General features: G+C 46.2%; 97 protein-coding genes, 1 pseudogene and 2 riboswitches (2 of these 100 cut by a window edge). Of the genes and pseudogenes, 62 read left to right on the plus strand and 36 right to left on the minus strand.

Annotated features, from left to right (window positions below; all coding sequences use genetic code 11):
* The 4 genes from G9G53_RS04525 to G9G53_RS04540 all read left to right on the plus strand — a co-directional run.
* Positions 1 to 664, plus strand: partial view of a dihydroorotate dehydrogenase electron transfer subunit gene (locus G9G53_RS04525; protein WP_029518821.1) — the 3' portion only. The gene continues 38 nt to the left of window position 1, outside the view; only the last 664 of its 702 coding nucleotides appear in the window; its start codon lies beyond the left edge, outside the window; its stop codon occupies positions 662 to 664.
* Positions 645 to 1,577, plus strand: a complete 933-nt coding sequence (locus tag G9G53_RS04530; protein WP_025719854.1) for a dihydroorotate dehydrogenase — start codon at positions 645 to 647, stop codon at positions 1,575 to 1,577. The genes G9G53_RS04525 and G9G53_RS04530 overlap by 20 nt, the downstream gene beginning before the upstream one ends.
* Before the next feature lie 291 nt (positions 1,578 to 1,868).
* On the plus strand, positions 1,869 to 3,518 hold the full coding sequence (locus G9G53_RS04535; protein ID WP_238437913.1) for an ATP-binding protein: 1,650 nt from the start codon (positions 1,869 to 1,871) through the stop codon (positions 3,516 to 3,518).
* Positions 3,515 to 4,252 (plus strand): response regulator, encoded by a 738-nt coding sequence (locus G9G53_RS04540; RefSeq protein ID WP_029518819.1) that lies wholly within the window; start codon positions 3,515 to 3,517, stop codon positions 4,250 to 4,252. Before G9G53_RS04535 ends, G9G53_RS04540 begins: the two co-directional genes overlap by 4 nt.
* Positions 4,253 to 4,303: 51 nt before the next feature.
* Here the strand turns inward: G9G53_RS04540 and G9G53_RS04545 are convergent, their stop codons facing one another.
* Positions 4,304 to 5,323 (minus strand): 2-hydroxyacid dehydrogenase, encoded by a 1,020-nt coding sequence (locus G9G53_RS04545; protein ID WP_165145618.1) that lies wholly within the window; start codon positions 5,321 to 5,323, stop codon positions 4,304 to 4,306.
* A gap of 17 nt (positions 5,324 to 5,340) precedes the next feature.
* Positions 5,341 to 6,396 carry an AEC family transporter gene (locus tag G9G53_RS04550; RefSeq protein WP_165145621.1) on the minus strand — a complete coding sequence of 352 codons (1,056 nt, stop codon included), beginning with the start codon at positions 6,394 to 6,396 and terminating at the stop codon, positions 5,341 to 5,343.
* 339 nt (positions 6,397 to 6,735) lie between these two features.
* Between G9G53_RS04550 and mmuM the strand changes: the two genes are divergently transcribed.
* Positions 6,736 to 7,683, plus strand: a complete 948-nt coding sequence (gene mmuM / locus G9G53_RS04555) for a homocysteine S-methyltransferase (protein ID WP_165145624.1) — start codon at positions 6,736 to 6,738, stop codon at positions 7,681 to 7,683.
* 147 nt (positions 7,684 to 7,830) lie between these two features.
* Here mmuM and G9G53_RS04560 read toward each other — a convergent pair whose 3' ends face one another.
* The 5 genes from G9G53_RS04560 to rhaB all read right to left on the minus strand — a co-directional run bounded on the left by G9G53_RS04560 (position 7,831) and on the right by rhaB (position 15,015).
* Entirely contained in the window at positions 7,831 to 10,119 is a 2,289-nt protein-coding gene (locus tag G9G53_RS04560; protein WP_185156347.1) for a GDYXXLXY domain-containing protein, read from the minus strand.
* A 140-nt stretch (positions 10,120 to 10,259) separates the two neighbouring features.
* A complete protein-coding gene (locus G9G53_RS04565; protein WP_069012279.1) occupies positions 10,260 to 11,153 on the minus strand; it encodes an AraC family transcriptional regulator in 894 nt (297 codons plus the stop codon).
* A gap of 198 nt (positions 11,154 to 11,351) precedes the next feature.
* Positions 11,352 to 12,197: a rhamnulose-1-phosphate aldolase gene (gene rhaD, locus G9G53_RS04570; protein ID WP_165145630.1), complete on the minus strand. Its 846-nt coding sequence runs from the start codon at positions 12,195 to 12,197 to the stop codon at positions 11,352 to 11,354.
* A 67-nt stretch (positions 12,198 to 12,264) separates the two neighbouring features.
* Complete coding sequence (gene rhaA / locus G9G53_RS04575; RefSeq protein ID WP_165145633.1) at positions 12,265 to 13,521, minus strand: L-rhamnose isomerase; 1,257 nt, start codon at positions 13,519 to 13,521, stop codon at positions 12,265 to 12,267.
* A gap of 12 nt (positions 13,522 to 13,533) precedes the next feature.
* Positions 13,534 to 15,015, minus strand: a complete 1,482-nt coding sequence (rhaB, locus tag G9G53_RS04580; protein WP_165145636.1) for a rhamnulokinase — start codon at positions 15,013 to 15,015, stop codon at positions 13,534 to 13,536.
* Between the two features lie 326 nt (positions 15,016 to 15,341).
* Positions 15,342 to 15,445, plus strand: a riboswitch (purine riboswitch).
* A 181-nt stretch (positions 15,446 to 15,626) separates the two neighbouring features.
* Here rhaB and G9G53_RS04585 point away from each other — a divergent pair.
* The 16 genes from G9G53_RS04585 to G9G53_RS04660 all read left to right on the plus strand — a co-directional run bounded on the left by G9G53_RS04585 (position 15,627) and on the right by G9G53_RS04660 (position 32,818).
* Positions 15,627 to 16,244: a xanthine phosphoribosyltransferase gene (locus G9G53_RS04585; RefSeq protein ID WP_069012276.1), complete on the plus strand. Its 618-nt coding sequence runs from the start codon at positions 15,627 to 15,629 to the stop codon at positions 16,242 to 16,244.
* Complete coding sequence (locus tag G9G53_RS04590; RefSeq protein WP_165145638.1) at positions 16,238 to 17,545, plus strand: nucleobase:cation symporter-2 family protein; 1,308 nt, start codon at positions 16,238 to 16,240, stop codon at positions 17,543 to 17,545. The genes G9G53_RS04585 and G9G53_RS04590 overlap by 7 nt, the downstream gene beginning before the upstream one ends.
* A 751-nt stretch (positions 17,546 to 18,296) precedes the next feature.
* Positions 18,297 to 18,494, plus strand: a riboswitch (cobalamin riboswitch).
* Between the two features lie 217 nt (positions 18,495 to 18,711).
* Complete coding sequence (locus G9G53_RS04595) at positions 18,712 to 20,292, plus strand: ABC transporter substrate-binding protein (protein ID WP_165145641.1); 1,581 nt, start codon at positions 18,712 to 18,714, stop codon at positions 20,290 to 20,292.
* A gap of 15 nt (positions 20,293 to 20,307) precedes the next feature.
* Positions 20,308 to 21,237 carry a nickel ABC transporter permease gene (nikB, locus tag G9G53_RS04600; protein WP_165145644.1) on the plus strand — a complete coding sequence of 310 codons (930 nt, stop codon included), beginning with the start codon at positions 20,308 to 20,310 and terminating at the stop codon, positions 21,235 to 21,237.
* 14 nt (positions 21,238 to 21,251) lie between these two features.
* Positions 21,252 to 22,067: an ABC transporter permease gene (locus tag G9G53_RS04605; RefSeq protein ID WP_165145647.1), complete on the plus strand. Its 816-nt coding sequence runs from the start codon at positions 21,252 to 21,254 to the stop codon at positions 22,065 to 22,067.
* Entirely contained in the window at positions 22,067 to 22,984 is a 918-nt protein-coding gene (locus G9G53_RS04610; protein WP_165145650.1) for an ATP-binding cassette domain-containing protein, read from the plus strand. Before G9G53_RS04605 ends, G9G53_RS04610 begins: the two co-directional genes overlap by 1 nt.
* Entirely contained in the window at positions 22,981 to 23,757 is a 777-nt protein-coding gene (locus G9G53_RS04615; RefSeq protein ID WP_165145653.1) for an ABC transporter ATP-binding protein, read from the plus strand. Before G9G53_RS04610 ends, G9G53_RS04615 begins: the two co-directional genes overlap by 4 nt.
* Before the next feature lie 158 nt (positions 23,758 to 23,915).
* Positions 23,916 to 25,541, plus strand: coding sequence for a nickel ABC transporter substrate-binding protein (gene nikA, locus G9G53_RS04620; RefSeq protein ID WP_165145656.1), 1,626 nt, complete (start codon positions 23,916 to 23,918; stop codon positions 25,539 to 25,541).
* Positions 25,542 to 25,587: 46 nt separating this feature from the next.
* Positions 25,588 to 26,532, plus strand: a complete 945-nt coding sequence (gene nikB, locus G9G53_RS04625; protein WP_165145659.1) for a nickel ABC transporter permease subunit NikB — start codon at positions 25,588 to 25,590, stop codon at positions 26,530 to 26,532.
* Complete coding sequence (gene nikC, locus G9G53_RS04630; RefSeq protein WP_080658671.1) at positions 26,532 to 27,362, plus strand: nickel ABC transporter permease subunit NikC; 831 nt, start codon at positions 26,532 to 26,534, stop codon at positions 27,360 to 27,362. The genes nikB (G9G53_RS04625) and nikC overlap by 1 nt, the downstream gene beginning before the upstream one ends.
* A gap of 20 nt (positions 27,363 to 27,382) precedes the next feature.
* Positions 27,383 to 28,207, plus strand: a complete 825-nt coding sequence (locus G9G53_RS04635) for an ABC transporter ATP-binding protein (RefSeq protein ID WP_165145662.1) — start codon at positions 27,383 to 27,385, stop codon at positions 28,205 to 28,207.
* A 38-nt stretch (positions 28,208 to 28,245) separates the two neighbouring features.
* Positions 28,246 to 29,055, plus strand: coding sequence for a nickel import ATP-binding protein NikE (gene nikE, locus G9G53_RS04640; RefSeq protein ID WP_039271913.1), 810 nt, complete (start codon positions 28,246 to 28,248; stop codon positions 29,053 to 29,055).
* 187 nt (positions 29,056 to 29,242) lie between these two features.
* The gene (locus tag G9G53_RS04645) at positions 29,243 to 30,052 is read left to right on the plus strand and encodes a transporter substrate-binding domain-containing protein (RefSeq protein WP_165145665.1); all 810 of its coding nucleotides are present in this window, start codon (positions 29,243 to 29,245) and stop codon (positions 30,050 to 30,052) included.
* A gap of 30 nt (positions 30,053 to 30,082) precedes the next feature.
* The gene (locus tag G9G53_RS04650; protein WP_013312615.1) at positions 30,083 to 30,799 is read left to right on the plus strand and encodes an amino acid ABC transporter permease; all 717 of its coding nucleotides are present in this window, start codon (positions 30,083 to 30,085) and stop codon (positions 30,797 to 30,799) included.
* Positions 30,800 to 30,803: 4 nt separating this feature from the next.
* Positions 30,804 to 31,571, plus strand: coding sequence for an amino acid ABC transporter ATP-binding protein (locus G9G53_RS04655; protein WP_165145668.1), 768 nt, complete (start codon positions 30,804 to 30,806; stop codon positions 31,569 to 31,571).
* A 230-nt stretch (positions 31,572 to 31,801) separates the two neighbouring features.
* Positions 31,802 to 32,818, plus strand: a complete 1,017-nt coding sequence (locus G9G53_RS04660; RefSeq protein ID WP_165145671.1) for an asparaginase — start codon at positions 31,802 to 31,804, stop codon at positions 32,816 to 32,818.
* A 41-nt stretch (positions 32,819 to 32,859) separates the two neighbouring features.
* Here the strand turns inward: G9G53_RS04660 and G9G53_RS04665 are convergent, their stop codons facing one another.
* Entirely contained in the window at positions 32,860 to 33,807 is a 948-nt protein-coding gene (locus G9G53_RS04665) for a Gfo/Idh/MocA family protein (RefSeq protein ID WP_165145674.1), read from the minus strand.
* Positions 33,808 to 33,919: 112 nt separating this feature from the next.
* Here G9G53_RS04665 and G9G53_RS04670 point away from each other — a divergent pair, with 112 nt between their 5' ends.
* On the plus strand, positions 33,920 to 34,879 hold the full coding sequence (locus G9G53_RS04670; protein WP_029518794.1) for a helix-turn-helix transcriptional regulator: 960 nt from the start codon (positions 33,920 to 33,922) through the stop codon (positions 34,877 to 34,879).
* A 42-nt stretch (positions 34,880 to 34,921) separates the two neighbouring features.
* Here the strand turns inward: G9G53_RS04670 and G9G53_RS04675 are convergent, their stop codons facing one another.
* On the minus strand, positions 34,922 to 35,167 hold the full coding sequence (locus G9G53_RS04675; RefSeq protein WP_069012262.1) for a DUF6953 family protein: 246 nt from the start codon (positions 35,165 to 35,167) through the stop codon (positions 34,922 to 34,924).
* Positions 35,168 to 35,380: 213 nt separating this feature from the next.
* On the opposite strand from G9G53_RS04675, the gene G9G53_RS04680 reads away from it, so the two are divergent.
* Positions 35,381 to 36,781: a transcriptional regulator gene (locus G9G53_RS04680; protein WP_069012261.1), complete on the plus strand. Its 1,401-nt coding sequence runs from the start codon at positions 35,381 to 35,383 to the stop codon at positions 36,779 to 36,781.
* 209 nt (positions 36,782 to 36,990) lie between these two features.
* Here G9G53_RS04680 and G9G53_RS04685 read toward each other — a convergent pair whose 3' ends face one another.
* Positions 36,991 to 38,727: an ABC transporter substrate-binding protein gene (locus tag G9G53_RS04685; protein ID WP_069012260.1), complete on the minus strand. Its 1,737-nt coding sequence runs from the start codon at positions 38,725 to 38,727 to the stop codon at positions 36,991 to 36,993.
* 147 nt (positions 38,728 to 38,874) lie between these two features.
* Between G9G53_RS04685 and G9G53_RS04690 the strand changes: the two genes are divergently transcribed.
* From G9G53_RS04690 to G9G53_RS04705, 4 genes are all read left to right on the plus strand, one after another.
* Positions 38,875 to 40,386 (plus strand): DUF4153 domain-containing protein, encoded by a 1,512-nt coding sequence (locus G9G53_RS04690; protein WP_029518789.1) that lies wholly within the window; start codon positions 38,875 to 38,877, stop codon positions 40,384 to 40,386.
* Positions 40,387 to 40,399: 13 nt separating this feature from the next.
* Positions 40,400 to 40,966: a hypothetical protein gene (locus G9G53_RS04695; protein WP_029518788.1), complete on the plus strand. Its 567-nt coding sequence runs from the start codon at positions 40,400 to 40,402 to the stop codon at positions 40,964 to 40,966.
* 9 nt (positions 40,967 to 40,975) lie between these two features.
* Entirely contained in the window at positions 40,976 to 41,134 is a 159-nt protein-coding gene (locus tag G9G53_RS04700; RefSeq protein WP_165145677.1) for a hypothetical protein, read from the plus strand.
* Between the two features lie 245 nt (positions 41,135 to 41,379).
* On the plus strand, positions 41,380 to 41,817 hold the full coding sequence (locus tag G9G53_RS04705; RefSeq protein WP_165145680.1) for a hypothetical protein: 438 nt from the start codon (positions 41,380 to 41,382) through the stop codon (positions 41,815 to 41,817).
* A gap of 73 nt (positions 41,818 to 41,890) precedes the next feature.
* Here G9G53_RS04705 and G9G53_RS04710 read toward each other — a convergent pair whose 3' ends face one another.
* Positions 41,891 to 43,006 carry a WG repeat-containing protein gene (locus G9G53_RS04710; protein WP_029518774.1) on the minus strand — a complete coding sequence of 372 codons (1,116 nt, stop codon included), beginning with the start codon at positions 43,004 to 43,006 and terminating at the stop codon, positions 41,891 to 41,893.
* A gap of 330 nt (positions 43,007 to 43,336) precedes the next feature.
* Here G9G53_RS04710 and G9G53_RS04715 point away from each other — a divergent pair, with 330 nt between their 5' ends.
* From G9G53_RS04715 to G9G53_RS04735, 5 genes are all read left to right on the plus strand, one after another.
* Positions 43,337 to 43,654, plus strand: a complete 318-nt coding sequence (locus G9G53_RS04715) for a PTS sugar transporter subunit IIB (RefSeq protein ID WP_029518773.1) — start codon at positions 43,337 to 43,339, stop codon at positions 43,652 to 43,654.
* Positions 43,647 to 43,979: a PTS lactose/cellobiose transporter subunit IIA gene (locus tag G9G53_RS04720; RefSeq protein ID WP_013312602.1), complete on the plus strand. Its 333-nt coding sequence runs from the start codon at positions 43,647 to 43,649 to the stop codon at positions 43,977 to 43,979. Before G9G53_RS04715 ends, G9G53_RS04720 begins: the two co-directional genes overlap by 8 nt.
* A gap of 84 nt (positions 43,980 to 44,063) precedes the next feature.
* Complete coding sequence (gene celB / locus G9G53_RS04725; protein WP_029518772.1) at positions 44,064 to 45,392, plus strand: PTS cellobiose transporter subunit IIC; 1,329 nt, start codon at positions 44,064 to 44,066, stop codon at positions 45,390 to 45,392.
* 72 nt (positions 45,393 to 45,464) lie between these two features.
* The gene (locus G9G53_RS04730) at positions 45,465 to 46,874 is read left to right on the plus strand and encodes a glycoside hydrolase family 1 protein (RefSeq protein ID WP_049817047.1); all 1,410 of its coding nucleotides are present in this window, start codon (positions 45,465 to 45,467) and stop codon (positions 46,872 to 46,874) included.
* Positions 46,875 to 47,081: 207 nt separating this feature from the next.
* Positions 47,082 to 47,792 (plus strand): GntR family transcriptional regulator, encoded by a 711-nt coding sequence (locus G9G53_RS04735; RefSeq protein ID WP_029518770.1) that lies wholly within the window; start codon positions 47,082 to 47,084, stop codon positions 47,790 to 47,792.
* Positions 47,793 to 47,886: 94 nt separating this feature from the next.
* Here the strand turns inward: G9G53_RS04735 and G9G53_RS04740 are convergent, their stop codons facing one another.
* Positions 47,887 to 49,428 carry a family 43 glycosylhydrolase gene (locus tag G9G53_RS04740; protein WP_165145683.1) on the minus strand — a complete coding sequence of 514 codons (1,542 nt, stop codon included), beginning with the start codon at positions 49,426 to 49,428 and terminating at the stop codon, positions 47,887 to 47,889.
* Positions 49,429 to 49,772: 344 nt separating this feature from the next.
* Here G9G53_RS04740 and hmpA point away from each other — a divergent pair, with 344 nt between their 5' ends.
* Positions 49,773 to 51,002, plus strand: coding sequence for an NO-inducible flavohemoprotein (gene hmpA, locus G9G53_RS04745; protein ID WP_069012254.1), 1,230 nt, complete (start codon positions 49,773 to 49,775; stop codon positions 51,000 to 51,002).
* Positions 51,003 to 51,112: 110 nt separating this feature from the next.
* Here the strand turns inward: hmpA and serS are convergent, their stop codons facing one another.
* From serS to G9G53_RS26205, 3 genes are all read right to left on the minus strand, one after another.
* On the minus strand, positions 51,113 to 52,402 hold the full coding sequence (serS, locus tag G9G53_RS04750; protein WP_069012253.1) for a serine--tRNA ligase: 1,290 nt from the start codon (positions 52,400 to 52,402) through the stop codon (positions 51,113 to 51,115).
* Between the two features lie 296 nt (positions 52,403 to 52,698).
* Positions 52,699 to 53,145: an AbrB/MazE/SpoVT family DNA-binding domain-containing protein gene (locus tag G9G53_RS04755; RefSeq protein WP_165145702.1), complete on the minus strand. Its 447-nt coding sequence runs from the start codon at positions 53,143 to 53,145 to the stop codon at positions 52,699 to 52,701.
* A 35-nt stretch (positions 53,146 to 53,180) separates the two neighbouring features.
* Positions 53,181 to 53,612 (minus strand): AbrB/MazE/SpoVT family DNA-binding domain-containing protein, encoded by a 432-nt coding sequence (locus G9G53_RS26205; protein WP_185156343.1) that lies wholly within the window; start codon positions 53,610 to 53,612, stop codon positions 53,181 to 53,183.
* 178 nt (positions 53,613 to 53,790) lie between these two features.
* Here G9G53_RS26205 and G9G53_RS04765 point away from each other — a divergent pair, with 178 nt between their 5' ends.
* The 3 genes from G9G53_RS04765 to G9G53_RS04775 all read left to right on the plus strand — a co-directional run bounded on the left by G9G53_RS04765 (position 53,791) and on the right by G9G53_RS04775 (position 56,860).
* A complete protein-coding gene (locus G9G53_RS04765) occupies positions 53,791 to 55,176 on the plus strand; it encodes a helix-turn-helix domain-containing protein (protein WP_165145705.1) in 1,386 nt (461 codons plus the stop codon).
* 230 nt (positions 55,177 to 55,406) lie between these two features.
* Positions 55,407 to 55,586, plus strand: a complete 180-nt coding sequence (locus G9G53_RS04770) for an aspartyl-phosphate phosphatase Spo0E family protein (protein ID WP_165145708.1) — start codon at positions 55,407 to 55,409, stop codon at positions 55,584 to 55,586.
* Between the two features lie 542 nt (positions 55,587 to 56,128).
* On the plus strand, positions 56,129 to 56,860 hold the full coding sequence (locus G9G53_RS04775; RefSeq protein WP_165145711.1) for a hypothetical protein: 732 nt from the start codon (positions 56,129 to 56,131) through the stop codon (positions 56,858 to 56,860).
* Positions 56,861 to 56,890: 30 nt separating this feature from the next.
* Here the strand turns inward: G9G53_RS04775 and G9G53_RS04780 are convergent, their stop codons facing one another.
* Positions 56,891 to 57,109: a hypothetical protein gene (locus tag G9G53_RS04780; protein WP_061829527.1), complete on the minus strand. Its 219-nt coding sequence runs from the start codon at positions 57,107 to 57,109 to the stop codon at positions 56,891 to 56,893.
* Between the two features lie 798 nt (positions 57,110 to 57,907).
* Between G9G53_RS04780 and G9G53_RS04785 the strand changes: the two genes are divergently transcribed.
* From G9G53_RS04785 to G9G53_RS04800, 4 genes are all read left to right on the plus strand, one after another.
* Positions 57,908 to 60,460, plus strand: coding sequence for a DUF2339 domain-containing protein (locus G9G53_RS04785; protein WP_165145713.1), 2,553 nt, complete (start codon positions 57,908 to 57,910; stop codon positions 60,458 to 60,460).
* Positions 60,461 to 60,622: 162 nt separating this feature from the next.
* Positions 60,623 to 61,972 (plus strand): sodium-dependent transporter, encoded by a 1,350-nt coding sequence (locus G9G53_RS04790; RefSeq protein WP_013312591.1) that lies wholly within the window; start codon positions 60,623 to 60,625, stop codon positions 61,970 to 61,972.
* Between the two features lie 168 nt (positions 61,973 to 62,140).
* Positions 62,141 to 64,207, plus strand: coding sequence for an acyltransferase family protein (locus G9G53_RS04795; RefSeq protein WP_165145716.1), 2,067 nt, complete (start codon positions 62,141 to 62,143; stop codon positions 64,205 to 64,207).
* A 196-nt stretch (positions 64,208 to 64,403) separates the two neighbouring features.
* Positions 64,404 to 65,351 carry a polysaccharide deacetylase family protein gene (locus G9G53_RS04800; RefSeq protein WP_029518762.1) on the plus strand — a complete coding sequence of 316 codons (948 nt, stop codon included), beginning with the start codon at positions 64,404 to 64,406 and terminating at the stop codon, positions 65,349 to 65,351.
* An 80-nt stretch (positions 65,352 to 65,431) separates the two neighbouring features.
* Here the strand turns inward: G9G53_RS04800 and G9G53_RS04805 are convergent, their stop codons facing one another.
* The 3 genes from G9G53_RS04805 to G9G53_RS04815 form a co-directional block, all read right to left on the minus strand.
* Complete coding sequence (locus G9G53_RS04805; RefSeq protein WP_165145719.1) at positions 65,432 to 66,559, minus strand: glycoside hydrolase family 88/105 protein; 1,128 nt, start codon at positions 66,557 to 66,559, stop codon at positions 65,432 to 65,434.
* Positions 66,560 to 66,608: 49 nt separating this feature from the next.
* Positions 66,609 to 68,141: an MFS transporter gene (locus G9G53_RS04810; protein WP_165145722.1), complete on the minus strand. Its 1,533-nt coding sequence runs from the start codon at positions 68,139 to 68,141 to the stop codon at positions 66,609 to 66,611.
* A 112-nt stretch (positions 68,142 to 68,253) separates the two neighbouring features.
* Complete coding sequence (locus G9G53_RS04815) at positions 68,254 to 69,606, minus strand: right-handed parallel beta-helix repeat-containing protein (protein WP_165145725.1); 1,353 nt, start codon at positions 69,604 to 69,606, stop codon at positions 68,254 to 68,256.
* 331 nt (positions 69,607 to 69,937) lie between these two features.
* On the opposite strand from G9G53_RS04815, the gene lepB reads away from it, so the two are divergent.
* Positions 69,938 to 70,558, plus strand: a complete 621-nt coding sequence (gene lepB / locus G9G53_RS04820; protein WP_165145728.1) for a signal peptidase I — start codon at positions 69,938 to 69,940, stop codon at positions 70,556 to 70,558.
* Positions 70,559 to 70,652: 94 nt separating this feature from the next.
* Here lepB and G9G53_RS04825 read toward each other — a convergent pair whose 3' ends face one another.
* Complete coding sequence (locus tag G9G53_RS04825) at positions 70,653 to 71,483, minus strand: carbohydrate ABC transporter permease (RefSeq protein ID WP_039271872.1); 831 nt, start codon at positions 71,481 to 71,483, stop codon at positions 70,653 to 70,655.
* The gene (locus G9G53_RS04830) at positions 71,483 to 72,379 is read right to left on the minus strand and encodes a carbohydrate ABC transporter permease (protein ID WP_029518756.1); all 897 of its coding nucleotides are present in this window, start codon (positions 72,377 to 72,379) and stop codon (positions 71,483 to 71,485) included. The genes G9G53_RS04825 and G9G53_RS04830 overlap by 1 nt, the downstream gene beginning before the upstream one ends.
* 121 nt (positions 72,380 to 72,500) lie before the next feature.
* Here G9G53_RS04830 and G9G53_RS04835 point away from each other — a divergent pair, with 121 nt between their 5' ends.
* The 8 genes from G9G53_RS04835 to G9G53_RS26310 all read left to right on the plus strand — a co-directional run bounded on the left by G9G53_RS04835 (position 72,501) and on the right by G9G53_RS26310 (position 81,624).
* Positions 72,501 to 74,366, plus strand: a complete 1,866-nt coding sequence (locus G9G53_RS04835; RefSeq protein WP_029518755.1) for a cache domain-containing sensor histidine kinase — start codon at positions 72,501 to 72,503, stop codon at positions 74,364 to 74,366.
* Positions 74,359 to 76,005: a response regulator gene (locus tag G9G53_RS04840; protein WP_165145731.1), complete on the plus strand. Its 1,647-nt coding sequence runs from the start codon at positions 74,359 to 74,361 to the stop codon at positions 76,003 to 76,005. Before G9G53_RS04835 ends, G9G53_RS04840 begins: the two co-directional genes overlap by 8 nt.
* Positions 76,006 to 76,111: 106 nt before the next feature.
* Complete coding sequence (locus G9G53_RS04845) at positions 76,112 to 77,416, plus strand: ABC transporter substrate-binding protein (protein ID WP_039271867.1); 1,305 nt, start codon at positions 76,112 to 76,114, stop codon at positions 77,414 to 77,416.
* Between the two features lie 318 nt (positions 77,417 to 77,734).
* Positions 77,735 to 78,763 (plus strand): NADH:flavin oxidoreductase/NADH oxidase, encoded by a 1,029-nt coding sequence (locus tag G9G53_RS04850; protein WP_185156344.1) that lies wholly within the window; start codon positions 77,735 to 77,737, stop codon positions 78,761 to 78,763.
* Between the two features lie 190 nt (positions 78,764 to 78,953).
* A complete protein-coding gene (locus tag G9G53_RS04855) occupies positions 78,954 to 79,880 on the plus strand; it encodes an ABC transporter ATP-binding protein (protein WP_165145734.1) in 927 nt (308 codons plus the stop codon).
* Positions 79,873 to 80,583, plus strand: a complete 711-nt coding sequence (locus G9G53_RS04860) for an ABC transporter permease (protein WP_165145737.1) — start codon at positions 79,873 to 79,875, stop codon at positions 80,581 to 80,583. The genes G9G53_RS04855 and G9G53_RS04860 overlap by 8 nt, the downstream gene beginning before the upstream one ends.
* Before the next feature lie 28 nt (positions 80,584 to 80,611).
* The gene (locus tag G9G53_RS04865) at positions 80,612 to 81,349 is read left to right on the plus strand and encodes an ABC transporter permease (protein ID WP_165145740.1); all 738 of its coding nucleotides are present in this window, start codon (positions 80,612 to 80,614) and stop codon (positions 81,347 to 81,349) included.
* A 161-nt stretch (positions 81,350 to 81,510) separates the two neighbouring features.
* Complete coding sequence (locus tag G9G53_RS26310) at positions 81,511 to 81,624, plus strand: putative holin-like toxin (RefSeq protein WP_016822651.1); 114 nt, start codon at positions 81,511 to 81,513, stop codon at positions 81,622 to 81,624.
* A gap of 180 nt (positions 81,625 to 81,804) precedes the next feature.
* Here the strand turns inward: G9G53_RS26310 and G9G53_RS04870 are convergent, their stop codons facing one another.
* The 3 genes from G9G53_RS04870 to G9G53_RS04880 form a co-directional block, all read right to left on the minus strand.
* Positions 81,805 to 85,395 (minus strand): family 14 glycosylhydrolase, encoded by a 3,591-nt coding sequence (locus tag G9G53_RS04870; RefSeq protein ID WP_165145743.1) that lies wholly within the window; start codon positions 85,393 to 85,395, stop codon positions 81,805 to 81,807.
* A gap of 306 nt (positions 85,396 to 85,701) precedes the next feature.
* Positions 85,702 to 87,873 (minus strand): alpha-glucuronidase family glycosyl hydrolase, encoded by a 2,172-nt coding sequence (locus G9G53_RS04875; protein ID WP_165145746.1) that lies wholly within the window; start codon positions 87,871 to 87,873, stop codon positions 85,702 to 85,704.
* 35 nt (positions 87,874 to 87,908) lie between these two features.
* The gene (locus G9G53_RS04880; RefSeq protein WP_165145749.1) at positions 87,909 to 90,107 is read right to left on the minus strand and encodes a glycoside hydrolase family 52 protein; all 2,199 of its coding nucleotides are present in this window, start codon (positions 90,105 to 90,107) and stop codon (positions 87,909 to 87,911) included.
* Between the two features lie 166 nt (positions 90,108 to 90,273).
* On the opposite strand from G9G53_RS04880, the gene G9G53_RS04885 reads away from it, so the two are divergent.
* Together G9G53_RS04885 and G9G53_RS04890 are read left to right on the plus strand one after the other, a co-directional pair.
* Entirely contained in the window at positions 90,274 to 91,218 is a 945-nt protein-coding gene (locus G9G53_RS04885) for a helix-turn-helix domain-containing protein (protein WP_029518735.1), read from the plus strand.
* A 158-nt stretch (positions 91,219 to 91,376) separates the two neighbouring features.
* Positions 91,377 to 91,481, plus strand: a pseudogene (locus G9G53_RS04890) (SDR family oxidoreductase); the annotation flags it as partial.
* A gap of 138 nt (positions 91,482 to 91,619) precedes the next feature.
* Here the strand turns inward: G9G53_RS04890 and G9G53_RS04895 are convergent.
* A complete protein-coding gene (locus G9G53_RS04895; protein ID WP_425312618.1) occupies positions 91,620 to 92,807 on the minus strand; it encodes an MFS transporter in 1,188 nt (395 codons plus the stop codon).
* Between the two features lie 147 nt (positions 92,808 to 92,954).
* Between G9G53_RS04895 and G9G53_RS04900 the strand changes: the two genes are divergently transcribed.
* Positions 92,955 to 93,398, plus strand: a complete 444-nt coding sequence (locus G9G53_RS04900; protein ID WP_029518733.1) for an Lrp/AsnC family transcriptional regulator — start codon at positions 92,955 to 92,957, stop codon at positions 93,396 to 93,398.
* On the opposite strand, the gene G9G53_RS04905 is transcribed toward G9G53_RS04900, so the two are convergent.
* Positions 93,384 to 94,565, minus strand: a complete 1,182-nt coding sequence (locus G9G53_RS04905; RefSeq protein WP_165145752.1) for a serine hydrolase domain-containing protein — start codon at positions 94,563 to 94,565, stop codon at positions 93,384 to 93,386. The genes G9G53_RS04900 and G9G53_RS04905 overlap by 15 nt on opposite strands.
* Positions 94,566 to 94,876: 311 nt before the next feature.
* On the opposite strand from G9G53_RS04905, the gene G9G53_RS04910 reads away from it, so the two are divergent.
* The gene (locus G9G53_RS04910) at positions 94,877 to 95,071 is read left to right on the plus strand and encodes a hypothetical protein (RefSeq protein ID WP_238437815.1); all 195 of its coding nucleotides are present in this window, start codon (positions 94,877 to 94,879) and stop codon (positions 95,069 to 95,071) included.
* A gap of 381 nt (positions 95,072 to 95,452) precedes the next feature.
* Here G9G53_RS04910 and G9G53_RS04915 read toward each other — a convergent pair whose 3' ends face one another.
* The 6 genes from G9G53_RS04915 to G9G53_RS04940 form a co-directional block, all read right to left on the minus strand.
* Positions 95,453 to 96,340: a copper amine oxidase N-terminal domain-containing protein gene (locus tag G9G53_RS04915; RefSeq protein WP_165145755.1), complete on the minus strand. Its 888-nt coding sequence runs from the start codon at positions 96,338 to 96,340 to the stop codon at positions 95,453 to 95,455.
* A gap of 496 nt (positions 96,341 to 96,836) precedes the next feature.
* Positions 96,837 to 97,739, minus strand: a complete 903-nt coding sequence (locus tag G9G53_RS04920) for an AraC family transcriptional regulator (RefSeq protein WP_029518728.1) — start codon at positions 97,737 to 97,739, stop codon at positions 96,837 to 96,839.
* Positions 97,740 to 97,828: 89 nt separating this feature from the next.
* Positions 97,829 to 98,125, minus strand: coding sequence for a hypothetical protein (locus tag G9G53_RS04925; protein ID WP_029518727.1), 297 nt, complete (start codon positions 98,123 to 98,125; stop codon positions 97,829 to 97,831).
* A 240-nt stretch (positions 98,126 to 98,365) separates the two neighbouring features.
* Positions 98,366 to 98,713, minus strand: a complete 348-nt coding sequence (locus tag G9G53_RS04930) for a KGG domain-containing protein (protein WP_029518726.1) — start codon at positions 98,711 to 98,713, stop codon at positions 98,366 to 98,368.
* A 123-nt stretch (positions 98,714 to 98,836) separates the two neighbouring features.
* Positions 98,837 to 99,598: an ABC transporter permease gene (locus tag G9G53_RS04935; protein ID WP_165145758.1), complete on the minus strand. Its 762-nt coding sequence runs from the start codon at positions 99,596 to 99,598 to the stop codon at positions 98,837 to 98,839.
* Positions 99,595 to 100,335 carry an ABC transporter ATP-binding protein gene (locus tag G9G53_RS04940; protein ID WP_165145761.1) on the minus strand — a complete coding sequence of 247 codons (741 nt, stop codon included), beginning with the start codon at positions 100,333 to 100,335 and terminating at the stop codon, positions 99,595 to 99,597. The genes G9G53_RS04935 and G9G53_RS04940 overlap by 4 nt, the downstream gene beginning before the upstream one ends.
* A 242-nt stretch (positions 100,336 to 100,577) precedes the next feature.
* Between G9G53_RS04940 and G9G53_RS04945 the strand changes: the two genes are divergently transcribed.
* The 4 genes from G9G53_RS04945 (at position 100,578) to G9G53_RS04960 (ending at position 104,922) form a co-directional block, all read left to right on the plus strand.
* Positions 100,578 to 101,177, plus strand: coding sequence for a TetR/AcrR family transcriptional regulator (locus G9G53_RS04945; RefSeq protein ID WP_165145764.1), 600 nt, complete (start codon positions 100,578 to 100,580; stop codon positions 101,175 to 101,177).
* A gap of 100 nt (positions 101,178 to 101,277) precedes the next feature.
* A complete protein-coding gene (locus G9G53_RS04950) occupies positions 101,278 to 101,919 on the plus strand; it encodes an SDR family oxidoreductase (RefSeq protein ID WP_165145767.1) in 642 nt (213 codons plus the stop codon).
* Between the two features lie 375 nt (positions 101,920 to 102,294).
* Positions 102,295 to 103,005: an MBL fold metallo-hydrolase gene (locus G9G53_RS04955; protein ID WP_165145770.1), complete on the plus strand. Its 711-nt coding sequence runs from the start codon at positions 102,295 to 102,297 to the stop codon at positions 103,003 to 103,005.
* A 99-nt stretch (positions 103,006 to 103,104) separates the two neighbouring features.
* Positions 103,105 to 104,922 carry a glycosyltransferase 87 family protein gene (locus tag G9G53_RS04960; protein ID WP_165145773.1) on the plus strand — a complete coding sequence of 606 codons (1,818 nt, stop codon included), beginning with the start codon at positions 103,105 to 103,107 and terminating at the stop codon, positions 104,920 to 104,922.
* Positions 104,923 to 105,054: 132 nt separating this feature from the next.
* Here G9G53_RS04960 and G9G53_RS04965 read toward each other — a convergent pair whose 3' ends face one another.
* From G9G53_RS04965 to G9G53_RS04980, 4 genes are all read right to left on the minus strand, one after another.
* Complete coding sequence (locus G9G53_RS04965) at positions 105,055 to 105,759, minus strand: Crp/Fnr family transcriptional regulator (protein ID WP_029518719.1); 705 nt, start codon at positions 105,757 to 105,759, stop codon at positions 105,055 to 105,057.
* A 61-nt stretch (positions 105,760 to 105,820) separates the two neighbouring features.
* Entirely contained in the window at positions 105,821 to 105,991 is a 171-nt protein-coding gene (rd, locus tag G9G53_RS04970; protein WP_069012221.1) for a rubredoxin, read from the minus strand.
* Between the two features lie 2 nt (positions 105,992 to 105,993).
* Positions 105,994 to 107,187 (minus strand): NAD(P)/FAD-dependent oxidoreductase, encoded by a 1,194-nt coding sequence (locus G9G53_RS04975; protein WP_165145776.1) that lies wholly within the window; start codon positions 107,185 to 107,187, stop codon positions 105,994 to 105,996.
* A gap of 36 nt (positions 107,188 to 107,223) precedes the next feature.
* Entirely contained in the window at positions 107,224 to 108,459 is a 1,236-nt protein-coding gene (locus G9G53_RS04980; RefSeq protein ID WP_039271834.1) for an FprA family A-type flavoprotein, read from the minus strand.
* A 347-nt stretch (positions 108,460 to 108,806) separates the two neighbouring features.
* On the opposite strand from G9G53_RS04980, the gene G9G53_RS04985 reads away from it, so the two are divergent.
* From G9G53_RS04985 to G9G53_RS05005, 5 genes are all read left to right on the plus strand, one after another.
* A complete protein-coding gene (locus tag G9G53_RS04985; RefSeq protein WP_029518716.1) occupies positions 108,807 to 109,148 on the plus strand; it encodes a cupin domain-containing protein in 342 nt (113 codons plus the stop codon).
* A gap of 114 nt (positions 109,149 to 109,262) precedes the next feature.
* Positions 109,263 to 110,036 carry a class I SAM-dependent methyltransferase gene (locus G9G53_RS04990; protein WP_029518715.1) on the plus strand — a complete coding sequence of 258 codons (774 nt, stop codon included), beginning with the start codon at positions 109,263 to 109,265 and terminating at the stop codon, positions 110,034 to 110,036.
* 273 nt (positions 110,037 to 110,309) lie between these two features.
* Positions 110,310 to 111,941 carry a response regulator gene (locus G9G53_RS04995; RefSeq protein WP_029518714.1) on the plus strand — a complete coding sequence of 544 codons (1,632 nt, stop codon included), beginning with the start codon at positions 110,310 to 110,312 and terminating at the stop codon, positions 111,939 to 111,941.
* A complete protein-coding gene (locus G9G53_RS05000; RefSeq protein ID WP_029518713.1) occupies positions 111,938 to 113,701 on the plus strand; it encodes a sensor histidine kinase in 1,764 nt (587 codons plus the stop codon). Before G9G53_RS04995 ends, G9G53_RS05000 begins: the two co-directional genes overlap by 4 nt.
* A gap of 210 nt (positions 113,702 to 113,911) precedes the next feature.
* Positions 113,912 to 115,343: the 5' portion of an ABC transporter substrate-binding protein gene (locus G9G53_RS05005; protein WP_029518712.1), read on the plus strand. The gene runs 236 nt beyond the window's last position; only the first 1,432 of its 1,668 coding nucleotides appear in the window; its start codon is at positions 113,912 to 113,914; the stop codon falls past the right edge of the window.

Genomic DNA, 115,343 nt, shown 5'->3' on the forward strand with positions numbered 1-115,343 from the left:
CATTTATGTGATGAAAATAGAGGGAAAGTTTAAAGGGAACATGGGGCAGTTCTACATGCTGCGCAGCGGGACAGGTTACCCACTGCTACCCAGACCCATCAGCATTTATGATATCGGGGAAGAGAGTATTTCCTTTTTGTATCGGGTTGTTGGAGAGGGGACAAATTTGTTTTCCCAATTACAGCCTGGTCAGGAAATTCAGTTAGAAGGACCTTTCGGAAACGGTTTTCCGCAGGTAGAGGGCAGTTTGGCTTTAATCGGCGGTGGCATGGGTACAGCTCCGTTGCTGTTGGCTGCAAAGTATTACCCGCATGCGCATGTTTATCTAGGGTTTGCACAGCAAGCCTTCGGGGTTGAAGCGTTCGAAGCTGTGGCGGCATCTGTACAGGTCAAGGTAGGGGGAAGTATCGTCGAACAGATCGATCCGACGCTCTATGCAAATATGTTTTCCTGCGGGCCAACTCCGATGTTACAAGCACTCGCTATAAAAACGGTGGATACGTCGTCCCGCTTATATATTTCAACTGAAAGACACATGGCCTGTGGTATTGGCGCATGTTTGGGCTGTACGATGCGTACCCGTGGAGGCAATCGGAGGGTATGTAAAGAAGGGCCTGTATTCCCGGTGGAGGAGGTGGAGTTCGATGATCTCCATGGCGTGTAATATTGCGGGTGTACCGTTCAAGAACCCGATCATCATGGCTTCCGGTACGTTTGGATTCGGACGGGAGTATGCGGAATTTTATTCTCCTGAATTATTGGGCGGCATCGTCGGCAAGGGACTAACCCTGCATCCGAAGGCTGGTAATACGGGATCACGAATACATGAGACAGCATCCGGCATGCTCAATAGTGTGGGGCTGGAGAATCCGGGTGTTGCCGCCTTTTTGAAGGATGAACTGGATGACATGACTCACTGGAACACGGCTGTTATTGCCAACGTGGGCGGTTCCAATCTGGAGGAATATGTTCAGGCCGTAGCGATGATTACGGAAAATGCACAAAAGCGTCGCACGATGAACCGCAGAGGCGTTGATATGCTGGAATTGAACATTTCATGTCCCAACGTGAAGCAGGGTGGAATGCAATTTGGTATCCAGACGGAGGTAGCGCGGGAGGTTGTGCGTCAGGTGCGCAATGTGACGGCACTTCCGTTGGTTGTCAAGCTGTCTCCCAACGCAGAGAATATCACGCAGATGGCGGTTATGTGCGAGGAAGAAGGCGCAGACGGAGTTTCGTTGATCAATACATTTTCTGCGATGAAAATTGATATACGTCGGCGTCGTAGTGTTTTTGCCAATACGTATGCGGGTCTTTCCGGCCCGGCAATTAAGCCGATTGCTTTGCGTATGGTTCACCAGGTGGCACAGGCGGTGTCGATTCCGGTGATCGGGATGGGCGGGATTAGCTCAGTGGAAGATATTATTGAATTCACCATGGCAGGGGCCGCTGCCATTCAGGTAGGAACGTACAATTTTGTCCATTTACATGCAGGGGCCGAGCTGGTACATGGCCTTGAACAATGGATGCAGCGGGAAAAGGTGCAGTCATTGGATGAGATACGGGGAATTTTGTAAATTTGGAACCATTTTGCATACACTAATTCATATGAGGATTTTGCAAAATCCTGATATAAAGCCGGCTTGTCTTTTAAAGACAAGTCGGTTTTATTTATTTTACTGAAGTAGCCAAGCTTCAACTAGGTGTTAATATCGCATTTGCTCAAGATGAACGAAATTTGCCTTTCCAGCCGATGAATGGTTTGCGAAATAAGAAGGAAATTGTCAAACGATGTCGAATAACAAGGGATTATAGGGAAAGAAATAGGCTCTTATTCCTAATGGAGAGCTTAACAAAAAAGCTAGGTGATGGGGTTGCGGTCAAAAAGTAAATCGAAACCGAGACGACAATTCAAAGTTTCGCTACAATTCATGATTATTATTTTGGTTGTTTTAGTTATCATTATTTCCTTAATTATATCCTTGCTTCTCATTCGTAATTTTGTGATTAACAAGCATTTTGATAATACGAAGGAAAAACTTTCGGGTGTTGCCAAGATGGTTGCCAGTGACAACGATGTTATTCGTAATGTCGAGCAGGGAATTCCTGTGAAGCAGATTCAAGACTACTCGCTTGGAGTCATGCATAACGTTAATGTGGATTTTGTTGTCATTCTGAACCACGATTTAATTCGGCTATCTCATCCGAATGCAACGATGGTTGGCAAACCGTTCTCTGATTTGAATGATGCCAGAAGAGCGCTATCGGGTCAGGGACATTTTTCTGAGAATATAGGTATTTTGGGCAAAGGTTACCGATATTTTACGCCGATATTTAATCAACAGCATGAGGTCATTGGCATTGTATGTGTAGGGCTGACCATGAGAACCCTAAATCATGATTTGATGCAGGCGCAGTATACCATTTTTGGGGGGCTGATGCTGGGGCTCTTTAGTGGAGTTCTGGGCGCGATCATTCTGGCTCAGAAAATCAAAACCATTTTATTTGGGCTTGAGCCGCAAGAGATAGCAACACGATTGCGCGAAAAAGAAATTATTGAAAATGAGGTCGCTGAAGGAATTATAGCCATTTCGGCTGACAAGAAAATTATGCTTATGAACAAAGAAGCTCAGGCCAAGTATCAACTGGCAAACCAAGAAATGAAGGCCCCGATTGGCGAGCAGCTAGATACCAACTTTTATAACGTGCTTTTCAAGAGAGTGTTCGATGATAAAAGGAAAATCAAGGATCGCTCATTTTATGTGAATGGTATAGAGGTCATTGCGACAGTAACCCCTATATATATTGAAAATGAGTTTTTTGGGGCAGTTGCAACGCTGCGCGACCAATCCGAGATGATCCATCTCAGCAACCAGTTAAGTGGTACAAAATATTATATTAACTCCCTTCGCGGACAGACCCATGAATTTATGAACAAAATGCACGTAATATCCGGGTTGATTGAGATGAGGAAATATGCGGAGGTCAGTCAATATATTCATCAGCTAAATCACCGGTATCAAGATGAGGTAGGCTTTCTGACTGAGAGAATTAAAGTTCCGGCATTAGCAGGTTTTATTATGGGTAAAATCAACGAAGCACGCGAACAGAATATTTCGGTTCTTCTTGCAGAAAGCTCGGATGTCTCTAATGTGGAGATGCAGGATATCGTTCATGATGTCATACACATCCTGGGCAATTTTTTTGACAACGCCATAGATTCCATCTTACAAAAAAAAGAACCCGGCAAAATTGAACTGAAATTGAACTATGAGAGTGAGGGAAATGTATTCATTTTGGAAGTGAAAGATAATGGGCTGGGGATTGATTTTGAGATGCAAAAGAGAATATTCGAGCATGGTTTTTCAACCAAAGGAGAAGACAGAGGCTACGGCTTGAATCTGGTTAAAACCATGGTGGAAAATCATCAAGGAATCATTGAGCTTGATAGCCAACCGGGTCTGGGAACAAGTATATATGTAGAGTTGCCCTGTACATTGGAGGTGACAAATGAATGAAAGTTCTAATTGTTGAGGATGATCCGATGGTTGCTGAGCTCAATCAACAGTTTATCGAGCGCATGGACAATTTGGATGTTGTATGTAAGGCAGATACCGTCAAGAAAGCACAGGACTGTCTTCAAAAATGGTCACCGGATCTGGTATTACTGGACGTTTATTTACCTGGAAAAAGCGGATTAACTTTATTATCTCATATGCAGGAGCATCAATATCATGCTTCAGTTATTTTAATTACGGCTGCAAAAGATATTCAGACGGTGAAGGAAGCTGTTTTTTATGGTGTTGCAGACTATTTAATTAAACCCTTTACATTCGAACGCTTTAGACTGGCTGTTGAGAAAATCCAGCGTCTGGCCACAGTGATGGAGGAAGGGAACGGAATTAATCAAGCTGTTATTGACCATTATTTTAATAAAGAAGAGCATACGGGTGTGGAAAAGAAAAAACCTGTTGAACATCCACCGCATAATGTATCGAAAAACCTGTCTAAAAATTTGTCCAAACTGACCATGACCACAATACTGAAGAGTATTCAAGAGCTGGACGGACCCTTCTCAGTTGAAACGTTAGCTAGAGAAGTGGACTTGTCCCGTATCACGGTCAAAAAATATATTCAGTTCCTGGTGGACGATGGATTTCTCGTTGAATCGATAGAATACCACAAGGTTGGCAGACCGCTAATGCTCTATCAGTTGAATCCTGATATAAAAGAACCGCCATTTCCATTGTAATCTGGAAATAGCGGTTCTTTTTTTGTTCAACAAGAGTACCGAGCTTCCTAATTATTTCATAGAGAGGACAGGAAGTGGGACCAGGTTATCCGAAGAATGAGTTGTAACGATATCATGGAAGTTGTCGTAGCTAGTTTCAATCATGTTGGATAACGCCGTAACGGTATTCGAGCCAGCATGAGGCGTTACCAAAACTCTTGGATACAGCTCCACAAGCTTCTGGATCGTTGGGTCCGGGAGCATTTGCCATGGTTCAAACGCTTTGAAAAATAGTTCTTCCTCTTTAGGGAAGACATCTGTCCCAAATCCCTCCAAATGATTACTGAGTAAAGCGTCTAGAATGGCTTGATTATCTTGTAATTCTCCACGTGAGGTATTGATGAGGATAGATCCCTTTTTCATTTTTGCTAAAAAGCCAGCATTAATCATTTGGTCGTTCTGTCCCGGCAGATAAGGAACATGCACACTAACAACATCGCTCTCTGCCAGTAGCTCATCCAAGGTTGTGAATGGAATGACTTCCTTGGCTGCGTCGGATTGGTACACATCATAGCCGATAACAGAAGCTCCTAATCCTTTAAACAATTTGGCCTCTGTCAGACCAATGCGTCCAACCCCGATAATCCCAACTTTACAGTTATGGATCTCTTTGCTGAATGTATGCTCATCCACAATAAAATTTTTGAAAGAGCTTTTGGTAGTCATATAAGCGGTGTGACGGAACAGCATCATAGCCAAAGTTAAGGAGAGCTCGGCGATGGCATTCGGAGAGTAGGATGGCACGCGTGCCACCTTCATTCCGAATTCGCTACAGGCATCCAAATCAATGTGGTTGATTCCGACTGTTCTGGTGAAAATATATTGAATGCCGTATTCATTGAATTTTGTGATATTTTCCCGATTGGCAGCACAGTTTCCTCTTAGCAAAACGGCATCGTGATGCTGCGCCAATTGTGCATTGCTGGTGGTTAACAACTCTTCTACCAGCGTTAGTTGGAAGTTATATTTATTGAGATCCTGGAAATAGGGTTTCTCATAAGAACGGACACCATAGCAAATGATTTTTAACATGTTGTTTACCCCCTGATTTAGAAAATTCCAATTTTATCAATGACATTAAGCGTAATGATCCACACTGGAATCATGACGACAGAAGTGATAGTTGATAGAAGTGATGCATTGGAAGTCAATATGGCTTCCTTATCAAAACTGATGGCATAGGCTGCGGCTACGGTAGCTGTAGGAGTAGCCATCATGATGACAATAGTAGCTAAAGCGACAGAATCAACTGACAGAATATGAGATACAGTCAACAAGGCCAGCAAGACGATGTTAACAATAGGTACAAGCCAAACCTTAACGATGCTGTAATACCAAGAGGTCTTATCCGTAGCTGCCGACTTGAAGCTGATCTCCCCCAATGTCGAGCCAATCGATAACCAGGCTAATGGAGAAGCTAGTCCAGCTAGGTAGGTCATGGGCTTGAACAGCCAGACAGCGGTTTGATCAATTCTTAGAAAGGCGAACTGCTGAATGGCCCCATCCTCTGTAGCTACACGCATCTGTGGCAAATAACCTTGAAACAACCAAACAAACAAGCCTAGAAACGTGGCGATAACGATTGGATTCATAAACATGGTTTTGAGATTTTTAAGCTCCATTTTCAGACCGCTCATTTTGATATAGCCATAAGAGTATAAGAAAATGCGGTACCCTATGTTAAAAATGGAGCTGTACATCACTCCGGTAGGGCCGTAAATGGCTCCGACAATTGGAATCCCGAAGAAAGTCGTAGAACCGAAAATGGTTAACACCCGCAAAACATCCTGTTTATCCTTGTTGTAGCTCAGGAAGAACGGTTTAGATATAAAGATGAGAATAATATAAATTAGAACTCCCCATATTAAAACATTAATTCCTTGTTTTAACATTGTAGGATTGATATCCTGCATGAAAGAATTAAAGGCTAGCGCTGGTAGAGCCACGGTTAGAACAACCTTGGATAACATCTTTCCTACTGCTGCGTTAAAAATCCCCTTCTTGCGGCAAAAGAAACCAAGAAGGATAATAAAAACGGTGGAAGCGATAGAACTGACAATTTTGTTATCTGTTAAGGTCGCTGTAATCATTTCTAGTAAAGACATAAATAAAACCCTCTCTTGTACCTTTTTTCACATATATGACGATGCAGAATGTGACGATGCAATGCCCTGATCTTTTGGCCAAAGTGTTGGTTTGCACCTTTATAGTAAAATGACTTTGTGAAAAAAAGAACAATATCTAATTAATTTAACTTATGAAACTAATTTAAAAAATTTATACGTTACATCAGATCGCAAATGAAACGAGAGGGGACGTCTTCACTTCACAAAATGATTATTTCTTGGCTTTGTGAATGCTCATCAACATCCGTGCTATAATGTAAATCATTAAACCCTACTTGATTAGTGGGTTAAATAGAAAAGACGAGCAGGAGGGGCCGCATGAATCCGATACAACATATACTGAACGAATTTCAGCTAATCGTGCTGGATGGCGCAATGGCGACCGAGCTGGAGCGTCATGGACATGATCTGAACGATAGCTTATGGTCAGCTAAAATCCTCCATGAGCATCCGGAGTCGATCAAGCGTGTACATAGGGATTATTTTGAGGCTGGGGCAGACTGTGCGATTACTGCGAGCTATCAGGCTACCGTTGAAGGCTATGTTAAACGAGGCTTAAGCGAAGCTGAGGCGCTGGAACTGATTCAATTATCGGTGCGGATTGCTGTGCAGGCACGAGATGAGTTTTGGGCTGACGTGACGGCTACTGCAAGTCAGCGACATCGTCCCAAGCCGCTAGTTGCGGCCTCCGTTGGCCCTTACGGGGCGTTTTTGGCAGATGGATCAGAGTATCGCGGCGATTACAAGCTGAGCGAGGAACAGCTTGTGGAGTTTCACAGGCCGCGTATGAAAGCTCTGATTGAGGCGGGTGCAGATATTTTAGCTTGTGAAACGATACCCTGTCTGGTTGAAGCCAAGGCCATCGCCCGATTGCTGAAGGAATTCCCCGGCACGTATGCCTGGATCAGCTTTAGCGCAAAGGATGGACAGCATATCAGCAATGGTGAGTCTGCCGCTGCATGTGCTGAGTGGCTTAATGGGCATGAGCAAGTGGCCGCTGTAGGGGTCAATTGCACTCTGCCGAATTTCGTTCCATCGCTTATTCACGAAATACGCAATCACACGGATAAGCCTGTGGTGGTATATCCCAATCTGGGGGAGGAATATGACCCGGTCACCAAGACATGGCATGGCAGCACTTGTACAGAGACGTTCGGACAAAGTGCCCGTCAATGGTATGAAGCGGGAGCTCGTCTGATTGGCGGTTGTTGCCGGACTCAGCCGCAGGATATTGAGGAAATAGCATCGTGGACGAGAGATGTATAAACGAGGATAAGCGTAGCGCAGGGATAAAGATTAACTATAAGAGGGTAACTCGATGACCCGAAAAAACAAGCAGGCTGAACCAAGTGGTGCTCCAGCAATGGAGCAGCTTGGTTCAGCCTGCTTTGTTAACTATCTGCGCCGATCCGGTCAGCTTTCTGCCAAACGTTCCAGCAGTGCGTCTCCATTGCGGCTCACCCGAATATGGGCAAAATGTGCGTTCTGTTCTACAGTACGTCCGGTTCCCTCAGGGATGAAATAATTCTCAATACCGTACACAATACGAGAACCATACCACTGTCCATTTAGAATGACCTCATGACTGGCAAGTTTTTCACCATCTTGATATAGGCGATCAGCGATGTATACTCCTTGGCTATCTGGTGTGAGAACGACTTTGACCTTGCCTCGGCTCCATTCTTCCTCCTGAAGAGGGGGCTTGGAAGTAGGGGTAGATATGTCGTAATTCAATGCCACATAATCGCCTTGTAGCAGGGAGCGCGGGTCTATAGGAGCCAGTTTGAGCTTAATGGAAGCCCCTGTGGCGAGCAGGGTTTCGCTTCTCGCCGTCTGATAGCCGATGATTCCCAGCTGTAGCACGATGACAATGGCAATGAGTAACGGGCTTAAGCGCATAAAGCTAAAGCTGCGGTGGTCGGCATCGAATGCTGCTTTGCCGCTATGGGCCATTCGCCGATCCGTCCACCAGGTCAAGCCGAGTGCAATGATCCCCAGTAGCGCCAGCGTAAAAGATTTATACAGTAGCGTCCACAATAAATCATAGTATTTGAAGCCGATAAAAATAAACCAGAAGACAACGCTCGTGATGGCCTCCGATTTTTGTTTCACACGGGCAAAGGCAAAGACCATCCCGGTAACGATAACAAAATAAAAAATGTTAATGAACATATAAGAGTGTGGAACGACATCCTCGAAAAACGTCGCCCAAAACAGGAACAGCAAGCTGAAAAATAATGAGCTATTCCGTAGATGTTCTTTTAACTCCGTCTTGGATATAAAGTAACTTACCCCATATAACACGGCATTGACGATGAAAAGAGAGAAGATGATGAACTTATAGGTCCAGTTCCAACCATCCCACTCCTGATGCTGCTGAAATAAAATGGTCGCCAGATTCAGGTTTACAAAAGTATAGGCAAAAAACAACTGCCTTTTCCCCTTGGAGCGAAACCATCCAGCGATGGAAACGATCAGAAATAATACCGAAAGCAGCGACTGATCTGACCATAGAATGGCCGCCAAGCCTGTAATATAGCTGATGGTTAGCAGGGTATAACGTATGACTGAATCTAGCTTGGATTCCGGTATGACAATCATCAAAATCATAAGCAGCAACGACACAACCAACAGTACATATTCGGTGTGGTTTACATTCGTGCTAATCATAATCAATCCGATGAGAGATATACTACCGATCAGCACTCCAACCACTTTGATTACACGGGATACGGTTTTGCTGATCCATTCACTGCCACGTTCCTCGGGAACGGTCGTCTCCACATCGGATTTTACGATATCCCCGTTTTCCCCATTGAATATCTCCCCTGTTTCCGGCGGTGTTTTCCCCAAACGATTCAAATAACGGAAAAACCACACGTTACCGGTCAGCAGCAGCGCCACAAAAATCAAACCAAAAACAAAAAACAGAGATGAGTAGTAAGCCTCTGCTAGCTCTATAAATTTAAAGACAGCAAACGCTGAGAGCGCCAATGCATTCAAGGTCAGTAGTGTTTTATTCAGCCGTACCTTGATAAATATATAAAATCCTAAAGCAATCACAGCGATATGCGGTATATTCATGACCAGGCCATACCCATCAAATGCAAAAGAGTTGGTCATCGCCAACATCGCTATATGAAAAACAGTAAAGCTCATATATTGTAGTGGAGCAGAATGTATACGATGAAGGAACGCCAATAGGAACAACAACAGATTGACCAGTGCGAACACTCCGGCAATGGACAACGATTCCAGCTCGCTATAAGATGCACTTTGCATCGTAGGGTAAAAATAAAGCCACAAACCGAGGTGAATTAGTACATAAGACAGCATATAAAAAGGATTGTAGCGAGTAATCCAGCTAAGCAGTAGAGCTGGCACCGACCAAATGAAAAACAACCCGTAGCTGTCCGCATGGGAATTGTAAATTTGACCGAGCAATGCCACAGAAACGCCAAAGGCTATACAGCCAGCCACCAAAAACATATTTGACAGAAAAGCTTGTTGACCGGGAACAGCACGTATCCGTGCAAATACAAAAGACAAGCCATAGAACAGAACAATAAGCGCAGCAGCCAGTACAATTTTGACTGTCCGATCCAGTCCGCCCCAATTGGAGGCGAAAAAATAAATAATCGCGGCAAGTACCAGTGAGATGCCCAGCAGATAGCCCGTACGTATCGCATTGAATCGCAGCATGGATTTCACGTACCTTTCCTGTTGGTTTGATGCTTATTATAACGTTGAAAGGTCTCAGAACCAAGTACTAATTAGGATCAGGTCATAAAAAAAGAGAGCCACCGTATACGGCGGCTCTCTTGAACGTTACTGGATTCCAGCTAGGCATTGACGGTACGAATCTCTTGCCGGGACTGATGTCGGAAGCGATACTCACGCGGTGGAATCCCTGCTGTTTTCTTAAATGCTTTGGAAAAGGTGGACATATCGGTATAGCCGATGGACTGGGCTATGATCGACAAATTGTAAGTTGTCTGCTCCAGTAATCTTTTGGCTTCGTTAATCTTAAGGTTTTGCAAATACTTGGCGGGAGAGATGAGGAAGGTGGAATGGAACTTACGTGAAAAGTGGGCACGATCCACACCTACATGCTCGGCAATTTGCTCAATCGTAACACGGTCACAATAATGCATTTCAATGTAGTCTTTCCCCTGCTGGAGCCAATAATCAGAGCATACAAAGTTGCGCAGTACGTCAGATGTGTTGCGGGACAACTCCTCGAAGATCTGGTGCAGTATAATCAAGCGGGCCAGATCGCTGCCCTGTCTGTTGTTGTCGTGTACGATGGAAAACAGGTTAGAGATAAGTTCGAGGATTTCCTCACTCACGGCGTTAGCCATAAATGGCGTGGAGGGATTAATTCCGATCCGCTCCAGTAGCGCGAGGGATTTGGGTCCCTCAAAGGCAATCCATACCTTTTGCAAAGGGTGCTGGTGATCGGTGTAATATTCATGGGCAACATGCGGAAAAAAACAGAATAAATCAGACTTTTGGACACGGTACTTCTGTTGCTTATAAATAAACTCAGCCTGACCTTCAAGCACAAAAATCAAATAAAAATAAGGAACAGCCTTGGGACCGACATGGCAGCTTGTTTTCGAAATATCCATACCCAGTCTGACAGGCCAAATGGCGCTGGACTTTTCCAATTCGGTAGCTGTGAAATAATGGTCTTCCACGATGTCGAAGTGATCTTCATTTTTTGCTCTTTTCATAACTTGTCACCTCTCCTTTGGTGGAGATAAGGGAATTTTGATTTTATTGTATATAAAGGAAAGCACAATTACAAGTTAATTCATTGGAATTGAGGGTTATATAATTAAAACTGCGTATGCCAAAGGCTCCATGGCCGGTTTGAGATGACCCGTGGAGCCTTTTAAGTTCTGTATTATGAGATGGGGATTAGCCTATATTTATACGTTCAAGATTCCTTCTTTTGGAGTAACGTTGAAGGCTTTGGCTAGATCGGCCAATTCCTGATCTGTAATCCGTTGCTGGTTATCATGGTGAGCAATGAGCATGTAAATTTGCGCCGCTTTTTCAATCGTCTCAATGAGACCAAACGCTTCATCAATGGAGCTGCCCGTTCCGAAAATGCCATGATGAGGCCATAATACAGCGTGATGATCCTTCATTTTTTTAGCCGTTTCGCGGCCGATTTCGCTGGAACCCGGTACCATCCAAGGGATTACACCGATACCGTCTGGAAAGACGACAATACATTCGGTACACATTTCCCACAGCGTTTTGGTGAATTGGTTTTCGTCCAGACTATGAATGAAGGTCATGGCAATAACATGGGTGGCATGATTATGAATCACCACACGATGGTTAGGATCGATCTTCAAGCGCTCAATGTGGCTCATAAAATGAGAAGGCAACTCACTGGTAGGCACTGCGCCATGTTTGAGGCCCCACAAGACTTCCAATTGCTCGCCATCCTGGGAGACACGAAGGACCCCTAAGTTTGCTTCTGGATCTGCGATTACGTTTTTAAAATATTTACCTGATCCGGTGACGATAAAATATTTACCAGCCAGTTCATTCACCGGGAAAGCAGGTTTAATCGTCCGAATGACCTGGTGAATATCTATATATTTTGCAACCTCGGCTTCATCCAGAATATAGCTTACATTACCTCCATTGCGTTCATCCCAGCCGAATTTCCACATGTTTTGTGTAATTTCCGCCATCTCGCGAACAAATGGGATATCCAGTCCCGATTTGCGTTCTTTTTGATTCTCCAGCACAGTAGTCATGGATGATCTCTCCCTTTGGATGATATGAATATAAGCATTATCAGTGCAGTAGTTACCGTTTCAGCAGTTATCGTTTCAACAGTACTTGTTGTTCATAGTTTTTTACTTCGGCCAGCCATTCCTCACGAACGGGAACGCTGTTTTGAGCGCAATAGTAATCCCATATCGCACCAAACGGATACGATTTGAATTCTTCGACTAGAGCAAGACGAGTGGTGAAGTCCCGATCCTCTTCCGCCTGCCTTAATGCTTCAATCGGTTCGAGCATAGCGCGAAGCAGCGCTTTAATCGTGTTGCGTGTTCCGATGACCCATGCTGCCACATGGTTGATACTGCCATCAAAGAAATCAAGACCGATATGGGTTCGGTAAAGCAATTCACCGCGAACCAGCTCACGGGCAATGTCCAGCAATTCGTCGTCCATTGTCACGACATGATCACTGTCCCAGCGAACCGGTCTGCTGACATGGAGCAATAATTGGTCGGTGAACATCAGCACAGAGGACAGTTTGTTCGAAATGACTTCGGTTGGATGGAAGTGACCCGCATCGAGACAGATAGATTTACCGCGTGTCAGGGCGTAACCCATATAGAATTCATGTGAGCCCACGACATAGCTTTCCGAGCCAATGCCAAACAGCTTGCTTTCAACCGCATCGATGTTGTATTCCTCGCTGATTTCCTCGCTGAAAATGTCGTCCAGCGCATCACGCAGACGTTCTCTTGGAGCCAACCGATCAACCGGAGTATCTTTATAGCCGTCCGGCATCCAGTGGTTTGTGACACAGGGCTGACCGAGTTCTTTGCCAAAATACTCGGCAATCCTGCGTGATTTTTTGCAGTGTGTGATCCAGAAATCACGGATTTCCGAATCCTTGTGACTCAGTGTGAAGCCGTCTTCCGCTTTAGGATGGGAGAACAGGGTTGGATTAAAATCAAGCCCAAGTCCTTGCTGTTTGGCCCAGTCTACCCAGTTCTGAAAATGGCGTGGCTCCAGTTGATCCAGATCCACTTGTTCTGTGGTGTCCGCATAGATGGCGTGCAGATTGACCTTGTGTTTACCCGGAATGAGTGATAAGGCTTTTTCTAAATCCTGACGCAACTCATGCGGCGTGCCGGCTCTGCCCGGGTAGCTGCCCGTTACGGCAATCCCCCCGCTAAGCTGTTTGTCTTTGAACAGGAATCCCTGAACATCATCTCCCTGCCAGCAGTGCAGTGATATTTTGATTTGTGAAAGCTTCCGTAAAATGTCGTCCACTTGAATACCGTGGCGGGCATACAGCTTTTTCGCTTCGTTATAACTGGCTTCAATGGCTTCGTTCATGGCTTTACTCCTTTATTGAGATATGTGAATAGAGGATGTTGCTTGTATCTTAAGCTGCTCCCAGCGATCCAAAAGTTCTTGCACGCCTTCCACCGATTGTGGCTCATATAGCCGAGTCGGAAAGGAGCGGGCGATGGTTCGGCCAGCAGCCTTGAGATTCTCAAGAACACCAGAGCTAATTAATTGCACGACAATATTGCCGATGGCCGTAGATTCGGAAGGACCTGCCTGAACCTCAATTCCCAAGAGATCGGCGGTTAGCTGACATAGTAATTCGTTGTTAGCGCCTCCGCCGACAATGTGCAATCTGGTAATCGTTTCGTCTGTTAAACGTTGCAGTTCGTGTAAGGCATCGCGGTAGCTTAAGGCCAGACTGTCAAAAATACAGCGGGCAAGTGAACCCGGCGTCCTGGGGATGGGCTGGCCTGTTTCTTCACAGAATCGCTGGATTTCAAGGGTCATACTATCCGGGTTTAAGAAGGATGAATGGTTACAGAGGACAAGACTGACAAACGGTGCTTCTGCTGAGGCCAGTTGGGCCAATTCGGCAAAGCTATGTGCACAGCCCCCTTCTCTTCTGACCTCCTGAATCATCCACAATCCCATAATATTTTTCAGAAAACGGTACGTACCGTAAGCGCCCCACTCATTCGTGTAGTTCGCCTGCATGGCTGCCTTCGTATTCAAGGCTTCGGATCGTTCCATTCCCAGTAGTGACCACGTGCCGCTGCTAATATAAGCCCAAGATTCTTCCCGCTGTGACGGAACACCTGCAACGGCCGATGCAGTATCGTGAGTAGGCGCAAGAATGATCTGACAGTCCGGAAGATCGTATTTTTGAACAAGCTCCGGCAAAAGAGAACCCAGAACCCGCCCAGGCTCGGCAAGCTCTGAAAACTGATTGCGCCGCAGTTGGAGCAGGGACAGCAGGTCTTCATCAAACTCTCGGGTGTTCACGTTGAGAAGCTGCATCGTGGACGCATTCGTGATTTCATTGGTCATGATGCCTGTCAGGCGATAGTACAGATAATCAGGGACCATCAATATTTTATCCGCCTGGGCAAGCTGTTCCCGATCATGGACAAACAGTTGATACAGGGTATTAAAGTTTAGTTCCTGAATGCCTGTTTTCTCATACACAGCCTCTCGACTGATGAGCTGATGCAGCCTGTCGGGTGCGTGGAGGGTACGTGCATCCCGGTAAGCGTATACCTCATGAATGCGGTTACCTTTCTTATTAAGTAACACGTAATCTACAGCCCATGTATCAATGCCGAGCGTACAGGAATGAATCCCCTTCTGCTTAGCTTTTTGCAAGCCTTGAATAATCTCATTCAATAGTTCCTCGATATTCCAGTAATCGTGCCCGTCCTTTTCGGTAAAGGAGTTGTTGAAACGGTGAAGCTCTTGCAAGTGAATTTGTTCACCTTGTAGAGTTGCACTCACGAGTCTTCCGCTTGAAGCTCCAATATCAACAGCAAGATAGTTGTTCATATCTAATCTCCTTGCATGGTGAAGTCCTGGCAGCCCCAAAGTCTGCCTTTTGTTTCTTAACTAATTCCATACTACTTCCGTTTGTCTGTGCAGTCAACATAAACGGAAATATAATTTTTGGTTTTTCTTTTGAATTTAAAAATAAAAATAAAATTAAATGTTGTTTTGTATGGTTTTGCGTTTTTTAACATTTGCTTTCTACTATATATATACCTCGAACAGGAATCGGTGTGTTGCTGCGATATTCAAATTGTGGAGGTTCTTCAAATGCCGCTGTTTGTATGAAAAATAATCTTGAAACCGTCCGCCAGAGGGTGTAGTATACAAGATATCAATTTCATATGACTCGTATAATATTGGGGATATGGCCCAAAAGTTTCTACCGGATGACCACTGTAATCGTCCGACTATGAGTGATAGCGCATCGGCTTTGGATGAATGCGGGCATTTATTTGTGCGCTAATCCGTCAGGGATTACAACCCCAAGGACAGGCTTCACTTGAGAAACAACTCAAGGGAGCCTGTCCTTTTTTGGTTTTGGCAGGTTTTACTGTTCAGGATTTTGCAAAATCCTCACTATTTTAAAGTACAGAAGGAGCGATACTCGCATAATGAAAGTTTTGGAAGAACGTATTCGTCAAGAGGGACAAATTTTATCTGACACTGTATTAAAGGTAGATTCATTTTTGAATCATCAGGTAGATACAGCATTAGCATTGGAGATTGGGAAGGAGTTCGCACGCCTTTTCGGCAGTGCTCCGATCACCAAGGTGCTTACCATTGAAGCTAGTGGTATTCAATTTGCAATGGCTACTGCTATTGCCTTGGGGGTCCCGTTCATTTATGCGAAGAAAAAGAAGGCCATCACGCTGAATGAGCAGGTATACTTCGCAGAGGTTCATTCGTTCACTCGGCAGGAAACCTATCAGGTGAGTATCTCCCAAAAATACCTTGATGCCAGCGACCATGTGCTGATCGTAGATGATTTTTTGGCAACTGGTGCAGCATTGGTCGGACTTACGGATATTGTAAAGGAAGCAGGAGCGGAGCTGGCCGGGGTTGGCTGTGTGATTGAGAAGAGCTTCCAGGAAGGCCGTGGACTGTTGGAGCAAAGAGGCATCGCCGTACGTTCTCTTGCGCGTATCGCTTCCATGGCACCAGGCGAGGTCGATTTTATAGAGGAAGCTGGCGTAGTAATTGCTCCTGTTAAGGAGAATGTGGGATGTTAAGTAAACAAAAGTTATTCGCACTGGGCTTCCAGCATGTCATGGCGATGTACGCTGGAGCCATTGCTGTACCTCTAATTGTAGGGGGAGCATTGCACCTGACTCCAGCCCAGATGGCTTATTTGGTGGCTGCCGATCTGTTCACTTGCGGGATTGCTACGTTATTACAAATTATGGGCACACGCTTTTTCGGTAGTAGACTGCCTGTCATTTTAGGCTGTACGTTTACGGCAGTAGGCCCCATTATCGCGATTGCTTCGACCTCAAATTTGGCGACAGCGTACGGTGCCATTATTTTGTCTGGTATATTCGTGGTGCTTGCGGCACCGCTGTATGGCAAGCTGCTACGCTTTTTCCCGACGGTCGTTACGGGTTCGGTCGTTACAATTATCGGTCTATCCCTTATTCCGGTGGCGATGAACAATGTAGCAGGTGGCCAGGGCAGCGCGGATTTTGGACAGCCGCGTAATTTGCTGCTGGCGCTGGTTACATTATTGGTTATTCTGCTTGTGAATCGGTTGGCAAAGGGCTTTATGCGCTCGATTTCCGTGCTCATCGGTCTGTTTGCAGGCACGGTGGTTGCTTATGCGATGGGAATGGTGCATTTTGCTCCCGTGGCAGATGCGTCATGGGTGAGTGTTGCGGAGCCATTTTATTTTGGTAAGCCAGAGTTTAGCATTATGGCAGTTTGTACGATGGTTATCGTCAATATTGTCAGCATGGTCGAGTCTACGGGTGTTTATCTGGCAGTAGGCAAGGCGATTGATCAAAAGGTAGAGCAAAAGCAGATCGTCAATGGACTTCGTTCGGAAGGACTTGCGATTATGCTTGGGGGTATTTTTAACGCGTTTCCTTATACAGCCTTCTCGCAAAATGTGGGTCTGATCTCGCTCACACGCGTCAAATCGCGGAACGTTATTTTTGCTGCGGGCGGTATCATGGTTGTTCTCGGTTTGCTGCCTAAGCTGGCTGCTTTAACGACAGTGATTCCTAACGCTGTGCTGGGCGGGGCGATGATCGTTATGTTTGGCTCGGTCGCTGCATCAGGCATGTCTATTTTGTCAGAAGTGGATCTGCGAAAGGAAAGCAATCTGCTGATCGCAGCATGCAGTATTGCTGTGGGCCTAGGTTCTGCCGTTCTGCCACAAATGTTCGACCAGCTGCCGAGCTTTGCCAAAATGCTGTTGCAAAATGGTATTGTTTCGGGCTCGATTACAGCGATTGTCTTGAACATCGTTTTGACGAGAAAACAAGGGGAATCGGTCAAAAGCGTGACGGTTCAGGAGGTTCCACAGAAGGTTTGATGATTAGGAATAAAGATAGCCGGAGAGAGGCCGTATGCCTCTTTTCCGGCTTTTTGGCATGGGGTTATCCAGATAGTAGATACCCTTGCTGTCTGGGGATATATAGATAAACTGCGGGATGAAATAGGTAGCTCTAATTTGGTGCGTTTTCCAGTTTACTTACTAGAAGAATTTGCTAGAGTGGTGGGTGATATCATGGTATAATTTACCTTATGGATTTTGAATAGTGGTGGATGTTTTCGGACCACGGTGCAGCTTCCCGAAAGGGGGTGAAGCCGATGGTCACACTTGTGTCGTGCTACGATGTATTGCGTTGGATGGTTACATTACTAAGCCTGGTGTTTAGTATTCGTAAACTTTATCGCTGGCTGCGTCGGAAATTTCGGAACAAGCGAAAACCCACCGCGTAATTAGGTTGGCCCCTAACGGTGGGTTTCGTTTGCATTAACCATTAGTTATGCAGCGCGCCGTGGGTGATCCACAGCCTTTCAAGTCCTAAGAGTCTTTGCCGTTGGCGCGGCGAAGACTCTTTTTAGTATACGGACACGGTGGTTTACTCTATACCTAATTTTAACACTTCAATTGCGTGCACGCAATTGGAGGTTAGGTCTTGTTTCTACCTTATCGTTCAAATTTAAATTATTGTGCAGCCTTTATTGACAAGCCTGTGACAACAAAATAAGATCGTAATGAAAAGAAATAAAGGAAGAAAACAGGTGTGAGCCGGACAACTCTATGTATGGGGTTTCGTAGAGACGATGTACATAGTTGTTGAGCATGTTCACTTAAAAGGGAAGTTCGGTTGATTCCGACACGGGCCCGCCACTGTATACAGGCATCAGCAGGATACTGCTGGAGCTTTCAGAACAGCCACTGGAATTGTGAAGAACCGGGAAGGCCTGAAAGATACGCCTGGAGTCAGGAGACCTGCCTGTTTTGACATCACTGTCAGACCCACGGGATGCTGGGGAGGTGGTTAGGCGTGCTGCATACGGAATGTCTGAAACCGATCTGATCCCTTCTATGTTTTTGGAGTTGGCTTCGAGGTGAGTTCTGACATTTTATATTGAAGGCATTTCTGACTGCTAATTAAGTGGTCTGGAATGCTTTTTTCGCGTTTTGCGTTAGTTTTATGCGGTTTTACAAGATAGAGGGGGATTCATCGAATGATTAGCAATCGTAGCAGGCGTTCATGGTTGATATGTACAGGGGTGATGCTGCTGCTGGCAGTTATGGCTCTTTCGGGATGTGCCAGCAATAGGACGTCGGATAGCTCCGGCAAGGGTGAAAACGCGTCAGCACAACAAACAGCGACAAATAAAAAGCTGGTAATGGCGTATACATGGAAACCGTCAGGCGTTGACCCGCATGGAGATAATAGCTGGGATGTGATGCGATCCGGTGCAGGTGAGACACTGGTACGTTTGAATGAAAAGCTGGAGCCTGTGGCTTGGCTGGCAAAGGAGTGGAAGCAGGATAGCCCTACAGTTTGGACGTTCAGCTTGCAGGATAAAGTCACTTTTCATAATGGAAAAAGTATGGATGCAGCAAGTGTAAAAGCGTCTTTGTTACGCTCTATTGAGAAAAGCCATCTGGCGAAGGATTTACTGAATGTGAAGTCCATTGATGTAAGCGGCCCGCTGGCCTTGAAGATCACGACAAACCAGCCAAATGCGGCGTTGGTGTCCAATCTAGCTGATCCATCGACGATTGTACTGGATGTGGCATCAATGAAAGATGAGCAGAGTTACCCAGCGATGACAGGCGCCTTTAAAGTCAAAGCGTTCAACAAGGACCAATCCTTGGTCGTAGAGCGTTATGACGGATATTGGGGCGAGAAGGCACGATTAGCTGAAGCGACGATGAAGTTCATTACGGACGGGAATTCGCGCCTGATGGCGCTGCAATCCGGCGAGGTGGACGTAGCGACGGATATTCCGGTTGATAACGCAGAGGTACTGAAAAAGAACGACAAGTTACAAGTACTGTCAGCTCCGTCCTTGCGCACCCATATGATCGTGTACAATATGGAATCGCCAGTATTCAAGGATGCGGCGAACCGTAAGGTGGTGGACAGCCTGATTCCACGCGCATCGATTGTGAGCGCCGTCATGAGGGGCTTCGGTACGGAGGCAAGCAGCCCGTTCCCGAGCATTCTTCCCTTCGGTAAAGTTGAGCGTAAAGCGCTGGACGGAACGGCAGAGCAACTGTTGACGAAGGATGGCTGGCAGAAGGACGCCCAAGGGACATGGACTAAGCAAGGCAAGCCGTTCGAGGTTACGCTGCTGACTTTCCCTCAGCGTCCGGAGCTCTCTGTTATGGCTGAGGTCATCCAAAGCCAATTGCTGAAAGAGGGAATCCAGGTCAAGATTCGCAAGGTGGAAAATATCGACGAGGCGTTGACCAAAAACGATTGGGACTTTGCTATGTACAGTATGCTTACTGCTCATACAGGAGAGCCGCAATATTTTATGGACATGTTTTATTCTTCGAAAAGCGAAGCCAATGTAAGCCGTTATAGTTCCAAACCGCTAGAGAGTATTCTGAACAGCTTGAAGCTGGCGAAGGATACAGCGCAGCGTAATGCTGTGACACTACAAGCGCTGGATATCATCAATACGGATTTGCCACAGTCGTTCATTGTGCATCCTGATAATGTGTTTGGTGTGAAAAAAGGGGTGGAGGGTTTTACACCCCATCCGATCGAGTATTACTACATTACAGCGCAATCCGATATTGCGGAATAACGAGCTGCGTATCCTATGATTCGTTTTATACTGGAACGTGTGGCGCAGCTGCTTATCATTGTATTCGTGGTGTCCACGCTGACTTTTGTACTGATGCGGCTGGCCCCTGGAGACCCTGCTACCATTTTGCTCACCGCGCATAATATCCCTGCCTCTGAGGAGGCGTTGACGACGCTACGAAAGGAACTGGGCTTAAACGAACCGCTTCATATTCAATATGTGAACTGGCTGCGGGATGTGTTCACAGGGCATTGGGGCACTTCGTATGTATCCAAGGAGTCGGTGCTAGCCGAACTGTGGAACAGACTTCCTGCTACTGTGGAGCTAGCTGCTGCGGGCTTCGCCGTCATGACGGTGCTTACGCTGGGGCTGGGGCTGGCTGCCTCGCTAAAAATCAGCGGCCCACTGGATCGTCTGGGCAGGCTGTTCGCCCTGCTGGGATCGTCGATCCCCTCTTTTTGGTTTGGTTTTCTGTTGATCTATCTATTCTCCGTTCGCTTGGGCTGGCTCCCATCCATGGGAAGGGAGGACTGGACACATCTAGTGCTCCCAGCGCTGACTCTTGGCGCAGGTTTGGGAGCTGTGCAAGCACGCGTACTGCGCGCTCAAATGCTGGAGCTGGGTGACCGGAATTTTGTGAAAGCAGCGAAGGCTCGAGGCTTTTCACGTTTGCATATCCTGTTTTTTGAGATATTTAGGCATGCGGTTCTGCCTATAATTACACTGCTAGGTACCAATCTATCATTTATGCTGGCAGGTAATGTGATTGTAGAGACCATTTTTTCATGGCCGGGGTTGGGCAAGTATTTTATAGATGCGATTACACAGCGAGATTATCCGGTGATTCAGGGGTATGTTATTTTCGCCGTATTTTTAATTGTAGGAGTTCAGTGTTTGGTGGATGTGGTCCAGACGGCGATAGATCCGAGGCTACGTTTGCGTTAAGGAGGAAGCTGAAAATGAAAAAGATACGGCTTCCCTTTAAAGGAGGCTTGCTGGCAGGGGGCTTACTGTTTGGTCTGATCGTGCTGCTTGGGTTATTAGCTCCATGGGTCGCTCCTCATGATCCTCTCCAAGTGGACCTTTTGAACCGCCTGGCACCACCTAGTCGGAAATACCCTTTCGGTACGGATCATCTGGGTCGGGATGTGCTGTCACGGCTCATTTACGGGATTCGGACGAGCGTGCTAATCGCATGTGCAATTACTGTAGCTACGTTGTGCTTCAGTCTGCCTATAGGGTTGCTTATTGGTTATGTGCGCGGACGCGTGGACCAGCTGGTCATGCGGGGAATCGACGGCGTACTGGCTTTTCCTGATATTATTTTAACAGTGGCAATTGTCGGTATTTTGGGTCCGGGTTTTGTTAACATGACCCTTGCCATTATTGCGGTACGGTGGGCGGGCTATGTCCGATATATCCGTAGTCTGGTTCAAAAAGCTTGTCAGGAGGACTACGTTCGGTATGCCCGTTTATCCGGCAATTCACACGTACGTATACTGAGTCGTTATGTATTGCCACAAGCGTTGCCGCAGTTGTTGGTTTATGCGGTATGGGATATCGGACGCGTGGTGCTGATGATCGCTGGGCTGTCCTTTCTTGGACTGGGGGTACAGCCGCCTAAGCCAGAGTGGGGCGTGATGCTGCATGATGCCACCTCATATTTTCAGGTGGCTCCGCATGTCATGATTTTCCCAGGCTTGGCGATTATGCTATTCGTACTTGCCTGCCAGCTTTTGGGTGACCGCTTTTCGGAAAAGGAGGCGGCCAAATAGTGGAGGATCAAACAGCCCTTGGGGGCAAGGATACGATAGAACAAGTGGCAGGTCGAAAACCGTTGTTACACGTGGAACATTTGGAAATCTGCCGCACAGGCGTAGGAGCAAGCAGAAGTGGGAGCAAACCACTGCTGCGTGATGTGAGCTTTTCCATATATTCAGGGGAGATTGTGGTCCTGACTGGACCGAGCGGATGCGGCAAGAGCCTGACCGCTCACGCAATCGCAGGCATGCTGGAGCCAGGTATCGGTGTTACGCATGGGCGTATCTACTATAACGGGGAAGACATTCTCCCGTTCCAGGAACGGCGCTGGCAAAGGCTGCGCCGAGAGGATATTGCCCTGCTCATTCAACAATCGCTGAGCGGGTTAAACCCGATCCGGACTGTCCGCGCCCAGCTGATGGATACGCTTAGACTGCACGGGCGGCGTTGGATGCCGCAAGACCAGATGGAGCTGGGGCACGCTGATGCTACCCCATCCCACACTGCATCACAGCAAGTCCATCCACTGAGCGTGCTGTCACGGATGCGGCAGGTGCTGAGCCGTGCCTCTGAAATAGCCAGAGGAGGCGCTACTCCAGTGCGGGAGGCCTATTTGCGCTCTCTGCTCTGCAAGGTAGGGTTTGCAGATCCTGAGCATATTTTGTCGTCATATCCTTTTGAACTAAGTGGAGGCATGTGTCAAAGGGTGCTACTGGCTGCCATGCTAAGCTCCGGTCCGAGCCTCTTTATTGCCGACGAGCCTACTACGGCGCTGGATGTGATCAACCGCGACAAGGTCTTGGCATTGCTGCGACAGTTGAGAGAAGACTTTGATCTCACCATATTGTTGATCTCACATGATCGCCAAGGTATGAGTCGCATAGCAGATCGAGTGTTGGAGATGAGCCTGGAAGGAAGGATGCACCAGTGATGCTGGAATTGAAGAATGTGACCAAAACATACCCTGTCCGCAAACGGAGAAAAGGTTGGTTCAGCACGCAAGATAGCGAACAGGCCGTGAAGAAGGTGAGTCTGGAGCTACGACAAGGAGAATGTCTTGGACTGGTTGGAGAAAGTGGAAGTGGCAAAAGCACGCTGGCACAATGTATTCTGGGGCTGGAGTCGTTGACCTCAGGAGAGATTTGGCTGGATGAACAGCCCATTCACACCGGAAAGATGAAGGATGTTCAGCTGTACAAGCGAATCCAGTTGGTTGCACAGGATTCGTCCTCCTCGCTGCATCCCCGTATGACCATTCGAGATATTTTAATGGAGCCAATCCACAACTATTTCCCTGAGCGAAAGCCGCAGGCGCTGGATATTTGTCTGTCTCTATTGGAATCGGTAGGATTAGAGGCTGACAGTCTGGAAAAATACCCAGCTCAGCTGAGTGGCGGGCAAAAGCAGCGGGTATGTATTGCCCGAGCTTTGGCGGTGGAGCCAAATATTATCTTGTTCGATGAATCGATCGCCAATCTGGATACGACAACGCAGTCTTCTGTACTGGACATGCTCAAGAGAATGCAGGTGGAACGTCAGTTGTCCTACCTATTTATCACTCACGATCTCCCATCTACTCGTCAGTTTTGTGACCGGGTTGCCGTCATGGTTCAGGGGGAGATTGTGGAAATATTTAGGGAATGGGATGAAGACTTGTTACAGCATGAGTACACGCGTACTCTGTTTCAAACGTTGGCGAATTAAGCCATAAGTTTAGGGTTTTTCAAAATCCTCATTCTACAAATTTAAAAGAAATAAGAGGGTTGCTTGTCGAATAGTGTTGACAAAATTGAGCGTGATACCTATTCTAAATATGATTATGATAATCATTATCACATATATAGAAAAGGGGAAATACATTGATGTCCGTTCGACACCGCAAGACTGCTACCCTTATGTTGGTGGCGCTCCTCTTATTATCCGTTGTTTTGGGCTGCGCAAAGCAGGAGAACACACCTGCATCCACCTCTACTGACGGAGCTGCCAATGAAAAGTCGATCACGCTATCGTGGCCGCGTGACATTGGCACGATGAATCCTCATGTATACAATCCTTCCCAACTTTTTGCACAATCCATGGTTTATGAGCCGTTAGTCAGCTACAAGCAAGGAGGCAAGCTGGAACCTGCTTTGGCTGAATCCTGGACTATTTCCAAGGACGGTAAGACATATACGTTTAAGCTGCGCAAAGGTGTAAAATTTTCGGATGGGACACTATTTAATGCGGCCATTGTCAAAAAGAACTTTGACGCTATCATGAAAAATGAGAAAACACACAGCTGGCTTGGTATAGTAGGCGTTCTCGACAAAACTGAAGCTGTAGATGACAGCACTTTCCGAATGACGCTCAAAGAGCCATACTACCCAGTGCTTCAGGATTTGTCTGTCGTTCGTCCGTTCCGTTTTCTGGGTGAAGCTGGGTTCCCGGATGATGGAGATACGTCCAAAGGAATCAAGAAACCTGTAGGTACAGGACCTTGGATGCTGGATGAATACAAGCAAGATGAGTATGCAACCTTTAAGCGTAATCCGAACTATTGGGGTACTGCACCGAAGGTGGATAAAATTACGGTCAAAATCATTCCCGATGGCGAAACCCGTGTGATGGCCTTTGAAAAAGGCGACCTGGATCTGATTTATGGAGAGGGTGTCATTAGTCTGGATGCCTTCAAACAGCTTCGCGACACGAATCAGTATGTTACCACGCTGTCCGAGCCTGTCGGAACAAGAAGTCTGTTGCTCAACTCGTCCAATCCCAAGCTGGCAGACCTTCGGGTACGTCTGGCCCTCCAGCATGGCTTTAACAAGCAGGCAATGGTGGAAGGTGTGACTTCAGGGCTGGAGGAAAAAGCGGATACGGTTTTATCCAAAAACTATCCGTATACGAATGTAAACCTACAGCCTGTTGGCTATGATGTGGAAAAATCCAAAGCGTTGCTGGATGAGGCTGGCTGGAAGCTGCCCGCAGGCGGTACAGTACGGGAAAAAGACGGACAACAGCTGGATTTTGAGCTGATTTTTGATAAAACCGATCCAATCCAAAAGGCGATGGCTGAAACCATTCAGGCCGAATGGGGAGAACTGGGTGTCAAAGTGAACCTGACCGGACTGGAGCTGACGGTTCAAATTAAGCGCCTTAGATCCAACCAGTTTGATCTGTACTTCTGGTATAACTATGGTGCGCCTTATGATCCGCATTCCTTTATTAACGTCATTGCCAAGAAGAGCTTCGGAATTTCCGAGACGCTGAGCGCCCTTCCCATGAAGAAAGATCTGGATCAGCAAGTACACGAGGCGCTCTCATCGACAGATGAAACCAAGCGCCAAGAGCTGTATGCTTCGATTCTGAAGACGCTTCAGGAGCAATCTGCCATTGTGCCTATTTCGTATATTAAGAAAACGGCAGTGTATCAGAAAAAGATTACGAACTTTGTATTCCCGGCCAATCGGGATGAAAATCCGTTTGGTGGGCTTGAAATCGGGAAGTAGTTAAAACTGAAGGGTAACGTTCGTTTACAGGATAGGAGGACAACTTATGATCAGCTATATCGGGAAGCGAATGGTAGCGGTCATTCCTATTGTTCTCTTTGCCACCCTCGTTACCTTTGCACTGATTCATATTTCACCAGTTGATCCGGCCGAGGCCTATTTGAGTGCTGCTCATATTTATCCTACTCCAGAGATTCTGGAGCAGAAAAGACATGAGTTCGGGCTGGATCAGCCTTTGCTGACGCAGTATATGCATACACTTCAAAGAATCAGTCAATTGGACTTTGGTACTTCGTATCTGACCAACAAGCCGGTATGGGATGAGGTCAAAGTTCGGCTGCCCGCCACTTTTGAATTGGCTGTGAGCAGTATGGTGCTATCTATTCTAGTGAGTATCCCGTTGGGCGTGCTAGCAGCGATGCGTAAAAATGGCTGGATCGACATGCTTAGTCGAGGGATTTCATATTTTGGGGCGTCTATTCCCCAGTTCTGGCTGGGATATTTGTTAATCTTCTTTTTCTCTGTTCGATTGGATTGGCTCCCTGTAGAGGGGCGAGGAACGTGGCAGCATCTGGTGCTGCCCACGTTAACCCTGTCGCTGGTTCTGATTGCTTTATATACGCGCCTGCTGCGTTCCAGTGTGTTGGAGCAGCTTCAGGAAACGTATGTGCAGTATGCGAGAACTAGAGGAATCCGTGAGTGGGTGATCATGCTCAAGCATGTACTGAAAATTGCCATTGCTCCACTGATTACAAGTATGGGTATGAACCTGGGCAAACTTTTGACCGGAACGATTATTGTGGAGCAGGTGTTTTCATGGCCCGGGTTTGGCCGTTATTTTGTGGAGGCGATTTTTAACCGGGATATTCCCGTCATACAATGCTATGTGTTTTTGGCGGCATGCCTGTTCATCGTATGCAATTTGCTCGTTGATCTGGTGCATTTGTATATGGACCCCCGTATTTCATCGAAGGGACGAGCAGAGCAGTGATGATAAGATTGCGTACAATGTTCAAAGGTCAAAAGGTAATCGTGGTCTGCTCTGTCGTACTGGCTGCTCTTTTTATTATTATGGCGCTAGCTCCTTGGCTGGCTCCCCATGATCCGGTTAAAGTCAGTTTACTGCACAAGCTGGAGGGACCTTCCAAAGAGTACTGGTTGGGAACCGATCATTTGGGTCGGTGCAATTTATCCCGGTTGCTGTATGGCGCACGGATTTCGCTAGGCTTTGCAACCTTAATTTTCCTGTCCTCGCTTAGCATCGGCGTTGTGGTCGGGTCGCTTGCGGGTTATGTGGGCGGCTGGGTCGATAGTGTGCTGATGCGGTTTTGTGAAGGTATTATGGCGTTTCCGAATTTGGTGCTTGTGCTGGGCATTGTCGGTATTTTTGGACCGGGCCTCATGCAGGTGCTGCTTGCATTAATGATGGTGCAGTGGGTGTATTATGCCAGAATGTGCCGCAATATGGTCGTCAGTCTGAAAGAACGGAATTTTATAGCTGCCGCAAGGATCAGCGGGTCCTCCTCAGGAGCCATTATCCGGCGGCATATTATTCCGAATGTGCTGCGGCCGATTGTGGTCATTGGTACGCTGGAAATGGGCTGGGCGATCATGGATATTTCTGCGTTGTCTTTCCTCGGTTTGGGCATCCAACCGCCGACCCCCGAATGGGGAGCGATGATTCATGAGGGAACGGGATACATCCGCAGCCATCCGGAATTAATGATCTATCCGGGGGTTATGATTCTGGTGGTGGTGATGGCCTTCAATATATTGGGGGAGGCGCTGTCCGACCGATACGGAATTGCCAAACGTCAGTAAAACAGGAGTGTGTTACAACGATGGACGACAGGGCGAAGGTGCTGGAGGTCAGCGGCTTACAGGTGAAGCTCAGAACCGATGCAGGGACGGTGTCTCTGCTGGAGCCAACTCATTTTGAGCTGAAAAGGGGACAAGTTCTGGGTCTTGTTGGCGAGAGTGGAAGCGGCAAAACCGTGACTTGTAAAGCGTTGCTCCAATTGCTGGATCGCCAGACGATGGACATAGAAGGAAGTGTCCGTCTGAACGGGCGTGAGCTGAACGGAATGGCGGCCGAGGAGATGCGCCGTATTCGAGGCAAGGAAATCGCGTTTATTATGCAAAATCCGATGAGTGCCTTTACGCCAGTGTATACGATCGGAGCTCAGTTTATGGAAACGGTCCGTACGCACACTGGATTAACCAAACGACAGGCCCGTGATCTTGCCATAACGGCTCTGGAAAATATGAATTTGCCCGATCCAGCCAAGCTGATGAAGCGTTACTCGTTTCAGTTGAGCGGCGGGATGCTGCAACGGGTCATGATTGCCATTTCGATGTGCCTGCGGCCAGCAGTGGTTATTGCGGATGAACCAACGACGGCGCTTGATGTGGTCAATCAGCTACAGGTGCTAAGAGAGCTGGATCGCTTGCGTACGGAATACAATACGTCCATTTTGCTGATCTCGCATGATCTGGGCGTCATTTCCCAATTGGCGGATGAAGTGGCTGTCATGCAGCAGGGTCGTATTGTTGAGCAGGCTGAGGTCCATCAGTTGTTCGATCACCCGCAGGATGAATATACGAAAATGCTGCTGCATGTCAGACCCAAGTTGTCCATTCGGGGCATGAATCAGGTAGGTGGTTAGTCGCCTGTTCGACGGTCACACTTTCAAAAGGGGAGCGAATGCGTATGCTACAAGTGAAGAAAGTAACTCATAGCTATGGAAGGCGCAAATGGCTGGGCCGTTCTGAACCACGCCCCCCTGTGTTGGCTAACGTTTCACTTACTATAGAGAGTGGGTTTTGCCTAGGCTTACTTGGAACCAGTGGAGCTGGTAAAAGCACGCTGGGCAAGGTTATTCTGGGGCTGGAGAAGCCGCAGGAGGGTCAGGTGCTGTTCCAGGGACAGGACATTTATAATGCGAGCCCCCAAGTCCGCAGGGGAATGCGACGGGATATGCAGGTCGTATTTCAGGACTGCTACTCTGCTGTAAACCCCCGAATGACCGCCGGGCAGATTATTGGGGAGCCATTGGACAATTACGAACGGTTATCGGTGCAGGAACAAAAAAGAACGGTCGAAAGCCTACTGGAACGGGTCGGCCTCAAGCCAGAGGATCGGATTAAATATCCGCATCAATTCAGCGGCGGACAATTGCAGCGGATCAACATCGCACGGGCGATTGCGCTCAAACCAAAGCTGATCGTGCTGGATGAGTCCGTCAGCAGTCTGGATATGGTTCACCAGATGCACATTTTATCCCTGCTGGGAGAACTGAAATCTTCGTTTGGATTGTCATATCTGTTCATCACGCATGATATTCGGGCAGCTTATGCTGTCTGCGATGGCATTGCTGTGATGGAGCAGGGGAGATTGATCGAGCGCTGTGATGAGAAGGATCAGATTTTTGAATCTGCTCATCCGGCTGTACGACGGTTGATCTCGTCCATTTTGCCGGAACATCCAGCAGAGCGTTTTCCGCTTCATGGATAACAGTGGACCCGCAAGGGTCCTTTTTTTGTGCAACATATATCTTGTTCATTGAAAGTCGTTATGGGATTTTTGCAAAATCCTCAGATAAATAATTGAAATGAAATTTACTTGTTGTATTATTTGAATAACCCGTTATAATAAAAAATCATAGTAAATTACTTGGATATTAAAAAAGGGGATGTCATATATGAAGAAATCTGCTTTGGTAGCAGCGATTGGCCTATCTCTTGTGTTATTAACGGGTGCTTTGAGTGGATGTTCCTCGAAGGATGCGGCATCGGGGGATAAAGTCATCTATGTCGGCACACAAAATGACTACCCGCCGTTTGCTTTTACGAATGATAAAAACGAGCTGACCGGATACGATGTGGAAGTAGTCAAGGAGATCGACAAGAAGCTGGACGGCTATAAGATTGAATTTGTACCCTCGGGCTGGGATGCGATATTCCTTGCACTGGATTCGAATAAAGTTCAGATGATCGCAGATGAAGTTGCCAAAAATCCTGAACGTGAGAAAAAGTATTTGTTCTCGGATGAGTCCTATTTCTCGGCTCAGTCGGTTATTATTGTGAAAAAGGGTAGAACGGATATTCATTCCCTCAAGGATTTGGAAGGCAAGAAGGTAGCAGCCTCGGTAGGTGATTCCTACACACAGTTGCTGGAACAGTATAATGCGAAGAACGGGAATAAAATTATTTTGAAATATAATGATACAGGTACTTCGTCCGATAACCTTCAAGACGTGCAAAATGGCCGAGTGGACGCTTATGTGAATGATCCGGTTATGGCGGCGGCAACGATCAAGAAGGAAGGTTTGCAGGTGGAAGCTGTGGGCGAGCCGGTGCAAAGCGATAACATCAACCTGGTGTTCAAAAAGGATAAGCAGGGCGAAGAGCTGAAAGCTAAAATCGACCCGATCATTAAAGAGCTGAAAACGGACGGAACACTGAAAAAATTGTCTGAACAATGGACAGGCGGGGAATTTATTCCTCAGTAATAACAATGTAAAGGGTAAAGTGGGGTTCCTATGGAAAAGCTGTTTGATCTTGATTATATGCTGAAAAGCCTTCCCCAGATCGTCGAGTATCTCCCCGTGACCTTATGGATTGCGTTTGTGTCCATGCTGCTGGGTGGGATCATCGGGTTAGCTACGGCCTTAATCCGGATATACAAGGTGCCTGTCTTGGCACCGTTATCTACGTTGTATGTCTCGTACATTCGGGGAACACCGCTCATTGTGCAGCTGTTTCTCGTATATTACGGAATACCCAAGTTTTTGTATTATTTCCAGAGCGAATATGGATTCTTACAGCAGTTCAATGTCTATGTCATTCCGCCCGAGCTGTTTGCGTTGCTCTCATTTTCATTGAACCTCGGGGGATACCTGTCGGAGACATTTCGGGCGGCGATTCATTCGGTCGATCGGGGACAATTTGAGGCTGCTAATTCCATCGGCATGAGCCAAACACAAATTATGCTCAAAATTGTACTGCCGCAGGCGTTGACGGTGGCTTTGCCCAATTTGGGAAACACGCTGATCAGTACGGTGAAGGATACGTCTTTTATTTTTATGATTGGTGTCGTCGATATGATGGGACAGGCTAAAATTATGGGCGCGCGGGCGTTGGCTTTTTTTGAGGTATATGTTGCGGTGTCTCTGATTTACTGGTTGGTGTGTATTATTATTGAGCGCGGGCTTGTCGTGCTGGAGAAGCGTATTCGAATTTACGAAAGAAGTGAGTAAGGGTATGATTCAACTTCATCAAATTCATAAGCATTTTGGGCAGCATCACGTATTGAAGGGCATAGACCTGACGGTGGGCAAAGGAGAAGTCGTAGTGATCCTAGGCCCAAGCGGATCGGGGAAGTCCACGCTGCTGCGCAGCATTAATTTTTTGGAGCAGCCGACCAGTGGTGTCATTGAAATTGAGGGTGTAAAGGTAGACGCGGCCAAGGCGGGAAAAAAGGACATTCTCGGACTACGGATGGCAACGGCCATGGTATTTCAGCAATATCAGTTGTTTAAAAATTTGAATGCACTCCACAATGTGATGATTGGTCTGACCAGTGTGAAAAAGCTGGATCGTAAGCAGGCGAGAGAGATCAGTGAAGGCATTTTGGAAAAGGTCGGGTTAAAGGATCGTATGACCTATTATCCTGCCCAGCTTTCGGGTGGACAGCAGCAGCGAGTTGCGATTGCCCGTGCATTAGCATTGAATCCACAGGTGTTGTTATTCGATGAACCGACTTCCTCACTTGATCCTGAACTGGTGGATGAAGTACTGTCCGTCATTCAAAAGGTGGCGAGTGAAGGCAATACGATGATTATTGTCACGCATGAGCTTGGTTTTGCGAGAGATGTAGCGGATCGGGTTGTGCTGATGGAGCATGGCGTGATTGTGGAGCAGGGACCCGTGGAGCAGTTTTTCACCAATCCGAAGGAAGAACGGACACGGCAGTTTCTGGGCAAAGCGTTGGTACAGAGAGCGCCACAGGAGCAGCCTGTATTCCCATAAGAAGTACATGGATGGCTTATAGGTATGTGCAGCGCTGTAGACTTATTGTACCTATGTAAAAAGCACGTTAGACAAGTCGCAGGAGGAGGGAAAGCCCGCGCTTGTTTGTCGTGCTTTTTTGGCCCCTCATATCTCCAACTCTTTTCCATTGCAAAGTAGCTTATCACACTTATTCATGATAAATTCTAAGAACAATACAGTGAAGATGTAATCGGGAAGGAACATTGGATATGAAAAAGGTTTTGTTCATTAATACCGGAGGGACCATTTCTTCCTCCTATCAGGAAAACGGCCTGACACCGACCCAATCGGCTGAAAATATTTTGGCGGAAATTCCGGAGCTGAAGGAGATTTGCGAGATTGATGCCCATAATCTGATGAGCATTGATAGCACAAATACACAACCTGAGGATTGGGCTTCCATCGCCCGGATGGTACATCGTTCGCTCGATCAATACGACGGTATTGTCATTGCACACGGCACGGACACGATGGCTTATACAGCATCAGCCTTGAGCTTCATGTTGGGAACTGTAGACAAACCCGTCGTCGTGACAGGTTCGCAGGTTTCTATTTTGGCGGAGCACAGCGATTCCAAAAAGAATGTAATCGACTCATTCCTGACCGCATGTGGCGAGGTGGCCGGGGTTTTTGTCGTGTTTAACGGCAAAATTATCAACGGTAGCCGCAGTTCAAAAATCAGAACACGCAGCTATAATGCTTTTGAGAGTATTAACTATCCGTATATCGGACTCGTGGAGAACGGTAAGGTGATCTATACGGAGGGCGTATTTGCAAATCGCGGTACCGCTCGTCACCCATACAACGACGGGTATGCTTCGGAGGTATTTCTGCTCAGGCTGATTCCGGGTACGAATCCGGCGATCTTCGATGCCATTCAGGGCTTGGGCTATAAAGGTATCGTCATTGAGGGCTTTGGTATGGGCGGCGTTCCTTTTAAAGAAAGAAGCCTGATCAGCAAAATAGAGGAGCTGATGAAGGACGGTATGAGTATTGTCGTGACTACTCAATGTCCTTATGAGGGCGGGGATTTGACGATTTACGAAGTGGGGCAAAAGGTACTGGAGAAGGGTGTTATTCCGGGGTATGACATGACAACGGAAGCGCTAGTGACGAAAATGATGTGGGCGTTGGGGCAGACGGACGACCCGGCAGGGGTAGCCAAGATTATGGCAACGAACTACGCGGACGAAGTTTCCCTGCCTGCGGATACAGCTTCCTTATAGGAAGCTGATTCCGTAGATGAGGATTTTGCAAAAATACCGGGTTAACGCTGGGCTTTCCCCAGTCTGCTTTTAATCTCAATAGCCACTTTCAGCGCTTGTACAGCTGACTCCAGTGGAATCAGGCTTTCCGGATGTCCACCAAAGCATTCAAGTGCATGGTCCAAACTTTTTTCGTATGGATTGGCAGATTCGAGGTTGATTTTTTGCTGTTCTGATGCGGTATACTCATATAATGCGGTAGGTATAAGATCGGTTTCGTCGCTTTCATGAAATACCAGCTTAGCCTTTTCGAAATAAGCCTCATAGGCCACTGTGAATGGGTAGCTCCCCGGCAAGTGGGATGAGGCGATGACTTCTGTGAATGTATCCCGATGCTGAAAGTAAGCCCGAACCTGTGCTTGTTCAGGATGAGTAACTTCTGTACCCCAGACTGTACAAGGATCACAGGGGCCTAATAGCCAGGTCAATAAATCCAATTCATGAATCATGAACTGAGTAGGGATGGAGCTTAGTCCAAGATCCCCCCACAGAGGAGACGTTTCTCTCTTCAAAGATAAGGAAATGAGCTTCCCGTATTTCTGTTGGCGGTATGCTTCATACAGATAGGTATAGGCGGGGTCAAACTTAATGAACTGGTTGACCAGAATCTTTTTGTCATATTGCTTCTCAGCTTGTTGCATAAGAAGAGCGTCTTCGAGATTAAAGCAAACCGGCGTTTCACAAAATACATGCTTACCGTGCTTCAGCGAATCCACCGCATATGACCTATGTAGGTGGGAAGGCAGGCATAGATCGACGATATCCACGTCTGGATCCAGCAGAATATCCTCTATATTTTGTGTGACTTCTACGTTTAGCTCCTCTTTCAGCTTTTGCAGCTTGGCTTCGTTCCTTCCAAATACCATGATTCTGTTTACCTTGGGATGGTTGTTTAACAGTGAGGCATGATACGCGCCGAATCCCGTCCCCAATATTCCAATATTCATCATCCATCACACCTCTTTACTTCTATGATACACACCTATTACTGCCAACAGGGTGTCAACAATCTTTGCATTATCTTTTCAATTCGGGTTAACCATCTATTGTGGAGGAATGATTGTGAGACTGCATCGTTTAATCGCGATTTTATTATGTATCGAATCTAGAGGGAGAATGAAAGCCAAGGAATTGGCGTTGGCACTGGAAACCTCTGTACGCTCCATCTACAGGGATATCGACCTCCTGGCTGAAGCCGGCGTTCCGATTGTTACCGCTTCCGGCCCGAAGGGCGGAATTTATTTAATGGAGGGTTATACGGCGAACCTGAAACAGTTGAATGGCGGGGATGTCATTCAGTTGTATTTAACAGGGATGGGCATTTATACAGGCGGGCCCACGGAATCGGGTTTGAAGTTAAAGAATGCTCTGCTCAAACTGGAACAGACGATGCCAGACTCGTATCAGTCCGATATTAAGAAAGCCAAAGCGCGGTTTTATTTTGATGATACGCCGTGGTGGACGGAACGTATAGCCATTCCTTGTCTTGAGTCCGTAAGAGCTGCGGTGTGGGGGTCCCATAAAATAAACATTCAATATGAAAAAGCTGACGGAATCTGTTCTTCCCGTCATGTGCATCCCTACGGACTTGTGGTGAAAAAAGGAGATTGGTACCTCATTGCCTTCTGTGAAGTTGGGCGGGAGGTTCGGACCTTTAAGTGTGAGCGAATCAAGGAGGTTCAGCCGTCTGCGGAAGTCTTTGAGGTTCCGGAGGATTTTTCGCTGGAGCATCATTGGATGAGACAAGAAACCGCGTTTAAGCAGCTTTGTGCAGAGAAAGAATACTATCCCGTTCTGATCCGAACGAATAAGAAGCAAGCGGAAATCATAGCGAAAAGGATGGAAATCATCCAGTCTGTACAGGAAGGCACTCATTTCATTCTAACGGTCAACATGTATAGTTATGAAGCGGCCTGCCGCGATGCTATGGATTGGATTGGCAGGGTTGAAGTTGTGGAGCCTGTAATACTCCGACAGTTTGTGAAGGAAGAAATTAACCGACTCCAGAGGATATATGGATAAATCATTAAAAAAACACCTGCCTAGGGCAGATGCTTTTGCTTGTTAAGTCCAGGCCCAGAGAAATCCGTCACGATCCCAGGCGATTCTGCCACCATGAAGCTTGCGAAATGCTTTTTTGATTTCTTTTTCCAGAGATACATGACCATGCTCGCTTATAAACACATACTGCTCTCCATACTCAGAGCGTACATATGCAATTGCATCTTCTTGTTTCAGGGTGCCCACTTCACGGATCTGCGCGACCATCCATTGTGCAATTTCTTGTTCTGCTGTAGGGGTGTTGTCCATTTGTCGTATCCTTTCCTGCGTACCGATTGGGTGTAGCTGCTCGGCTCACCTCCCCGTAGTATACGGCAATTCGGAGAATTATTGAATTTTTTGATATAAATTTACTGGAGCGGTTGGCTAAGCGAGCTTTCTTTTGTATAATTAAGGGAATATTCACGGGAATTTTCTTTTTTTGTATTGTAATCATGCAAGTAATCCCTGGGGGTGCCTGGTTTGAAGGAAACAACCACAATTCGCGCAGAGCTGGAACAGTACATCAGACGAGAAGGAATTACGATTAGTAAGTTTGGGGAGAACACAGGTATTAATGCAGGAACGATCAGTGCCATTATTAACGGTAATCGTCCGATTGCGATGCTGCTGTTGGATAGGATTGGTGCAGGCATGGGGCTTGAAGAAGGGAGCCTCTATGAGTTATACATTGATGAATTTATACGGAATACGGCACCGAATTGGCGACGGGTTCGTCCCTTTTTGCATCGCTGTGCAGAGCTGAACAAACTGGATTGTATTAAGCAAGTCGTGGAGTTTATGATGGACTATCTCATATACGCCCCAGCTTTGTTTGAGACAGCAGAAGAATTATTCAGCGAAGGTAAGCTCGAGGCTGCTGCAATTATTTATAAAAATGTTTCGGAAAGTGAGAAGTACCAACATTCAGAGCGTCTGGCGCTCTGCCAATACCGTTTATTTACGATTGCCGTTGGTGATGACCAGGACGAAAATTTATGGGCAGCCACACATTTCGAAAGCTTTGTGGACCGACTGGGTGAAGCAGACCAACTGGATGCCTTAAGAGACTTGGCTAATACCTATGCCTCCTTGCGGCGTTGGGATAAAGTAGAATGGTATGCTGAAAAAATGGCTCAAAAAGCCAAGGTACAATACGAGCAAAAATACGGAAATACCAGAAGACCGGAGCGTGGCAAGGAACCTAAGGGTCCTTTGTTTATGTATATTGTATATTCTTACGTGCTGCGTGCCGGGGTGTGGGATGAGCGCGGGGATTATCAGAAGGCACTGGAATTTGTATCCCTATACTCTGATTTGAGCTGGGTGCAAGAGGATACGGAAGAAGCTCGGCGTTTGAAGGCCCTTTGTAGCAACTGGGCTGAGGCCAACGGGTATTTATACCAGTTGATGTCCGGCAGTCTGGATGTGATTCCACAGTATGTAGATTATTTGGAAAAAAACGAAGGCGAAATTCTCGTGGGGTTACATAAAATTATGGTAGCGGCCAACCGTTATGATTTTAATGTAGACCATGTACTGCAACGTTTTGAAAAACAAATTGAGGCATTTGCAGATCAGCATGTTAAGGTAGGCACTTATACGGAGCAAATGTCAGCAGATCTCTATGCACGATTTTTGGCAGAGATGGCTTGTTATGATCTCAACAAACACCGTTATACCAAAGGTATGAAATTCTTGCTTGAGAGCCTTTCTTATTCCGTCGTGCTGAATGGTAATCCTGTCACCATCAAATGTGTAGGATTATTTGAAAAGTATCGGCATACTGCCACTTCTCAGGACAAAGAGGAATATAAAAACTTACTTGGAGAGGTAGAGTACATCCATGATAAAAAAGATCGTTTTTTCTCTGCTCGCATTTAATGTTTTTATCCTGTTGAATTTTCCACCCGTTACCCCTCCTATGGAAGATCCTAGCGATGTCCACAGTCATGGGTTGGGGGGATGGGCGCTTTCATCCCTTGAACCATCTACTTGAAAAGGTCTGGATTGTCGTAACCCAAAAGGTATCCTCTTGTGAAAAGAGGATACCTTTTTTTGGTCATCCGATGCGCTTGAATGGACCGCTTGGCTCAAGGCTTGGATGATGGAGGTACAGCAGGTGGAAACCAGACATGACGCAGATCCACCCAGCCCTGACTGTTAAAAGATACGCCGCGCACAGAAGGGAGATAGGCCGTCTGAACGGGTTTTTCATATAAAATATGCAGCTGGTGCTCATCCATGAGCCGAGTTTCGATATGTTCAAATTGCTGCGCCCTAACAGTGTGATCGGCCTCCCGTGCAATTTCACGCAGCAGTCTTTCGATATCCACACGGCTATGAGGCTCAACATGTCCGGATACATTCAGATACAAGTCAAACAGGCGTAATTGCTCATCACGGTCACGAAAGAGAGAAAAGATGATTAAGTCTGACTCCATACGGATAGATGAGCTTTTGAATTCATTCATAGATGCGGCCACGATGTTACAGGTATACCCACAGGATTCGAGCTGAGCCGCAACCCGGTCTGCGTCCGCTTTATACTCGGGAATGGTAGCAATTTGCAGTGCCGCCAGTGGTTCAAAAGAATCGTTAGATGAATTTACTGCTGGAGGAAGGGAGCGATGATCCAGACATGCTACAATGCGGGCACGTATTTCTGGGTTACGCAGCGGTCCATCCTTGTGTGTATTACATGTGATAAATTTGCGTACCGAAGCCGCTGAGTGAATCTGGCTCCATGCGGTATCCGTATCTCCCGCCGATACGGGATTATGGATAATGTGAAAAGAAGAAGCGGTGTCTTCCGTATCCGGCGATTCCAGCTTAGTCGCCCACGGGAGTTGGACAATTTCCACTCGGTCCAGATGAGCTCGGCCTTGAAAATAAGGTGCGAAAGCCTCCAGTGTACACAGGCTCTCGTTCATTTCCGTGACTTTGAATGCCCCTGTACCGACAGGGTGGATGCCAAAGGCGGCTTCACCCACCTGATTAAGCTCACGCGGCACAATCGCAGCCCGGCTGGTACACAGGAAGGATAGAAATAGCTCGTTTGGCTCCTTTAGTACGAAACGTACCATCGTCGGACTTAACGCCTGGACGTGCTGAATTTGCCGGACGATAAAATGGTAAAGTCTCCTTCCCGGGGCCCGACTCAGTCGCTCAAAGGTATAGACGACGTCTTCAGCGGTGAGTATTTTTCCGTTATGAAACAGCACTTCTTTACGCAGGAAAAAAGTCCACTGTGTACGAGTGGTGTCCACCTCCCAAGCGTGCGCCAATCCCGGCAAAATCTCGCCGCTTTCGTTCGCCCGACGGGCCAGGCCATCAAAGACGTGGCTGGATACGAAGGACTCGGCAAGCCAGTTCAAGTACAACGGGTCCAGCGTATAAAGTTGCTGGCGAATAGGCAGACGCAGCGTGTCGATCTGCTGCTGATCACTGCGCACCTCCGCGTGGTGCCCAAAATAATTTAGCAGCCAGCCTTGCAAATGCTCTTGCATGGTGGAGGAGCGCGAATGAACTCGGATCTCATCCAGCGCGCGTTTGATATCATGGCGGTCTATGGCTTGCATCATGGATTGCACGGCAATGTCTTCCGGCTGAATAAGGAAGCGCAGACTGGAGCGGCGGCCTCTGCCTCGGCGGGGAGTCCATTGTATCCAGTCATGCTGCTCCATTTTCTGAATGATCATCAAGGCGTTGCGGTGAGTACAGTCAAAAATAGCTGCTAGCTCATCCAGCGTCGTCTCTATAGTATGGTTTTCGTCCTTGTCGTCAGCTGCGTGTGAGTGAAGTCGTAAAAATTGGGCATGGAGTTTCATTCAAGGTTGCTCCGTTTCCCCTATATTTGATTAAAAGCGTAGCCACTTTTATAAAATAGGAAATTTTGTTTGAATTAATTTCTCTTTATCTTCTTATTTTATCATCTACAATAAGGGTTATAAAGCATATTTGCGGAGGTATTTATCATGCATGACAAGATGAATGGAACGTCTTTGCCGAAAACGTCGTTTCTGTCTGCCTTTGCTGGCGCAATTGTGTTGGCGCTGGTTCATCAATATCTGTTCTTCGGACATGGGCTGGGCGTGTCTATGCCCATTTTTGTTATTGGGTTTTACGCCTATATGTATGCCTTTAATCGAGATCGTTTCCAGCTCAAATCATGGATAGGGCGTTTGCTGTTTGTGATCATTTTCATGCTGGCATTGACATACGTGCTGTTCAATAATCCGATCCTATATGTGTTAAATGCGCTGGCGATACCTGCTCTGATTAGCGTACATATGGTGCTGCTGTTCGGGGAGAAAAGGCATGGCTGGTCAGAACCCGGTATTATCGGTCAGGCGCTAAGCCATTGGTTTTATCAAAATTTTCGCCATATCGTGACTCCGTTTCGAATGTTTAAGACGGCAGCCTTTCGGAATGTAAAGGATGAGCGTAAGCGTGTATTGGGTAAAGTGATAATCGGTCTACTTATTGCCTTGCCGTTGCTACTCATTATTATATCTCTGCTGGCTTCGGCAGACGGGATGTTCGAAAAGTTGTTATCTGGCATACCCGAATGGATTGGCACATTGACCTTTGGGAGTGGTTTGCCACGGCTGATCTGGATCTGCTTTTTCACCTTCTGTTTCTTCTGTTACTTGTGGGGATTTGTACAGCCTGCTCCGCGTAATACGCAGAGAGAAACTCAGTCATCAACAGTACCTTACCACGAGCCGGTGGCGATCAAGTTTGATCCTGTAATTACCGCTACGGTGCTGATTGTCATGAATTTGGTGTATGTTGTGTTCGTCGTGTTGCAGTTCGGATATTTGTTTGGTGCATGGGAAGGTGCTCTGCCCGAAGGAACCTCGTATGCCGAATATGCGAGAAGAGGATTCGGGGAGCTGGTTATGGTAACAGGTATCAACTTTGTGCTGATGATCAGTGTATTGAAGTGGACTGAATTTGGCTCAGGTATAGTGCAAAAAATGAACAGCGGCCTGCTGTACATACTCGTGGGTTGTTCGGGTGTGATGCTGTATTCGGGATATACCCGGCTGGTTATGTACGAAGAAGCATACGGCTATACGTACACCCGCTATTTGGTACACGCGTTTATGATTTTTCTGGGCTTGCTACTGCTTATTGCAGCAATGCGCATTCATTTCCGTCAACTGCCGTTGGCGAAATATTATATTGTACTCGCTCTGGTCGCCTATGTCGTCGTGAACTATGTGGGCATTGATATACGGATTGCTGAAAATAATCTCGAACGGTATCGCACGACATCGGTGATAGATAAGGAATATTTGAGTGAGCTATCGGCGGACGCGATTCCGCTGCTGATTGACTTTAGCCGTAAGGAACATGGAGCGCTGGATGAGTTTTTACAAGCCCGTTTGACGAGCATGACGAGAGAAGAATCGGCTTGGTCTGAATTCAATTGGGCAAAGTATCGAGCGCAACGAGAATTGCACAACTATATTTTGGAATGAGAGGTGTTTGGGAATGATCGGAACAGATACAGTGGAGGGTATGGTATTGGAGCTACAGGATGAGATGTCACAGTATCAGCATCAATTTGGTGTAAGACGAAACCATTTTCTTGCGGAGGCGATGTCCTACGGAATGAGTGAGGAGGAAGCTCGGTCTTATGCTATCCAGAGTATCGGTCCGGTCGTTCCCGTCGCCTATATGCCTACGTTGGCCCCGGGTAAAACCCGACCGCTCAGTCCGATGCTGGCAGCGCGGTACCGATATGCGGGGGATTGGAAGGACATCGACGAGCACCTGCTCCTGCCGGATGAGGTGCTGCGGATCGCAGGTACAGAGCAGTTTCGCAGCTGGATCAGCGATATGCGGAATTACTGGGTGGAATCGGCTCCATACCGATTCGGGGATGATCGTCTTTCGCTGCTGTCGGTTGCAAGCGAGGAAGAGGGTCACTTTTCCATGCTCGTCTGGAAGGAACCCGGTGAAGAGCCTGAAGTATGGACGTATGCTTTGCAGCATGAATACCGATTCAGTCATCTGCTCCATTGGTTCAAGTGGCTGAACGGGCGAAGTGAAGAATGAGAGGTACAGATGATAAAAAAGAATCGTAATTGGATCGTGCTATTTATCGGCATCGCTCTGATGGTGGGGGCAGCAGACTATTTAACACAAGCTAAGCCTACGACTACTCCTGAGCTTATCGTTCCAACCGTAATCAGTGAAGAAAGCCTTCAGTTAAGTGAAGATTAACGGGAAAGGCGTTTTATTTTCTCAACCTAATGGATCAGAAGGCCGGGCCATCACTGTAGATGGAATTTAAATAGAAAAATAAAAATAAGTTAATTTTTCCGTGGTATTGCGTTGTTAAAGTAAGGCGGAAATCACCCTAATAGTTGAGAGGGAATGGAGGCCAACATCAATTGAATGTGGAGCCATTCAGATGTTCAAGCGACTCCGTTCATTTCCTCTACAACTTATATTCAGGGGGAATTTCAATGGCTAGAAGTGCAAGTACTTACGCATCTGTAATTGACGGTTTTAAGGTAGAAACGAACAAGAAGTATTCGCCAGTAGGTGGAACGAAATGTAATATTTTCGCTCAAGACGTGATGTCTGCGATGTCAGCACCCTTGCCAAGCGGCTTAGCCAATCAAATGGCTGATGCTTTACTGAATAAAAAAGCGCCGGGCTGGTACTCTGTAACCTTTCAGGATGCTCAAAAAAGAGCTAATCTCGGGTATCCTACGATCGGGATCAAAAAAGAGGATGGACATGGTCATGTAGTCGTTGTCAGACCGAAGGGTTCATCGATTACGATTTTGAAAGAAGTACAGGTTGCTCAGGCGGGGACCAAGAATTATAACAGTAACACCATTAACTATTCGTGGGTGGCAGCAGATCTGCCTGGAGTGAAATTCTACACACACGACTAATTATATTCGATATATTGGAAATTTAATGACCCCGGAAGCAGATCCACTCGATCTGTTTCCGGGGTCGTCTTTTTTATTTTGAAACGGAATGTTTAGATACAATGAAAGCTTTGCCTGGCTTGATAAAAGCAACAGCATAGCCATTGGAGAAGGAGGAGGATTCCGCTCTGTACTCAAGTTTAGTCAGCAGTTGCCCTTGACGATTGATGTAGCCAAATTTGCCGTCTGAGACGGATGATTGTGTTTGTTTACCGACTAAAGCAAAGCCTTCTTTGAACGGAGAGGTAACATCATATTTAAGTTGATATTTAATGACCAGCGTTCCGTTTTTATCAATAAATCCGATTTCGTTTTTTGCATTTTTCACACTCGCCAGGCCTTCACTAAAATTCTGAGCATCCGTAAATTTAAAGGGAATCACGACTTTCCCCTGTTTATTGATGAATCCCCATTTCCCCTTGGTATTTTGCACCGGGGCCAATCCCTCCGAGAAGTCTCCGCCAGATTTATATTGAAGAGGAATGACTTCTTTCCCTGCTGTATTGATATACCCGTAGAGCTCTTTGCTATTTTGAACAATAGCCAAGCCATCCGAGAAACCACGACTGTATTTGTATTTATAAGGAATCGCTAGTTGACCAGAGGCATTCACAAAACCGATCTTGCCAGTGTTGGGGGCGTAGGCAAGAGCCAGACCGTCCGTAAATATATATTCTGAATCCACATTTTCTTTAAAATGAGAAAGGATTTTTCCCGTTCGATCTATAATTGCATTTTCTTTGGTGTCTGCTATGGTGACCTTGGCTTTTCCTTCTGAAAAGAAATTGGCTTCGGTATATTGGCAAGGGATGACTAGTGTTCCTTTGGTGTTCATGTACCCATAGAGATTGGTTTTTGTATTTTTGACGACGGCTCGCTGCTCATGAAAATCGCCAACGGGTTTAAGCTCGGCGGGAAGTGAGAAAGCTTTTGCTCCTTTGGTATTGTAATACACAAGGTTTCCAGCGGATGTTTCAGCGGCCAATAAGCCATCATGAAAAGCACCATCGCTCAGCGGGCGAGCAATGTTGTAATCCAGAGCAGTTTTAGAAACTTCAATGGTTGTTGTGCTGGATGCGGCCCAGCCTGTTCCAATAACGGAGAGGCTAGTAACCAGAATCAATGCAGCTAATCCTAACTTTTTTAACATGCATAAGCTCCTTTGTGAGTTGATTTTTTAACTTTGGGCTTCGGAAAATCTTACCCTCATACGTAAGGTCTTCCATAATATAGACGATAAAAATGTAGGAATGTTTCTTGATATTCTAAATTTTTCTAATTTTCAGCTATTACTGAGAGATTAAAGATAAGAGATCACGTTCATTTTTAAGAAAAAAAGTGGAGAAGTCGTGTCATTTTAAAAAAAGTCTATACATATAACCTAAATGTATAGACAAATCAAAAGACTGGATTTATAATTACGCTGTAAACGTTTTCTAGTACTTAACATCCAATAATACCTTGAAGGGAAGGAATAATCATGAAAAAAATTTTACTGGCGTGCAGCTCAGGTATGTCTACAAGTTTGCTGGTTACTAAGATGCAGGAATATGCTAAGTCCATTGGGGACGAGGCTGAAATTTGGGCAGTAGGTCAAGATCAGGCGGCAGAAGACATGGCTAAGGCTGACGCGGTATTGATTGGACCACAAATGAGTTTTCTGAAAGGACAACTGGAAAAGGAAGCAGCTCCATATGGTATTCACGTAGAAGTGATCGACATGATGGCCTACGGAATGGTTGACGGTAAGAAAGCCTATGAACAGGCCGTGAAGCTGGTGGAACGCAAAAATGGATAAAGTCAATATAGCTGAACTGACGGAAGAACAGATTAGTTTCCAACTTATTCTTCATAGTGGAAGCGCTCGCAGTAAAGTAATTCAGGCGCTGACCGAATACCGAAATGAGAATGTAGAAGGTGCGGACGAACTGCTCAAACAAGCCAAGCAGGATTTACGTGCTGCACATGATATCCATTTTCAAATGGTTAAGAAGGAAGCGGGAGGTACCCAAACTCCCTTCTCGCTCCTTCTGATGCATGCCGAGGATCATCTGATGTCCACGGTTACCATGAAAGACCTGGTTCTAGAATTGCTGGAGCTGTTCAAATCCAGAAATTTATAACGAAACATATAAGTATGTGAAATTGAGGACATGAAAAGCTTGCAACCCTATTGATGCAAGTCACTTCGCGGGGAGGAATAGGCTTTGTTTGAGAAATTAAGCCGGATACTGATACCTATTGCCGGTAAACTGAACAACAACCGCTATCTTACTGTACTGCGTGATGCATTTATGCTGTCATTTCCATTAACAGTTTTTGGCTCCATCATTGTCGTTATTATCAATCTGCCGTTTCTAAAAGGTTGGATGGGCGACGGTAATTATGCGACTTTTAACAGTCTGCTGAACATTGCGCCGAGTGCGACCCTGAACATCATGACCTTATTCGTGGTTGTCGGGATCGGCTATTATTTATCCCGAAGTTATAAGGTCGAGCCCATATTCGGCGGCATGATCGCGTTGGTCAGCTTCTTGATGCTCACCCCGTTTGTGCTGACACAAGAAAGCGGTGCCACGATTGCTGGTGTCATTCCGTTGGATCGGATTGGGGCCAAAGGCATGTTCCTTGGCATGATCGTTGCTTTTATAGCTGGTGAAATTTACCGAAGAGTGACACAGCGGAACATTATTATCAAAATGCCTCCAGGCGTTCCGCCGGCAGTTGCCAAGTCATTTGCCGCTTTGCTTCCGGCATGTATTACATTGGGCATATTTTTGATCATTAATGTTGTAGTTACACTGACCCTTCATAATAACCTGCATGATCTGATTTATCATGCCGTACAGGCACCGCTGGTACATTTGGGCAGTGGCATTATCCCTACATTGATTGCTATTTTCTTTGTTCAGCTTTTATGGTTCTTTGGTCTTCATGGTCAAATCATTATCAACTCGGTTATGGAGCCGATCTGGAATACGCTGGCACTTGAAAACTATGAAGCATACTCCAAAGGAGCGGAACTGCCGCATATTATCACCAAGCAGTTTGTGGATATTTATACCGTAGGTATCGGTGGTACAGGTATGACACTGGCAGTCGTGCTCACGATTCTGATCTTCCTGAAGAGCAAGCAATTGAAGCAGGTCAGTAAGTTGGCCATTGGACCAGGTCTGTTCAATGTCAATGAACCCGTCATTTTCGGTTTGCCGATTGTGATGAATCCGCTTATTTTTGTCCCATGGGTCATTGCTCCAATGATCGTTACGCTGATTACTTACTTCGCGATGTCCACCGGGCTTGTACCACCGCCTAACGGAATACAGGTGCCTTGGACGATGCCGTTGTTCTTTAGTGGAATGATGGCTACGGGATCTCTAATGGGAGGCGTACTGCAGTTGTTTAATATGGCTGTCGTTTTTGTCATTTGGTTCCCATTCCTGAAATTTATTGATCGGATGAACGTTCGTAAAGAGCAGGAAGAGGAGCTTAACCAAGCAGCCATTGCAGGTAAGGATCAAACTGTTGGAATGTAATGTGAATAAGCTGCTGGATTAGCAGCTTATTCATGCAAAAGAGAGAGGAGTAGAGCTGTGAATCATACCGAAATGAAAGATATCGAGCAGCAAACCATTCAATACCGTTTTCCATCCGACTTCTGGTGGGGCTCATCGGCCTCGGCTACCCAGACAGAAGGAACCATGGAGGGAGACGGCAAAGGACCGAACATTTGGGATTATTGGTTTGAGCAGGAGCCGAACCGTTTTTATGACGGGGTTGGACCTGGCGAAACGTCCCGTTTCTATACCCGTTACAAAGAAGATATTGCACTCATGAAAGAGCTTGGTCACAACTCCTTCCGGTTCTCTATTTCCTGGTCGCGTCTGTTTCCAGCGGGAAGGGGTGCGATGAACCAGAAGGCGGTTGATTTCTATAATGCCGTCATTGCAGAGTTGCATCAGGCGGGGATTGAGCCATTTGTGAGTTTGTATCATTTTGATTTGCCGATGGCTTTACAGGAAAAAGGAGGATGGGTGAACCGGGAGACGGTCGAAGCTTACGTAGATTACGCTAACACTTGCTTTGGGCTATTCGGAGATCGTGTGGCCAAATGGTTTACGCATAATGAGCCGATTGTCCCAGTGGAAGGCGGCTATCTGTACGATTTCCATTATCCGAATGAAGTGGATTTCGGTAAAGCTGTACAGGTGGGATACCATACCCTGTTATCGAGCGCGAGTGCCATTAAGGCATACAAAGAGGGAGGCTACAAGGGCAAAATCGGAATTATTTTGAACCTGACGCCGACCTATCCGCGTAGTCAGCACCCGGCAGACGTGCAGGCTGCTGAAATATGCGATGCGTTCTTTAACCGTTCCTTTTTAGACCCATCTGTGACGGGAGAATTTAACCCTTTGCTCGTGGAACTGTTGCGCCAAGAGGGCTTTGTACCGCTGATGGAAGACGGGGACCGGGAGATTATACGTCAAGGCACGGTGGGCCTGCTGGGGATTAACTATTATCAGCCTCGCAGAGTCAAGGCCCGCGAAAGTCTGCCGAATCCAGATGCGCCTTTTGTGCCGGAACGATTCTTCGATTATTACGCTATGCCTGGCCGTAAGATGAATGAGATGCGGGGCTGGGAGATTTATGAGAAGGGCATTTACGACATTCTGACCAATGTCAGACTGAATTACGGCAACATTGAATGCTTCATTTCAGAAAATGGGATGGGTGTTCAAGGCGAGGAAAAATTCAGGGATGAGCACGGCATGATCCATGATGACTATCGCATTGATTTTATCCGTGAGCATCTCAAATGGGTTCAACGGGCCATCTTGGAGGGCTCCAATGTGAAAGGCTATCACTTATGGACGTTTATGGACAACTGGTCCTGGACGAATGCTTATAAGAATCGCTATGGTTTTGTGTCTGTCGATCTTCAGGACGGCGGCAAAAGATCCGTTAAACAGAGTGGGCACTGGTTCAAACAAGTGATCGAAAATAACGGATTCTAAGGTGGTGGGTGGTCCTCTGGACCGCCTTTTTTTTATCACCGTGCCAAGTTACTCTGTATACTGCTGGTGAGAAAGTATATTGTTCGGTATACTTACTTATACCGTAATACCTCGATGTCCCCGCCTGCAGAACCAAAAGAACCAGCGCTACCGATGTTTTTGGTAAAATGCTGACATAAAACAAATTTTAGTACAGGTGGTAGACAGATGAATAAATACGAACGGATTGCACAAGAGGTCAAGAAGCGTATTATAGATAAGACCTATAGCAGTGATGATCCGATTCCCGATGAAATTTCACTGGCCAGTGAGTTCCGGGTAAGTCGGATGACGATTAAGCGGGCATTGGATACGTTGGTGTCGGAAGGGCTGTTGAATCGTAAAAGAGGACACGGAACCTTTATCGTCAAATCGGTCTACAATGTCCCGGTTAATGTCGTTGTGAATGAAATGCTGGGGCTGACAAACGTACTGCGCGGGAAAGAAATCAAAAGTAAAATCATAGCGTTTGACGTTCAATTTCCATCTGAAGAGGTAGCGGCGCATCTATTTATTGATGCCAATTCTCCTGTGTATCATGTCGTCCGTCTGCGTATTGTAGAGGGCGAGCCCTATGTGATAGAGCGCACATACATGCCTACCAAGCTGATCAGCGGTATTACCGAGCAGGTGTTGCACGGCTCAGTGTACAAACATATTAAGGAGGAGCTGGGCCTTAATATTGTCAGTTCACATCGTACCATCCGCGCGTCCAAGTCGACTGAGCTAGATTGGGAGTATTTGGACTGTGGTGTGGATGATCCGGTTTTAGAAATTGAGCAGGTAGGTTATCTGGATACGGGTATACCGTTTGAATACTCATTCTCACGGCATCGGTATGATAAATTTGTGTTTACCACAGTAAATCGGATACGTTGAGCGAATGAGTACGAAACAGGTGGTAAAGCAAGCATGGCAGAAGAAGCCTATTTGATATGGGATTCTCCTGTCATGTTCTTTTTAATGAAGCAAGTTAATGGCCAAGCAATCTGACTTCATGCACTGTCGGGGTATACCAGTTGTTCGGATTATTGAATAGCACTGCATTTACAAGGTTGATTCGCACGTAGCGAGCTTGAAAATTGACTTTGTCACTGGTAAAACCATATGTGGTATTACCTGTGCGATCAATCGTGGAGTAGTTGACTCCATCCATGCTGTATTCAATTTTGTATTTGTAATACGCTTCAGATCCTTTGTACATAAACCATGAAATACCCACTTCGCGGATGGTCTTGGAACTGCCCAAATCGACCTGCCACCATGCAGGCCAGGATGCGGAAGTAGCCTTCCACGAGGTTTGGGCGTTGCCATCGTTCGCCAGTGAAGCTGGAGAACCGGATGCGGCTGAGCTAGCAGTCGCTGTTTTGCCCTGTGCATGATTCACAAGGGACGGTAGAATTACTGCGCCTGTCGCAGCATCCAGATCCCAGCTACTGTACCAGTTCAGGGTTGCTGTTTTGTTGGCGTCATTCAGAGTTAGTGGCAACCAGATGAATTTGTGGTCGCTCAGATTGAGCGGGTTCCAGCGGTCGCCCATATAGATGTAGCTGGTTCCCGCGCTACCCGTAATCGTGGCGATGGAGTGGATTTGCGATCCATAAGCCGCCGGATCACCGAAGGGCGATAGAGCAGACCAGCTTCCCGTCATGGAACTGGCGGTTGCGTAAGCGCCCTGATTCGGATACCAGCCGGATGCCTGCGAGGTGAACAGGTAGTAGGTGTTGTTCTTTTTCACAACAGCAGGAGCTTCGCGATAGCCATTTTCAAAAATCCAGCCAACAAACGACTGCACGCCCGTATAATCAGCTGTCAGCTTGAAGATCGCCATCGTATCGTTGGCGCCGCCATTTTTACGGGAAGCTGTAATAAGGTAGCCGCTACCGTCAGTATCCGTGAACACCGTCATATCACGAGATTCGTAATTCAGCGGGCGAAAGCTGCCTTGGTAGGCAAAATTTCCGTCGGGTGTATCGCTGGTAGCGACGGCTACACGACCTAGGGAGTAGTCCGTGCCATTTTCATAGTGCGCCCATAATACATATTTTCCGGTGGTTTTGTTGTAGATGACTTTGGGACGCTCGATTTTGCTCGAATTTAGCTCAGGGGCGGAATCCTTGGTGAGAATAGTGCTGCGGAAGGACCAATTTTTCAAATCGGTTGAGGTATACACGTTCACTTTTTCAAATTTCCAGTTTTCGGCGTGCTCGCCGTACCAATAATAAGTGGAACCTACTTTTAGGATATTACCGCTGTTCGCCTGAATGGGGTTACCTGCGGTGTCTTTCCAATCCGTTCCGTTCGTAATGGCCGTGCTTGCTGTTGCGCTCAGGGATAGTTCGGCATTGGCGACGTCCAAACCATTCAGCGCCTGGTTCACTTCGGTCCCGTAGGTTGCTTGCGTAACTCCTGTTGTATGGGCATGGGCTACGTCGGGTTGAAGACCCGCACTGGACACTGCGAACAGGATACAAATCCATGCGGCTAACCATTTGCTGCTGTGGATCCACTTCACGATATCATCTGCCTCCTTTAACACGGATAGGATGGGCCGGAACGGCTTGTCCGGCACCTCATCTTCGATTTTATCCCAATTGGAAGCGTTTACAAGTGGAATAAATTGAAGTCTTTAGAATGGTGAAACTGTTGTTAGGGGAAAGTACGTTCGTTATATCGGAATTGTTTTTAAATGTGCGTTTTGTCATTGACATTTTCGGATAATTCAAATTTAAAGTGACTAGAATCACATAAACGGTTACTTTAGTTGGGTATACTTGCTTTAAATTGAGGATTAACAAATGGGGCATATGTTGATACATCCTTTGTTGATCTAATTTTGGAGAGAAGAGGGATACAAAGATGCTAAGTGAGCAAACCATTGCAACGATCAAATCGACTGTACCTGTTTTGGAGGTACATGGCACTACAATCACCAAGCGTTTTTACCAGATGATGTTTGAGGCCCATCCCGAGCTTCTCAATATATTCAATCACGCGAATCAGAAGCAAGGACGTCAACAAGGGGCGCTGGCCAATGCTGTATACGCAGCTGCACAGCACATTGACCGTCTGGAGGAAATTATTCCGGTGGTACGTCAGATTGCACATAAGCATCGCAGTTTGGGAATTAAGCCCGAGCATTATCCAATTGTCGGAAAATATCTGCTCGCTGCGATCAAAGACGTACTGGGAGATGCGGCTACAGACGAGATCATTGCCGCATGGGCTGAGGCCTATGGTGTGATCGCTAATGTATTTATAGACATGGAAGCTGAAATGTACAAGGAGGCTGGACAGCAGCAGGGAGGCTGGTCAGACTTTAAGAGCTTTGTTGTGCAGAAAAAGGTTAAGGAAAGCGACCAAATTACGTCCTTTTATTTGGTGCCGCAGGATGGACAGGTGCTGCCTGAATTCGAGCCTGGGCAATATATCAGCTTAAAAATGGAAATTCCGGGCGAACATAATACCCATATTCGTCAATACAGCCTTTCGGATGCACCGGGCCAATCCCACTACCGGATATCTGTAAAGCGCGAGGATGCCGTAGAGTCACGTCCGGCAGGTAAAGTATCCGTATATCTGCATGAGCAGGTACAAGAGGGCGATGTGCTTCAGGTATCTGCACCGGCGGGTGATTTTACGCTGGATCGGGCAGATCGCAGACCTGTCGTGCTGATCAGCGGCGGGGTCGGGCTAACCCCAATGGTCAGTATGCTGGCTTCCTTGGTGAAATCTGCTCCGCATCGGCCTGTCACCTTTGTCCACGCAGCAGTCAACGGAGATAACCATGCTCTGCGCAATGAGGTGGAAAAGCTGGTCGCCACACATGCACAGGCTGCAGTTCGTTGGTGTTACAGCAGACCAACGGAGCAAGATCGGCTGGCACAGGCTTTTCACAAGGAAGGTCGTTTGGATCTGGCCTGGTTGCAATCCGTGATACCGGAACGTAACGCACAATATTACTTTTGCGGCCCTGAGGGATTCATGCAATCGGTATACGGCCTGTTGAAGGAGTGGAATATCCCTGCTTCGGATATCCACTATGAATTCTTTGGCCCTGCCAGCGCTTGGGAAGCAGAAGCACAATGACACAATGAAACATCAAAAAGACGAAGGATATTTGTCCTTCGTCTTTTTTGCGATGATACAATGGGAAATCCTGCTCATGGGGTACTACTTTTCAAAGTGCACTCCTGTTTTCATAACAAGGGAGTACGCAAAAATTCCATACCTCGCGGCATATATGGACGTAAAGCCTCCGGAATACGGATCGAACCGTCCTCTTGCTGGTGATGCTCCAGCAACGGAATCAAAATCCGGGGCGAAGCAACCGCTGTGTTGTTGAGCGTGTAACAATATCGCAGCTTGCCGTCCGCATTACGGTAGCGGATGTTGGAACGACGCGCCTGAAAATCAAGCAGTTGCGACGACGAATGTGTCTCGCCGTAAGCTTGACGGCTGGGCATCCATGTCTCAATGTCCACCTGCTTGTAGGTTTTTTGCGCCATGTCGCCTGTACAGACAGCCATCTTACGGTAGGGCAGTTCCAGCAGTTGAAGCAGGTCCTCCGCATTGCGCGTAATCTCCTGAAACATCTGCTCTGAAGCGTCCAGACTGGCTTCACAGATGATGACCTGCTCGACCTTGGCAAACTGGTGCACACGATACAGTCCGTGCACATCCCTTCCGGCCGAGCCGACCTCATTGCGGAAGCATACGGACACGGCTGCCAGCCGAATCGGGTCCGTAACATCCACGATCTCACCGCTGTAATACGAGACCAGCGGCACTTCCGAAGTGCCTACAAGCCACTGATCCTCTCCTGTGATGCGGTACGTCTGATCCAGTCCGAGCGGGAAGAAACCAGTGCTGCGCATCGCCTCTGCACGTACCATCAGTGGAACGTCCAGCAACTGGAATCCGCGTTCAGTCAGCAGATCCACCGCAAGCTGCTGCACAGCCCGATGCAATGCAACCCCTGCTCCCGTCAGATAGTAGTTACGGGTACCGGCTGTTTTGACACCCCGAGGGACGTCGATAAGCTTGTGAAGCTCACCAAGCGCCATGTGATCCTTTGGCTCAAATCCGAAGTTTGGAACCGTTCCAACCCTCTCCAGCTCTACATTATCCTCATCTGATCTCCCCCGTGGTGTATCTGGCGATACGATATTAGGCATCAGAAGCAAAAGCTGTTGAAACTGTTCCTCTACTTCCTGTTGCGGGGCTTCCAGAAGATCTAGCTGTCCGTTAATTTCTTTGACCTGATGCTTTGCTCCTTCGGCCTGCTCACTCTTACCAGCATGGATTAGCGCACCAATATCCTGACTACACTGATTTCGCTTCTGCCGAAGCTGTTCCACTTCCTGAAGCAGCTGTTTTCTCCGCTCATCCAGAGTCAACAGCTCTGCGACCGATACTTGTATTCCTTTGCCGTCTGCTGCCGTCTGAACCTGTTCTTGATGCTCTCTGATCCATTTGATATCCAACATGACACCGCACTCCTTTTCGGATAAAAATACAAAAAGCGCCCTCATCCATATGGGACGAGGAGCGCTTTGATCTCGCGGTGCCACCCAAATTGACCGGACAGCATGACAGATGTCATGACTCTCCAATCCACTTTGCTCCGCTGTAACGGGCGGGTCCGGTTTACTTAGGTACATATCGCCATATCCTACGCTAACGTATGGTCCTTGGCGTAAACGCCTCCGAGTTGGATGCTCTTCATAGGCATAATATCGTTTGCTTTTTTGTTAGTATACGGATTTTCGGCAGGGTAATCAAGCTACAACAACTTTTTAAGCTGGGATATACGGCCTTGTGACACGCCAAGCCATTGTGCATATTCACCCTGCTTGGCATGGGGATGTTCATGCAGAAGTTCCCTTAGGCGTTGGATTAATTTTTTTGATGATTGGTGTACTCTCTTTCCTTTCTGCGCAGGTTTCTTAACCATTGGAGCAGGAGTGCGGCTAACGCCTATATTTTCTTTTAACTCTTGTATACAGGTTTTACATAAAAGTGAATCCCTAAAATAGGTCAGACCTTCGTCAGCATTACATAGGTTACAAGCGACTCCGGTATACTTTCGCATACTCAAAAAACCCGTTTCGATATCCATATAAAATTCTATAGGATCGCCAACATCGATCCCCATAGACATCCGCATTTCTTTAGGAATAACGATTCGTTCTAACGAATCTAAAGAGCGAGTCATACCTGTATTTTTCATATGATTTCCTCCTTCTTCATCTGACTTGGCAAAGCTCATTCCTCCAGTTGGGCACTTGTCTGATCGAACACTTGTTGTATAAGCTGGCTTATGCGAGCTTCTGAGATACCCAATATGCCAGCATATTGCTGTTGTGTAGCATGTGGATGGCTTTCATACAAATCTAAAAGAAGTTGGGACATGATCTCTTTGGGTTGAAAGACTTGTACACGCATAAATACGATCTTGAGCATATAGTGGCAATTTTTACATATCAGAAAGCCTTTAAAATCACTTAATTTTTCGGTAGAGAGACAAAAATGACAAGACTGACCGTAGTGTCTTTGTAGTAATAGCGTGCCCGTCTTTTCATCTGCAAAAAATTCAATAGAATGACCGTGAAAAATACCGCACGTATACAGGATTTCCTTGGGAATGACTAAGCGCCCTGTAGGGTCTAAGTTTTTTGTCATTTTTACATGAGGCATTTCCAAAAGACCTCCTATTACCAAGATGAAAAGCAATAAAATAGAAGTATTTATTGTTATTGCAAAAGGTGGTATTATCAGGATAGTCAAAACTTTTATTATATTATAAGTTTCCAAAATATATTTTTTTAAAAAATTTGTATCGTATTATAGTTCACGCTGAAAGGGTGGTTTATTCATGGAAATCACACCTACGATTAGAGCAGAATTAGAAAGATACCTAAAACAAGAAGGCTTGAGTATGACCGAGTTTGGACACATTGCTGGCATGAATCCGGGTACAGTAAGCGGCATTGTAACAGGCAATCGCTCCATTTCGGTGCACCAATTGGATCGCATTACGTTAGGAATGAATTTACCAACAGACCATTTCTATGAAAGATATGTGGAAGAATGCACTATAGATGCGCCGCTAAACTGGCGAAGAATTAGTCCATTCTTGTATCGGTGTGTGCAGTTTCAGCGTGTAGACTGTTTGAAAAAAGTAGTAAGTGTGCTGCTGGATAATCCGGGTTATCTTCCTCACCTTTTTGAGTTAGCCGAGAATTGCTTTGAACAAGGTTATCGGGAAGCGGCGGCTTATCTTTATGAAAACGTCGCCGAGGGCGAAAAACAGCAGCATTCGGAACGACTTGCACTCTGCCACTATCGCTTGTTCACTATTGCGATAGGAAAAGACCAGAATCTCAATTTCGACGCAGCGGCCAAATTTGAATCATTCGTCCATCGTTTGCATGAAGTCGATCAACTGGATGCGCTGAAAGATTTGGCGAATGTATACAGAGCATTGAGCCAGTGGGACAAGGTATATAAGTATGCAAAACAGATGGGACAGCTAGGTGGAATACACTATGACATGGTTCATAACTCTGAGCGCAAGGAAAAAGAACCACAAAAGAAGCTAAGCAGGCCGCTGTTTGTATACATAGCTTACGCCGAATTGATGTGTGCTCATGCCTGTGATGCGAAGGGAAATCATGAGCAGGCATTAGCACATCTTCGGGGCTATGCTGATCTAAGCTGGGTCAAGGAAAATGACCCGGATACGCTCCATTGGTTGGGTCAATTTCAGCGATGGGCGAAAATTAATACTTATGTGAACAAGCTGATGTCGGGAGATGTGAGTGTCCTGCCGGATTACGTAGAATATATAGCTGGTGAGAAACATATTTTTAACGAGCTCTTAAACGTCATTGAAGCAGCCAATCGCTATCATATTGATGTGGATCATATCCTCCAGCGTTTTGAATCTAAAATTTGGGCGTATCAGGAACCATCTTCTGTTGATCCATTTTTATTGCAACAGCGTGCACGGTTTTGGTACAAGATGGCTAAGTACAGTCTAAATAAAGGAAGATATTTATATGGTTTCAAATGTTTATTAGACGCTTTAGAAAAAGCTGGTACAATTAATCATGTACTACTTATTGCCAATTGTGCAGGTTTATTTGACTGCTTCAGGGCATACGCCGCTCCTGAAATATTGGCTCAGTTTCATACTACTTACCAGGAGGTGTGGAAAGAAAATGATCAGAAAGATGGCTTTGCTCTTGGTAGCAGCTAGCTTTGTACTGGTACTCGTACTACCAGTTCAAGCTAAAGATCCTACCCTTGGCACATTCAAACCGCAAGACCACGTTGGCACAGCTTGATCCGAGCACTAATTCATTACTATTGACCAGCCTAGACGCTGGTCTTTTTTTGTTATATTATGCTGACTTTTTGATTGCTAAAATAGCGATCCATATTTCCACATTCCAACCTAAAATGAGATTCATTAGGAGGGAATGCGCTATGAATCCAGATGAAACGTTAAACCAACAGTTGGAAGATGCCCGTCAACGATTGCATGAGCTTTATGAACTATATGGTTTCGGACATGCCTGTGTGCTGGAGCAGTCTATGTTTTTGGATGAACTGATTAATCAGTACAACCGTATGTTCCAGACCAGGAAGCAGACCCAACTGGTGTAACCTGACCACATCATACTTTCAGAGACATTGTATGCAAAACTATTCCTCCTCTCATCTAACTAATATAATCATTCTATATAATGGCTTTTTTAAGAGAAAAATACATTAACATGTCATAAAATGTAATAAATTTTGAGGTATAGGTAAGAATTGATGCATATATTAATTTCAAAAACCAACCAATGACCAGTAAAATCTATCCTTTGACCTAAAGGAAATGGAAATTCCATCTTGTTAAAAGCTTTGGAAGGTTAGCTATCTAGGAGAGGGGACTCATTTATAGGGGATTATTGAATTTTATGGTAGGAAAATAGAAGTTTTGTGATACAATCATTATTGTAAATATTTACTTTAATTAAAATTTATAATAATAATTCAATATTTTTGTATATATGGTTTCTCATGCAAATTTCTTCACTCTACTTTTTGCTCGATTATATAACATTACATACTCACATATTTATTAGCGTTGTTAGTCACTTTTTTTGTAAGTTTCTATGCAAAAAAAGTTTCTATAAAATAATATTATTGGAGGGATTACTTTGAAAAAGAAAAGTATTGCGTTGTTTGCTCTATCATTAGCTCTTATTTCTGTTCCGGTTGTATCTGTTGCAAATGCTGAGGTAACTAATTCTAATATTGCTGTTAGTGAGTCAGCTACTTCACAGCCCGAAGTAGTTAAAGCCTACATAACTACAGAGAATGGTTTGGAAGAAATCTCGTTAAATGAGTATCAAAAGCTCCTTTCTCAAGAACAGCCACAGACAGTCACAGCTCAAGTTTATGATAGCGGAAATAGGATTAGTCCAATGGCTGATACTGGTCTTGACTTTGTTTTTAAGCGTAAATTAATTCAATCCGCATATTATCCTCAACAATTACAAGTAGATCAGAAAACCGATATAACTGACTATATTAAAAATTCAAGTAAAACCACCACATTAACGCAAATGGTAGGTTGGTCAAAAAGTTTTTCGTGGAGTGCGAATATGACCATTTCCGTTAAATGGAATGACGCAGTAACTCAAGTTCTAGGAGGTGGCTGGTCGACTACTGAAACCCATCTTTATAATAGTTCTCTAACTGTTCAGCCTGGATATCAAGCGAAACTACAATTCACCCCTATTTATAAAGTAGTTAGAGGGGACCTGGTTGGTTATAATTATGTGGGCACGGTATTAGAGCGTCTCAAAAATGTTACCATTAAAACCCCTGTTAAACTTGCGGGTGGTAAAGTACAAGGTGTAGTCACAGTAGTAGAAAGAAGGCTCTAGTAATTAAGTTATAATGTAAAAGAAGAAGGCCTAGGCCTTCTTCTTTTTTTTCAAATATCCATATTCACTTATAATTAAGTAAGCTACTCCAATAATCAAAGCCATTACGGCAAAAACTTTTAAAGAACCAAACGGAGCATAAAAAGGATTTAACTGCCCGGCTCCTGTAATTGCTGCACAAAGATAATAAGAAGAATACAACATAGCAGATATAAAACAAAATATTGTTCCTGTCGCAGCCCTATTCATTGTCATCACCCTTTATAATTTTATGTAATAAATCCAAAAAATATAAACATGATTATTATAATCCAAAAGGTTGCGCACATCAACTTTTGGAGATTATCAATATTCATCACTTCTTTTACCCCTCTCAGTCATCCTGACAGAATCAAAACGAAGGATGAATTATTTGTAAAGAAACTTCAGTCAAAATGAAGTGGTTTACAATGTTCCAGAGGCTACAGATAAAACCAAAGTAATTATTGCATATGACGTACTTATGTTAAGGAAGAATAACAATCGTTAAAATTTAAACTCATTACAAAAAATAAGAAAGCTAATTTTAAGTGACATGCAGAAAGCTCTAAAGTCTGTGACGACTTTCATGAAAAAGTATTAATTTTGTGTAAGGAAGAATCCTACGGGGTTCTTCCTTTTTTCATCGTGATCTTTCCAATAAAAATAAATACACAGCGTAATTAAATAAGTGGAAATAAGTAAAAGGCATCATTATAGCCTACAGAGTGGCTGACTCTCAAATCGTATAAAATCCAAAACATGGACATGCTTGCTATCAAAGCTATAGTGCCGCTTATTGAATACATGTATATCTCCTTTCAATTTGGGTTTCATGTTTGCGAAGGGAAAAGGTAGGCTTTATTTCTTATGTATATCCGTCCTGCTTTTTCTGTGATGATGAAACTGGAAGAAAATTTAAGTAAAAGCCCCAATTTAACGCTCAAAATAGGCTATAGTCTCTATAATGCCTTTTTAATTTCATGTAAAATGTAATGATTACCAAAATGGACAGCGATGGAGGAGAACATGGAGGATTTTAAAGATCGTTTACATACGATCCGCCAAGAACAGAACAAGCTGCTCAAGGAGTATCAAACATTAATCGCAGACTATGAAGCCTCAGATATCATTTTGGAGAATGAGGTTCTGCGAAAAAAGTTCGAGGATTATCAGGCTCGCTGCATTCACTTGGAAGAGCGAGTACGACATATTGAGCAGGAAAATGGAAAATTGCGCACTGCGCTGACGGAGCAAATGCTGAGCGAAAAGGCGAATATGATTCGCATTTCGCGTGAAAAGCTGGAGACCTATTTTGCTTCCAGAACCACAGAAGGGGAAAATCGGCTGACATCCTTTGAATATGGGGCTAAAAACCGAGTGGACCAGCTTATTCAGCAAACTACGCATGAGCTTAAAGAAGATCAGGACGAGATCGTCGCCCGATTACGACTGTTCTCAGAGGAGATTCGAGACCGAATCATGGAGCAACGCAGGCGGTTTCAGGAGGCCGAGCGCAAATTGCTTCATCAGACGGCAAGCGAGTTCCAGCAGTTCGGAGAAGAAGAGATCAGCGAAGAAACGATGCAGAAGCGCATGAAGCAAAATCAGTTTGAAATGAAGTTAGGCTTGAACTGGATCAACAAGCTGGGGATTTTGCTCATTATATTGGGTGTGGGAGCCGCATTTAAATACTCATACTCGAACTGGTTTACAGGAAATATGAAGGGCGTTGCCTTCTTTCTGCTAGGAGCGCTGATGCTGGGCGGCGGCGAATGGCTGTACCGCAAGCAGAAGCAGACCTTTGCGCTCGGTATTTTGGGCGGCGGTATTTCTGTACTGTACGGATCGATTTTTTACAGCTACTTTTTGTTAGAAATCATAGGAATGTATACAGGCATAGGCTTGTCCGTACTCGTTACAGTGACCGCTGTGCTACTGTCATTAAGGTATGAATCCCGAACGATATGCTCTTTTGGTTTAGTAGGGGGATATCTTCCGCTCTTTTCCTATATGGCAGCGAACGGGCTGGAAGGGAACGCCGTGTATATCGCCATGGGCTATTTGTTCCTGTTAAACTTGCTGATTCTGCTTGTATCCTTCCGCAAACGGTGGGTCGTCGTGCAATATATCAGCTTTTTGCTTAATACGCCCTTGATGATTGTGCTGGCGTGGTTATCGGAAAGCGCCGTAGCGAGCATGCTGTATGCAGTCATTACATTTGCGATGTACCTCGGGATGACACTGTGGGTGCCGTTCCGTTTAAAAACAAAACTGTCATGGCTGGATTTCTCCCTATTGGCTCTGAATACAGTCGTGAGCTGTTCCGTTCTGTATTCTCTGTTCGGCGATGCAGGCCTGGATGATTATAAAGGCTTGTTGGCTCTCGTCTTTTGCTTGGTGTACGGGGGTCTGGGACAATGGGTCCGTCGATATATTCCAGAGGAGAAACAAACCAAAATATTATTTTATGCGACTTCGTTGACCTTTGCCATCCTTATGATTCCGTTCCAGTTTGGAGTTAGATGGTTATCCATGGGGTGGTTGATCGAAGCGGTTCTTCTTACATTATATGGCCACCGTTACCGGTTGAAGGAATTGGAACGAGCTGGCTGGGGCATTTTATTACTGTGTCTGGGCGCATTCTTTTTCGTCGATTTCCCTATATATCTGTTGTCAGGATTTGAGACGGATTATTTTGGACTCAAATATACGCTCATTACACTGGGAATGTTGGTCGTTACCGTCTTCTATGCGATTGAATTTAGCCGTCCGAATGCTTTCAAAAACAATCGGTTGTACGAAATGCATATCATGCAAGGATTTAAATATGTAGCTTTGGTGAACGTGTATTTCTACCTTTTGTATGAAGCCGGGCATTGGTATAACATCGTTGTATCCGACGAGTTTGCCCATTACACCTTGTACAAAGTATTGTTGTACACCTGCGTATCGCTGGTGTTGGCTTATTTCCTGCCTAAAGTGAAGCTGCTGTACGATCGGGTGATTAAATACTACAGCTTGGCGTTGTACGTCATAGGCTATGCGCTGGCACTGGTGGCCACCGTAGCGATTCCAACTTTGCATGAAAATTATGCGCAAAATACGGCTGCTGATTATGTGGCGCTGGTGGTACTCGCAGCCTTTAATGTGCTGGTATTCTTCAGCAGCAGGGATTTCCTGAACGCACTGATGACCCGACATTATAGAAGTAATGAGTTGTATCCGGTCATTATGGGTGTATATTTGCTGGGCATCATAACCGCCTTCCTCGGAGTTCAGTTCCGCCTGGGGGATGCTGGTCTTGTGTTCAGTCTGGTATATTTGCTACTGGCCATTTTGTATATTGTATACGGCTTCCTCAAGCGAGTGGTCTACATTCGCAGATTTGGATTGGGCTTGACCTTGCTGTCGACAGGTAAGCTGCTGTTGTATGATCTGCATCTATTAACGACAGGAAGCACGATTGTAGCCTACTTCTCTTTTGGTGTTGTACTGTTGGCGATTTCGTATATTTACCAAAAAGTATCCAATCGCATGGGAGAGACCATTATAAAGAAGGAAGTTGAAGAAAAAATGTAGTTTTCTGTTGTATTGTGTAGATACCGAACATTATGAAAATAAATCCGGTAATAGTGAAAAATTATGCATGACCTTACATCCTACTTACGCTATAATGAGTAAAAATTATTTATGTGCGCATGCTCATGTTTATGCGTAAGTAGAGAGAATGAGGGGGATATAATGAATTTGAGCAAGGGGCAGAATAGCCTGTCTGATAAAAATGAACGCTTCTCGTCAGCTGGATTTATATTGGCGGCGATCGGAAGTGCGGCAGGACTAGGTAATATTTGGAAATTTCCGTATATTACAGGACAATATGGCGGAGCTGCATTTTTCTTATTGTTTATTGTCTGCCTGTTGCTTGTTGGTTTGCCTGTACTTTTAGCAGAGCTTGCGCTTGGTCGTGCAGGTCGAGGAAGTGCTGCTTCTGCAATGGTAAAAGTAGGCGGTCATCCGATTTGGGGCAAGATGAGCATCATGTTTGTTATCGTACCGTTTGTTATCTTGTCGTTCTATGCCATTGTAGGAGGCTGGACACTGCATTATGCCGTAGAGGCATTTAGCGGAAATCTGTTTTCAAATAATGATTTTGCTGGACAGTTCGCTTCTTTTTCCTCCGGCTATGCGCCGTTGGTTTGGCTGTTAGTTGTTTTTGCATTTACAGCAGTCGTGGTTACTCTTGGGGTATCGAACGGGATTGAAAAGTTCAATAAAATTTTGATTCCTGCCAAGGTCATTCTGCTGCTCGTGTTGATGATTAACGCTCTTATGCTGCCAGGCTCTGGTGCGGGCGTATCCTTCTTTCTGAATCCTGACTTCTCTAAGCTAAGTATAGAGTCTGCATTGGTTGCTTTGGGACATGCCTTCTTCTCACTCTCACTTGGGATGGGGATTATGATCACGTACGGTGCATATGTGGATCGCCGTCAATCCCTGGGTGGAGCCATGCTGGCCGTTGGTGGTGGAGATTTAATCTATGCGTTTATCGCAGGTATGATTATTTTCCCTACAACCTTCTCCTTCGGAATTAATCCAGCTCAAGGACCATCGTTGGTTTTCATTGCTTTACCGGCTGCTTTCTCGGCAATGCCTTTTGGTGCATTCTTCGGCGGTTTGTTCTTCGTACTGCTGGCGGTTGCTGCGTTAGGTTCTATGGTATCCTTGCTGGAAGTTCCAGTAGCCTATGTCATGGAGCGTATGCGTTGGAGCCGGGTTCGCTCGGTTATCGTCGTATCGGTCCTGTGCTTGATGCTGGGTGTCCCTTCTGCATTGTCCATGGGGCTGGTGCCAGAGTTAAAAGTGGGGGATAAATCATTCTTTGATTTCGTAGATTTCACCGCGTCCAACATCTTCTTACCGTTAGGCGGTTTGTTGATTGTTATATTCACAGGTTACTACTGGAAGACTGCGGCTGAGCATGCGAACATCAAACCCTTCTGGTTCAATGTTTGGTTATTCGGTCTTCGGTATGTTGCACCGATCCTGATGTTGTTGGTCTTCCTTCATACCTCAGGTATCATCAAATTTTAAGAGAATAGAATCCGAATAAAGAGGCATTTTCTTCCTAAGGGAAGAGATGCCTTTTTTTGTATATCTATCAGTGGTTACCTAACTGTGGAAAGGAATGATATAATAAAAACATTGTCATTAATTTTAACTTCAATGAAATCATTACGATTATGAAGTTTTATATAATGAATGAAAAGGCTACAAGGCATCGCACAGACGATGTGCAGGAGAGGGAAAGGGCAGAAGAGCATTGAAACAGACAGGGAGCTTGAATTTGCAAGAAGGACGGCGGCTGAAATGAAGTCTAATCGGTTGTCGTCACAACGTCGTTATATGCCAGGTTTGGATGGTTTAAGAGCGCTGGCGGTCATCGCAGTCATTGTGTATCATCTGAATCCGGATTGGTTGCCGGGTGGTTTGTTGGGTGTAGGCGTGTTTTTTACGTTGTCGGGGTATCTGATTACAGATATTTTGGTTAGTCAGTGGGATACATATCATAGTTTTAAAATGAAAGATTTCTGGCTGCGTCGTGCCAGAAGGTTGCTGCCTGCCATGTTGACGGTTGTGGCTGTCATCGTCCTGTGCTCGTTGCTCTTCGATCCGTCACGGCTAACGGCCTTGCGCGGAGATGTTCCTGCAGCATTGGTGTATATGAGTAATTGGTGGTTTATTTTCCATCAGGTTTCGTATTTTGAAAGTTTCGGCCCCCCTTCTCCGCTTGGGCATCTGTGGTCACTGGCGGTGGAGGAGCAGTTTTATATCCTGTGGCCTTTACTGCTGGCGCTCGGGCTAAAATTCATGCCCAAGCGTATTGTGCTCGCAGGCTGGGTGACTTGTCTGGCGTTAATATCTGCGCTCCTGATGGCCGTGATTTACGTACCGGGAAGCGACCCGAGCCGGGTGTATTACGGCACGGATACGCGTGGATTTGCTTTACTAATTGGTGCAGCGTTGGCCTTGGTGTGGCCAAGCGGCAAGCTGAAAGAGCAAGCTTCTGCTAAGGCGCGTATGCTTCTGGACAGCATCGGTGCGATAAGCTTGCTGCTGCTTTGTCACTGGGCGTGGGCCTCGAATGAATACGACCCATCTCTGTACCGGGGCGGCCTGCTGGGCATAGCCTTGGTCACTGCTATTGTGGTCGCAGCGGTGGCTCATCCGGTAAGCCACCTTGGTCGTCTCCTTGGAATCAAGCCGCTACGCTGGATTGGAGCCCGTTCCTACGGTCTGTATCTGTGGCATTTTCCGGTTATTACGCTAACGACGCCTCAAGTAGATACCGATGGCGTACATGTGACGCGTACCATTTTACAATTGCTAGCTACCGTATTGTTGGCGTCTCTCTCGTTTAAATATATCGAGGAGCCGATTCGCCATGGGGGATTCCGCCACTGGATTACAGAAATCCGTTCAGCGGTTCGTAGACAGGCGCGGTGGAGATGGATGCCTACAACTACAGCGGCTGTGCTTTTTGCAGGTATTCTCATGGGTACCGTCCACCTGTACGTGGCTTCTCCTGATGCAACGATTCAGGCGGCATCAAGTGATGAGAAGCCAGTCGCAAAGGCAAAGGCGATGCCGCCACTTCACGGAACGGTATCCGTGGCTTCCAAGGAGCCCCAAGCCACCAAGCTGCAAGGATCCGAGGGCAGCAAGGCGCAGACCCCAGCCCCGTCTCAAGCCCAGACGCCTAAAAACACGGCGGTCCAGGCTGGTACTACGGATGATGTTACGAAACCGTCGGAACCTTCGGACAAACCCAAAGAAGATACGCCTATGACAGGTGATGGGTCGAGTGTGACCGCCATTGGAGACTCTGTCATGTTGGATGTACAGTCGTACCTTCAGGAATCCTTCCCGGGAGCTGTTGTAGATGGGCGGATCGGTCGTCAGATGGCCGAAGCGCCTGCCGTACTGGAGCAGCTAAGACAGAACGGACAGCTAGGTAAGACAGTTATCATTGAGCTGGGCACGAACGGCGCTTTCACCAAGGATCAGTTGGCGAATTTGCTCGCCAGTCTGAAGGATACGAAGCGTATTATACTCGTGAATACCCGTGTGCCTCGGCCATGGGAGAGTATTGTGAACAAGCATCTTGCCGAAGCTGCATCCCAAGACCCACGAATTACAATGATTGACTGGTATGCAGCAAGCTCTGGTAAAAATTCATATTTCGAGCATGACGGAGTACATTTAAAACCTAAAGGTGCTAAAGCTTATGCGTCCTTGTTAGCTCAGGTCCTAACGAAACAATCGTAATAAACTGCAATGATACTCGTAATTATGCAAATGCAAGACAAGAAAGCCACCGGGAGTAGGTTGTCCTCTGGTTGAAGTGCATCCCTAAATTTTCACCGGCTTAAACCTAAGGGTTTTTCCAATGTCCATTCTAAGGTGTGTACATCCACCCTGATCCGGTGGTTTTTCTTATTTTAGTGTGGAGGTACATAAGCTAATGGAAAAGGGCTATTCACATAGTAGAACAAGTGAGCACCGCTTGAAGAGGAACAGAAGAAGGCTGATACTGATTGCTATTATATTATTTGTGGCAGGCTGCATTACTTTCATTGCGATAAAGGTTTCGGATAGTAAGCCACACGCGCCGACCCAGGAGCTTGCTAAAAAAACGGATTCCGGATCATCAAACGTTAAATCCAGCGCAGGGGCAAAGGGTAAAGCGGCCTCTCCAAAAAACGATCCCGATGTAGAAGACGGTGCCTTTGTTGAAAAATATTTAAATCAGCAAATGCTAGGACAAATGCCCGATGGAGCTGATGGTAAAAAAGTGGCCTACTTATCCTTTGATGACGGACCATCCGTGACGGTCACACCTCAGATATTGGATATTCTGAAAAAGCAGAAGGTCAAGGCAACTTTTTTTATTGTAGGTAAAGAAGCCAATGAAAATGAGCATACCAGGAACCTTATCAAAAGAATTGTCAAAGAGGGTCACGCGATAGGAAACCATACGTACTCACATAATTATAAATATTTATATCCGAACAGACGAGTAAATACGGATCATGTTATGCAGGAGATCGAGAAGAACAATCAGGTTCTAAAAAGTATTCTGGGGCCAGAATTCTCCACCAGAATGATCCGCTTCCCTGGGGGGCACATGACATGGAACAGAAGAGATCCACAGGGAATGGCTGCTCTGGATAAGGTTTTAATTCAAAAGGATTACCATCAGGTGGACTGGAATGTATTAACGAAGGATGCAGAGGGAAGATCCAAGAAAGCACCGGCACTAATCAACCAGTTTATAAGGTCAGTCAAAGGTCGAGAAAAAGCAATTATACTCATGCATGACACCTATGGTAAAGAAGAAACAGCCAAAGCATTGCCGCAAATCATAGAATATCTGAAGAAACAGGGATATGAATTTAAAGTTATGAAGTAAGTAAGATAGGCATAAATGAGAAAAGGACGGGGCTGATGGCCACCGTCCTTTTTGCTATTAAGGTATATCGTTCGCGTATTTTAGATGCGTTCTGCTTCACCCATCGCCTGAATGAAAGCTCCGATACCTTTGGGATCGTTGGTTATAATCGGCTCGCTGATATAGTAAGCGAAGGTACCGTCCCGACGATCTTTACCACCCAAACCGCTTACTTGCACCGTTTTGTTCAGATTCACGAGTCCTTCTTCAGTGATCGTGATAAATTCATCGATAATACCCTTACGGATGATTTCTGCCTCTTGACGATATTGCTCTGGCAGATAGCCTTTGCGAACGCCCTTGGCAATAGCATAGAGAATCATGCAGGAAGCTGAAGCCTCCAGATAGTTGCCTTTCACATGGCCCAGGTTGAGCACTTGATAAAAGACTCCACTTTCTTTATCACGCACTTTCAGCAGGGCTTCCAGTGTTTCCGTCAGCATATCGATCAGGACAGGACGGTCTGCATGATCCTCTGGAATATAGTCCAGCACGTCAACGAGTGCCATAACGAACCAACCCATCGAGCGTCCCCAGAAATTTTTGGAACAGCCTGTTTCCGGGTTGCACCAATGCTGCTCACCCTTCTCATCCCAAGCATGGTAGAGCAGACCCGTTTCAGGATCACGCGTATGCTTGTAGCAAAGCTTGAATTGTAGGGTCACATCGTCAAACTCTGACGGATCTCCGAATTCGCGGATAAATTCAGCGTAGAACGGGGCACCCATGTACAAGCCGTCGAGCCAAATTTGATACGGATAAATTTGCTTATGCCAGAATGCGCCCTCGCTTGTGCGTGGGTGTTTTTCCAACTGACTGCGTAATTGGTAGGCTGCCTTTTTGTATCGTTCATCTTCTGTGGCACGATACAGAGAGAAGAGCAGCTTGCCGTTATTCACGTGGTCAATATTGTACTCATCTACTTTATAGCGCTGAATTACGCCATTATCGTCAACAAAATGATCCATATGTTTTTTTATAAATTCCATGTACTTGGGATCGCCTGTCAGTTCGCCAACCCATTCCAGACCTCTGTAAATCACGCCATGGTCATATTCCCATTTTTCGTAAAATTCCGGGCTCCGTTGTAGAACGGAATCGCTCATACGTACAGCCCAAGAATCTGTTTTTGTAGGACTGGTGGTTGGTTGTGATGTTGGATTTGCCATGATACAGTCACCTCTTTAGTAAATGTTTAATCTGTAATTGTTATTGTTGTTACATAGATGGAGTGTGTGTCTTAGGGTCAACGGGTTTGTTCTTGAAGCCCACGTTATTGTTACCCCAGCACCGATCGTAATGGAAACCTGTCAGTTCCTCGAATACCTTCCGGGCTTCCGGTTTAGCTGATTTCATGGAGCCACCGTTTTTGAGGCGGTCAATTTCGGCGATTAGCTTCTTGTGGCTGTCAATATCCAGCTTCATCACGACAGAAGCAATCATACCGATGATCGCAAGAACGATGGTACCAACTACGAGTACATAAAAGATGGCGTGCTGAGCAGCGACGGGCTGACTATCAGCCCCGGATACAAAGCCAAAATGCTGTAACACCCAGCCGAGAATGAAGACGACAACGGCCCGCACCATTTTTCCGGCAAAAGTCATCATACCTGCATAAATTCCTTCCCGGCGACGGCCAGTCAACGCTTCATCCACATCGGCAAGGAACGTATATTGATTCCAAGGGATATAGTAGACGCCCCCTGTACCAAGTCCCATGAACAGTGTGATGACATATAGCCATACCATCGTATTAGAGGCTCCCGTCATATAGAGCAGGCCATAACCTGCTACGCTAAAGCAAACGACAACGAGGGCGGCAATGAAAGGCATACGGAATCCTTTACGCACACAGAATTGGATGAAGAAATAGGTAGAAATCAATTGAATGACAGAGTTAAAGCTATTCAGATTGGATACCATCTCCGAGCTTTGAAACAAGGAGAAGACAATAAAGTACGTAAAAGCAGAAGTAAACAGCCACTCAGCTGAAAAGCCGCCCAGGTACATCCCGAGATGATGACGGAACGTCTTGACCCGGAAGGTAGAGGAAATGTCGATAAACAACTTTTTCATCGAATCTATAAAGGAAAGCGGAGCTTCACCTTCCAGTTCCTTTTGCAGTTCCTCACTTGGACGTTCCCAGGAGTTTTTGTACAAGAATGCCATCGCAATCAGCAAAATAGCTGCAAAAACGAGACCGGTATAAAAGAAAGGCAATGGAGAGTCTTTGCCATACTCAGCAATAAAGCGACCAGGGATAAAAGCGGCGGCAAAATTGGCAATTTTGCCAAACATGGCCTTCCATCCAGTTAATCTGGAGCGTGCGCCGAAGTCGCGGGTCATCTCTGACGCCAGTGCTTCATACGGCACCATGACAGAGGTATACACCAGTTCAAACAGCACATAAGTACTCAGGTAATACCAGAAACCCAACCCATCTACCCAAAGCATCGGATACACGAGCATCAGCGGGATACCCATCATGATGAAAAAGCGTCGTCTGCCGAATTTACGGCCCAAGCGGGTCCGGTGAAAGTTATCGCTGATAAAGCCCATGACCGGATTGCTGACTGCATCTATGATGCTAGCAACAGAGAAAATGGCCGCGGCCTGAACGGGAGACAGTCCGCAAAAGGTTGTATAAAAGTACATTAACCATGCACCGCTAATCGCAAGTGCGCCACTTCCCAGCATGTTACCGCTTCCATAGGCGAGTGTATGTTTCAGTGTGATTCTTCGTTCCATGATCTGTTCACCTCATATTTTGTCTGGTTATGAGGACAATCACCGGTCGCTATATTATGCAGAATTGTCTAAGTTGGTAGATGGGCCAGGGCGTCCTGATTAAGCGGGGCTTTTAACGTGCCCCTATATTTTTTCCGCTCGGAGTACCCGAGCCGATCAGATCGCTCCCTTTGGCCAGCTTAAGGAAATCACCTAGCTGGATGGAACCGTCTGCACCTCGAGTGATAGAAGGCGTGAGACTAACAAAGTCGTCTGCACTGACTACCAGACCTTTGGCATTCGTCGATTTTTTGTTTTTCCACCAAACGCTAGAGTTGTCTTGATCTGTACCGCTTGTTTTGTCACTGGCGCTTCCCTCAAAGGAAAGATTGTTAATGAACACGTGATCACCCTTGTCAAAAGCAAAATTACTTTGTCCATTGTCCCACGAGGTATTATTGGTCAACGTAATGCTGCCGGGGTTGCTATTGTAGGTGAAGCCGTGTTTTTTGTTCTGGAAAGCAATACTGTTTTTCACAATATGGTTGACTTTGATTTTGTCTCCACCCAGCTTAAAGCCATTGCCGTCGCTGTTCGCGGTAGACGTTCCATCTGCGGTCTGCCCGTTGTGGTGGGCCACACTGTTCAGGATGGTTACCTCACCGATAGGGCCTGTTTCTGTTTTGCTATACAAATCCCAACCATCGTCTACGTTGTACGCAGCCAAGCAGTTATCAAACACATTGCCTGATCCTACAGTCAATTTGGCCGCGAAGCCATCGGCATCCTCACCATTATCGGGATCAGCGTTATCATGAGAGTAAGAATTCAAAATCAAATTATTCGAAGGCCACTCACTAGTGGAAGCGTTAGGAGAGTAACGCCCGAGCTGAAGTCCAGTATCCCGGTTGTGGTGGGTTTCCACGTTTTCGATTCGGTTATTGCTACCGCCGATATAGATACCATTATCTCCGGCACCCTTTACTTCAAGGCCCTTTACCAGCCAAAAGTCTCCGTTAAGCTGAAGTCCACGATTGGCTGAACCAAAGGCTTGAGCAGAGAAATCAAGTACCGGCTTTTCACTACCGTAAGCGACCAACCCTTTGAGTGAGCCGTTATTGCCGCTATTTTCACGCTGAATTGTAATCGTTGAGGAGTAGGTGTAGTTGCCACCGCGCAGGTAAATGGTTTTACCAGGAGCAATTTGTGTAAGAGCTGCTTCGAGTGTGGTAGGACTAGATATGGTGCCCGGATTGGACACGTTACCATTTGGCGCCACATACAAATCTCCTGCCGCTAACGTTGTGGAGACGGTGGTTGAGTCAGTTGTACTAACTGCCTCTTCTGTGAGTGCGGAAGAAGGGGTGTCGTTGGGTAACGTATCTGCGTAAGCGGTTCCAATAATACAAGAAGAGGCGAAAACAAAAGAAACACTGAGTCTTAGAGCGTTAAATCCGTTTTTTGGACGATCATTCCGTTTAAACATGTAAATTCCTCCTCATTTGAGTTCTTATTTTAAAAGAAGATAGCATATATAAAAGTGGCTCATGCTGTCTTACCAGTAAAAACAGGACACCTCCTGGGGTGACAGATTGATCTAACCTATGTCTAATACGCTCTATGAAGTATATGCACAGTGTAATATATGTTAACGTTTGCATCAACAGTTTTTTACTGTTTTTTTAATGTTGTGAAAAAAAGTTCACACTTTTGTTTCAACTAAAAATGCACTTTTGTCAGACTGGGAAAATTTGATTATACTTAAACATTATACATATAATAGGAATGAAGACTGTGGGAAAGGGTGGTTTTAGCGCATGGAGAGTGGAAATCATTTGACAGATTCAACTGTCGAACAATTGCAGGAAAAGCAGCCAAGAGTGAAAAAGGAGATGATCGATTGGCTTAAGGCCATTATTGTAGCCATTGTGCTCGTGTTCATTATACGTTGGCTATTATTTGCGCCATTTATTGTTGAGGGAGCGTCCATGGAACCGAATTTCAAGACAGATGAACGAGTGGTCGTGAACAAGATGATTTATGATTTTCGTGACCCCAAGCCGAGTGAGGTTGTTGTATTCCATGTGAGAAAGGAACAAAGAGACTTTATTAAGCGTGTTATTGGGGTGGCTGGGGATACGATTCGGTATCAAGGCGACAATCTTTATGTGAATGGTAAGAAAGTAGAAGAGTCATACATTCAGGGAGCTATTCAGGATGCGCACGCCAAGGGAGAACTATATAACAATGTGGACTTTCCAAATGGAACCATAACCGATTCCAAGGTACCTGAGGGGTATATTTTTGTGATGGGCGACCACCGCAATAATAGTAGGGATAGTCGTGCTATTGGCTTTGTTTCTATTAAAGATATTGTTGGCCGTGCGGATGTGATTTTTTGGCCGGTGGATAGCGCGCAATGGGTTAAGCATAAATAAGGCCAGAGTACAGGCATGGACATCACGAAGACAAGAGGACTTGCGTAAAGTTTACGCAAGTCCTCTTTGGGTCATCTGTAAGGGTGTAGTTGAATCAGCCTTTGACGGCTCCGGCAACAACGCCTTTGACAATGTATTTTTGCAGAAAAATAAATACGATAATCGAAGGCAGCACAGCCATTACCATCGCGGTCATGGCGTATTGCCAGTCGGATGTGTACTGTCCGACGAAGGTATAGGCGGCCAGCGTCAGTGTCTTAGTGCTGGGCGAGCCGTTAACCATGAGTAACGGAAGCAGAAAATCGTTCCAAATCCACATCACGTCGATAATGACAATGGTGGCGGTGACTGATTTCAGCAAGGGGAAAATTACGGAAAAGAAAAGCCGGAAGCCCGAGGCCCCATCGATTTTGGCGCTTTCGTCAATCTCGACCGGAATGCCCTTCACAAAGCCGTGATAGATAAACACGGCCAGCGGAGCGCCGAAGCCCCAATACAGCAAGCCAAGTCCCCAAGTGCTGTCTGCCAGATTTAAGTCTTTCGCTAGTCGCAAGACAGTGAGCATGATGGACTGAAACGGGATCAGCATCGGCATAATGCACAGCATGTAAATCACGGAGCTCCATTTGCTCTTGGTTCTTGCCAGCTTGTAGGCCGCGATGGAAGATATCAGTACGATACCTGCCAGTCCGACGACGGTAATAATGGTGTTATTCAGAAATAGGCGTGGATAGTCAATGAATTTCCATACATATACGTAATTATCCAGCGAAAGCTGCTTAGGCAGGGCAATGACGTCGGTCATGACCTCAGCGAAGCTTTTGAACGAATTGTTAATGGCGAGAAACAGCGGGTACAAAAATAACAGTGATAATACAATCATGCCCGCTTCTAGCAAAATACGTCCTGTACGGCTGCGTTGCATCAGGCTTCAACCTCCCTGCGTTTGAAAATAGACAATTGAATAATCGTAATGATCAGGACTGCAACGAATAAAATCAATGCTTTGGCTGTTCCGTAGCCATACAGATTGTTCTGGAACGTGTCCCGGTAAATATCATACGCAATGCTGTATGTCGTACCTCCCGGCCCACCGCCGGTCAGAGATAAAATGACGTCAAACACTTTGATTGAGTTGGTCAGTGCCATGAAGACTGAGATCGTAATGGAAGGTGCAAGCATCGGTAGAATAATACTGAAAAATCTCCGAATCGGCCCCGCGCCATCGACAATGGCAGCTTCTTTTAGATCCTCTGGCACAGATTGCAAGCCTGCAATATAAATGACCATGTAAAAGCCAATGGATTGCCAGATCGATACCGCCAAAATGGAAACAAACGCGAGCCCTTCCTCACCCAGCCAACTGAGCTGGAAGATGCCCCAGCCTGTACTGTGACCCAATGACTCAAAGCCTTGCATGAAGATAAATTTCCATATGAATCCAACAATTACAAGACTGAGGATATAAGGGATAAAGAAGGCCGCTCGCAACCAAGCTGAGCTTTTCAACTTCATATCGAGAACGAGCGCCAGCAAAATGGCCAGCACATTCACCAATACAATGTACAGGATGGCATACTTGACGGTAAACCAGGCTGCATGTGCAAAATTGGCGTCTCCAAGCAAGATTTGCTTGAAGTTATCCAGACCTACAAATTTCGGATGTTTGGATATGCCGTTCCACTTGGTCAGGGAATAGCGTATCGTCATCAAAAACGGAATATAAAATGCAATCGTAATGCACAAGATTACGGGCAGTGTGAATAAACCGAATTCCAGTTTACTGCCCTTGTCGCCCCGGGTTCCCCTTTTTTTCAGCATAACGCACCTCTTTTTCTCAACATTTTCCGCTCTTACGTTCCAAGCTGTTTAAGATATAATGAAAGTATAGGATAGCTCTAGGGCCGGACCAATGGATTTAAGAAAACAGTTGAGGGTAAAAATGTGTACGCTTTCAAAAGGGGCGATTATCATGATGTCAGAGCGTGTAAGAACGTTTCTTCGCTCTATGTGGAGGAGAATCACGCAAAAATTAGTGAACAAGCTCATTCTACTTTTTACCTCGGTGATTATTCTGGTGGTGGGCTCACTCACAATTATTTCCTATCAGATGATTGAAAAGGAGTCGGTTAACCATAGCATCGCCAGCACGACCAATAATCTGCTGCTGGTCAATCAGAATTTGGAGGATTACTTGGAGGGAATGCAGCAGTTGGCTCTTCCGCAGCTACGTTACAACGATATTATGAACGCGATTGCCAATGAGAACTGGGACTATGCTTCGAGAATGGTCATTGAGAATTACTTGCGCAGCATGTTTTATTCGCGTACCGATCTGGAAGCGATCTATCTGTACGTGGCGGACCGACATCAATACTATGTGGTGACCAGGGAGACGTATAACATTACGGTGCGCAAAGGAGTAAATACAGATATTCCCAAGCTTCCTTGGTATAAAGAGGCGATGGCCAGTACCACGAATGAATCATTTCAATCCTTTGTGGGGTCCCGCTCTGATATGGGCTATGTAGCGCCACAAGCCAGCTTTATGGCATACCATCGAGTGCTGAGGTCGATTGCATCCCGTCACCCGCAGGCGGTGCTGTCCTTTTATTACAATACGAGCACCGTGGATGAAATCATGCAGAACATTCCACTGGGCAAAGGGGACCAATTGATGCTAATGAGCCCTAAAGGGGTTCCCTTTTATGTGAACAGCTTTCCGCTATATGAGCGGATGCGTGATTCCGGAGTGTTGGCACAGATTGGCAAGGGAGGAAGCGGGCGAGTAACGTGGTCTGATCGCAGTGGCAATCAGGAGTATTTGGTCGTCTATGATGCTGGCGAAAAGGATGGGTGGCAGCTCATTAAGCCCATCCCATACCGCCAGATTTATGAAGCAGCTACGACAACACGAAACTGGAGCTATGCCATTGGGGCTTTATTTTTAGGTGTGTCTATTATATTAGTAACACTGACCTCGAACGCCATTACCCGACCTTTACATAAGCTGTCCACCCAGATGAAGCGGTTTAGCACCGGAGATTTTGGAGCAACAGCTCCTGTGAAGGGACATGACGAGATTGCATATTTGTCACTGCATTTTAACGAAATGGTTCAAAGAACCGAAGAACTTATTAATGAGCGCTATCGCATGAAGCTGGTCGAAAAGAACGCCATACTCAAGGCGTTGGAGGCTGAAATTAATCCTCATTTTCTGTACAATGCCCTGCAAGCCATATCCACACAGGCATTAAAGCGGGAGATGTTCGATATGGCGGATATGGTGGATGCGTTGGCCCAAACGTTACGGTATTCCATCAACGGCAAGGATATCGTAGCTGCCCGCGAGGAGCTCAAGCATATTGAACGATATATAGGTCTGCAAAAAGCAAGATTCGGGGCGAGACTGCGGGTCGAAGTGGTATGGGAGGAAATGCTGATGGAGCTGCCGATTCCAAGGTTATCTGTGCAGACGTTGGTGGAAAACGCTATCAAGCATGCGTTGGAAAAAGTATCAAGCGATATTCTGATCGTCATTTCAGCCGATTCGAGTTCTACAGATGCAAATGCCACAATTGCAGTCAGGGACAACGGGCCTGGATTTTCAGAGGACAAGCTGAGACTGGTGCTGGATTCATTCCATGAAAAATGGGAAGAACGGGAGAGTGAGCATATTGGTTTGAAAAATCTGAACACACGGTTGAAGCTTTTGTATGGAGATCAGGCAGGATTATTCATCCTTACGGATGAAACGGGAACGGAAATGAGAATGCAAATTCCCCGGGGAGGAAGTAGTCATGTATAACGTATTGATTATTGACGATGAAGAGCCGTTGCGCGAAGCCATTCGTATTATCGGGGACTGGGACCGTCTGGGGATCGAACATATTTATGAAGCGACGAATGGAAGATTGGGACTGGAGCTGCTGTGTCAGCACCCTATAGATGTGGTGATGGTCGATATGAAAATGCCTGAGCTGAACGGTATCGAATTTCTCCGTGCCATCGAGAAGGCATATCCCCATCTGTTGACGATTGTCATTAGCGGCTACAACGACTTTGAATTTACACGGCAGGCGATTCAATCCCGGGTGGTGGATTATCTGCTCAAGCCTATCAATCGTCAGGATCTGAACCAGGCACTGCGCAAAGCAGTGGACATTCTGGAAAGCCGAGAGCAAAGCAAAAACAAGTCCATTAGCCAGAACATTACGCTGAATATGTCACTGCCGAAGCTGAAAGAGAAGCTATATTTGTCCATTTTGGACGGTAGCTTTAAAAGGCAGGCCAATACGGCGTTGCTCCCATTGATCGGAGCGGATCAGCCGGGGAATCGCTTTGGGGTGATCGTGCTGCGGCTGCTGAACAGGGATGAGATTCGCAGGACACGTTTTCATGGCGATGTCGATCTGATGGATTTTGCTGTAACGAATGTATTAGCGCAGACATCAGATGAACGGTTGAGTTGTTTTAGCTTCCCCCATCCGCGACGGGAGCGCGAGGTCATTTCGATCTGTACCCTGGCCCCAGGGCATGAAGAACATATGTCCCTCCTACTGGCACAAGTGGCACAGAAGGCGGTTGTGAACCTGCATGGGCTGTTCTGTATGGTAGTAGCGGCCGGAGTGGGCAAGCTCTGTACAGACGTAGTGGAGCTGGCTTCTGCCTATAGGGATGCCAAAACGCTTATTCACAGCACGGATGTATTGAAGCTGGAAGGGGAATCTATTCTCCATACGGTGCCCCGGCAAATGGCTACGTCAGAGGAAATGTCATGGACGGAGCAACTGTTGGCGATCCAAAAGGATGCTCAGACAGGTCAGGCAAACCGGGCAAAGGTGCTGCTGGGTGATCTGCTGAAACAATTGGCAACAGGTCCTGTTTTCCGTTTACAGGATGCAGATCGATTGATGCGGGAGTTCCATTTTCTACTGAAAGAGGCAGCGATTGAGTTGGGTGCGTCTACGTCAGCGTTGAATCAAGATGGAGCTTTGGAAGAACCGGAGCACGTGGGGGAAAGCGATTTGTCTGCTGATTTTACGAGCTTTGTTCACTACGGTCAGAGATTGAATCGGATGCTGGAGCTTTACATTGCTGGGGTCCAACATGCTCAAGCGGGGAACCAGCCCTTTGATATAACAGACATCAAAAGGCACATCGACCGTTATTATTTTGAGGATATTAAAATTTCGTTCTTTGCTGAAACCTATTTTTTGAGTCGGGAATACTTGATGAAGCTGTTTAAGCAGCAGTTTGGTTACGGTATTCACGAATATGTACAGAAGGTTAGGATGGACAAGGCGAAAGAGCTACTGGGCGATTCTAGCCTGAAAATACAAGAAATCTCGGATATGCTCGGCTACAAAGATAAAAATTATTTCAGTAAGGCTTTTCGTAATTATTATCAGGTATCACCGTCTGAGTATCGTGTGAGCTTGCAATAAACCACTTTTTTACCCTTAATGCTTCACTAATCTGCCTTTTTAAATTGGAGTATATTTTTTAGAATGATCGCATGGACGTTGATCACAAACAAATGGGGGAGTATCCATGTTAAAGAAGATGATGGCGTTATCCGGCAGTTTGCTTTTGACGGTCGGTTTGTTGAGCGGATGTGGAAGCAGCGGCGGCACGGATGCGTCGAAAGAAAGTGCTGGCGGCAAAGAAGATTTGAAAACGGTTACAATAAACATGTTCACAGCCTCACCAGAGTATACCGATGCTTTTAACGCGTATATCGAGGAGTATAAGAAGGTCAAACCTAACGTGAAGATCAATTTGGAGATCATGCAGGCAGACTACAACACGATTCTGAAGTCGAAAATAGCTTCAGGTAGTACACCGGATGTATTCCAAACGACGGCAGGAGGCGACATCGACACGTATGCGGATTATAGCGCCGATCTGACCAATGAGCCGCTAGCAGCAGCCATGACGGATGCTGTTCGAGCGAATATGAGTTCCAGTGACGGCAAAGTGCTCGGACTCCCGGTGAAGGGGAACCTGTTTTCGTTGATTTACAACAAAGATTTGCTTACCAAAGCTGGGATAACCTCCCCGCCAAAGACGATTGCAGAGATGCAGGATGCGGTCACCAAGCTGGAGGCGAAGGGCATTACTCCATTTGCGAACGCATATAAAGAGTGGTGGGTATGGAAGCACATCTTCATGCACTATGTAGATGCTGCTGCACAGGATGCAGGCGTGGAGTCGAAGCAGCTCGTTAGTGATTTTATCGCAGGTAAAGCAAAAATCAAGGACTACCCAGTGCTGTACAACAACTTCTTTAGCTTCATTGATTTGACGGTGAAACATGGCACAGATAAGCCGCTGGAACGGGACAGCAATGCGGGAGTAAGTGATTTTGCATCTGGAAAAGCTGCATTTATGACGGGTAAAGGTGCGTGGGATGAGGAAGCGATCAAGAAAATTAACCCTGATCTCAAGATTGGCATCATGGGGTATCCGGTGAGTGACAAAGCTGATCAATCGGTCATCATTACCGGTGCGGATCAGGCACTGCGTATCAATAAGGATTCCGAAGTATCGAAGGAAACGATTGAATTTTTCAACTGGCTGTACACTTCGGAATACGGTAAGAACTGGTTCTCCCAGGTAGCGAAGGTGATTCCTCCAATTAAGGATGCACCGCTTCCTGATCTGGAAATGCCTAAGGAAATGGAAAGCATTTTGAAAACGTCGAAGTCCGGTGATCTGTCTGTTAACTACTCCTTGGATACATTCCATCAAAAATTTGGCGAGCTGATGCAGGCTTATATCAGTGGTAACATGAACAAGGATCAGGCAGTTGCAGAGATTGAAAAGGCATGGGTCCAATTAGGCTCAGCGCAATAAAACTGGTTTCGCAGGGGCGCCCGTAAGGGCGTCTTTTGTGTTATGGCTAAGAGTTGGGAAAAATGCAGACAAAAAAATATTTAATAATATTTAAATATTTACTTGCAAAAAGTTATTAGGTTGTGGATAATAGATTGTGTGCAATACATCTACAACCTTACGATATACATAATGACTGCACGGTGCAAATACGAGGGATACCCCGGTTGGGGAATCTCTTTATTTCGTTTGGACTGTGCCGATTGTGCTTATAATAGACCGTGTAATTTGAAACGCATTTTTAGTTATGTGGTAGAGATGAAAAAGGAGATGAGCGTTTTGAAGACTTCGTTGTTTACACCGTATACAATCAAAGATTTGGAGTTAAAGAATCGTGTGGTCATGGCACCGATGTGCCAATACTCGGTCACAGCCAAGGATGGGATTCCGAATGATTGGCATCATGTTCACTACCTAAGCCGAGCAATTGGAGGCACGGGGCTGATTATTATAGAAATGACAGACGTGGAACCGGATGGACGGATTACCGATTATGATCTGGGTCTTTGGTCAGATGAACATATTCCGGCTTATAAGAAGCTGGTTGACGGTATTCATGCGCACGGGTCCAAGGTAGGCATTCAGATTGCTCACGCGGGCCGTAAAGCTGAGGATGCAGCAGAGCCGGTCGCTCCCTCGGCCATCGCATACCCGGATGCGAGTTATAAACAGCCGCGCGCACTGACCACAGAGGAAGTCCGTGGCATGGTACAAAAATTCGCAGACGCCGCCCGGCGTGCGGTTCAAGCGGGCGTGGATACGATTGAGCTTCACGGTGCACATGGTTACTTGATTCACCAATTCCATTCGCCGGTTACAAACAAGCGTGATGACGTGTATGGTCAGGAGCTATCCCTTTTCGGCGTTGAAGTCATTCAGGCTGTGCGCAAGGAAATGCCTGCGGGTATGCCGTTAATCTTCCGCATCAGCGCGGTGGAATATGTAGATGGTGGATACGATGTGGATCATGCTATTGAGCTGAGCCGAGCATATCAGGCTGCAGGCGTAGACGTGATCCATGTCAGCTCGGGCGGAGAAGGACCGGCAGGCGCCAGAAAGCCAGGCAACTATCCGGGCTATCAAGTGCCGTTTGCTCGCCAAATCCGCGAGGCGCTGAACATCCCAGTCATCGCCGTTGGCGCACTGGATGAACCAGCCTTGGCGCAGTCTGTTATCGGCAATGAAGATGCCGATCTGGTCGCTGTGGGACGTGGATTGCTGCGTGATCCATATTGGGCTACTCATGCAGCGGTGGCATTGCGCGGTGAGAAGCCTTCCATACCTGAACAATATCAACGTGGCTACTGAGGCCTAAGTAATCCCACGTTGTTTATATATAAACAAGGCACCTGCAACGAAGTGTACGCTTCGTCAGGTGCCTGTTTTGTTTTTATCGGGATAATGATTGGCAAATGAATAAATGTGATGGTTTTTACATTTTGTGGATGATTCAATCTGTATAATAATTATATTTGGTGTGTATAGGAGGATGAAAGAAATGCAGTATGTTATTGAAACGAAAGGCCTCCGCAAACAGTTCGGGATGTCGGTAGCTGTAGACGATATTTCCTTACACGTGGAGCGTGGCAGTATCTACGGTTTCCTCGGTGAGAATGGGGCTGGCAAAACAACGACCATCCGCATGCTGATGAGGCTGATTGAGCCTACAAGTGGGGAGGTTTTTTTATTTGGCGAGCGGTTGGAGACGAATTATCCATCTATCTTTTCCAAAATTGGAACGATTATTGAAACACCAGGTTTATACGAAAACCTGAGTGCGCGTGATAATCTGAGAATATGCTGTAAGTACATGGGAATGAAGGATGATGGAAGAATAGAACGTACCTTAACCACGGTAGGTTTAGAGCATACCGGTAAAAAGAAGTTCAAAGATTTTTCCCTAGGGATGAAGCAAAGATTGGGGATTGCGAGGGCGCTTGTTCATGACCCTGAGTTGCTCATATTGGATGAGCCAACAAACGGACTGGACCCATCTGGAATTAAGGAAATTCGTCAGCTATTGAAGCGGTTGTGCGAGGAAGACGGGAAAACAATTCTTATTTCCAGTCACATCTTGAGTGAAATTCAGCAGTTAGCTACACACATCGGGATTATACATAATGGAAAACTGTTAGCGGAAGATCGTTTGAGCCGGTTAGAGGAAGGTTTTGAGCAATATACAGATCTTAAGGTAGACGATGCAGGAGCAGTACAAACATTTCTACAAGAGCACATGAAGCAGCTACAATCTCAGGTGCTATCTCCACAACAACTAAGAATTCATAGTCCGATTGAAAATACATCTGCGTTAAATAAACAGTTAATAGATCATCAGTTTTCAGTTTATGAGATACACACCACAAAGCAGACGCTAGAGGAGTACTTTTTGACTCTCATTTCAGGAGAGGGTGGGCGACGTGATTAGAGCAGAGCTCATTAAGCTTAAAGGCTCTAAAGCCTTCTTGTTGAGTTTTATAATATTGCTGGCTGTTGTGTTGCTGGAATTCGTAACAAGCGCCGTTTTTTACCGATATTCAATTGATAAACGGGGTTGGACCTACTATTTTGAAGGCATAGTTCTTTTCGTTAATGTTGCAGCCGGATTTGTCAGTTATTACATTTTAACGGGTCATATTTTTGCGAGAGAGTACCAGGAAAACACGCACCTCTTTATGTTTACTACGCCTGTCACCAAGGCAAAATTTTATTTTAGTAAATTGATCATTATTTATGGATTTATTATTGTGTCGCTATTTATCGTTCTGTTTCTGTCTGCAGTATTAGGCATGCTTATTACAAATCGACCTTTAACGATGGCTATCTGGGTATACCAAATTCAAGTGTTTGCCAAAATGTGTGTGATGCATGCGATGTTAATCCCAATTGCCTCTTTTTTTGCTATACGCTGGAAGAGCATTATGGTGGTTGTACTCGTAGTTTGTACTGTTATATTTTTAAATTTTATGTATAAAAGTGAATGGTATCCGTGGATTGTACCCTATCTTTTGTCGCCCAATGAAGGAAGTGCGACTATACCTACCAATGTTTCAATAGCATGGCTCAGCTTATCCGTGATCTTTCTTCTTGGATTGTTTTTATCCATATGGACATATCAAAGAAGAGCCTAAATGAAGATTTTTTGAAAGGAGGGCTACTATGTTTGACCTGTTTAGAGCAGAGTGCTTGAAGCTGAAAGGAACTAAAATTCTTTTTCTAAGTGTGTTTATTTTAATGGCAACCGTATTTTTGACTTTTAGTACTTACGCCATAAATCCTAAACTTTCCTTGGATCGTGATGGATGGAATGAATACTTTATGGATTTGGTATCCTCCATTAATTTAATAACTGGATATATGAGCTATTACATTTTGACCTGCTATATCTATGCGAGAGAATACCAGGAGAACACTCATATTGCACTGTTTACAAACCCAGTTCGCCGAACTCGGATTTACTTCAGCAAGCTGCTCGTTATCTATATGTACATCGCTGTTAGCCTGCTGTTAGCATTTGTGCTATCTGCGATATTGGGTATGTTTATTACGGCCAGACCGCTAACCTTTGAAATCGTTATATATCAGCTTGGAATCTTCACTAAAATGATTATTATGCACGCTATGCTCATCCCGATCATCACGTTCTTCGCCATTCGCTGGAGAAAATTTGTGCCCGCCATTATGGGGATGTGTACCGTTATGTGTTTAAATTTTGTTTTGGTTAATACACCTGGAAATACCTTTTATCCATGGACCGTGCCGTTATTGTTTTCTCCACATGGCACACTGGGCAGAACATTTACGAATGTTCCTGGAGGGATTATCAGTATTTGCATCATTTTTGTGCTTGGGCTTTTATTGGCGTTAAGAAGCTATACCCATATAGAGACACAGTAGAATGTGTAAGCAGCAAAGGACGATGAGTGTCCATATAAGATTGGCTGGATGAAGCTGTAAAATGTTGTCGCTTAAGGACGGATTTACGTGCTATAATTCCAGTAACAACAGAATGGCTTAGGTGGGCGGTCGGCTAATCTCCCGGAAGGGAGGTGATGCCTGTGGAGGTTAAGGATGCTCTGACATTAATGATGATGTTCGGCACGCTATTAATAGCGTTGATCGGATTAATCGTTACGATTGTTATTGCGTTGAACCAAAACAAAAAGAAATAGACCGCCCTGGAGAGGGGAACACGGTCTATTTCTAATAGCTAGCCCTTTTCAGCCGACCGCTCTTCAAAGCGGCTGTTGCCAAGAGTAGGGATGTTACCAGCATCCTTGCTCTTTTTTAGTATATCCTTCTATCATTTATTTTAGCACATCTGAATAACCAGTGTAACTGAATAACGCTGTTTACTTGGTGAAAATTTTAACTTCCTTTGGAGCGAGAGTCACGGTGATTGAACCATTGTTAATCTGAACGGAGTCGTTGCTTAGCTGGTTGGTCAGGCGGGTTCCGTTGGACAGATTATCGAAGTTGCCAATCGTGCGGGTTTGACTATTCCAGGAGTTGTTGATAAATACGATGGCCTCGTCACCGTTTTTAGAGCGCTGAAAACTGTAAAAGGAGTCGTCCACCCATTTTTCCTTTTGGCTGCCGTTTTGCAGAGCAGGGTGGTTGTTGCGCACATTGTTCAGCTTAGCGATGTACTGATACAGGTCATGGTTGGAGTTGAAAGCCATATTCTCCCGATTGCCGGGATCATCTCCGCCATTAAAGCCTTGCTCAGTACCTTGGTAGATGATTGGAATTCCGCGTGATGTCAGAGTAAAGCCCAAAGCAGTTTTGAGCTGTGGCCATTTGTCATAGTTAGCACCCGGCTTGCCGGAGGCGTCATTCAGGAAACGTTTTACATCATGATTGTCAATAAATACACCGTTGGTCTGGGCATCGCGATAGTAACGATCATCGGAGTAGCGTTCCTTGATTTTTCTCATGGATTGATCGTGTCCGAAGACATCCTTGATTGTATAATACATCGGAAAATCCAATGCGGCATCGAGATACCGGGTGTAATCCCCCACATAAGCAGGGTCGCCATGGAAAATTTCACCCATGGTGAAGGTATTGGCGGCTTGGTCAAAATCCTTTAGAAAACCCTTCGGTACATGCTTGGCGGTATCCAACCGCAGTCCGTCGATGCCTGTCTCATTCAGCAGCCATTTGATCCAGTTTTTAAGCTCATTTGCGGTAGCGGGGTTTTCATGATTTAGGTCATCCAGTCCAGCCACATCACCGTTTTCAATTTTCCATTGGTTGTTAGAGTTGTAGTCCCCACCTGTAATTTCACCATTGTGATGATACCAATCTGTTTTATCAAAAGGAGCCTTGGCGATGCCGTTCCCCGGTTGGAAATCACCTGTGTGATTCACGACGACGTCCAGCATCACAGCGATATTTTTGTCATGTGCCTTACCAACCAGCTCTTTGAACTTGTCCATTGTACCGAGATGCCCGTCTACCGCATAAAAATCATACGTATGATAGCCGTGGTAAGCGTATTCACTCTTTTGCATCGTTACCGGGGTAATCCAGATCGCGGTAAACCCCATATTTTTAATGTAGTCGAGTTTGTTAATAATACCTTGAAAATCGCCACCATGCCACTTGCGTTGATCGCTGTTGTTGGAATTGAAGCCACCGTAGTTATCGTTGGACGGATCTCCGTTGCTAAATCGGTCTGTCATGATAAAATAAATGCTCTGTTCGCTCCAGTCTACGTTGAGGGGAGTGGGCTTGGAAAGGGTACCCGGATCTATAGGAGTGAAGGCGCCTAAAGGCGCCTCCGTTTGAGCAGTTACTTCAACTCCGTTAACATTGGGTGTGTAGGTAGAAGTGCTTACGTTTAAGGTTACACCCGAAAGTTTTTCTGTTGGGATAGGTCCTGCCACTTCGTTGAGGTCGGTTGCGTAGGTAGAAGCCCCTACGCTGAGGACGCCCCCCGAAGGTGCCCCCGTTCGGATAGATCCTGCAGCCCCGTTCAAGCCGGGTGTGTAGGTAGAAGTTCCAGTGCTGAAAAGGTAGTTCTTCGAGTTATTGCTGTCCCAACTGTTATTGCCGTCATTAAAAGCAGCTTCCAATTGGGAGGCAGAACCGATATCAACGGTAATTTTGGCATAGCCGCTAATCTCGGCATCCTGCATTTTCACACCGGGTACGGCAGTCCAGTTTCCGTTAGCTGGGCGGTAGTGAATATAAGGCGAGTTAAAGCCTTTTTTGTAGTATACCGTTACCTTGTTAGTTGTACCGCCGCCATCCCCGGGAATCGTACCCGCTGGAGCGCCAGATGTGATCGTTCCCGCATTGCCGCTGTTACCGGGCGTGTACGTAGAAGTGCCCGTGCTGAAGGAGTAGTTTTTGGTGTTGTTGCTGTCCCAGTTGTTATTGCCGTCATTAAAAGCGGCTTCCAATTGGGAGGCAGAACCGATATCGACGGTAATTTTAGCATAGCCGCTAATTTCGGCATCCTGCATTTTCACACCTGGCGCTGCAGTCCAGCTTCCGCCAGCCGGACGGTAGTGAATGTAAGGTGAGTTAAAGCCTTTTTTGTAGTATATCGTTACTTTGTTGCCTGTACCGCCATTATTGTCAGGCTTGGCTTTGCTGATGATATATTGTTTGAATCCACTCAACTCACCGGTTGGTGAGCCATCATTGTTGACGAGATTGTTGATGCGCAATAACGTAAACCCGTGATAACCGAACTTCGTGATTTTCTCCTCGATTTTTTGGAAGCCGCTGCCGCCTGTCGGGAGTGCATTTTCACCATTCAGGCGAACACCCTTGGCATTCGCGATGGAGGAGACGGTATCAACCAGGGTGGACGGCAAGGAATAATTCGGTGCTGTGCCACTGTCACTCATCTCCAGGCAAGTAAATGTCAAGTCTAGATCGGCATCCTTGAATTTCTGAATGAGACGGTTGTAATCATAATATCCACCTGCTTGTTCTGTGCTGTGCGGCATAGCAGGATTGTTCATTTGCCAGTGCAGACCGGAAACTTTGGCCCCGATCCGGACACCAAACACAGAATCGAAGTTTTTGTGGGCCGCTGCTCCGATGACGCCCAGATGCTTCTCAAGTACACTTTGGTACCACGACAGAAAATCCTTTCCATATGTGGAATTATACCCGCCGTTCGTGTAAAATCCGTCCCCATCGGTCGGTGGATTGATTTGGCTAAGACTGCTCAGCTTGGTGCCCCAAGCAGCATTAATCTTGTCCAATGATCCGTACTTGTCATTCATAGCTGTGCGGAATGCATTTTTGGCTGTTTCAGTATAAGCTTGGAACTTGCCTCGTCCCGGGTAGCTCCACCCTGCTGCTGGATAGTAGGACGGATAGCGCAATTCCCCAGAAGGACCGCCGCTCAAATAAATTTTGGGAATGATACTTTTATATCCGGCAAAGTTTTCAGCGAATGAGGCATACAGCTCGTCATATTGTTTACCGGTTCCGCTCCACAATGGGGAGAGGGCTTCACTATTGGCATAGCCGCTTTCGTCCTTGAATTGCATTTCATCTGCACTGCCCTTGCTCGGCAGCCAGCTTGGCAGTGGGATGTTACAGTCATCTCCCACATTTCCTCCACACTTATGCGTAGAGATAATAGGAACCCACTTCAGTCCCGCTTCTTTCACGGCATTTGCATAGGTCTTGTAGTAGCTCCAATCGAACTGGTTATCTCCTGCGCTCTCCACATAGCCCCACCAGACGTCGGTAGTGATGGCATACACGCCATTGTTTTTCAACGTTTGTAGCTGCTTTTTAAAGGCACCCCAGTCATTGATTTTCGCCAGCGGTCCCATGACGGAAGCTTGAAAATCATCTGCAACCGCTGCGCTCGCCGTATTAGAGGGTGAGCCAATGAAGGCAGTCAGAGACAGCACAAGGCTTAGTAGAAGCATACACCCTTTTTTCCATAGACTTCGATACAAGGTCAAACCGATCATCCTCCCCAAAGCATAGTCTAATTCGACAACATTTTGTAAACGTCTACAAAAATAGTATAAAGCAAGCGGTTGCATAAAAAGAAGAATTTATTGCGCACTCAAGGTGGACAAATATGACATTTTACGTAAGCAACCGTGTGCCTAAAAGTCTACAGGCAAAAAAATAAGGCATAGGTCTGAGGAGACGCATGCCCTTTAGTGATGTGCGGATAGCCAAGCCAGTATAGGAGAAAATGAACCTAAGCGTATAAAAGTCTTGTTCCAGTCTGTATGGAAAGTATTGCCGAGACAGCCTGCTTAATAAATAGAGCGATCCTTCTGGTCGGCAATGCCGCTTTTACGGTAGAAATACGTATTGATCCGATCCCGCCATTCTTTGGCATGCTCTGCCTGATGCTCCAGCCGCTCCAGCACCTGTTCATACATGGTATCATTCAGTTGCCCTCGTAGACTAACCCATGTGTCTCGAAGATGGGCCGCACGTTCTGCACCTTCAAAATGGGTATCATAAATGTGCTGTATGATAGTTTGGCCGGAATGGAGCAAGTGTGTATAAGGAACATGGTGAAAGAATAAGAGCAGCTCATCCGGACAGGTGTCCGTAGATTCATAGATATCGGCATGGGGAGCAAAATATTGTCCTGCATAGCCGGTCCCGGTTGCGGTCGTGCGATCTACTCCAATCCCTCGGCAATCAGCAAAATGGTAGGTTCCCCACTTGGAATATTCGTACCCGTCTACATCCGGCCCATAGTGGTGATCGGGACTGACCATCCAGCCGACCCCCAGAGGGGCGGTGTAGGATTCGTAGATATTCCATGAATCGAGCAGCATCTGTTTAATGGTAGAAATTAAATCTGTGTCGCCTTCGCTATTCCCTTGTCTGCCAAACGTCAGCCGAACCCACTCATCAGCGATTTCCTCCGCAGACAGCTCCGGGTCCCATGCCAGTCGACCATAGCCATAAAGATTGGACTGGGCGAGCAAATGTCCGGTCCAATTGGTGTCTGCACCAATATTGGATACAGCGGCTATTCCATAGTTGGTAGGTTTGGGAGAATGCAGGGCGCCACTCACAATACGCTTGATGGTGGAGCCTTTTCCTTGGGCGTAAGTATCAAAATCCAATACTTCCTTCCATTGCGGAACAAGGTAACATAGATGCTTCTGTTGGCCGGTGTACTCTTGCGCAATCTGAAATTCCAGTAGCACCTGAGTGGCTTCCAGCCCACCGAACAGGGGGGAGACAGGCTCCCGCACCTGAAAATCCATGGGACCATTTTTGATCTGTAAAATGACATTTTCCCGAAACAGCCCATCCAGTGGTTTAAAATGGTCAAAGGCTGCGCGAGCTCGATCCGTCTTGCGGTCGCGCCAGTCCTGCTTGCAATTGTAGACAAAGCAGCGCCAAATCACACGTCCGCCATAGGGCTGCAACGCATCTGCCAGCATATTGGCTCCATCGGCGTGATGGCGCCCGTAGCTGAACGGTCCGGGCCGATTTTCGGAATCGGCTTTGACCACAAAACCACCCAGATCAGGAACGGCGGCGTAAACTTCCTGGGCTTTGGTCTGCCACCATTCAGCTACAGCTGGTTCCAAGGGATCGGCTGTAGTTAACCTGCCGAGCTGAATAGGACTGGCATAGTTAATGCTCAAGTAGATCTGTATGCCATAGGCGCGGAATACCGCAGCTACTTTGGCCACATCCGGTAGGAATTTATCTGTAATCAGCTCGGTTTCTACCTGATGGACATTCACATTGTTAATGGATAGCGCTTGAATGCCTACAGAAGCGAGTAGACGGGCATAGTCTCGCAGGCGCTCCATATTTGCAGTAAAGGCATTATTGTCGTAGAAAATGGACCCACCCGCATACCCGCGTTCAATACTACCATCCATGTTATCCCAGTGGTTGATCATACGGATGGGATTAGCTGGATTAGACAATAGGTCTAGAAGGGGAGCGTGCAATGATTCCTCGGCGGCGGGTTTCAGTTTGCCGTCTAATCCTCCTTGAAGGTAGCGCAGCAGATGAAAGACTCCATACAATACGCCTTTGGAGGTCTGCCCCGCGACTATAACGTACGGTCCTTTGAACTCATCGTTACTGTGCAAAGCTGAATATGCCGGATCTGGCATCTCTAGCCCGCGAATTCGGTAGCCTTCCGCGCCCACTTCTGCCTGTTCCGTCGCACTGAATCGTTCTGCGACCAAAGGATGCGTTGGGAACGTACCCAGCGCAATGAATGGCGCATTTACAGGAACGGTGCTGATTTTCGGCTGCTGTCCAAACATGGAGGTCAATCCGTGCTGAAGCTCACTCGCAGCCGATTGAAGCACTTCATCTGTCTCATGGACCACGATGACCCTGCACCAAGCGGGCAGCTTTTGTACCTTACTATTGCGGCTGTAATGCAGCCAAGCCGCATAGCCGCTTTCTTTTGGCATATCCATAAGCTTGCTCATATTGGAGCCTCCTTTTGGGCAGGTGAAGATGATCCTCAGACATGCTGTTTCTGATCCTGACTCATATGCTCTGGGAGAGTCAGACGGTTGCCGTTGCCTTCATACAGCCACAAAATAGCGGTAACTCCGCGCGGATAATATTTACTGCCATGGGCAATGCCCGAGAGTATCTGATCGCTCCAGCACCAATAGGATTCTTCAGGGTGAAGAAGCCATGAGACGTGGGCAGCGTCTGCGGCCTGACCAGCTTCTTCCCAAGGCAGTTCCAGCAGCTCGCGGGCAATAAACTGTGACAGATAGATTTTGCTCAGCCAGGAGTTGTTACTGGTCGAGGACAGCTTCCAGCCTCCGTCTTCAAACAGACAAACTCCCGGTACCAGTACAGTTTCCAAATGGCGCCGCAGTGCTTGGATATATCCACCGAACCGTCCATCAGGCTTAAGCGCAGCCTCACATCCTGTAAAGTAAGGGAAGATCAGTCCCTCAATGGCAGGAATAATCTGCGAGTCATTACCTTCCTGAATAACTGCTGGAATATAGCCCTTGTCTGTCATATGTGCTGTGATCGCTGCTGCGCATTTGTCTGCCTGTAAGCCAGCCTCCTGTGAAAGGGAGTTAAGCCCTTTTGAGGCAAATATCTTTTCCAGAGCAACATATACAGCCCAGCATTTGCTGCCCAGATAGATGTTGTTGCGGGACTGACCCAGAGATACGTCCAGACTGTCGTAGGTCGTAATTTCCGCGCCTCCCCGGGTTCTAGAGCTGTCCAAGCCCATCAAGCCGTTTCGTTGTGCCGGGTCGGGGTGATCCCGTCGTAGCATGCTTTCGAAGCAGTCACACAAAACAGGTAGCATACGTGTCGTAAATGACTGATCCTGTGTCTGCTCGATATATACCGTGGCGCAGCAAAGCCAGTTCATCAGTTCCTCGTGGCTCATGTAAGAGAAGCAGTCGTCAATCCCTGCCAGCTCATAACAGGAGTATCCCTGCCGGGAGAACACGTTGGCTACGCCCATATCATGGGTAAACGTGATACCACCGGGATAGGTCTGTTCCTCTCCCGGAAAGCGTACCTCATCCCGATAGCTGTACCTTTGGACAAACCACTCCAGCTCGTTGCGTACCGTCCATGGATTCAAAATCAATTCATAATAAAGCTGATCCGCCGTCAGATCGAGGGTATTCATCATCCGATACTCGCCTTCGTTCACAATCCAGATCGGTTCTCCGTCCGCTTGGTGACTCAGCAGTTGAGTACTGCCGTAGTAGCTGTGGATCGCCTGAGCGAGCATAAATTTCTGGTCCGGGCTCAGGTCTGCCGACTCCATCCAGCGATTAGCCTGAACACAGGCTGCAGTCAGGTCTGTAAAATGCTTCAACGCATAGTTTCCCACGTCCTCAATATCCTTGAACAGCTGGGTATAGTAATACGACGCTTCGATGCCTGTTGTCACAATGCCGCCGCGATAGAAGCATATGGCGAAGGCATATGTGCGCTTCTCACCTGCGGGAACGTCCATCAGGAGCGCACCCGTCGTGCCCAGGCCAAAGGATAAATTCTCGGCCATGGTCTCCCCAAGCAGCTTCTCCATTGCAAATCCGCTGGCAGGTACTGCTTCGCTGCTGTTGGTCACAATGGCTGTACTGCGCCCTTGGCCGATGCCTGTGAGTCTTTCCTCCAATGGGGTAGAATCCGTAGTGTCCCTGCGCGGATCTTCTCCTATAATGCGTATGCCGCTATACGGATCACTGCCCTGATAGCCGAAAAAAGCTCTTCGCGCTGCAGTCCCCTGCGTGTTATCGACGGTTAGCTCGGCGAATACCGCCGGAACCAACGCTGCTCGCAGTTCATCCATACCTGCAATTCCCGGCTCGGGTACCGGGCGAACAGGAGAGTACAGCCGGAACGTCAAATCGCCGGCCTGCCATGTATCCGTTCCTACTTTTAGCTCACGGGTAATGTCGGAATCAGCAAAGGCCATAAGCTGCGGTTCCGTTCGTTTACCCTTTTTCTCCACGTCGTAGCGGGCACTTTCATCCTGTGTGGATGCAAAGAAGGGAAGCGCCTCGTATGATTCGCCATCTCTGGATTGCAGCCCGATATATACATTTTCGTCGGCAGGCTTGCCCAGCTCCAAACCAAGTCCGCCGCGATTACCCTTAAACCCAAGTGTAAAGCTGGAAAAAGAACCGATAGGTGCATGCTGTGTGTTATAAAATATATTTTTCGACATATAATGAAACCCCTTTCATGATAAAGTTCAACTTTGATTAACTTCACTTAGAGCCTAGCATGTCATGTGGCGGGGAACCATTGTCAAATCGCTCAACTATTTATCCAAATCGCGCTGAAAGCGATATACTGGGGTATATCCATGTAAGTAAGCCAGGAGGGAAAACATGTCGTCACCACGTTTACCGAAGCGTCCCCATCATCCGGACCTTACAGCTGCCGGAGAGGAATTCTTTTTTCCCGATGTGCGGACCACAGTCAATCTGTTTGCCATTCATACACGAAGTGTGGGAAGAGACTGGAGCTATCCGCCACACGAGCATCCTCAATATGAAATTAACATCGTGCTTGCGGGAGAACAGATCATGGTTGTGGATGGTCGTAGCTATACCCAGCGACAGGGTGATCTGGTGCTGCTGCGTCCGGGGATTGTTCACTCCAGTCATAGTAACGGAGAGGGATTTACGTATTTTTGTATGCATTTCGACATTGATGATAAGCTGTTTCTCTCGCTGCTGAGTCGTCTGGAGCAGGTGCTGTTTCCAGCTGAAGGCACAGTGGCAGGGCAGATGGGACCAGCGCTGGGCAAGTTGCTCGATCTTTCAACGCCGGAAGACATAGGAATTGGTAGTGATTCGGTGGCAAAGCGAATGCGGATTCAATCTGCTGTGTTTGAACTGTTCGCAACGTTGTGGGAGGCTGTATCCAGCGAAGCCGCTCATCTGCCAGGGCGTGGATATGTGCAGGCAGAGCTTGCCCATCAGATTGCCAGTCGTCTTCAGGGCAGAGTGAATCAGCCCTATGGGCAGGCTGGCTCGGTGGAAAAACAGGATGGGATCGAGGGGATTTCCTCCGAGTTAGGTATTAGCGTATCCCATTGTAATCGTGTATTCCGTAGTGTTTTCGGCGTTTCCCCCCGTGTATATCTATCCGGGCTTGTGCTGCATGAGGCCAAGTTGCTGTTGGCTGATCCGCAATGGTCGGTGCAACAAATTGCCGATATGCTCGGCTATGGGGATATTGCGCATTTTAGCAGACAGTTCAAGCGCTGGTCGGGCCAGTCGCCGACATCCTATCGCAAAAGCTCAGTGCAGGGAAGCCCATCTGAATAAAAATAAGTATTCCTTTAAAATAGTTATTATATAATCCCTATAGGGTAGCTGAGAATAATACGAATTTACATAATCAACGTGCTTAATAATCAAATAGAGGAAGAGGTTTAGGCGTTTTTTGAAAAAGTCGGAGCATTCGGCCATCTGTTTACACCGGGGTGGGGTATAATGAGGAAATTGCACATACTGTGTTGTATCTGATGGCGAACAAGCTTACCACCGGAAGCGTGCTGTTCCCGGATGGTGGTTATACGTTGATTTAATTCGCAACGAAGTGCATGTTTCATTCTAATCCAATCCGACAGGCAGGAATAAATCATTAAACAAAAACCGGTTCAACACCATACAAAGTGTTGACCGGTTTTTTTTTATGATAACAGGCTTGGCCCTCTTGCAACTCTTTAGTTTTGCACATCTAACCTTTTATATTTTCGAAAAATACGTGGGTAAATTACTTTAGTCCCGATACATACCATCGCCAGCATGGCGAACAGCAAACCGCTCCACAGCGTCCCCTGGATACCGGCTCTGGCAATAAACCATCCCCCTGCCAGCGAGCCCAGCGAAACCCCTAGGTTAATAAACGAGATGTAAAGACTGTTGGCAAACGCGGGAGCTTCTTTGGCCTCATCAATCACCCAAATCTGGGCGACAATCAGTCCGCTGGTATGAACGGCCCCCCACACAATAATGATGAAGAGCGTAGGGATAAATGAAGAACTGATCCCGTACAGCAGCAAATAGGTGCCCCCCAAGACTACTGGATGAAAAAGAGCGGTGCGTACCTTATGCAAGCCCATGAGCTTGCCAGCCAATAGATTGCCGAGCATTCCGCCGATGCCGAAAATAATAAGCAGAAAACTGATAAGATTGCTGCTCATCCCTGTGTTTTGTCCCAAATATTCGGCAGAATAGCTATACACCGAGAACATGGCTGCAAAAATAAAAGTAGCTGCCCCGATATTGAGCCACAGTGGTATTTTACGCAAAATGCCAAGCTGCTTCCGATAGGAGAACATTTCGGCTTGTGGTGTATCCGGCAGCATGAATAAAATACCAATCCCTGCAATCCCATTCGCTACCGCAGTAAACCAGAAGGAGGCCTCGTATGAAATTTGATTGGCGATATAGGCCGTAATTGGAATACCTAGTACCATTCCCATGCTCGTGCCGAGAAAGGCTTTGGCGGAAGCTTGCGTTGCCTTTTCCGGGGGGTACAACGCAGTAGCGGCGACAAAGGCAAGCGAGAAGTACACCGGGTGAAACAGAGCCGGAATGATACGTAAAATCACTAGTAGATAAAAGTTGGATGTATAGGCTGACAGCAAGCTTGTTATGGCAAAAACAAACAACGATATTGTCATGATTCGCTTGCGGTTAAACCTGGACATCAATAGCACCATGAAGGGACCGAACAGCGCGATGATCAATGCAAATGAACTGACAAGAAACCCGGCCTGAGCTGCCGTAATATGAAAACGTTCAATGATGACCGGCAAAATGCCAACCACACCGAACTCAATCGTGTATACACCAAATAGGCCAAGTGCGATGAAAAGCAGAGGCTTACTATATTTCATTAGTTTCATTCCCTCTCCATGTCCTCCTACTTTACGTCCTTGATTTTGCATGCTAATATTTCATTAAATCATAAAATAATAAGTCAATACTCGAAATAACACACAATAATAATTGTATTTTTACAATATTGCCTTGAACTTAAGGAGATGGATTTGATGGACCAAGTGGATCATAAAATTTTGTTGTGTCTACAAAACCAGGCGCGTATCTCCATGACCGAGCTGGGTAAGGAGGTTGGACTTTCCCAGCCTGCCGTAACGGAAAGAGTACGGCGCATGGAGGATAAAGGTATTATCACCGGATATCGTGCCACAGTTTCACATGAGAAAGTTGGAAAACCGATCATGGCTCACGTGCTCGTGCACACGAATCAATGCAATTCATTTGTTGAGTTTTGCCAATCTGCACCTGAAGTCATTGAGTGCCATAGAATCAGCGGCGAGCAAAATTACTTACTGAAAGTCATGGTTGAGTCTATGCTCAAGCTGGAGCAGTTCGGGGATGAGTGTGGAAAGCATGGGCACTCTACCACGTTAATTGTCCTGTCCTCGCCTGTAGACCATAAACATGTAACCCCTACTTTATTAGACCCTATTTGAGCTACCGTAAATGGCTTGGCAAAGCTCGGTTGTAAACGGACCTGACATCCCTTCAAATGCTGTATTGGTAAAGGCGACCACACTGAGTCTTAGTGCGGGATCAACGAACCACGAATGACCATAAGCTCCTCCGAGACGCCACGTTCCGGGTGATTCTGCTGTTCCGCTTTCATCGGGATCTTGGAGTACGGTGAATCCTAATCCAAAACCCCGCCCCGGCCAGCCTGCCAAGGGAAGGCTCCCGGTCTGGATGGTGCCCATTTCGCGGACCCATTCCTCTGAAAGTAACGGATTGCCGCCGTTTCGCAGTGTTTCCAGCAGTCGCATGAAATCTTTTGCGCTGCCAATCATACCCGAGCCACCAGAGTGGAAAGCCGTGGGATCAAAGGCTCGTGCAGGCTGAAAACGAAGTCCTGCGGTGCCTTCAAAAACCTGCGCAACCTCAAGCTCACGCATTCGCCGGGGTTCTGATATATCGTTGACATAAGGAGCCGCAAGCCGTCCGGCATCCGCGACCGCGAAACTGGTGTCGTGCATACCGAGAGGTTCGGTAACGAGCTTTTTAACAGCTGCATCAAGGGTTGTGCCACATACACGGCTAATGATAGCGCCGAGCACATCAGTGGCAATTGAATATCCCCATGCTTTACCCGGTGTATATAACAGAGGCACAGAAGCCAAACGTTGCAAGTTCTCCTCCAGCGTAAGATTTGAAAAATCCATGCCATCTGATACGCCTGCACGATGATAGGGACCCCCGCCTTCTTCCTCTAAAAAGCCATAGGTCAACCCGGCAGTATGTGTCAGCAATTGGCGTACTGTAATGGGGGGCTGCTCACCGCTGATTAATCGGGGGCGAAAATCGGGCAACCAGCGTTCAATAGATTCATCGAGCTTAATCAATCCTTGGGCTGCCAAAACCAAAGCCGCAGTAGATACAATCGGTTTGGATACAGAAGAAAGCCGAAATAAAGCATCCTCTTGCATAGGACGTTGTTCTTCTCGATCAGCCAGCCCTGCCGCTCGGACATACACGGGTGAACCATCCATATATATCATGACGACTGTGCCGATCAGACGCTTTTCGGCAAGGGTTTGATCTATAACTGCATTTACACGTCCGTCCAGACCAGCTTGTATCGCAAAAACTCTATTTTCCAAACTCATAAATATCTCATCCTCTCTATGATCCAGCGGTTACCGCTTGATGGAACTTAGTTTACAGGATGGGAAGACGACATTACATAAGGTAACAAAGGTATTCAGTGAGAATTTACGTTAAAATAAAATTATATTGAAGAGATGGCCTTAGATTTAAATGAATGGGGTTTTACAAGAAGTTATGCTGCGTTTTATAGCATCTTTTTAAGTTGAGATACGTTGAAAATAGGTGGTAAAATTTACAACAAAGAGGGTTTTGTTTATTGAGGCTTGTATCGCGTAATAAGTTGGCTTGCTTGGTTGCCCTAGGAGGGGGTTTGACCGTAATTGTTACGGCTTTTGGAGGGGATAAGGAACCTTATAAACTTCCCGATAAGCCCAAAGAGACTGCTGTATCGACATTTTCAGAATATATGAACGCTTCAATGAGTCGCGATTACGATAAGATGCTTTCACTGTCTGATTATTATCGCTTTAAAACAGAACGGTCGAGTTTGAGCCTGACAAAGTAGACGACAATTTAGAAGATAATTTCAAGTGATTTTAATTTTTTGATTTTCTAATCAAACGGTCCAAAGCGTATCCAATGAGATACCAGAAAACTAGTGTAGTGAAGTAAACAATGGTTATGGGGATGTCTGCTTCTCGCACAAATCGAAATGATTCATACATCCAAACCAACGGGCTAACGATAGCCAATAGCATATTATAGTCGTCGTTCCCCGTAATATTTACAGTAATAACTAGACACGAGATTAGGACTAGCCAAAAACGAAAAGATTTCATTGCCTATACCTCCAAACCAATATTGTATCAATTTATTACCACGTACCAGCTTAGATTCTGGTCTTTATTAATGTAAGAGGAAAAGAACGCATGCAAAGTCAATTCGATCATTTTTGTTCATCAGGGATATCAAAAAAGAAATTTGTTGGATCAACTGTTTTTTGCCCTGGGTTTATCTCTTTCCCAGTATTGTCAATGAGATTGTAACTGATTTCTCCAACAGCGGCCATGAAATTAAAATGGGTTATTCGCCCTTGAATTGTAGGTTTCTGGCCGTCTTGTTCCACTAATTTATAAGGCAAAAAGGATAGACTACTGCTCTCCCTTTTGGTTGAGTCAAAACGTGCTGTCCATATTAATACACTACAATCGTTGCTGATTTTATAGTATGAAATAACATCCATCTCCTGAATAAAAAACGAATTTGATTTGCCTTCAGGAAAATAATAGTCTGTGTTCAGATTTTCATACCCTTTGGGTGTATATTCTTTTAAATTGCTAACTTTGGGAAGTTTGATTGCTGCTCCTCTGGATACATTAAGCTTATCCGAAGTATATTTGTTTTTTATTTCATTGTTTGCTTTCGCTACATAGGCCGTCTGAGATTTTGGATTCCAGGAGACATACGCATTGGATGAATCAGCAATGAATCGGAGAGGGACCATAATCCGTCCGTTTTTCAATGTAGTGACAACAGGCAAGGTTATATTTTTTGAACCAAGCGTTGCACTTTTCTGCCCAACTTTTAATAGTGTTTTTTCACCGTTACGATCTATTGTGACTGTCTTGGTGCTATTATTCCATGTGATGGATACACCAGGTAAACTTTGAACAGCATTTAATGGGACCATGGTAATCCCATGAGATTGGTAAGTTTCATCAGAGGATACAATTGAATTATTAACGATAATATGTGTCGAAGAAGCTTGTGCTGCTCCCGCACCTAAAGTAAGACCTAAAATAGATATGCAAGCTACTTTTGAGACAGAGCTCATATTCTATACCTCCACAATTTGAGTGACGCTGGATTCTTTCAGACTTTTCGATTTACGATATACTCCCGATATATGATTTGGATGGGATGTTGATGGTTGGATGAATCGTACCCGCAACCTAGGCAAGTTAATTAAAGAGTAGAGTAATGATCAAGTCGAACGAATTAAAGAACAGGATATTTTATCATGAGTGAGCCGTTTGCTACTATGTTTGTATTCGCAGGAAACAACGGAAGTGGTAAGGGAACAATGGGTTAACGTCGTTGATAGTTACTTGCAAAATAAAAATGCTGATCAAGAATAAACCGACAACTGTATGATTCAGTGAATCGGTTTATTCTGTATTTACATCGGATTGTGTCCACAATGTCAATTCGATGTGTATTGCACCTCAAAACGGAACCCGTCAGTAATAAACTGTTATTATTTTTCAACAGACTTTAGCAAGACGATGAACAGCATCCTGATCGTAGCGGCTTCTTCGGATTCTTTTTCTCTACACTTTTTTTACTGGACGTAACACTGCGTATCCGTATCCTTCTGGGAAATGCCGCTGATAATCTTGCTTTGTTTCCTCATCCCATTCATACCCCAGGCTGCTAGGGTCAAAGTTCCAAGCTTTCTCCTCCACCATTCTCATAACGTCTCCATTGTTTTTTAAATAATTGAAGGGTGGGTGGAAAAACACCAGGTAATCTGATTCGGGGATGTCCCGGCACCTCATTCCTGCGGGAATCTCTCCGGCGTAGTCAGCGGCAACCGGTATTCCATAGAGATATCCCTTCTGACCATCCTGATAGAACCAGCCCGCAGTTTGGCCCAATTGTTCGGGAAGCTTGAGATGAGACATGCTTTCCAATGTTCCGCAAATTTCATCACAATTGTGACCGTTTCTCCAGAAATCACCGTAGTTTCGAGAAGAGGTATCCCAGATTCCAATAAATTTGTGTGCTGGTATATGCTCGATTTTGACTTCAGCTTCTTGCAAATGATCCTTAACCATCTTATCCCGCTCCTTCAAATGGTAATGATAAGGAGAGAACACCTCAACGCGAATGGCTAACGGAATAGGTCGGGGCTCCTTCTGGTATACAGCCGGAGTTACCTCGAATGCTTTTACAAATGCCCGTGTAAAAGCCTCCTGTGAAGAAAACCCATACTTTATTGCAACATCGAGGATGCGGACATTGCCATCTCGGAGTTCTAGCGCGGCACGGCTAATCCGGCGCATCCACACATAATCCCTTAACGTTATTCCTGTAAGGGAATGAAACTGTTTTGTACAGTAGTAAGGGGAGTAGCCTAACTGATTGGACATTCTCAACAACGAAGGTGCTGAAGTAAGATTATTATCAATCCAATCGATCATAAGCTGAACCATTTCGTTCCATTCATACACGAGCGTTCCCTCCTTTCGACTCCATCTTAACAGCCGGAATGCAGGAATATTTGACTTGAGTTGCATGTGTTTTTTTCTCTTGTTCTGCTTTACTCCTCTACATAGCGGATATATGGGTGTTGAAAGTACCTTTGATCAGACACGAAATAATATTGTTTGCCTATAACCAGAGGAGGGATCGCGGACTTTGAGGAAATATATAATTCTTTATATCCACCTCCGTTAAAAGTATCTCTCTGTATGACCAAGTAATCATCTGTAGTTTTAACTAGCTTAGCGATTTCTGTCGAGTGATGACCTGAATAATAATAAATCCAGCTGAAAATTAGTGAAAAAAATATAATTTTTAAAATAGTTGCAGCCGTTTTATTTTTTGTAATCAACATTCGCACCAACCTCCCATAATCCATTCTTTCATTTGTAATAAAATATGTATGATTGGTTATTTATCCTGTTTATGTATATTGTAAGGTGTATGATCCGATGTTGAAAGTAACTTTTACACAAAAAGCCTATCTGCCATTCTTCCGGCAGATAGGCTTTTATAACATAAACGTCAACTTACTTTGTGTTTATACGCAGTCTGTGCCTCTTCATAGGATTGCACCGACGGCATAGCTTTATTGTCAATTATTTTTACGTTGGCGTGCGCGAGCCTCGCCGCCTTTGCGGCCTGCTTCTTCCCTACTCATTTTCCCGTCGCTATCACTTTGGTCTGAATTGCCACGGGCTTCGCCGCCCTTGCGTCCGATTTCCTGATAGAATTCCTTGTCATGGTTTTTGGAAGTGGCTTCGCCGCCTTTTTCACCAATTTCCTGGTAGAAGTCCTTGCCATGATTTTTGGAAGTGGCCTCGCCACCTTTTTCGCCAATCTCTTGGTAAAATTCTTTGTCGTGATTTTTAGCAGTAGCTTCTCCACCTAGACGTCCTGCTTCTTCGCGACTCATTTTGCCATTTTGGTTGTTGTTAGCCATGTTCAATCACTCCTCATCGAATTTTAGTAAAGCGGGTACGTGTATCTATTAACCTTTGTGTCAGGAATTAAACATGTCCCTTTTATTTTTCCAAATAGCAGATAACTGGGGATATTCACCTGATTAGTGTTCCCATGCTTCGGTGTGCAGTTGTTGCTGGCGGTTAAATAATGCCGGATAAATGAACAGGCTGAGCAGCACGCTGGTCAAAATAGCAGAGGTCATGGTGGTAAATACGATGAGCAATTGCAAACGCACAGCGGCAATCGGATTGGCACCTGCGATGATTTGTCCGGTCATCATGCCGGGAAGCTGGACAAGCCCCAGTGTTTTCTGCCCCTCAATGGTTGGAATCATACTGGAACGTATGCAATCCTTGAGTATAGGGAAGATGGCTTGTCTAGGCGTGCCGCCTAGTGCCAGAATGAGCATGATTTCAGGCTTGCGCAGCAGGACTTCCGACTTGAGCCGGGATACCAGCAGACTGGACAAAATCATGGAGCTGCCAATGATCATACCGCTAATCGGAATCATATATCGGGCTGTCGCCGGAATAATATGCAGGCCAATGAGGAATGTCTGTGTAACGATTTCCACACACAGCAACGTCAGGAATGACTTCCACATGAGACCGGGGATAAATCGTCCTTTGCGCGCAACATTTTGTGAGGCTACGGTAATCATGAGCAGAATGAATAATACGATAAATCCGTAGCTTTGCATCCCAAAAATCAAATGCAATACATATCCAATCGCCAGCAGTTGAACGGACGCTCTGATCGTGGCGATGATCATGTCTCGGTCCAGACCGAGTTTGAAGGATTTGGACATGACAATGGCGATAAATACAAAACCGAGAGAGAGAATCAAGGCAACAATCGTCATACCCATTCTCCTGCTACAAACTTGCGGGTCTCACTATGCTGCGGAGCATTAAAAAACGTTTCCGTATCCGCTTGTTCTATCAGTCTTCCGTCGATCATCAGCCATGTTTCGTGGCCTATCCGGCGGGCTTGTTCCATATGATGCGTAATCCAGATCATCGTTGTTCCCTCTTCTTTGTTCATTTGTAGCAGCAGTTCCTCAACCTCTTTGACCGAGGCAGGGTCCAGTGCAGAAGTAATCTCATCCAGCAGTAAAATATCCGGGCGGTTCGCAAGCGTCCGCGCCAAGGCCAAGCGTTGTCTTTGTCCGCCAGACAGTTCCTGCGCCTTCTGTTCCAACAGGTCGCGGGTGAGCCCTACGCGTTCCAACAGGCTGGCAGGATCATCCAGCACTGTACCGTGCAGCCGTTCTACGGTTTGGAGATTGTACAGGACAGTTCCCTGAAGCATGGGGGCATCCTGAAAAACCAATGCGACTTTCCGTCTCAGTTCAGGGATCTCCCACTCCGATATAGGTTTGCCGAGGACACGGATTTCCCCTTCATCCGGTGTCATTAGGAGGTTACACAGTGAAAGCAACGTGCTTTTACCAGACCCCGATGGACCGACCAACGTGGTGATTTTGCCGGGGGAAACTTTTGCGGTAATCCCGTTCAGAACCGCACGTTGTTGTCCAGACCCGGTGAAATATTTGATGATGTGGTTAAATTCAATAGCTGGAAGTGGTTTGGGTTCCATAGATATAGCTAGCTCCTTTGTAGGGGATCGAGAAAGGTATCAGATCCGTTCTATGATCTTATTTTTTATTATATCAGTAATGACTGCTATGCTCTTCTGTAAAGATTCGATGCAGGTTGGCTGCGGTAAACGGCATTTTCTTTGTATAAACTAACAGGATTAGTTAAAATAGAATCTGGATCGATTCTGTATATGTATAAGGAACCGAATTACATAGAAATTCGATGAAAGGAGGCTGGATGATGTCGCCTAGAAACGGAGTAAAGCTGCAAGATATTCTGCGGGCTGCCGAGGACATTGCCAATGAACAAGGGATGGGGGATGTCACGCTCACCACGCTGGCGCAAAAGTTGCACATTCGCCCTCCGTCCTTGTATAACCACGTGGACGGATTGAACGGACTGCGCCAAGTACTGGCATTGCACAGTCTCGAACAGTTGGAGGAAGCTTTGATGAGCGCAGCAGTTGGTAGAGCGGGCGCAGATGCGCTAACCGCTATGGGGAAGGCGTATATGCGGTATGCTCGCGAGCGACCCGGTTTGTATGAAGCGATGCAGTATGCAACTGATCGAAATGATACCGAAATGAGGCAGGCTGCGGATCGCGTGGCCGAGCTGGTCATTACCGTCCTGTCCAGTGGTTATGGCTTTAAGGAAGAAGATTGCATTCATGCAGCGAGGGGATTCCGTAGCCTGCTTCATGGATTTGCCTCGCTTGAACAAAAGGGCGGGTTTGGTTTGCCTGTGGAGGTGGATCGGAGCATAGAGGTGATGATGGCTACCTTTTTGGCAGGTCTACGTGTGCAGCAAGAACGAGATGGTGAGCTGACCAAAGAAGTCTGATTTCAACCTGATGCAGCTAACATGATTGCGTCGCAGACCCGAAGGGTAAAATACATCTGTATAATGTAGATGAGAGACTCTGAATACAGGGGGGATATGAGTGAACGTACTGGTGATTGGCGCAAATGGAAAAGTAGGCAGACATCTTGTTCGTCTACTGGGGCAAAATAAATCGCATCGTGTAAAGGCGTTGATCCGCCATTCGGATCAGGCTGAAGCGCTTGAACGTTTGGGAGCAGAAACGGTGGTAGCTGACCTCGAAGGGACGGTTGGTGAAATTGCCGAAGCTATAAAAGGTAGCGATGCTATCGTATTCACGGCAGGCTCCGGTGGAAAAACAGGAGCGGATAAAACGCTGCTCATCGACCTGGATGGAGCCGTCAAGGCGATGGAAGCCGCCGAACAAGCAGGTATCCAACGCTTCGTTATGGTCAGCGCCCTACATGCGGAGAAACGGGAGCAGTGGCCCGAATCCATTAAACCGTATTATGTGGCGAAGCATTATGCAGACCGCCTGTTGGAAGCGAGCAACCTAGACTACACGATTCTTCGTCCGGGTGGCCTGACGGATGATGTGGGCACCGGCAAAGTTGCTACCGGTGAGGATTTCACCAGCCACACCATTTCCCGTGAAGATGTGGCGGCAGTGGTCATAGCAGTGCTGGAGGAACAGCAGACGTATCATCGTTCAATTAATCTGGTGTCTGGCAGTACGCCTATTGCTGAGGCAATCCGGCTGTAATTACGGATGAAGTTGTTGGATCCATTTCTTTTGGGAATGTTTCTTCAAAGCTGTCTTTTTTCTCGTATAAGTTGTACCAAGTTTCTGCAATGATATCTGGATCTCCTGACATCTCGATATCACCATTCCCAAGACTGGGCAAAGGGAGCGTGCAGGAAGATTCGTATCTAAGACTAATTTTTGCTTTGAGAGGCATCCACGGAGGCAGAGTTCCGGGGATGCTTTTTTGCTGTTTTTCTCAGTGTGATCGTCCCCGTAGTAGTCCCAAGCTCCAACTCCGGCTGAATAGCAGCAAAAACAGTTGCTTAAAACTAATTATATTAATTATAATACTAATATAATTAGTTTGTGATGAAGACAAGGAGATGAGCTGAAATGCGTATTGTTCAGGTACAGCATCTGTATCAATTGACGTTTATGCCCCGGCTGTTCCCGGTGAACTGTTATTTGGTGGAGGAGAAAGAGGGGCTCACCTTAGTAGATGCCGGATTGCCATACAGTACCCGTGGTATAGAGCAGGCTGCGGCGCGGATCGGGCAGCCGATTATTCGAATTGTACTTACCCATGCCCATGGGGATCATGTGGGTGCGTTGGATAAGCTGAAGGCAAGGTATCCTGACGCGCAAGTATTCATTTCAAGGCGTGACGCACCGCTGCTACAGGGCGATGTATCGTTGGAGGCAGGGGAACCGGATACTCTAATTCGGGGCGATGTACCGAAGCATATCCTTACCCAGCCTGACGTTTTACTGGAGGATGGGGATCATGTAGGTTCGCTGTTGGCGATCAGCGCACCAGGACATACGCCGGGTTCGATGGCATTTTTGGATACTCGTACCCGAGCGTTAATTGCAGGCGACGCCATTCAGACCCGAGGAGGTATAGCGGTATCGGGAAGGCTTAAACCGCTGTTTCCTTTTCCGGCACTGGCTACCTGGAACAAGGAAATTTCGCTGAAAAGCGCCAAAAAGCTGGCGAGTTTCGATCCATCTTTATTAGCTGTCGGTCACGGCAACATGCTGAAGCATCCACAATCTCAGCTGGAAAGGGCGATTATGGAGATGGAACGACAATCTTCAGTGTGATGATTCCGTATTCAGCCAACATTCAGCCAGAACTCACAAAGTCCTAAGCTAAGGCAGATACAATATGGGAAAATAGAAACAGAGAGAGGTGCATCGGATTTGAACGTTTGGAAAGCGAACGGTCTGAAATATATACTTCTATTTAGTCTCATATTGTGTGCTGTCGCTAGTGTCGTTTCGTTATGGGGTTATTCAGGTAGCTCCGCGTCCCAGTCTGCGGCCGTTAGGCAGGGCCCATCCGGCGGGTTCGGGGGAGGAGGCGGACCTGGCGGAGGTATGAGGGAGCCGGATTCAGCGAACAGATCTGACAGCAAGAACCAGGGAACGACAGGCCAAGCTACCGACTCCGACTCATCCACTGAGGGGACATCGACATCGGGTGACCAAGGTACAACGGCTGGAACGGATACGTCTGCATCGAACAGCAGTGGTGCCGCCAGAGACGGACAGCACAGAGGCCTCGGAGGCATGTCTGGTAACGGATCTGGAACGGGCATGGGCGGTCCTGGCGGTGGTATGGGCGGTGGAAGAAGTGGGAGTTCCTCATCTGCTTATGCGACTCCGCTGGCGATTTTCGCCGCTTTGTTCTTCGGTGCGTTCGTGTTTATCGCGTACCGGTTTCGGGCTCGTGTATGGAAGCTCGGGGAACGTAATCGAGGACTGATGCTGTGGACTGTGCTGGGTGTGGGTTTCTTTTTAAGAATGGCGATCGCCCCATGGATCTCGGGTCACATGGATTTAATGCTATTCCAGAACTGGGCTACGACAGCAGCGGATAGCTTATCGGGCTTTTACACGAACGGATCAAGTGATTATCCTCCGTTCTATATTTATATTTTATATGTGATCGGTCAAATCGGCTCTACGGATGCTTTCAGTCCCTATATGTCCGTGCTGCTGCGGCTTCCCAATATATTAGCCGATATCGTGACAGCGTACATGCTGTACCGGTTGGCGAGCAAACGGGTCGGCTATGGAATAAGCCTTGGATTGATTATATTCTACGTGTTTAACCCAGCTGTATTTATCAATTCGACCTTCTGGGGGCAGGTAGATTCTTTCTTTACTATGCTGATTGTGGGCATGATTGTGCTGCTTGTGGAAAACCGGGTCGGCTGGTCGACCGTATTGTTTACGGTAGCGGTATTGATGAAGCCGCAGGGAATTATTTATGGGCCAGTTCTGTTCTTCGAGCTGCTGAGACAACGTAAAATACAGCCTTGGCTGTTGTCCATGGGCGGTGCTGTTGTGACGACCATTCTGGTCATATTGCCATTCTCGTGGGGGCAAGAGCCGTTATGGCTGCTTGACCTATACAAGGGAACGGTCGGCGAGTATCCGTATGCTTCGGTGAACGCGTATAATTTCTTTGCACTGATTGGTGGCAATTATACGCAGGACACTACAACGTTGTTCCTGTTCAGTTACCATACGTGGGGTATGATCTGCATTGTGTTGGTGACTCTATTTACGTGGTGGATGTATATCCGCAGTCGCAAACCACAATTTGCAGCGGCAGCTGCATTGGTACTCATTGCAGGTGTATTTACCTTCGCTTCCAGCATGCATGAACGGTACTTGTTCCCTGCGGCGGCGTTAGCTGTACTGGCGTATCTGTATTTGCGAGACCGCAGATTTTTATGGCTTGCAGGTGGATTCAGTCTTACGATTTTCCTGAATACCTTTGATATCTTCTATAGCTCCAATTCTCGGGATCAATACGGTATTATTTTGTGTGTGACATCATTGTTGAATGTGTTGTTGTTTGGGTATTTGGTCAAAGTAGTGTGGGATTGCTCCAAATCGACCACGATTGAGACTGCTCCTTCCACAGACAGAGTTTCGCCAGAAGTTCCCTCAGCGCGGCCTGCATGGGGAGCGTCTTCCCAAGGCGTGAACACGACAATTGATCGTTAGTGGAGTATAAAATACGGTAAAAAACCGCCTTTTAACGAAATGGAAGTGGTTGATAGATCAACTGCAATCCATAAGTTAAAGAAGCGGTTTTTTTGTTGTCCTCATGTTAGAGTAACATTGTATCTATGTGTCTCAATCCATATATTCGTTCAGTTTTTGTACATCGCAGATGGTAATCTCTCGTGTACCCTTGCTATGAATAATCCCCAGCTGTTCAAATTTTCCAAATTTACGGCTGATGGTTTCGCGGGTGACACCCACATAATTAGCCATTTCTTCGCGTGAAAGGGGGAGATTTATTTTAATATTGGAGCCATCCGGCTTGCCGTATTTATGTCCAAGCTCAAGAATCATATAGGCGATACGGATTTCCGGGTCTTTGGTAGCTAGGCTTTGAGCCAGATTCTCGGTATGTGCCAAGCGTTTAGTAATGGTTTTGAGCAGCTTCAAAGAGATATCGGGATTGTTGCGGATCAACTGCTCCATATCATCCTTGGTGAGCATACAAATATCAGTATCTTTTAAGGCATACGCACTAAAGTTACTCAGCTCATCGCTGTTAAATATGTTCAACTCGCCAAAAAAATCGCCAGTTGTTAGAATGTGCAGGATTTGCTCCTTACCCTGAGGCGTCATCTTCAGCAGCTTGACATGCCCGCTTTTAATAATGTACAGCGTATCGGATGCTTGTTCCTCGATAATTAGGGCCTCACCCTTCTGATATTTTCGGTGTCGGATCATGGAGCTGACCTTACACAAATCTTCGCAGGACAAAGAGGAAAAGATAGGTACTTTGCGGGCACAGGGCTCCTTTTCGCACTGGCAGGGGCAGGACATCTCATTCACATTCATTCACTCCATTCATAAACCGGAAACTACAGGTTATAGCGCATGGTTGTTATTCTGTATCATCTATTGGAGAAAAATGGCTTTGATCCTCACCGCAGACCGGACAAACCCAGTCCTCTGGGAGATCCTCAAACGCTGTACCTGGCATTACGTCTTCATCGGGGTCGCCGATTGCAGGATCATAAATATATCCACAGGGTTGACATACATATTTTTTCATCTTTAGTTCTCCTTGTCATTCAAAATTTTTGTAAGCTCTGGTGCGTCCGGTTTGAGTCCCTGCATGATAGCTGTTTTGTAGGGTAGTGAAGCAAGAGCATCCCCAAAGCCAATCACGCCGCAGATAGAGCCGTCTTGTATGAACATACGTGTATAAGAAGCTTGATTTTTAGTAATCAGGCTGGTGTCGCAGACTTGTTCATCTACTAGACCGATGGAAAAGAGAGGGGATTCGTAGCAGTTCGACAGGGTTACAGGGAGGGGACGCTGATAGCTGACGGATGCGCCAGCCATATTGGCGCCTGCTATTTTTCCCTGCTCCATTGCGCTTTCCCACAACCCATCTACTCTACCCTGAAATTCGGCTGCATCACCTGCTGCATAGATATTGGCGGAGCTGGTCTCCATCTGCGCATTCACCAGAATGCCTTGTCCAATATCAAGGCCGATTTGGCGAGCAAGCTCCGTATTAGGTACAATTCCGATAGAGTACACGACATGCTCGCAGGGGATAACAGAGCCGTCCTGTAGTTCCACACCTTCTACGTGATCTGTGCCTTTAATACGCTTTACGCCTTGCCCAAGGTGTACCTGAGTACCCCGTTCGGTTATTCGATCGGTCAAAATAGCGGAGGCCTTTTCATCTAGCTGGCGGGGCATAAGCCGATGCGAAGCTTCCAGTATGGTTACAGAATATCCTGCTTGCTGGAAGGACCAGGCGGTTTCCACGCCTTGAATACCGCCTCCGATGATGCATATCCGGTCTCCCTGTCGCAATTCCGCTTTAAGGCTATCTGCATCTTGTCGAAAACGGATATTGTGAACGTTCCTTAGAGAAGCCCCCTCTAGCACAAGCTTACGGTTGTGAGCTCCTGTACACAGCAGCAGCTTGTCATAAGCAACGGTTTGTCCATTTATGGTTTGGATAGTACGATCCTCAGGATGTATCTCGGTTACCTTGATGCCGGAATATACATGAATTCGTTGATTGGCAAACCATTTTTCCTTTTTGATCAGGATTTTGTCACTGTGCAAATCAGTGAACAGTCCCTTGGAAAGTTTGACTCTGTTGTACGGAAAGGATGCTTCCTCTCCGTAAATAGAAATTTCAGCCAGCTCATCATGATCTCTAATCGCTTTTGCTGCGTTGACGGCGGCGACACTGCCTCCGATAATAACGTAATGTTGGTTACCCATTCAGTATCTCTCCTATTCGCTATATGCTACTGTGTTTTAAATAACACTAAGCAGTAGATCTGAGACAAATTCAGCGGCATTTTTAATTTTTTTCACTTTTTCAACATCTGTAGGAGAGAAACGAATACGTACCGGGAATTCCACATGGGTCATACCTGTTGATTTGATTACATCTGAAGTGCTTTGGACCTTCATATTGGTACCGTTCAAGTAATCTTGTACGACTTCAATGGCTTCCCCGCTCCAGCCGTAGGAACCAAAAGCAGCAGCCAGCTTACCTTCCAGATTCATCTTTTGCATTTGTTGCAATAGGTCTTCCAATTTGCCCGTCATATCAGCATATTTGGTAGAGCTACCGACGAAAACAGCATCCGCTGAGGCAATACTATTCAATATTTCCGTTTCATCGGCTTTATCCACGTCCCATAGCTCCACCTTGATTTGGTTCTCTAAAAAGCAGTCTTTCAGAATGTTTGCCATTTTTTTAGTATTATTTTTTAGGGTGGCATAGACAATCGCTACTTTTTTATCCTCCTTGGTTTCTGTACTCATAGAGGCGTACAAATCGATAAACTTGGCAATATCATGCCGGATTGCGAAGCCGTGGGAAGGTGCAATCATCTCAATATCCAGATCGGCAACAGCTTCGATTAATGTGCGCACATATCTGCGATGTGGATGAATAATAGCCTGATAGTATCCGACAAAGTCCTCGGTGATATCAAAACCAGCCTCATCGGCAAATAGATGCTCTACAGCCACGTGTGTACTGAAAATATCGCAAGGGAACAAGATTTTATCTTCTATACAGTACGTAATCATGGTTTCTTCCGTATGCAGGTAAGGTGTTTCTTTGAACAGCAGCGTTTTGCCTCCAATGTCCAGTTGATCCCCATCCTTGATGACGAGGAAGTTGCGATGCTGAAGCTTGTACATTTGTTGAATTTCCGGAACGGCAATCTCCGTGCAGACGATCGTAGCGTTCGTTGCCTTGGAGGCAAGTGCCGCCAATCCGCCCGAGTGATCTGGTTCCGTGTGATTGACGATAATATATTGAATATCCAATGGATCGATTAATTCGGCTACAGCCTCTGCAAATTCTCTACCGAACGCCATATCTACGGTATCTACAATGGTTGGTTTTCCGGTTTTCAATAGATATGCATTATAGGTTGTGCCCTTAGATAGTAGAAGACGATGAAAGGGAACCTCACGATTATCAATTTTTCCTACCCAATAAATATCCTTTGCCAGTTGGAATCCTGGTTTCATAGGAACAACCTCCTGCTTGTTTTTGTTTGTCTAACACAATTCGATTCTAGTTGGATGTGTCGATGAAAAAGATGATTGAAATCAAATTTTTAAATATTTCAAAAGTATTTTTGACTTTAGGATTTTGCAAAATTCGATTCCAGTCGCCCCAAAGTACAATATATAGACGAACTAGACCATTTCGATCTATATATTTTGTTCATTGAAAGTCGCTTATTGGATTTTTGCAAAATTCTCCTTAAATTTAGTATTGTGATTGCAATCACAAGGCGAGCGAAATAATCCAATACAATAAAGGTATAAATCCATCTTAAGCAATTTAATTCCAAACAGGAGCGTGAACCAATATGAAAAAATCAAACCTCATTCAATTTCAGGAATATAAGGAAGCAGCCTTTACAAAACGAATTGTGCATAAGGAAGCCGACAATGTAATTTTTATTCTCAACTTTACTCCTAATGCCGAGCTGCCAACACATAATCACCCGGGAGCGAATGTATATTTGCTTGTTCTTGAAGGCAGCGGTACTGTAACTGTGAACGGCGAAGCAACGGAAGTTGTCCAAGGGGATATCATTCATGTTACGGGCGATGAGCACTTTTCCTATCGTGGCGGTGCAGAGACGAATTCCAGTCTGCATGTAGTGTTGACCCAAACGCCAAGTGAAAGCTATGCGCAGAACATATAAAAGAAGACATAGCAGCAACATGCTCATATAAAAAAAAGAAAATGGTTATTTTTTTTACACTCGTATTGATAATGAATATCATTATCGTATTTTAAAAAGAGGTGTTAATGGCCAATGCAGACAGTAGATTACAATCAGGTGCCAGGGCACTGGGTATTAGCAAGTCTCGGTAAGCGCGTGCTTAGGCCCGGAGGGTTAAAAACGACACGTTGGATGATAGAGGGACTTGACGTAACCGGGCAGGATGAGGTCATTGAGTTTGCCCCCGGATTGGGTATAACTGCCCAAATCACACTACAGCTTAATCCCCGCCGTTATATTGCGATTGAACAGAATGAGAAGGCGGCCTCTATCGTAAAAACGTATGCAAGCGGAGCAAACCGGGAAGTCATTATTGCCGATGCTGAACAAGTTCCGTTGCCGGATGCCTCTGCGACGGTGGTATATGGGGAAGCCATGCTGACGATGCACACAAGGGCCAAGAAAGCGCAGATTATTTCGGAAGCCAGGCGGCTTTTGAAAGTAGGCGGGAAGTTTGCTATCCATGAGATGTGCCTTGCTCCTAGCCATATTGAGCCTGCGCTCAGAAAGCAAATTTACAAGGACTTGGCTGTAGCCATGCGAGTTAACGCGACACCGTTGACGGTGTCAGAGTGGGAACAGTTGCTGAAAGAGGAAGGCTTTAAGGTCGTTAAAATCTATACGGTTCCCATGCACTTATTGCATCTGCCACGTATCATTCAGGACGAGGGCTGGTTGAGACTTGGAAAAATCACCTTTAACCTTATGCGTAACCATGCTGCCCGGACAAGGGTTATGGGTATGCGCAAGCAGTTTGTAAAGTACGCCGACCATCTGCAAGCGGTCAGTATCATCGCTGAGCGATAGCCTGAATTCACGAATAAGAGAATAATAAAGCTTTTTACGCAATAGCAAAAAAAGGAGACGACCCCCCATTCAGGGATTCGTCTCCTTTTTGTATATTTGCTGCTTGGCTTGGCTGCTGGTGTGCGCATGCTTTGCACCCCTCTATTTGTCATATCATAGGTGTGGTGAAAATTTCCAATCCCTGATGTTTTTACATTATCATAGTGACTAAGATCGTTGGAATAGTTAACTAAAATAATAAAATAGGCGTACATCAAAAGGAGGAAGCGTGTTATGAAGCTGCATCGAGCCATTGTGGTAGATGATGAAACCTTTACTCGTAAAGGGCTGCTTCAACTCATGGATTGGCAAGCCTGTGGTTTTGAAATCGTAGGAGAAGCTGATAACGGTGAGGATGCGCTGGAGCTAATCAGCCGTATTCACCCGGACCTGGTCATTACCGATATTCGTATGCCTGTGCTCGACGGATTAGAGCTGATTCGATCTGTGCTCGAACAGAGTACAGAACATCCCGCGTTTATTATCTTAAGCGGCTATAGTGATTTCGCTTATGCGCAGCAGGCAATCCGCTATGGGGTTCATGATTTTATGCTTAAGCCGATTGATGAGGGTGACTTTTCGGCTACATTGCGCAAGCTGAGTGAGAGACTGCATCGTGAACAACAGAATGCGCAACGATATCAGAATCACCATGCAGGTGGGTTGTTAGAGACTGTGATGATGAACCCAGTGGATGATGTAGTGGTGACACAGTGGGAGCAGCAACTACGGCTTGAGGAGGCCACTTCTATGTACTATGTACTCGTCGAGCTGAATGACCAACATCCCTGGCGCTCTGGTGACAATAATATTATGCTATCGCTTTTCCAATTCAGGGAGCTTATAGAGCAAGCACTTCATCGTTTAATGGATGGCAAGTACCCTCTCTATGTCCATGAGCATCGCAACCGAATTGGTCTTATCGTACCGGACTTCTTTTTGAACTATTTTCAAGGCAAGGTCGAAGTCTTTATGAAAGCGCTACAACAGGAGATAGAGGGGATGAAGTCACTAAAAGACCAGCTGGGAAGTCGGGTTTTCATTTATGCAGGAAAGCCTGTGAATCGGTTGCAGGATATCCAGCAGTCCTATGCCTGTGCGAAGGAAGCAGTGCTCCATAAATACATTTATGATCATAGCGGTATTGTTGTATATCTACAGGAGGGAATGCCACCACTCCACTATAAGACCATACATCAGGACGTACTGGATCGCATGACGGAACAAGTCGAGGAACTGCGGTTGGAGGAGCTGCGTGTGGCCGTGGATAATTTATTTAGCAGCTTTCGGGAGGAGTGTTATGCACCTGAGGCTGTGAAAATGAGTTTGCATCAATGCGTACTTAGTATCGTTCGGGTCATTCAAAACATGCAGGGAGATGAGCGCTCACTTCGGTCACTAGAACCGATGATGAACTGGCAGGACATGAACCTGTCCCTGGGTGAACTACAGCGATTGTTTACAGCTTTTGCAGAGGAAAGTGGAAGGTATATTGGGGTTCTGCGCAAGGATTGTCAGCAGGGAGGCATCCAGCACATCCGTGCTTACATTGAGCAGCATGCCGCCGAGAATATAAGCCTGAAAAGTATTGCGGCTCGCTTTTACATGAACCCGGTGTACCTCGGTCAATTGTTCAGAAAAACGTATGGTGTGTACTTTAACGAATTCTTGCTGAAATTGCGCGTTCAGGAGGCAAAACGTTTGTTGCGGCAGACGGATCTGCGGATTTATGAAATTGCGGAGCGCGTGGGCTTTGGCAGTTCAGACTATTTTGTTACCCAGTTTGAAAAGACGGCGCACGCCACGCCTAGTGAATACCGCAACAGCCTGAGTATTGGCGACGAGCCAGAGAGGGCCGGCGAATGAAGATGCTGAGGACGACTCTTGATCATGTGCGATTGCGGGATAAAATGCTGCTGCTTTATTTTCTGTGTGTTTTCGCGCCTGTAGTGTTGACCAATCTGGTTTTTTACCATGTTACCTCACAAAATGTGAAAGAACAGCGTATTCAGGATATTTCGCGTGCACTGGAACAGATTAAAATTGAATTTTACCGTGAATTTGAAGATGCGATGGAAATCTCGTCTATCTTTTATACCGATCATCAGCTCAATGAGGTGTTGGAACAAACATATCCCCACCCTGCTGATTATATTGCTGCCTATGACTCTTATTTACGTCGTATCTTGAACAATAATTACAGTCCTGTATACCATTCCGTAGGTGGAATTACGATCTACACCGATAATTCAACGCTGCTGGATTCCGGGGGAGTCAGTTTTATAGATGAGAGGGTCAGAAGCTTGCCCTGGTATACCAAAATCCCGCCTGGACGCCAGTCCAAGCCTATATTTGTACGTACCGATGACAGTACAGGCGAACAGCTGCACCCTTTCAGCCTGATTCGGCGGATGAACTACTTTTATTCCCAAAATGGTCGTGAAAAAATACTGAAAATAGAACTGCGAATGTCGTCCATTCGTGAGATTTTCAACAACCTGAATTTGCAGGGAAGTCTCTTTCTGCTGAACGAACGAGGGGAAATCGAATATACAACGGATCCCAAAGTTGCTATAAACCACAAAAGTGTGGCCTATAGCACCCTCAAGCTGCCCGAGGACACGATGGAGTTCAAGACGAATTATGTGCTTACGAGCAATCTGAACGGCTGGAGCATTGTGGCAGCGGTATCCAGAGATGAAATGCTGTATGAAATGCAGGAATCCCGCAACTTTGTGCTCTTGTTAACCTGTGTAAATATGCTGTTACCTACATTAATTATTATCTGGATTACACGTTCGCTGAACGTGAGGATTCATCGTATTTTAAAGCACATGAAAAAGGTGAAAAACCAGCATTTTGAGCTGATTCCCGGTACAGAGTCGCGAGATGAAATCGGGCAATTAACAGGTGAGTTTAACCGGATGACGCTGAAAATAAAGCGACTGATTAACGATGTGTATATGGCTGATATTCAACGAAAAAATCTGGAAATTCAGCGCAGACATGCCCAGTTGAATGCACTTCACAGCCAGATCAACCCCCATTTCCTGTTCAATGCGCTGGAGACGATTCGCATGAGGAGCTTGATGAAGCATGAGGATGAGACAGCGCACATTATTCATAACATGGCACGGATATTCCGCAATTCGCTGGTGTGGAACAAGGATCGGGTTACTTTGCGGGAGGAGCTGGAGCTGATCCGTTGTTTTCTGGAAATCCAGCAATATCGCTTTGGTGAGCGAATACAGTACGAAGTGCAGGCGCGCTCTGAAGACTTGGACAATCTGCTTCCCAAAATGGTCGCGCTGACACTGGTTGAAAATGCAAGTATCCACGGCATTGAGCCGCTAAAGCATGGGGGACGCATTGAGATTCATTTTGAGCATGAGGAAGGACAACTGATTCTAACGGTTCGAGATGATGGGGTGGGCATGTCTGAGGAACAGGTACAACGTTTATATGGTTACATGCAAAGGCAGGAAGAAATGGGTGAGCGTATAGGTCTGCAAAATGTCATCTATCGTCTTAAACTTTACTACGGGAGCCGCTTTGAGCTTGCCATACGCAGTGCCCCCGGCGTGGGTACGGAGATACGAATTAGGATTCCTGCGGATCGGGAGTGAGGTGGAGAGCGGTACCTATTTTGCTTTGAAGGACCTTTACCTATAGTTTCCTAAGTAACACCTTTAGATTGGCAGGTGAACGAAATGGACGGCATTTTATAAAATGAAAGTGCTTACAATTTAGGGCGTGCGGGATTCCCAGTGCTTGCGGTACGTCCGCACGATATTCACACACAATCGACAAAAGAGGGCGAAAGGGGAAGGTCTGGCATGACAAGCAAAAGGTTCGGAATCATCGGTCTGGTAATGGTTATGATGGCATCTATGATCACTGCTTGCTCAGGGAGCTCGGGCAAGGAGCCAGCGTCAGGAGATAGCAAGGAGAAAGTCACATTCACGTATTTTAATGCCACTGCGGGCAGGGACATTAATACCAATGAAACGCGGATCGGCAAGATCCTGGAGGATCAGACGGGGGTAAACTGGAAGCTGGAGCATTTGGTGGGTGATTCCAATACGAAGATCGGTACATTTATTGCCAGTAACGATTTCCCGGATGTGATAGTACCGGATGGCACGATCGATAAGCTGCTGGATGCCGGGGCTTTTATTCCCCTGAATGATTTGATCGACAAATACGGACCGAATATTAAGCGTGTATATGGACCGTACTACAACTTGATGAAGGCGGAGGATGGGAACATTTATTTTCTTCCGCTCAGTGCGGTGGTAGGCGATTATTTACCTGCGCCTAACTTGGAGCAAGGAGCCTTTTGGGTGCAACGCAGGGTATTAAAAGAAGCGGGATTTCCAAAAATCAAAACACTTGACGAGTATTTAGCCCTGATTCGTAACTATGCGAAAAAACATGCAGATGAGGGCTTGACTGGGTACCTGGCGTTAACCACGCAGGATAGGTTTTATGCTCTTACGAACGCGCCGATGCATCTGGCAGGCTATCCGAATGATGGCGGCACGATTATTGATATGAAGACACACCGGGCCACGGATTATGGAGATATGGAAATCACAAAGCGGTATCTGAAAGAGCTAAATCAGCTCAATGTAGAGGGCCTATTTGATAAATCGTCCTTTGTGGACAATTACGATCAATATTTGGCGAAGCTGACTTCGGGTAAGGTGCTGGGCTTTTTTGACTACCGCTGGCAGGCGGGGCAGGCCCTGAATAATCTGCAAGAGGCTGCCAAGCAATCGGGCAATGATGATATGGAGTATATAGGGCTGCCTATTGTATACGACCAGAATATAAAGGATCAGTACATTGATCCGTCGTCATTCGTTAATAACCGAGGCATAGGAATTACGGTCAGTGCCAAGGACCCGGTACGTATCATCAAATTTTTTGACAACCTGCTGACGGACGAAAACCAGATATTATCCAACTGGGGAATCAAGGGGGAAACCTATGATGTAGATAAAAAAGGACGCTTTTACCGGACTGAGGAGCAAATTAAGCAGACTGGTCAGGACGCGTTCCGCGAATCATTCGGGTTCAAATATTTTGAATATAGTTGGCCGCGATACGGTAGCGGTTCTACCCTGCCTGACGGTAACTCGGTTGGCCCCGGACGGCAGCCTGAGGTTGCGCGTATGTCCTACACCGAGGGAGATAAAAAGCTACTAAAAGTCTATGGTGTAGAGTCCTTCTCGCAAATGTTTTCCGCACCTGACGAGCGCCCAT

This window comes from Paenibacillus sp. EKM206P, from assembly GCF_011066155.1.
Classification (GTDB): Bacteria; Bacillota; Bacilli; order Paenibacillales; family Paenibacillaceae; genus Paenibacillus; species Paenibacillus polymyxa_D.

Coding starts and splice junctions, on each gene's coding strand:
- G9G53_RS04795 (WP_165145716.1), top strand. CDS start 62,141: ATGAAAAGGCTACAAGGCATCGCACAGACGATGTGCAGGAGAGGGAAA.
- G9G53_RS04780 (WP_061829527.1), bottom strand. CDS start 57,109: ATGAATAGGGCTGCGACAGGAACAATATTTTGTTTTATATCTGCTATG.
- G9G53_RS04945 (WP_165145764.1), top strand. CDS start 100,578: ATGTCGCCTAGAAACGGAGTAAAGCTGCAAGATATTCTGCGGGCTGCC.
- nikB (WP_165145659.1), top strand. CDS start 25,588: ATGATCAGCTATATCGGGAAGCGAATGGTAGCGGTCATTCCTATTGTT.
- G9G53_RS04765 (WP_165145705.1), top strand. CDS start 53,791: ATGGAAATCACACCTACGATTAGAGCAGAATTAGAAAGATACCTAAAA.
- G9G53_RS04830 (WP_029518756.1), bottom strand. CDS start 72,379: ATGCTGAAAAAAAGGGGAACCCGGGGCGACAAGGGCAGTAAACTGGAA.
- G9G53_RS04730 (WP_049817047.1), top strand. CDS start 45,465: ATGAAAGATATCGAGCAGCAAACCATTCAATACCGTTTTCCATCCGAC.
- G9G53_RS04605 (WP_165145647.1), top strand. CDS start 21,252: ATGAAAAAGATACGGCTTCCCTTTAAAGGAGGCTTGCTGGCAGGGGGC.
- G9G53_RS04715 (WP_029518773.1), top strand. CDS start 43,337: ATGAAAAAAATTTTACTGGCGTGCAGCTCAGGTATGTCTACAAGTTTG.
- G9G53_RS04975 (WP_165145776.1), bottom strand. CDS start 107,187: ATGGGTAACCAACATTACGTTATTATCGGAGGCAGTGTCGCCGCCGTC.
- G9G53_RS04565 (WP_069012279.1), bottom strand. CDS start 11,153: ATGAAAAGAGCAAAAAATGAAGATCACTTCGACATCGTGGAAGACCAT.
- G9G53_RS04900 (WP_029518733.1), top strand. CDS start 92,955: ATGGACCAAGTGGATCATAAAATTTTGTTGTGTCTACAAAACCAGGCG.
- G9G53_RS04550 (WP_165145621.1), bottom strand. CDS start 6,396: ATGTCTTTACTAGAAATGATTACAGCGACCTTAACAGATAACAAAATT.
- G9G53_RS04560 (WP_185156347.1), bottom strand. CDS start 10,119: ATGCTGCGATTCAATGCGATACGTACGGGCTATCTGCTGGGCATCTCA.
- G9G53_RS04925 (WP_029518727.1), bottom strand. CDS start 98,125: ATGTTGATTACAAAAAATAAAACGGCTGCAACTATTTTAAAAATTATA.
- G9G53_RS04675 (WP_069012262.1), bottom strand. CDS start 35,167: ATGGACAACACCCCTACAGCAGAACAAGAAATTGCACAATGGATGGTC.
- G9G53_RS04695 (WP_029518788.1), top strand. CDS start 40,400: ATGATCGGAACAGATACAGTGGAGGGTATGGTATTGGAGCTACAGGAT.
- G9G53_RS04800 (WP_029518762.1), top strand. CDS start 64,404: ATGGAAAAGGGCTATTCACATAGTAGAACAAGTGAGCACCGCTTGAAG.
- G9G53_RS04645 (WP_165145665.1), top strand. CDS start 29,243: ATGAAGAAATCTGCTTTGGTAGCAGCGATTGGCCTATCTCTTGTGTTA.
- hmpA (WP_069012254.1), top strand. CDS start 49,773: ATGCTAAGTGAGCAAACCATTGCAACGATCAAATCGACTGTACCTGTT.
- G9G53_RS04985 (WP_029518716.1), top strand. CDS start 108,807: ATGAAAAAATCAAACCTCATTCAATTTCAGGAATATAAGGAAGCAGCC.
- G9G53_RS04635 (WP_165145662.1), top strand. CDS start 27,383: ATGGACGACAGGGCGAAGGTGCTGGAGGTCAGCGGCTTACAGGTGAAG.
- nikA (WP_165145656.1), top strand. CDS start 23,916: ATGTCCGTTCGACACCGCAAGACTGCTACCCTTATGTTGGTGGCGCTC.
- G9G53_RS04840 (WP_165145731.1), top strand. CDS start 74,359: ATGTATAACGTATTGATTATTGACGATGAAGAGCCGTTGCGCGAAGCC.
- G9G53_RS04720 (WP_013312602.1), top strand. CDS start 43,647: ATGGATAAAGTCAATATAGCTGAACTGACGGAAGAACAGATTAGTTTC.
- rd (WP_069012221.1), bottom strand. CDS start 105,991: ATGAAAAAATATGTATGTCAACCCTGTGGATATATTTATGATCCTGCA.
- lepB (WP_165145728.1), top strand. CDS start 69,938: ATGGAGAGTGGAAATCATTTGACAGATTCAACTGTCGAACAATTGCAG.
- G9G53_RS04785 (WP_165145713.1), top strand. CDS start 57,908: ATGGAGGATTTTAAAGATCGTTTACATACGATCCGCCAAGAACAGAAC.
- G9G53_RS04755 (WP_165145702.1), bottom strand. CDS start 53,145: ATGAAAAATACAGGTATGACTCGCTCTTTAGATTCGTTAGAACGAATC.
- G9G53_RS04930 (WP_029518726.1), bottom strand. CDS start 98,713: ATGGCTAACAACAACCAAAATGGCAAAATGAGTCGCGAAGAAGCAGGA.
- rhaD (WP_165145630.1), bottom strand. CDS start 12,197: ATGACTACTGTGCTGGAGAATCAAAAAGAACGCAAATCGGGACTGGAT.
- G9G53_RS04685 (WP_069012260.1), bottom strand. CDS start 38,727: ATGAAACTCCATGCCCAATTTTTACGACTTCACTCACACGCAGCTGAC.
- G9G53_RS04655 (WP_165145668.1), top strand. CDS start 30,804: ATGATTCAACTTCATCAAATTCATAAGCATTTTGGGCAGCATCACGTA.
- G9G53_RS04595 (WP_165145641.1), top strand. CDS start 18,712: ATGATTAGCAATCGTAGCAGGCGTTCATGGTTGATATGTACAGGGGTG.
- G9G53_RS04790 (WP_013312591.1), top strand. CDS start 60,623: ATGAATTTGAGCAAGGGGCAGAATAGCCTGTCTGATAAAAATGAACGC.
- G9G53_RS04545 (WP_165145618.1), bottom strand. CDS start 5,323: ATGTTAAAAATCATTTGCTATGGTGTCCGTTCTTATGAGAAACCCTAT.
- nikC (WP_080658671.1), top strand. CDS start 26,532: ATGATAAGATTGCGTACAATGTTCAAAGGTCAAAAGGTAATCGTGGTC.
- rhaB (WP_165145636.1), bottom strand. CDS start 15,015: ATGAACAACTATCTTGCTGTTGATATTGGAGCTTCAAGCGGAAGACTC.
- G9G53_RS04585 (WP_069012276.1), top strand. CDS start 15,627: ATGAAAGTTTTGGAAGAACGTATTCGTCAAGAGGGACAAATTTTATCT.
- G9G53_RS04885 (WP_029518735.1), top strand. CDS start 90,274: ATGTCGTCACCACGTTTACCGAAGCGTCCCCATCATCCGGACCTTACA.
- G9G53_RS04835 (WP_029518755.1), top strand. CDS start 72,501: ATGTGTACGCTTTCAAAAGGGGCGATTATCATGATGTCAGAGCGTGTA.
- G9G53_RS04735 (WP_029518770.1), top strand. CDS start 47,082: ATGAATAAATACGAACGGATTGCACAAGAGGTCAAGAAGCGTATTATA.
- G9G53_RS04805 (WP_165145719.1), bottom strand. CDS start 66,559: ATGGCAAATCCAACATCACAACCAACCACCAGTCCTACAAAAACAGAT.
- G9G53_RS26205 (WP_185156343.1), bottom strand. CDS start 53,612: ATGCCTCATGTAAAAATGACAAAAAACTTAGACCCTACAGGGCGCTTA.
- G9G53_RS04955 (WP_165145770.1), top strand. CDS start 102,295: ATGCGTATTGTTCAGGTACAGCATCTGTATCAATTGACGTTTATGCCC.
- nikB (WP_165145644.1), top strand. CDS start 20,308: ATGATTCGTTTTATACTGGAACGTGTGGCGCAGCTGCTTATCATTGTA.
- G9G53_RS04815 (WP_165145725.1), bottom strand. CDS start 69,606: ATGTTTAAACGGAATGATCGTCCAAAAAACGGATTTAACGCTCTAAGA.
- G9G53_RS04940 (WP_165145761.1), bottom strand. CDS start 100,335: ATGGAACCCAAACCACTTCCAGCTATTGAATTTAACCACATCATCAAA.
- G9G53_RS04770 (WP_165145708.1), top strand. CDS start 55,407: ATGAATCCAGATGAAACGTTAAACCAACAGTTGGAAGATGCCCGTCAA.
- G9G53_RS04810 (WP_165145722.1), bottom strand. CDS start 68,141: ATGGAACGAAGAATCACACTGAAACATACACTCGCCTATGGAAGCGGT.
- G9G53_RS04660 (WP_165145671.1), top strand. CDS start 31,802: ATGAAAAAGGTTTTGTTCATTAATACCGGAGGGACCATTTCTTCCTCC.
- G9G53_RS04935 (WP_165145758.1), bottom strand. CDS start 99,598: ATGACGATTGTTGCCTTGATTCTCTCTCTCGGTTTTGTATTTATCGCC.
- G9G53_RS04845 (WP_039271867.1), top strand. CDS start 76,112: ATGTTAAAGAAGATGATGGCGTTATCCGGCAGTTTGCTTTTGACGGTC.
- G9G53_RS05000 (WP_029518713.1), top strand. CDS start 111,938: ATGAAGATGCTGAGGACGACTCTTGATCATGTGCGATTGCGGGATAAA.
- G9G53_RS04875 (WP_165145746.1), bottom strand. CDS start 87,873: ATGAGCAAGCTTATGGATATGCCAAAAGAAAGCGGCTATGCGGCTTGG.
- G9G53_RS04540 (WP_029518819.1), top strand. CDS start 3,515: ATGAAAGTTCTAATTGTTGAGGATGATCCGATGGTTGCTGAGCTCAAT.
- G9G53_RS04665 (WP_165145674.1), bottom strand. CDS start 33,807: ATGATGAATATTGGAATATTGGGGACGGGATTCGGCGCGTATCATGCC.
- nikE (WP_039271913.1), top strand. CDS start 28,246: ATGCGTATGCTACAAGTGAAGAAAGTAACTCATAGCTATGGAAGGCGC.
- G9G53_RS04590 (WP_165145638.1), top strand. CDS start 16,238: ATGTTAAGTAAACAAAAGTTATTCGCACTGGGCTTCCAGCATGTCATG.
- G9G53_RS04905 (WP_165145752.1), bottom strand. CDS start 94,565: ATGAGTTTGGAAAATAGAGTTTTTGCGATACAAGCTGGTCTGGACGGA.
- G9G53_RS04650 (WP_013312615.1), top strand. CDS start 30,083: ATGGAAAAGCTGTTTGATCTTGATTATATGCTGAAAAGCCTTCCCCAG.
- mmuM (WP_165145624.1), top strand. CDS start 6,736: ATGAATCCGATACAACATATACTGAACGAATTTCAGCTAATCGTGCTG.
- G9G53_RS04705 (WP_165145680.1), top strand. CDS start 41,380: ATGGCTAGAAGTGCAAGTACTTACGCATCTGTAATTGACGGTTTTAAG.
- G9G53_RS04530 (WP_025719854.1), top strand. CDS start 645: ATGATCTCCATGGCGTGTAATATTGCGGGTGTACCGTTCAAGAACCCG.
- serS (WP_069012253.1), bottom strand. CDS start 52,402: ATGTTGGATATCAAATGGATCAGAGAGCATCAAGAACAGGTTCAGACG.
- G9G53_RS04965 (WP_029518719.1), bottom strand. CDS start 105,759: ATGTCCTGCCCCTGCCAGTGCGAAAAGGAGCCCTGTGCCCGCAAAGTA.
- G9G53_RS04855 (WP_165145734.1), top strand. CDS start 78,954: ATGCAGTATGTTATTGAAACGAAAGGCCTCCGCAAACAGTTCGGGATG.
- G9G53_RS04710 (WP_029518774.1), bottom strand. CDS start 43,006: ATGTTAAAAAAGTTAGGATTAGCTGCATTGATTCTGGTTACTAGCCTC.
- rhaA (WP_165145633.1), bottom strand. CDS start 13,521: ATGAACGAAGCCATTGAAGCCAGTTATAACGAAGCGAAAAAGCTGTAT.
- G9G53_RS04990 (WP_029518715.1), top strand. CDS start 109,263: ATGCAGACAGTAGATTACAATCAGGTGCCAGGGCACTGGGTATTAGCA.
- G9G53_RS04880 (WP_165145749.1), bottom strand. CDS start 90,107: ATGTCGAAAAATATATTTTATAACACACAGCATGCACCTATCGGTTCT.
- G9G53_RS04915 (WP_165145755.1), bottom strand. CDS start 96,340: ATGAGCTCTGTCTCAAAAGTAGCTTGCATATCTATTTTAGGTCTTACT.
- G9G53_RS04980 (WP_039271834.1), bottom strand. CDS start 108,459: ATGAAACCAGGATTCCAACTGGCAAAGGATATTTATTGGGTAGGAAAA.
- G9G53_RS04535 (WP_238437913.1), top strand. CDS start 1,869: ATGGGGTTGCGGTCAAAAAGTAAATCGAAACCGAGACGACAATTCAAA.
- G9G53_RS04690 (WP_029518789.1), top strand. CDS start 38,875: ATGCATGACAAGATGAATGGAACGTCTTTGCCGAAAACGTCGTTTCTG.
- G9G53_RS04825 (WP_039271872.1), bottom strand. CDS start 71,483: ATGCAACGCAGCCGTACAGGACGTATTTTGCTAGAAGCGGGCATGATT.
- G9G53_RS04895 (WP_425312618.1), bottom strand. CDS start 92,807: ATGAAACTAATGAAATATAGTAAGCCTCTGCTTTTCATCGCACTTGGC.
- G9G53_RS04865 (WP_165145740.1), top strand. CDS start 80,612: ATGTTTGACCTGTTTAGAGCAGAGTGCTTGAAGCTGAAAGGAACTAAA.
- G9G53_RS04700 (WP_165145677.1), top strand. CDS start 40,976: ATGATAAAAAAGAATCGTAATTGGATCGTGCTATTTATCGGCATCGCT.
- G9G53_RS04995 (WP_029518714.1), top strand. CDS start 110,310: ATGAAGCTGCATCGAGCCATTGTGGTAGATGATGAAACCTTTACTCGT.